At 70.8% G+C, this 110,942-nt stretch carries 111 protein-coding genes and 1 pseudogene (1 of these 112 cut by a window edge); 40 read left to right on the top strand and 72 right to left on the bottom strand.

Annotation, left to right across the window (positions count from 1 at the left end; translation table 11 throughout):
• A protein-coding gene (locus tag ACZ4S3_RS24455; RefSeq protein WP_467937549.1) for a class I SAM-dependent methyltransferase crosses the window boundary here: on the bottom strand, window positions 1-788 show its 5' portion. The gene continues 19 nt to the left of window position 1, outside the view; 788 of the gene's 807 nt are visible here — the first part of the coding sequence; its start codon is at window positions 786-788; the stop codon falls past the left edge of the window.
• 168 nt (window positions 789-956) lie between these two features.
• Between ACZ4S3_RS24455 and ACZ4S3_RS24450 the strand changes: the two genes are divergently transcribed.
• Window positions 957-1,592, top strand: a complete 636-nt coding sequence (locus ACZ4S3_RS24450) for a hypothetical protein (protein WP_467937547.1) — start codon at window positions 957-959, stop codon at window positions 1,590-1,592.
• Window positions 1,593-1,622: 30 nt separating this feature from the next.
• On the opposite strand, the gene ACZ4S3_RS24445 is transcribed toward ACZ4S3_RS24450, so the two are convergent.
• Entirely contained in the window at window positions 1,623-2,183 is a 561-nt protein-coding gene (locus ACZ4S3_RS24445; protein WP_467937545.1) for a hypothetical protein, read from the bottom strand.
• 31 nt (window positions 2,184-2,214) lie between these two features.
• Window positions 2,215-2,574: a hypothetical protein gene (locus tag ACZ4S3_RS24440; protein ID WP_467937600.1), complete on the bottom strand. Its 360-nt coding sequence runs from the start codon at window positions 2,572-2,574 to the stop codon at window positions 2,215-2,217.
• 243 nt (window positions 2,575-2,817) lie between these two features.
• Between ACZ4S3_RS24440 and ACZ4S3_RS24435 the strand changes: the two genes are divergently transcribed.
• Complete coding sequence (locus ACZ4S3_RS24435) at window positions 2,818-5,085, top strand: serine/threonine-protein kinase (protein ID WP_467937543.1); 2,268 nt, start codon at window positions 2,818-2,820, stop codon at window positions 5,083-5,085.
• 97 nt (window positions 5,086-5,182) lie between these two features.
• On the opposite strand, the gene ACZ4S3_RS24430 is transcribed toward ACZ4S3_RS24435, so the two are convergent.
• The 5 genes from ACZ4S3_RS24430 to ACZ4S3_RS24410 form a co-directional block, all read right to left on the bottom strand.
• Window positions 5,183-6,058, bottom strand: coding sequence for a chymotrypsin family serine protease (locus tag ACZ4S3_RS24430; RefSeq protein ID WP_467937541.1), 876 nt, complete (start codon window positions 6,056-6,058; stop codon window positions 5,183-5,185).
• 227 nt (window positions 6,059-6,285) lie between these two features.
• Window positions 6,286-8,136: a dihydroxy-acid dehydratase gene (gene ilvD / locus ACZ4S3_RS24425; RefSeq protein WP_467937539.1), complete on the bottom strand. Its 1,851-nt coding sequence runs from the start codon at window positions 8,134-8,136 to the stop codon at window positions 6,286-6,288.
• Between the two features lie 173 nt (window positions 8,137-8,309).
• Window positions 8,310-8,945 (bottom strand): TetR/AcrR family transcriptional regulator, encoded by a 636-nt coding sequence (locus ACZ4S3_RS24420; RefSeq protein WP_467937537.1) that lies wholly within the window; start codon window positions 8,943-8,945, stop codon window positions 8,310-8,312.
• Complete coding sequence (locus ACZ4S3_RS24415; protein ID WP_467937535.1) at window positions 8,942-9,766, bottom strand: sugar phosphate isomerase/epimerase family protein; 825 nt, start codon at window positions 9,764-9,766, stop codon at window positions 8,942-8,944. Before ACZ4S3_RS24415 ends, ACZ4S3_RS24420 begins: the two co-directional genes overlap by 4 nt.
• Window positions 9,767-9,837: 71 nt before the next feature.
• Window positions 9,838-10,764 carry a Ppx/GppA family phosphatase gene (locus ACZ4S3_RS24410; RefSeq protein ID WP_467937533.1) on the bottom strand — a complete coding sequence of 309 codons (927 nt, stop codon included), beginning with the start codon at window positions 10,762-10,764 and terminating at the stop codon, window positions 9,838-9,840.
• 57 nt (window positions 10,765-10,821) lie between these two features.
• Here ACZ4S3_RS24410 and ACZ4S3_RS24405 point away from each other — a divergent pair, with 57 nt between their 5' ends.
• Window positions 10,822-11,673 carry a DUF3109 family protein gene (locus ACZ4S3_RS24405; protein ID WP_467937531.1) on the top strand — a complete coding sequence of 284 codons (852 nt, stop codon included), beginning with the start codon at window positions 10,822-10,824 and terminating at the stop codon, window positions 11,671-11,673.
• A gap of 18 nt (window positions 11,674-11,691) precedes the next feature.
• Here the strand turns inward: ACZ4S3_RS24405 and ACZ4S3_RS24400 are convergent, their stop codons facing one another.
• Entirely contained in the window at window positions 11,692-13,413 is a 1,722-nt protein-coding gene (locus ACZ4S3_RS24400) for an RNA polymerase sigma factor (RefSeq protein ID WP_467937530.1), read from the bottom strand.
• Between the two features lie 204 nt (window positions 13,414-13,617).
• Here ACZ4S3_RS24400 and radA point away from each other — a divergent pair, with 204 nt between their 5' ends.
• Window positions 13,618-15,030, top strand: coding sequence for a DNA repair protein RadA (radA, locus tag ACZ4S3_RS24395; RefSeq protein ID WP_467937529.1), 1,413 nt, complete (start codon window positions 13,618-13,620; stop codon window positions 15,028-15,030).
• Between the two features lie 123 nt (window positions 15,031-15,153).
• On the top strand, window positions 15,154-16,275 hold the full coding sequence (gene disA, locus ACZ4S3_RS24390; RefSeq protein ID WP_467937527.1) for a DNA integrity scanning diadenylate cyclase DisA: 1,122 nt from the start codon (window positions 15,154-15,156) through the stop codon (window positions 16,273-16,275).
• Window positions 16,276-16,406: 131 nt separating this feature from the next.
• Here disA and ACZ4S3_RS24385 read toward each other — a convergent pair whose 3' ends face one another.
• From ACZ4S3_RS24385 to ACZ4S3_RS24375, 3 genes are all read right to left on the bottom strand, one after another.
• Window positions 16,407-17,393 carry an NAD-dependent epimerase/dehydratase family protein gene (locus ACZ4S3_RS24385; RefSeq protein WP_467937525.1) on the bottom strand — a complete coding sequence of 329 codons (987 nt, stop codon included), beginning with the start codon at window positions 17,391-17,393 and terminating at the stop codon, window positions 16,407-16,409.
• Window positions 17,394-17,456: 63 nt separating this feature from the next.
• Complete coding sequence (locus ACZ4S3_RS24380) at window positions 17,457-18,272, bottom strand: hypothetical protein (RefSeq protein ID WP_467937523.1); 816 nt, start codon at window positions 18,270-18,272, stop codon at window positions 17,457-17,459.
• 201 nt (window positions 18,273-18,473) lie between these two features.
• The gene (locus ACZ4S3_RS24375) at window positions 18,474-18,962 is read right to left on the bottom strand and encodes a pyridoxamine 5'-phosphate oxidase family protein (RefSeq protein ID WP_467937522.1); all 489 of its coding nucleotides are present in this window, start codon (window positions 18,960-18,962) and stop codon (window positions 18,474-18,476) included.
• Window positions 18,963-19,155: 193 nt separating this feature from the next.
• Between ACZ4S3_RS24375 and ACZ4S3_RS24370 the strand changes: the two genes are divergently transcribed.
• Complete coding sequence (locus ACZ4S3_RS24370) at window positions 19,156-20,082, top strand: HhH-GPD family protein (RefSeq protein ID WP_467937598.1); 927 nt, start codon at window positions 19,156-19,158, stop codon at window positions 20,080-20,082.
• A 465-nt stretch (window positions 20,083-20,547) separates the two neighbouring features.
• Window positions 20,548-21,099: a SigE family RNA polymerase sigma factor gene (locus ACZ4S3_RS24365; protein WP_362703358.1), complete on the top strand. Its 552-nt coding sequence runs from the start codon at window positions 20,548-20,550 to the stop codon at window positions 21,097-21,099.
• A 72-nt stretch (window positions 21,100-21,171) separates the two neighbouring features.
• Here ACZ4S3_RS24365 and ACZ4S3_RS24360 read toward each other — a convergent pair whose 3' ends face one another.
• The gene (locus ACZ4S3_RS24360; protein WP_467937520.1) at window positions 21,172-21,324 is read right to left on the bottom strand and encodes a hypothetical protein; all 153 of its coding nucleotides are present in this window, start codon (window positions 21,322-21,324) and stop codon (window positions 21,172-21,174) included.
• A 16-nt stretch (window positions 21,325-21,340) separates the two neighbouring features.
• Between ACZ4S3_RS24360 and ACZ4S3_RS24355 the strand changes: the two genes are divergently transcribed.
• The 5 genes from ACZ4S3_RS24355 to ACZ4S3_RS24335 all read left to right on the top strand — a co-directional run bounded on the left by ACZ4S3_RS24355 (window position 21,341) and on the right by ACZ4S3_RS24335 (window position 25,188).
• Window positions 21,341-21,898: a hypothetical protein gene (locus ACZ4S3_RS24355; RefSeq protein WP_467937518.1), complete on the top strand. Its 558-nt coding sequence runs from the start codon at window positions 21,341-21,343 to the stop codon at window positions 21,896-21,898.
• A 9-nt stretch (window positions 21,899-21,907) separates the two neighbouring features.
• Window positions 21,908-22,618 carry a two-component system response regulator CseB gene (cseB, locus tag ACZ4S3_RS24350; protein ID WP_467937517.1) on the top strand — a complete coding sequence of 237 codons (711 nt, stop codon included), beginning with the start codon at window positions 21,908-21,910 and terminating at the stop codon, window positions 22,616-22,618.
• Between the two features lie 8 nt (window positions 22,619-22,626).
• A complete protein-coding gene (cseC, locus tag ACZ4S3_RS24345) occupies window positions 22,627-23,928 on the top strand; it encodes a two-component system sensor histidine kinase CseC (protein WP_467937515.1) in 1,302 nt (433 codons plus the stop codon).
• Window positions 23,929-24,059: 131 nt separating this feature from the next.
• Entirely contained in the window at window positions 24,060-24,920 is an 861-nt protein-coding gene (locus tag ACZ4S3_RS24340) for a helix-turn-helix domain-containing protein (protein WP_467937514.1), read from the top strand.
• Window positions 24,892-25,188 (top strand): DUF397 domain-containing protein, encoded by a 297-nt coding sequence (locus tag ACZ4S3_RS24335; RefSeq protein WP_467937512.1) that lies wholly within the window; start codon window positions 24,892-24,894, stop codon window positions 25,186-25,188. Before ACZ4S3_RS24340 ends, ACZ4S3_RS24335 begins: the two co-directional genes overlap by 29 nt.
• A 73-nt stretch (window positions 25,189-25,261) precedes the next feature.
• Here the strand turns inward: ACZ4S3_RS24335 and ACZ4S3_RS24330 are convergent, their stop codons facing one another.
• On the bottom strand, window positions 25,262-26,899 hold the full coding sequence (locus ACZ4S3_RS24330) for an MDR family MFS transporter (RefSeq protein WP_467937510.1): 1,638 nt from the start codon (window positions 26,897-26,899) through the stop codon (window positions 25,262-25,264).
• A 176-nt stretch (window positions 26,900-27,075) separates the two neighbouring features.
• On the opposite strand from ACZ4S3_RS24330, the gene ACZ4S3_RS24325 reads away from it, so the two are divergent.
• On the top strand, window positions 27,076-27,690 hold the full coding sequence (locus ACZ4S3_RS24325) for a TetR/AcrR family transcriptional regulator (RefSeq protein ID WP_467937508.1): 615 nt from the start codon (window positions 27,076-27,078) through the stop codon (window positions 27,688-27,690).
• Here ACZ4S3_RS24325 and ACZ4S3_RS24320 read toward each other — a convergent pair.
• Window positions 27,672-28,376 carry a M23 family metallopeptidase gene (locus ACZ4S3_RS24320; RefSeq protein ID WP_467937506.1) on the bottom strand — a complete coding sequence of 235 codons (705 nt, stop codon included), beginning with the start codon at window positions 28,374-28,376 and terminating at the stop codon, window positions 27,672-27,674. The genes ACZ4S3_RS24325 and ACZ4S3_RS24320 overlap by 19 nt on opposite strands.
• Window positions 28,377-28,887: 511 nt before the next feature.
• Here ACZ4S3_RS24320 and ACZ4S3_RS24315 point away from each other — a divergent pair.
• Window positions 28,888-32,100 (top strand): NACHT domain-containing protein, encoded by a 3,213-nt coding sequence (locus tag ACZ4S3_RS24315; protein WP_467937504.1) that lies wholly within the window; start codon window positions 28,888-28,890, stop codon window positions 32,098-32,100.
• A gap of 22 nt (window positions 32,101-32,122) precedes the next feature.
• Window positions 32,123-34,384 carry an NACHT domain-containing protein gene (locus ACZ4S3_RS24310; RefSeq protein WP_467937502.1) on the top strand — a complete coding sequence of 754 codons (2,262 nt, stop codon included), beginning with the start codon at window positions 32,123-32,125 and terminating at the stop codon, window positions 34,382-34,384.
• Between the two features lie 330 nt (window positions 34,385-34,714).
• Here ACZ4S3_RS24310 and ACZ4S3_RS24305 read toward each other — a convergent pair whose 3' ends face one another.
• A complete protein-coding gene (locus ACZ4S3_RS24305) occupies window positions 34,715-37,240 on the bottom strand; it encodes an ATP-dependent Clp protease ATP-binding subunit (RefSeq protein WP_467937500.1) in 2,526 nt (841 codons plus the stop codon).
• A gap of 497 nt (window positions 37,241-37,737) precedes the next feature.
• On the opposite strand from ACZ4S3_RS24305, the gene ACZ4S3_RS24300 reads away from it, so the two are divergent.
• Complete coding sequence (locus ACZ4S3_RS24300) at window positions 37,738-38,433, top strand: SCO3374 family protein (RefSeq protein ID WP_467937498.1); 696 nt, start codon at window positions 37,738-37,740, stop codon at window positions 38,431-38,433.
• Here the strand turns inward: ACZ4S3_RS24300 and ACZ4S3_RS24295 are convergent.
• The 10 genes from ACZ4S3_RS24295 to ACZ4S3_RS24250 form a co-directional block, all read right to left on the bottom strand.
• On the bottom strand, window positions 38,364-38,696 hold the full coding sequence (locus ACZ4S3_RS24295) for a histone-like nucleoid-structuring protein Lsr2 (RefSeq protein ID WP_467937596.1): 333 nt from the start codon (window positions 38,694-38,696) through the stop codon (window positions 38,364-38,366). The genes ACZ4S3_RS24300 and ACZ4S3_RS24295 overlap by 70 nt on opposite strands.
• Window positions 38,697-38,852: 156 nt before the next feature.
• The gene (locus ACZ4S3_RS24290) at window positions 38,853-39,371 is read right to left on the bottom strand and encodes an amino-acid N-acetyltransferase (RefSeq protein ID WP_467937496.1); all 519 of its coding nucleotides are present in this window, start codon (window positions 39,369-39,371) and stop codon (window positions 38,853-38,855) included.
• A 9-nt stretch (window positions 39,372-39,380) separates the two neighbouring features.
• Window positions 39,381-39,935 carry a BlaI/MecI/CopY family transcriptional regulator gene (locus ACZ4S3_RS24285; protein WP_467937494.1) on the bottom strand — a complete coding sequence of 185 codons (555 nt, stop codon included), beginning with the start codon at window positions 39,933-39,935 and terminating at the stop codon, window positions 39,381-39,383.
• Between the two features lie 135 nt (window positions 39,936-40,070).
• Window positions 40,071-40,247, bottom strand: a complete 177-nt coding sequence (locus ACZ4S3_RS24280; protein ID WP_467937492.1) for a hypothetical protein — start codon at window positions 40,245-40,247, stop codon at window positions 40,071-40,073.
• Between the two features lie 47 nt (window positions 40,248-40,294).
• Complete coding sequence (locus ACZ4S3_RS24275; RefSeq protein ID WP_467937490.1) at window positions 40,295-40,945, bottom strand: hypothetical protein; 651 nt, start codon at window positions 40,943-40,945, stop codon at window positions 40,295-40,297.
• 142 nt (window positions 40,946-41,087) lie between these two features.
• On the bottom strand, window positions 41,088-41,885 hold the full coding sequence (locus ACZ4S3_RS24270) for a type III pantothenate kinase (RefSeq protein ID WP_467937488.1): 798 nt from the start codon (window positions 41,883-41,885) through the stop codon (window positions 41,088-41,090).
• Between the two features lie 5 nt (window positions 41,886-41,890).
• Complete coding sequence (gene nadC, locus ACZ4S3_RS24265; protein ID WP_467937486.1) at window positions 41,891-42,961, bottom strand: carboxylating nicotinate-nucleotide diphosphorylase; 1,071 nt, start codon at window positions 42,959-42,961, stop codon at window positions 41,891-41,893.
• A 75-nt stretch (window positions 42,962-43,036) separates the two neighbouring features.
• Window positions 43,037-44,845 (bottom strand): L-aspartate oxidase, encoded by a 1,809-nt coding sequence (locus tag ACZ4S3_RS24260; RefSeq protein WP_467937484.1) that lies wholly within the window; start codon window positions 44,843-44,845, stop codon window positions 43,037-43,039.
• Window positions 44,842-45,969, bottom strand: a complete 1,128-nt coding sequence (gene panC / locus ACZ4S3_RS24255) for a pantoate--beta-alanine ligase (RefSeq protein WP_467937482.1) — start codon at window positions 45,967-45,969, stop codon at window positions 44,842-44,844. The genes ACZ4S3_RS24260 and panC overlap by 4 nt, the downstream gene beginning before the upstream one ends.
• Window positions 45,966-47,081, bottom strand: coding sequence for a Rossmann-like and DUF2520 domain-containing protein (locus ACZ4S3_RS24250; RefSeq protein WP_467937480.1), 1,116 nt, complete (start codon window positions 47,079-47,081; stop codon window positions 45,966-45,968). The genes panC and ACZ4S3_RS24250 overlap by 4 nt, the downstream gene beginning before the upstream one ends.
• A gap of 301 nt (window positions 47,082-47,382) precedes the next feature.
• Here ACZ4S3_RS24250 and ACZ4S3_RS24245 point away from each other — a divergent pair, with 301 nt between their 5' ends.
• Window positions 47,383-48,570: a threonine aldolase family protein gene (locus ACZ4S3_RS24245; RefSeq protein WP_467937594.1), complete on the top strand. Its 1,188-nt coding sequence runs from the start codon at window positions 47,383-47,385 to the stop codon at window positions 48,568-48,570.
• Window positions 48,571-48,663: 93 nt separating this feature from the next.
• Here ACZ4S3_RS24245 and ACZ4S3_RS24240 read toward each other — a convergent pair whose 3' ends face one another.
• The gene (locus tag ACZ4S3_RS24240) at window positions 48,664-49,062 is read right to left on the bottom strand and encodes a hypothetical protein (protein WP_467937478.1); all 399 of its coding nucleotides are present in this window, start codon (window positions 49,060-49,062) and stop codon (window positions 48,664-48,666) included.
• 100 nt (window positions 49,063-49,162) lie between these two features.
• On the opposite strand from ACZ4S3_RS24240, the gene ACZ4S3_RS24235 reads away from it, so the two are divergent.
• Window positions 49,163-50,263: a DUF5937 family protein gene (locus tag ACZ4S3_RS24235; RefSeq protein ID WP_467937476.1), complete on the top strand. Its 1,101-nt coding sequence runs from the start codon at window positions 49,163-49,165 to the stop codon at window positions 50,261-50,263.
• A gap of 256 nt (window positions 50,264-50,519) precedes the next feature.
• On the opposite strand, the gene ACZ4S3_RS24230 is transcribed toward ACZ4S3_RS24235, so the two are convergent.
• Together ACZ4S3_RS24230 and ACZ4S3_RS24225 are read right to left on the bottom strand one after the other, a co-directional pair.
• Entirely contained in the window at window positions 50,520-51,206 is a 687-nt protein-coding gene (locus ACZ4S3_RS24230; RefSeq protein ID WP_467937474.1) for a response regulator, read from the bottom strand.
• A gap of 271 nt (window positions 51,207-51,477) precedes the next feature.
• On the bottom strand, window positions 51,478-52,677 hold the full coding sequence (locus ACZ4S3_RS24225; RefSeq protein ID WP_467937472.1) for a sensor histidine kinase: 1,200 nt from the start codon (window positions 52,675-52,677) through the stop codon (window positions 51,478-51,480).
• A gap of 197 nt (window positions 52,678-52,874) precedes the next feature.
• Between ACZ4S3_RS24225 and ACZ4S3_RS24220 the strand changes: the two genes are divergently transcribed.
• Window positions 52,875-53,888 carry an SAM-dependent methyltransferase gene (locus ACZ4S3_RS24220; protein WP_467937470.1) on the top strand — a complete coding sequence of 338 codons (1,014 nt, stop codon included), beginning with the start codon at window positions 52,875-52,877 and terminating at the stop codon, window positions 53,886-53,888.
• Between the two features lie 211 nt (window positions 53,889-54,099).
• The gene (locus tag ACZ4S3_RS24215; RefSeq protein ID WP_467937468.1) at window positions 54,100-55,242 is read left to right on the top strand and encodes an NADH-quinone oxidoreductase subunit D; all 1,143 of its coding nucleotides are present in this window, start codon (window positions 54,100-54,102) and stop codon (window positions 55,240-55,242) included.
• A gap of 181 nt (window positions 55,243-55,423) precedes the next feature.
• Here the strand turns inward: ACZ4S3_RS24215 and ACZ4S3_RS24210 are convergent, their stop codons facing one another.
• The 5 genes from ACZ4S3_RS24210 to ACZ4S3_RS24190 all read right to left on the bottom strand — a co-directional run bounded on the left by ACZ4S3_RS24210 (window position 55,424) and on the right by ACZ4S3_RS24190 (window position 60,400).
• Window positions 55,424-56,311 carry a D-alanyl-D-alanine carboxypeptidase family protein gene (locus ACZ4S3_RS24210; RefSeq protein WP_467937466.1) on the bottom strand — a complete coding sequence of 296 codons (888 nt, stop codon included), beginning with the start codon at window positions 56,309-56,311 and terminating at the stop codon, window positions 55,424-55,426.
• A 189-nt stretch (window positions 56,312-56,500) separates the two neighbouring features.
• The gene (locus ACZ4S3_RS24205; RefSeq protein WP_467937464.1) at window positions 56,501-57,685 is read right to left on the bottom strand and encodes a hypothetical protein; all 1,185 of its coding nucleotides are present in this window, start codon (window positions 57,683-57,685) and stop codon (window positions 56,501-56,503) included.
• Window positions 57,686-57,749: 64 nt separating this feature from the next.
• Window positions 57,750-58,715 (bottom strand): ABC transporter substrate-binding protein, encoded by a 966-nt coding sequence (locus ACZ4S3_RS24200; RefSeq protein ID WP_467937462.1) that lies wholly within the window; start codon window positions 58,713-58,715, stop codon window positions 57,750-57,752.
• Between the two features lie 266 nt (window positions 58,716-58,981).
• Complete coding sequence (locus ACZ4S3_RS24195; RefSeq protein WP_467937460.1) at window positions 58,982-59,671, bottom strand: ABC transporter permease; 690 nt, start codon at window positions 59,669-59,671, stop codon at window positions 58,982-58,984.
• Between the two features lie 3 nt (window positions 59,672-59,674).
• Window positions 59,675-60,400, bottom strand: a complete 726-nt coding sequence (locus ACZ4S3_RS24190) for an ABC transporter permease (protein ID WP_467937592.1) — start codon at window positions 60,398-60,400, stop codon at window positions 59,675-59,677.
• A 224-nt stretch (window positions 60,401-60,624) separates the two neighbouring features.
• Between ACZ4S3_RS24190 and ACZ4S3_RS24185 the strand changes: the two genes are divergently transcribed.
• On the top strand, window positions 60,625-61,785 hold the full coding sequence (locus ACZ4S3_RS24185) for an ABC transporter ATP-binding protein (protein ID WP_467937458.1): 1,161 nt from the start codon (window positions 60,625-60,627) through the stop codon (window positions 61,783-61,785).
• A 104-nt stretch (window positions 61,786-61,889) separates the two neighbouring features.
• Here ACZ4S3_RS24185 and ACZ4S3_RS24180 read toward each other — a convergent pair whose 3' ends face one another.
• The 6 genes from ACZ4S3_RS24180 to ACZ4S3_RS24155 all read right to left on the bottom strand — a co-directional run bounded on the left by ACZ4S3_RS24180 (window position 61,890) and on the right by ACZ4S3_RS24155 (window position 67,177).
• The gene (locus tag ACZ4S3_RS24180; protein WP_467937456.1) at window positions 61,890-62,381 is read right to left on the bottom strand and encodes a DUF3180 domain-containing protein; all 492 of its coding nucleotides are present in this window, start codon (window positions 62,379-62,381) and stop codon (window positions 61,890-61,892) included.
• 154 nt (window positions 62,382-62,535) lie between these two features.
• Window positions 62,536-63,132 (bottom strand): 2-amino-4-hydroxy-6-hydroxymethyldihydropteridine diphosphokinase, encoded by a 597-nt coding sequence (gene folK / locus ACZ4S3_RS24175; protein ID WP_467937454.1) that lies wholly within the window; start codon window positions 63,130-63,132, stop codon window positions 62,536-62,538.
• Entirely contained in the window at window positions 63,129-63,488 is a 360-nt protein-coding gene (gene folB / locus ACZ4S3_RS24170; protein ID WP_026247630.1) for a dihydroneopterin aldolase, read from the bottom strand. The genes folK and folB overlap by 4 nt, the downstream gene beginning before the upstream one ends.
• 327 nt (window positions 63,489-63,815) lie before the next feature.
• Complete coding sequence (locus ACZ4S3_RS24165; protein ID WP_467937590.1) at window positions 63,816-64,316, bottom strand: nuclear transport factor 2 family protein; 501 nt, start codon at window positions 64,314-64,316, stop codon at window positions 63,816-63,818.
• A gap of 5 nt (window positions 64,317-64,321) precedes the next feature.
• Entirely contained in the window at window positions 64,322-65,218 is an 897-nt protein-coding gene (gene folP / locus ACZ4S3_RS24160; protein ID WP_467937451.1) for a dihydropteroate synthase, read from the bottom strand.
• Between the two features lie 111 nt (window positions 65,219-65,329).
• Window positions 65,330-67,177: a phosphatidylglycerol lysyltransferase domain-containing protein gene (locus tag ACZ4S3_RS24155; protein WP_467937449.1), complete on the bottom strand. Its 1,848-nt coding sequence runs from the start codon at window positions 67,175-67,177 to the stop codon at window positions 65,330-65,332.
• A 141-nt stretch (window positions 67,178-67,318) separates the two neighbouring features.
• Here ACZ4S3_RS24155 and ACZ4S3_RS24150 point away from each other — a divergent pair, with 141 nt between their 5' ends.
• Window positions 67,319-68,434, top strand: coding sequence for an alpha/beta hydrolase (locus ACZ4S3_RS24150; RefSeq protein ID WP_467937447.1), 1,116 nt, complete (start codon window positions 67,319-67,321; stop codon window positions 68,432-68,434).
• A gap of 248 nt (window positions 68,435-68,682) precedes the next feature.
• Here ACZ4S3_RS24150 and folE read toward each other — a convergent pair whose 3' ends face one another.
• From folE to dacB, 6 genes are all read right to left on the bottom strand, one after another.
• Window positions 68,683-69,288 carry a GTP cyclohydrolase I FolE gene (gene folE / locus ACZ4S3_RS24145; RefSeq protein WP_467937445.1) on the bottom strand — a complete coding sequence of 202 codons (606 nt, stop codon included), beginning with the start codon at window positions 69,286-69,288 and terminating at the stop codon, window positions 68,683-68,685.
• Between the two features lie 121 nt (window positions 69,289-69,409).
• Window positions 69,410-71,425 carry an ATP-dependent zinc metalloprotease FtsH gene (ftsH, locus tag ACZ4S3_RS24140; protein ID WP_467937443.1) on the bottom strand — a complete coding sequence of 672 codons (2,016 nt, stop codon included), beginning with the start codon at window positions 71,423-71,425 and terminating at the stop codon, window positions 69,410-69,412.
• A 227-nt stretch (window positions 71,426-71,652) separates the two neighbouring features.
• Window positions 71,653-72,192, bottom strand: a complete 540-nt coding sequence (gene hpt, locus ACZ4S3_RS24135; RefSeq protein WP_030066146.1) for a hypoxanthine phosphoribosyltransferase — start codon at window positions 72,190-72,192, stop codon at window positions 71,653-71,655.
• Between the two features lie 101 nt (window positions 72,193-72,293).
• Window positions 72,294-73,301, bottom strand: coding sequence for a tRNA lysidine(34) synthetase TilS (gene tilS, locus ACZ4S3_RS24130; protein ID WP_467937441.1), 1,008 nt, complete (start codon window positions 73,299-73,301; stop codon window positions 72,294-72,296).
• Between the two features lie 227 nt (window positions 73,302-73,528).
• Window positions 73,529-74,674 (bottom strand): zinc-dependent metalloprotease, encoded by a 1,146-nt coding sequence (locus ACZ4S3_RS24125; protein ID WP_467937440.1) that lies wholly within the window; start codon window positions 74,672-74,674, stop codon window positions 73,529-73,531.
• A 455-nt stretch (window positions 74,675-75,129) separates the two neighbouring features.
• A complete protein-coding gene (dacB, locus tag ACZ4S3_RS24120) occupies window positions 75,130-76,722 on the bottom strand; it encodes a D-alanyl-D-alanine carboxypeptidase/D-alanyl-D-alanine endopeptidase (RefSeq protein WP_467937438.1) in 1,593 nt (530 codons plus the stop codon).
• A gap of 86 nt (window positions 76,723-76,808) precedes the next feature.
• On the opposite strand from dacB, the gene ACZ4S3_RS24115 reads away from it, so the two are divergent.
• Window positions 76,809-77,303, top strand: coding sequence for an inorganic diphosphatase (locus ACZ4S3_RS24115; RefSeq protein WP_030077125.1), 495 nt, complete (start codon window positions 76,809-76,811; stop codon window positions 77,301-77,303).
• A 174-nt stretch (window positions 77,304-77,477) separates the two neighbouring features.
• On the opposite strand, the gene ACZ4S3_RS24110 is transcribed toward ACZ4S3_RS24115, so the two are convergent.
• Window positions 77,478-79,166, bottom strand: coding sequence for a threonine/serine exporter family protein (locus ACZ4S3_RS24110; RefSeq protein ID WP_467937436.1), 1,689 nt, complete (start codon window positions 79,164-79,166; stop codon window positions 77,478-77,480).
• A gap of 535 nt (window positions 79,167-79,701) precedes the next feature.
• Window positions 79,702-80,409, bottom strand: a complete 708-nt coding sequence (locus tag ACZ4S3_RS24105) for a DedA family protein (protein ID WP_467937435.1) — start codon at window positions 80,407-80,409, stop codon at window positions 79,702-79,704.
• 258 nt (window positions 80,410-80,667) lie between these two features.
• On the opposite strand from ACZ4S3_RS24105, the gene ACZ4S3_RS24100 reads away from it, so the two are divergent.
• Entirely contained in the window at window positions 80,668-81,036 is a 369-nt protein-coding gene (locus tag ACZ4S3_RS24100; RefSeq protein ID WP_467937434.1) for a YbjQ family protein, read from the top strand.
• 23 nt (window positions 81,037-81,059) lie between these two features.
• On the opposite strand, the gene ACZ4S3_RS24095 is transcribed toward ACZ4S3_RS24100, so the two are convergent.
• Window positions 81,060-81,818: a MerR family transcriptional regulator gene (locus ACZ4S3_RS24095; protein WP_467937432.1), complete on the bottom strand. Its 759-nt coding sequence runs from the start codon at window positions 81,816-81,818 to the stop codon at window positions 81,060-81,062.
• A gap of 169 nt (window positions 81,819-81,987) precedes the next feature.
• Between ACZ4S3_RS24095 and leuE the strand changes: the two genes are divergently transcribed.
• Window positions 81,988-82,662, top strand: coding sequence for a leucine efflux protein LeuE (leuE, locus tag ACZ4S3_RS24090; RefSeq protein ID WP_467937431.1), 675 nt, complete (start codon window positions 81,988-81,990; stop codon window positions 82,660-82,662).
• Between the two features lie 17 nt (window positions 82,663-82,679).
• On the opposite strand, the gene ACZ4S3_RS24085 is transcribed toward leuE, so the two are convergent.
• Together ACZ4S3_RS24085 and ACZ4S3_RS24080 are read right to left on the bottom strand one after the other, a co-directional pair.
• Window positions 82,680-82,871, bottom strand: coding sequence for a hypothetical protein (locus ACZ4S3_RS24085; protein ID WP_467937429.1), 192 nt, complete (start codon window positions 82,869-82,871; stop codon window positions 82,680-82,682).
• Between the two features lie 116 nt (window positions 82,872-82,987).
• Window positions 82,988-83,203 (bottom strand): hypothetical protein, encoded by a 216-nt coding sequence (locus ACZ4S3_RS24080; protein ID WP_467937428.1) that lies wholly within the window; start codon window positions 83,201-83,203, stop codon window positions 82,988-82,990.
• Window positions 83,204-83,320: 117 nt separating this feature from the next.
• On the opposite strand from ACZ4S3_RS24080, the gene ACZ4S3_RS24075 reads away from it, so the two are divergent.
• The 5 genes from ACZ4S3_RS24075 (at window position 83,321) to ACZ4S3_RS24055 (ending at window position 88,019) form a co-directional block, all read left to right on the top strand.
• On the top strand, window positions 83,321-84,175 hold the full coding sequence (locus tag ACZ4S3_RS24075; protein WP_467937426.1) for a helix-turn-helix domain-containing protein: 855 nt from the start codon (window positions 83,321-83,323) through the stop codon (window positions 84,173-84,175).
• The gene (locus ACZ4S3_RS24070; RefSeq protein WP_467937424.1) at window positions 84,153-84,452 is read left to right on the top strand and encodes a DUF397 domain-containing protein; all 300 of its coding nucleotides are present in this window, start codon (window positions 84,153-84,155) and stop codon (window positions 84,450-84,452) included. The genes ACZ4S3_RS24075 and ACZ4S3_RS24070 overlap by 23 nt, the downstream gene beginning before the upstream one ends.
• Window positions 84,453-84,603: 151 nt before the next feature.
• A complete protein-coding gene (gene wrbA, locus ACZ4S3_RS24065) occupies window positions 84,604-85,260 on the top strand; it encodes an NAD(P)H:quinone oxidoreductase (protein WP_467937422.1) in 657 nt (218 codons plus the stop codon).
• Window positions 85,261-85,279: 19 nt separating this feature from the next.
• Entirely contained in the window at window positions 85,280-86,695 is a 1,416-nt protein-coding gene (locus ACZ4S3_RS24060) for a glutamate decarboxylase (RefSeq protein WP_467937420.1), read from the top strand.
• 109 nt (window positions 86,696-86,804) lie between these two features.
• Window positions 86,805-88,019, top strand: coding sequence for a hypothetical protein (locus tag ACZ4S3_RS24055; protein ID WP_467937419.1), 1,215 nt, complete (start codon window positions 86,805-86,807; stop codon window positions 88,017-88,019).
• An 87-nt stretch (window positions 88,020-88,106) separates the two neighbouring features.
• On the opposite strand, the gene ACZ4S3_RS24050 is transcribed toward ACZ4S3_RS24055, so the two are convergent.
• The 4 genes from ACZ4S3_RS24050 to ACZ4S3_RS24035 all read right to left on the bottom strand — a co-directional run bounded on the left by ACZ4S3_RS24050 (window position 88,107) and on the right by ACZ4S3_RS24035 (window position 91,975).
• Window positions 88,107-88,817 carry a PadR family transcriptional regulator gene (locus tag ACZ4S3_RS24050; RefSeq protein WP_467937417.1) on the bottom strand — a complete coding sequence of 237 codons (711 nt, stop codon included), beginning with the start codon at window positions 88,815-88,817 and terminating at the stop codon, window positions 88,107-88,109.
• A 54-nt stretch (window positions 88,818-88,871) separates the two neighbouring features.
• A complete protein-coding gene (locus ACZ4S3_RS24045; RefSeq protein ID WP_467937416.1) occupies window positions 88,872-89,420 on the bottom strand; it encodes a DinB family protein in 549 nt (182 codons plus the stop codon).
• A gap of 149 nt (window positions 89,421-89,569) precedes the next feature.
• On the bottom strand, window positions 89,570-91,027 hold the full coding sequence (locus tag ACZ4S3_RS24040; RefSeq protein WP_467937414.1) for an aldehyde dehydrogenase family protein: 1,458 nt from the start codon (window positions 91,025-91,027) through the stop codon (window positions 89,570-89,572).
• Window positions 91,028-91,111: 84 nt separating this feature from the next.
• A complete protein-coding gene (locus ACZ4S3_RS24035) occupies window positions 91,112-91,975 on the bottom strand; it encodes a helix-turn-helix domain-containing protein (RefSeq protein ID WP_467937412.1) in 864 nt (287 codons plus the stop codon).
• 311 nt (window positions 91,976-92,286) lie between these two features.
• Here ACZ4S3_RS24035 and ACZ4S3_RS24030 point away from each other — a divergent pair, with 311 nt between their 5' ends.
• Entirely contained in the window at window positions 92,287-92,814 is a 528-nt protein-coding gene (locus tag ACZ4S3_RS24030) for an ATP-binding protein (RefSeq protein ID WP_467937410.1), read from the top strand.
• A gap of 120 nt (window positions 92,815-92,934) precedes the next feature.
• Here the strand turns inward: ACZ4S3_RS24030 and ACZ4S3_RS24025 are convergent, their stop codons facing one another.
• The 6 genes from ACZ4S3_RS24025 to rpmG form a co-directional block, all read right to left on the bottom strand.
• On the bottom strand, window positions 92,935-93,195 hold the full coding sequence (locus ACZ4S3_RS24025) for a DUF397 domain-containing protein (RefSeq protein ID WP_467937408.1): 261 nt from the start codon (window positions 93,193-93,195) through the stop codon (window positions 92,935-92,937).
• A 105-nt stretch (window positions 93,196-93,300) separates the two neighbouring features.
• Complete coding sequence (locus ACZ4S3_RS24020; RefSeq protein ID WP_467937407.1) at window positions 93,301-93,453, bottom strand: hypothetical protein; 153 nt, start codon at window positions 93,451-93,453, stop codon at window positions 93,301-93,303.
• 144 nt (window positions 93,454-93,597) lie between these two features.
• Entirely contained in the window at window positions 93,598-94,002 is a 405-nt protein-coding gene (locus ACZ4S3_RS24015) for an ArsR/SmtB family transcription factor (RefSeq protein ID WP_467937405.1), read from the bottom strand.
• Window positions 94,003-94,103: 101 nt separating this feature from the next.
• Window positions 94,104-94,304, bottom strand: coding sequence for a hypothetical protein (locus ACZ4S3_RS24010; RefSeq protein ID WP_467937589.1), 201 nt, complete (start codon window positions 94,302-94,304; stop codon window positions 94,104-94,106).
• On the bottom strand, window positions 94,301-94,567 hold the full coding sequence (locus tag ACZ4S3_RS24005) for a type B 50S ribosomal protein L31 (protein WP_467937403.1): 267 nt from the start codon (window positions 94,565-94,567) through the stop codon (window positions 94,301-94,303). Before ACZ4S3_RS24005 ends, ACZ4S3_RS24010 begins: the two co-directional genes overlap by 4 nt.
• 8 nt (window positions 94,568-94,575) lie before the next feature.
• Window positions 94,576-94,740 (bottom strand): 50S ribosomal protein L33, encoded by a 165-nt coding sequence (gene rpmG, locus ACZ4S3_RS24000; RefSeq protein ID WP_467937401.1) that lies wholly within the window; start codon window positions 94,738-94,740, stop codon window positions 94,576-94,578.
• 73 nt (window positions 94,741-94,813) lie between these two features.
• On the opposite strand from rpmG, the gene rpmB reads away from it, so the two are divergent.
• From rpmB to tatA, 3 genes are all read left to right on the top strand, one after another.
• Window positions 94,814-95,050, top strand: a complete 237-nt coding sequence (gene rpmB / locus ACZ4S3_RS23995) for a 50S ribosomal protein L28 (RefSeq protein WP_467937399.1) — start codon at window positions 94,814-94,816, stop codon at window positions 95,048-95,050.
• A complete protein-coding gene (gene rpsN / locus ACZ4S3_RS23990) occupies window positions 95,050-95,379 on the top strand; it encodes a 30S ribosomal protein S14 (protein WP_467937398.1) in 330 nt (109 codons plus the stop codon). Before rpmB ends, rpsN begins: the two co-directional genes overlap by 1 nt.
• Window positions 95,380-95,495: 116 nt before the next feature.
• Window positions 95,496-95,693: a Sec-independent protein translocase subunit TatA gene (gene tatA / locus ACZ4S3_RS23985; protein ID WP_467937396.1), complete on the top strand. Its 198-nt coding sequence runs from the start codon at window positions 95,496-95,498 to the stop codon at window positions 95,691-95,693.
• Between the two features lie 255 nt (window positions 95,694-95,948).
• On the opposite strand, the gene ACZ4S3_RS23980 is transcribed toward tatA, so the two are convergent.
• Together ACZ4S3_RS23980 and ACZ4S3_RS23975 are read right to left on the bottom strand one after the other, a co-directional pair.
• A complete protein-coding gene (locus tag ACZ4S3_RS23980; protein ID WP_467937394.1) occupies window positions 95,949-96,794 on the bottom strand; it encodes a nitrilase-related carbon-nitrogen hydrolase in 846 nt (281 codons plus the stop codon).
• A 504-nt stretch (window positions 96,795-97,298) separates the two neighbouring features.
• Window positions 97,299-97,427 carry a hypothetical protein gene (locus ACZ4S3_RS23975; RefSeq protein WP_467937392.1) on the bottom strand — a complete coding sequence of 43 codons (129 nt, stop codon included), beginning with the start codon at window positions 97,425-97,427 and terminating at the stop codon, window positions 97,299-97,301.
• Window positions 97,428-97,852: 425 nt separating this feature from the next.
• On the opposite strand from ACZ4S3_RS23975, the gene ACZ4S3_RS23970 reads away from it, so the two are divergent.
• Window positions 97,853-98,473 (top strand): hypothetical protein, encoded by a 621-nt coding sequence (locus tag ACZ4S3_RS23970; protein ID WP_467937390.1) that lies wholly within the window; start codon window positions 97,853-97,855, stop codon window positions 98,471-98,473.
• Between the two features lie 345 nt (window positions 98,474-98,818).
• Here ACZ4S3_RS23970 and ACZ4S3_RS23965 read toward each other — a convergent pair whose 3' ends face one another.
• The 4 genes from ACZ4S3_RS23965 to ACZ4S3_RS23950 all read right to left on the bottom strand — a co-directional run bounded on the left by ACZ4S3_RS23965 (window position 98,819) and on the right by ACZ4S3_RS23950 (window position 100,809).
• The gene (locus tag ACZ4S3_RS23965) at window positions 98,819-99,118 is read right to left on the bottom strand and encodes a hypothetical protein (protein WP_467937388.1); all 300 of its coding nucleotides are present in this window, start codon (window positions 99,116-99,118) and stop codon (window positions 98,819-98,821) included.
• Between the two features lie 279 nt (window positions 99,119-99,397).
• The gene (locus ACZ4S3_RS23960; protein ID WP_467937587.1) at window positions 99,398-99,631 is read right to left on the bottom strand and encodes a chaplin; all 234 of its coding nucleotides are present in this window, start codon (window positions 99,629-99,631) and stop codon (window positions 99,398-99,400) included.
• A 356-nt stretch (window positions 99,632-99,987) separates the two neighbouring features.
• Window positions 99,988-100,332: a rodlin gene (locus tag ACZ4S3_RS23955; RefSeq protein WP_467937386.1), complete on the bottom strand. Its 345-nt coding sequence runs from the start codon at window positions 100,330-100,332 to the stop codon at window positions 99,988-99,990.
• Window positions 100,333-100,557: 225 nt separating this feature from the next.
• A complete protein-coding gene (locus ACZ4S3_RS23950; protein WP_467937384.1) occupies window positions 100,558-100,809 on the bottom strand; it encodes a chaplin in 252 nt (83 codons plus the stop codon).
• Between the two features lie 444 nt (window positions 100,810-101,253).
• Here ACZ4S3_RS23950 and ACZ4S3_RS23945 point away from each other — a divergent pair, with 444 nt between their 5' ends.
• The gene (locus ACZ4S3_RS23945) at window positions 101,254-102,933 is read left to right on the top strand and encodes a bifunctional 3'-5' exonuclease/DNA polymerase (protein ID WP_467937382.1); all 1,680 of its coding nucleotides are present in this window, start codon (window positions 101,254-101,256) and stop codon (window positions 102,931-102,933) included.
• A 116-nt stretch (window positions 102,934-103,049) separates the two neighbouring features.
• On the opposite strand, the pseudogene ACZ4S3_RS23940 reads toward ACZ4S3_RS23945, so the two are convergent.
• Window positions 103,050-103,776: pseudogene (locus ACZ4S3_RS23940) on the bottom strand (methyltransferase domain-containing protein).
• A 144-nt stretch (window positions 103,777-103,920) separates the two neighbouring features.
• The gene (locus tag ACZ4S3_RS23935; protein ID WP_467937380.1) at window positions 103,921-104,553 is read right to left on the bottom strand and encodes a TetR/AcrR family transcriptional regulator; all 633 of its coding nucleotides are present in this window, start codon (window positions 104,551-104,553) and stop codon (window positions 103,921-103,923) included.
• A 178-nt stretch (window positions 104,554-104,731) separates the two neighbouring features.
• Here ACZ4S3_RS23935 and ACZ4S3_RS23930 point away from each other — a divergent pair, with 178 nt between their 5' ends.
• The 3 genes from ACZ4S3_RS23930 to ACZ4S3_RS23920 all read left to right on the top strand — a co-directional run bounded on the left by ACZ4S3_RS23930 (window position 104,732) and on the right by ACZ4S3_RS23920 (window position 106,636).
• On the top strand, window positions 104,732-105,448 hold the full coding sequence (locus tag ACZ4S3_RS23930) for a spheroidene monooxygenase (RefSeq protein ID WP_467937378.1): 717 nt from the start codon (window positions 104,732-104,734) through the stop codon (window positions 105,446-105,448).
• Between the two features lie 64 nt (window positions 105,449-105,512).
• Window positions 105,513-106,154: a DeoR/GlpR family DNA-binding transcription regulator gene (locus ACZ4S3_RS23925; protein ID WP_467937376.1), complete on the top strand. Its 642-nt coding sequence runs from the start codon at window positions 105,513-105,515 to the stop codon at window positions 106,152-106,154.
• Entirely contained in the window at window positions 106,151-106,636 is a 486-nt protein-coding gene (locus ACZ4S3_RS23920; protein WP_467937374.1) for a RidA family protein, read from the top strand. Before ACZ4S3_RS23925 ends, ACZ4S3_RS23920 begins: the two co-directional genes overlap by 4 nt.
• A 45-nt stretch (window positions 106,637-106,681) precedes the next feature.
• Here ACZ4S3_RS23920 and ACZ4S3_RS23915 read toward each other — a convergent pair whose 3' ends face one another.
• The 3 genes from ACZ4S3_RS23915 to ACZ4S3_RS23905 form a co-directional block, all read right to left on the bottom strand.
• Window positions 106,682-106,936, bottom strand: coding sequence for a hypothetical protein (locus ACZ4S3_RS23915; RefSeq protein WP_467937372.1), 255 nt, complete (start codon window positions 106,934-106,936; stop codon window positions 106,682-106,684).
• 127 nt (window positions 106,937-107,063) lie between these two features.
• A complete protein-coding gene (locus ACZ4S3_RS23910) occupies window positions 107,064-108,257 on the bottom strand; it encodes an acyltransferase family protein (protein ID WP_467937585.1) in 1,194 nt (397 codons plus the stop codon).
• 420 nt (window positions 108,258-108,677) lie between these two features.
• A complete protein-coding gene (locus ACZ4S3_RS23905; protein WP_467937370.1) occupies window positions 108,678-109,520 on the bottom strand; it encodes a glycerophosphodiester phosphodiesterase in 843 nt (280 codons plus the stop codon).
• A 352-nt stretch (window positions 109,521-109,872) separates the two neighbouring features.
• Between ACZ4S3_RS23905 and ACZ4S3_RS23900 the strand changes: the two genes are divergently transcribed.
• Window positions 109,873-110,775, top strand: coding sequence for an imine reductase family protein (locus ACZ4S3_RS23900; RefSeq protein WP_467937368.1), 903 nt, complete (start codon window positions 109,873-109,875; stop codon window positions 110,773-110,775).
• Window positions 110,776-110,942: the final 167 nt, after the last annotated feature.

Below are 110,942 nucleotides of genomic sequence, written 5' to 3'. Positions count from 1 at the left end.
CGGAGTGTGACAGTGAGGTCGACCCCGTACTCCTCCTGGACGATGCCGTCCGGGAAGACCTCCAGGAGGGCGGCCCGTTCGTCCTCCAGGATGGCGGCGACGGTCGCGCGGTCGGTGACGGCGAACTGCGAATGGCTGCCGAGCATCGCGAGATGGGTGTCGAGGGAGACCGGCCGGGTCCAGTCCGCCGCCCGGAACGCGGGCCGCAGGCCGTGGCGGCGGAAGAGGGTGTCGGGGTCGTCCGTGATGCGGTGGCGGTCGTAGCGGGGCAGCCGCCGGGCGAGCCGGGCGTCCTGGTCGGCGGCCCAGCCGGTGTCCCGGTGGGGGGTGTTCCACCAGAGGGCGAGCGCGCCGCCGGGCCGCAGCACCCGCATGGCCTCCGGGACCGAGCGCGCCGGGTCGGTCCAGTGCCAGGCCTGGGCGTAACAGACGAGGTCGAAGGCCGCGGCGTCGGAGAACGGCAGGGCGTCACCGAGGGCACGGACCAGCGGGGTGGCGGGGAGGTCGGCGCGCAGCCGGTCCGCCATTCCCGCGCCCGGTTCGACAGCGGTGACCTGGGCGCCGCGCGCGGCGAGCAGTCCGGTGGCGATGCCGGTTCCGGCGCCGACGTCCAGCACCCGGGCCCCTTCGAGGGAGCGGCCGGCCAGCTCCTCGATCGCGTCGAAGAGTTCCGGGGGATAGCCGGGGCGGGCTGCGGCGTACTGGGCGGCCACCGTGTCGAAGGAGCGGGCGCGGGCGGCGTGGGTGGCGGGCTGGGGTGGGTGGTCTTGGTGGGGGTGGTGGGGCATACGCGTCATCGTGCCTGCGGTACGGGGCGGGTGCCCGGGAATTACTCACGCTTTGCCCCTCCGACCGATGGGATCCGGCCAGAGGGGCAACAGGGGCGTAAGCGCCACGACATCGCCGGTGAGTTGCACTGCGATGCGGTACGGATTTCGGGCGGGCGTCCCGAGCGTTTGAGCGTTGCCGCGCGGTATGCCGCCGAGGCGGGTCTCGAGGTGTGGTTCGCGCCGTTTCCGGTGGATCTCGGGCCCGAGGAGCTGCTGCCGTTCTTCGCGGATTGCGCGGAGCGGGCGGAGAACGTTCGGGCGGACGGCACCGAGGTGGTGTTTGTCGCCGGGTGCGAGCTGAGCGCTTTTTGCCACGGTTTCCTTCCCGGGGAGACATACGCCGACCGGCTGCAGGCAATGGTCACCGCCGATATGGACTGGTGGCTGTCGCTGGCGCCGGTAAAGGAACGGCTCAATGCATTTCTAGCGGAGACGGCGGAAACGGTCCGGGCGCCCTTCGGTGGCCGGATCACCTATGCCTCGGGGCCCTGGGAGTCGGTCGACTGGGCGCCGTTCGATGTCGTCGGCGTGGACGCGTACCGGGCCGCGTACAACGCCGGCACCTTCCGGGACGAGCTGCGCGGGCACTTCGCGCACGGCAAGCCGGTCGCGGTGACCGAGTACGGCACCTGTGCCTACCGGGGCGCGGGCCAACTGGGCGGAATGGCCTGGCAGCCGCCGCGGGACGCGGTGCCGGACGAGGGCGAGCAGGTACGCGCGGGGCGGGGACGGCACACCGTAGCGGCGGGCCGGACGCCGTAACGGACCGGACGCTCTGGCCGGCCGCACGCCTTAGCGGCGCTTCTTGCCCTTCGGCTTGGACTTCTTCGCGGCCGGGTTGCCGGTGCGGGCGTCGCGCCGCCGTGCGTGGCGTTCGCGGGCCGATGCGTACTCGGCGCGGCGCAGCTTCTCGCCGGGGGCCTCGACAAGGCTGCGGCAGAAGTAGGCCAGGAGCGAGCCGATGAAGCCGATGAGCATCAGGCTCTGCCCGGATGTGTCGGCGGCGCTCTCGGTGGAGGGGTCGGGGCGCCGGGCGAAGCCTTCCCAGGTGCGGCGGAAGGCGAGGGCGCTGCAGACGGCGAAGCCGCCGACGACGAGGATGCTGACGAGCGGGCCGATGTTGCCGAATTCCAGGCCCTGGAAGGCGAAGCGCAGGACGAGCGCGCCGGCCGCGGCGAGCGCGAGGGAGCCCACCGCGACGGCGGCCCGGCGCAGGGCGTAGCCGCCGTCGTGATGGACCCAGGTGGTGCCGAAGAACCGGATCGCCTCCGGCTCCGGGCCGCCGTGCTCGGGGCCGCCGCGCTCCGGGCCGCCCTGGTCGTTGCCGCCGGGCACCGTCCGCTCATCGCTCATGGCATCGATTATCCCCGGCGGCCCACCGCTCTCAGCTGGTGCAGCTCGGTGCGACCGGCCCGTTACTGCCCGTCCGCACATAGGCATCGGAGACGTACTGGCCGGGTGCGATGTTGTCCCAGATGTCGGTGGTGCCGTAGGGGCCGCTCACCCGCTGGCCGTGCCGCTGGCAGTGGATCTCGACCCAGGCGCCGTCCGCCAGCTGCCGGACGACCGCGGCGCTGGTGCTGGGGCCCTTGCGGACCTTGACCCGGTAGCCGGGCGCGACGCGGAAGGAGCGGCGGGTGGCCGCCTGGACGGTCGCCGCGCCGCCGTCGGCGCCACTGGCCGTGCCGTCGCCCCTGCCACTGCCCGTGCCGGTGTCCTCGGGGCCGTCCACGGAGCCGTCCATGTCGTCGTCCAGGTCGCCGACGATCGCGTCCAGATCCAGGTAGCGCTGATGCTCCTGTGCGGTCATTTCGTGTTCCCCCGTTGGTGACTGATGCGTTGCCTGTCGATGCCCACGACGCAGGGCATTTTCGGACGTGCAACGCGCACGCTAGCAAGCCTCGTTCATCTCGTACGTGTCATCGACTAGGCTCCGCGCGTCGCACCTGCGACCGAATTGCACGGGGAATGTCACGGGGGTGGAACGATGCCGCCGCTGCGTGATTCCGGGGCCGGCCCGGAAGCGGAGCGTCCGGAGTACGCCGGGCACTATCGCCTGGAGGCTCGGCTGGGCTCCGGCGGTATGGGCGTGGTGCATTTGGCGCGTTCGTCCTCCGGGCTCCAGCTCGCGGTCAAGGTCATCCACGCCGAATTCGCCCAGGACCCGGAGTTCCGGGGGCGGTTCCGGCAGGAGGTGGCGGCCGCACGGCGGGTCAGCGGGGCCTTCACGGCGCCGGTCGTGGACGCCGATCCGGACGCCGAGCGGCCCTGGATGGCGACCTTGCACATTCCCAGCCCGACCCTTTCCGACCATGTGAAACGGAACGGCCCGATGTCGCCCGCCGAGGTACGCCGGCTGGCTTCCGGCCTCGCCGAGGCGCTGCGCGACATCCATCGCGCCGGGGTCGTACACCGCGATCTCAAGCCCGGGAATGTGCTACTGGCCGCCGACGGACCGAAAGTTATCGACTTCGGGATTTCGCGGCCGTCCGACAGCGAAATGCGCACCGAGACCGGCAAGTTGATCGGTACGCCGCCGTTCATGGCGCCCGAGCAGTTCCAGCGGCCGCGCGAGGTGGGCCCGGCGGCGGATGTGTTCGCGCTGGGGTCGGTGCTGGTGCACGCGGCGACCGGGAGCGGCCCGTTCGACTCGGAGAGCCCGTATCTGGTCGCGTATCAGGTGGTGCACGACGAGGCGGATCTGGCGGGCGTGCCGCAGGAGCTGGCGCCGTTGATCGGGAGCTGTCTGGCGAAGGATCCGGCGGACCGGCCGACGCCGGGCGAGCTGATGGAACTGCTGCACACCGAGATGCACACCGAAGTGCATCTCGAACTCCCCACCTTCACCACCGGGACGCCGGACCGGCCGCCCGCGGCGGATCCCCTGACCGCCGCGCGGATCCCGGCCCAGCGGCAGCCGGTCCGCGCCGCGGCCGCCCCGTCCCGCGCCGAGGCCACGCATGTCCGCTCCGGCCGGGCGCGTACGGCCGGACCGCCCAACGACGCGCACACCGATCCGGAAGCCCGCCCCGCCCCGAAGGCGCGCCGCTGGGCTCTCTGGGCCGCCGTGGCGCTGCTCGTCGCCGGGGCCGGGGCGTTCGCGGGCGTGCGGGCGCTGTCGTCCGGGGGGCCGGGGCTGGAGGTCCATCCGTCGCCGGCCGCCCACACCGACGCGCGGCCCTGGCACACCACGCTCCTCGAGCGCCCCGACGGCCACCGCTCCGAGATGCCGTTCTGCACGGCCGGCTCCGGCGCCGTCTTCTGCGTCCAGTCCGGGATCCGGGCCGCCCGCCTCGACGCGGACACCGGGCGCACCGCATGGCGGCGTACCGGCAAGGTCAATGCCACCCTCGATACGCCGCCGACCACGCCGGTGCTCTCGGGCGGCCTGCTGTACGTCTGGACGCCCGACAACCGGCGTCTGGAGGCGCTCGATCCGTCGGCCAAGGGGAAGGGCGCCACCCGCTGGAGCCAGGACCTGTCCGGGTACGAAGGCGGCGCGGTCGTCGTCGGCGACCGTGTGCTGCTCAGCGCCGGGGACGGCACGGTGACCGCGCTGGACAGCGCCACCCATCAGCGGCGCTGGCGCAAGCGCTTCCCCAAGCACACCCCGCCGACGTTCGTCTCGTACGGGGACGCCCGCACCGCCTACGCCGTCGGCCTGACCCCCGACAGCACCGGTACCCAGATCACCGCCGTCGCCCCGGAGGACGGCGCGGTCCGCTGGGAGCGACGACTGCCCGGCTCGCTGACCCCGGCCGGCGTCGGCTCCTCCGGCGCGCTCTACTTCACCGCCGCCGACCCCCAGCACCCCTTCACCACCACCGCCGTCGTCCGCTACGACCCGCACACCCGGCGCACCCGCCGCATCCCGCTGAAGGCGCCGCTCGACGGCTCCGTGACCGCCGTGGTGCGCGGCGAGACGGTCTATGTGCTCGCCGAAGGCGGCTCGCTGCAGGCCGTCGGGGAGCGCACATGGGACACCGAGACCTCTTCGGTCAGCCGGGGCTCGGCGCTCGTGGTGAGCGGCGACCGGCTGTATTTCACCGTGGCGGACGGACGGCTGCTGGCCGTCGACGCCCGGTCCGGCTCGCTGCTCGGGCAGACCACGCCGCGGCTGGCGGCCAACCGGCACAACGGCTTCCTGGAGATCCTGCCCGCTCCGGTGGTGGACCTCCGCCACGGCCGGATCTACGCGGCGGGGCCGGACGGGACGGTCTTCGCCGTGGGGACGAAGGACCCGGCGGGCTGGTGACCGCCGGGCCCGCCCCGTGCCTCAGGCCGGGATGGTCTCGGGCTCCGGCGGGCAGGAGCCCCCACTCCCGTCCGGCCTCCTGGGGGCTCCCGGCGCGTCAGGGGTTGCCGGTCACCTCGAAGCCCGCCCCATAGACGTTGTGCTTGGGGTCGGCGGTCTCGCGGGCCCGCAGATCGGCCAGGATGTTCGCCGAGCTGGTGTAGTTGTACGGCGGCCACTGGAGAGTGATGGCCTTGGTGATTCCGGCCCAAGGACCGGAGGCCTGGAAGTTGTTGGACTGGGACGGCAGTTCGGTGCCCGGAACGTGCCAGATCACCGGGCCGCCCGAATCCCCCGCCTTGTTCGGGGCCGGGGCCCGGTAGATGCCGTTGTCGTTGTTGAGGACGGTGCCGTACCACACGCCCGTCTGCCCTGAGGTGATGATCTCGTTGTCGCCGGTCGTCAGCAGCCGCTCATTGTCGAGCGCGGGCTTCTGCGCATTCGGGCTGACCGGGCCCTTCGGGTACTTCAGCACACCGGTCTGCTTCAGATACGGCCCCTGGGCGGAGAGCGTCACCTTCGGAAGCAGCTCAATGACCATGTAGTCCTTGGTGGCATGGCCCGTTTGCGAACCCTCGGGGTCCTTGAAGTAGCGCACATAGCCGATCGGGCCGGACTTCATGTCGTTCCGGTCGGAGACGGGGATGACGTTCTCCGGGAGGTCACGGTCCGCGTACTTCCCGGACTTGTCGGCGATGCAGTGGCCGGCCGAAATGGCTATTTTGCGCTGGTGGTCGTCGGTGCCCACGGCTCCGATGGTGCAGAAGAGATCAGGAGAGTTCGGGGGGAACGCGATGTGCATGCCGTTGTAGATGCGTTTGCTCTGCTCGGCCTGGCCGGAGCGGGTGTCGGCCTGTGCGGTGGCTGCGCCTACGGACCCGGTGAGCACCAGGGCCAGGGCGAGGCCCGGTAATTTCCTGAATTTGCTGATCACGCGTTATGCCTTTCGTCCGGGATGGCAAGCATTAAGCGGGCAGGAAGCCTCAGTAGAGCAGAAAGCCCCCACTCGCGCGGGGGCTTTCATCGGGGTTCTATTGGGGTTTCATTGGGCTTTCATGGCGGCTTTCACGGGGGTTCCGTGGAAGCCTTTACGGGGCTTTCGCGGCTCGCCCGGCTCAGCGGGGCTACGTCACCCGTGCACCACTTGCGGACCGGGCGGCCTCAGCCGAGCTTGCTCACATCGCGGACCGCGCCCTTGTCGGCGCTGGTCGCCATGGCCGCGTACGCGCGCAGCGCCTGGGAGACCTTGCGCTCGCGCTGCTTGGGCGCGTAGACGCCGCCGAGGGCCTCGCGGCGGGCCGCCAACTCCTCGTCGTCCACGAGGAGTTCGATCGACCGGCCCGGGATGTCGATACGGATCCGGTCGCCGTCCTCGACGAGCGCGATGGTGCCGCCGGACGCCGCCTCGGGCGAGGCATGGCCGATGGAGAGGCCGGACGTGCCGCCGGAGAAGCGGCCGTCGGTGACCAGGGCGCAGGCCTTGCCCAGACCGCGGCCCTTGAGGAAGGACGTCGGGTAGAGCATCTCCTGCATGCCGGGGCCGCCCTTGGGGCCCTCGTAGCGGATGACGACGACGTCGCCTTCCTTGATCTGCTTGGTGAGGATCTTGTCGACGGCCTCATCCTGCGATTCGCAGACCACGGCCGGGCCCTCGAAGGTCCAGATGGACTCGTCGACGCCGGCGGTCTTCACGACGCAGCCGTCCTCGGCGATGTTGCCCTTGAGGACCGCGAGGCCGCCGTCCTGGGAGTAGGCGTGCTCGACGGAACGGATGCAGCCGCCCTCGGCGTCCACGTCCAGCGACGCCCAGCGCTCGGACTGGGAGAAGGCGGTCGCCGAGCGCTTGCAGCCGGGGGCCGCGTGCCACAGCTCCACGGCCTCGTCGGACGGTGAACCGCCGCGCACGTCCCAGGTCTTGAGGTGTTCGGCGAGCGAGGGGGAGTGGACGGAGTGCACGTCTTCGTTGAGCAGTCCGCCGCGGTAGAGCTCACCGAGGATGGCGGGGATGCCGCCGGCGCGGTGCACATCCTCCATGTAGTACGTGCCGCCGGGGGCCACGTTCGGCGCGACCTTCGCCAGGCAGGGGACCCGGCGCGAGATCGCGTCCATGTCCGTGAGGCCGTAGTCGAGCTCGGCCTCCTGGGCGGCGGCGAGCAGATGCAGGATGGTGTTGGTGGAGCCGCCCATCGCGATGTCGAGCGCCATGGCGTTCTCGAAGGCCTCGTGGGTGGCGATGTTGCGCGGCAGGACGGACTCGTCGCCGTCCTCGTAGTAGCGCTTGGTGATCTCCACGACCGTACGGCCGGCGTTCTCGTAGAGCGCCTTACGGGCGGTGTGGGTGGCGAGCACCGAGCCGTTGCCCGGCAGCGAGAGGCCGATGGCCTCGGTGAGGCAGTTCATCGAGTTGGCGGTGAACATGCCGGAGCAGGAACCGCAGGTGGGACAGGCGTTCTCCTCGATGCGGAGGACGTCCTCGTCGGAGACGTTGTCGTTGACCGCGTCGACGATGGCGTTGATCAGGTCGAGCTTGCGGACCGTGCCGTCGACGAGGGTGGCCTGGCCGGCCTCCATCGGGCCGCCGGAGACGAAGACCACCGGGATGTTCAGGCGCATCGCGGCCATCAGCATGCCGGGGGTGATCTTGTCGCAGTTGGAGATGCAGATCAGCGCGTCCGCGCAGTGCGCCTCGACCATGTACTCGACCGAGTCCGCGATCAGGTCGCGGGAGGGCAGGGAGTACAGCATGCCGCCGTGGCCCATGGCGATGCCGTCGTCGACCGCGATGGTGTTGAACTCGCGGGGCACCGCGCCCGCGGCCCGGATGGCGTCGGAGACGATCCGGCCGACCGGCGCGAGGTGGGTGTGACCGGGCACGAACTCGGTGAAGGAGTTGGCGACCGCGACAATCGGCTTACCGATGTCCTCGCTCGCTACACCCGAGGCCCGCATAAGGGCGCGGGCGCCCGCCATGTTGCGGCCATGGGTAACGGTGCGGGACCTCAGATCGGGCACGATGGTCACTCCCTCGGGATACGTACGTCCAGCGGTCGGCGCCCTACAGCAGTGGCGTCATACAGCAGCTGAAACCGAGATTACGCTCTTGATCCAAGATCCGGACACCGACTCCGGTATGTGAGATGACTGACCGGACTGCGGACAGCGCCGGGGCCCGGGGCGCGGCCGGGTCACTGGGTCAGATACCGCTGCAGCGCCGGCGCCACCATGGCGACGATCTCCTCCGGATCGGCGGAGGCCATCGGCTCCATCTTGATCACATAGCGCAGCATGGCGATCCCGATCAGATGGCTCGCGGCCAGCTGGGCACGGAACTCCGGGTCGGGTACGTGCAGTTCACCCGCTACCCGCTGGAGGAGGCGGCGCTCGACCAGCCCGCGCAGCACCGTCGCCGCGGTGTCGTTGGTCAGCGCCGAGCGCATGATCGCCAGCAGCGACGGCCGGCTGACCGGGTTCTCCCAGATGCCGAGCATGAAGCGGGCCATCCGCTCGCCCGCCCCGGCGTCGCCGCCGCCCGTGATGGCGTCCGGCATGGTCAGCGCGGGCGCGAAGGACAGCTCGATGGCCGCCGCGAAGACCTGCTCCTTGGTGCCGAAGTAGTGGTGCACCAGCGCGGCGTCCACCCCGGCCGCCTTGGCGATGCCGCGTACCGACGTCTTGTCGTACCCGCGCTCGGCGAATTCCGTACGGGCCGCGGCGAGGATCCGCTCGCGGGCGCCGGGCCCTTCGGCGGCCTCGGCACGGGCCGGGCGGCCGCGGCGGCGGGCGCGCGGTGCGGGCTCCCCCGCCGGCTCCCCGTCGCTCACGACCCCGGCACCCAGGTGGGCGAGGCCAGATGCAGCCGGGTGAAGGCCAGCGCCTCGGCGAGGTCGGCCTCGCGTTCGGCGGCGGACATCGCCCGGCGGGTATTGACCTCGACGACCACATGGCCCGCGAAGCCGGTGGCGGCCAGCCGCTCCAGCAGATCGCCGCAGGGCTGGCTGCCACGCCCCGGCACCAGATGCTCGTCCTTGGCGGAGCCGTTGCCGTCGGCCAGATGGACGTGCGCCAGCCGGTCGCCCATCCGCTCCACCATTTCCAGCGCGTCATTGCGCGCGGTGGCGGTGTGCGACAGGTCGACGGTGAAGTGCCGGTAGTCGTCGCTGGTGGGGTCCCAGTCCGGGGCGTACGCCAGCATCTCGCGGTCCCGGTAGCGCCAGGGGTACATGTTCTCGACGGCGAACTTCACGTCCGTGTCGTGTTCCATCCGCCACACCCCGCGCACGAACTCCCGCGCGTAGTTGCGCTGCCACCGGAACGGCGGATGCACGACCACCGTCGAGGCGCCGAGCTTCTCGGCGGCGTTCCGCGCCCGCTGGAGCTTGACCCAGGGGTCGGTGGACCACACCCGCTGGGTGATCAGCAGACACGGCGCGTGCACGGCCAGCACCGGCACCCCGTGATAGTCCGACAGTCGGCGCAGCGCCTCGATGTCCTGGCTGACCGGGTCGGTCCAGACCATGACCTCGACGCCGTCGTAGCCCAGGCGCGCGGCGATCTCGAAGGCCGTCGCCGTCGACTCCGGATAGACCGAGGCCGTGGACAGGGCGACCTTCGCATCGGGGATGCGCACCACTGGCTCTGTCACGAGGGACAGCGTACGGGCCGCGACTGGGCACCGGGCAGGAGGTCCGGGCGACCGCGTCCGGCGTGCTGCCGCTACGGCATGTGATCCAGCCGCCGCAGGATGACACCCTCGCGCAGCGCCCACGGACAGGTGTCCAGCGTCTCGACGCCGAACAGGTCCATCGTCGCCTCCGCGACCAGCGCCCCGGCCAGCAGCTGCCGCGCGCGGCCCACGGACACGCCCGGCAGCTCGACCCGCTCGCGCGCGGACATCCCGGCCAGCCGCGGCACCCACTCCTCCAGCTTCTTGTGGGTCAGCTCCCGGCGGACGTACTGGCCTTCGGCCGAGCGCGCCGCGCCCGCGATCCGGGCCAGCTGCTTGAAGGTCTTGGACGTCCCGACGACCTGGTCGGGGCTTCCGTAGCGGCGGAACTCGCTCACCACCTTGGCGATCTCGGCCCGCACGCGGCGGCGCAGCGCCCGGACGTCCTGGGGGTCCGGCGGGTCGCCGGGCAGGTCGCGCGCGGTCAGCCGGCCCGCGCCGAGCGGCAGCGAGACCGCCACATCCGGCTCCTCGTCGAGGCCGAAGGCGATCTCCAGCGAGCCGCCGCCGATGTCCAGGACCAGCAGCCGGCCGGCGGACCAGCCGAGCCAGCGGCGGGCGGCGAGGAAGGTCAGGCGCGCCTCGTCCTCGCCGGAGAGCACCCGCAGTGTGATGCCGGTCTCCAGGGTGACGCGGCGCAGCAGGTCCTCGCCGTTGGTGGCTTCCCGGATCGCGGACGTGGCGAACGGCAGCACTTCCTCGACGCCCTTGTCCTCGGCCACCTGCTGCGCTTCCCGGATGGTGGCCACCAGCCGTTCCACCCCGGCCTCGTTTATGGCGCCGCCCTCGTCGAGGAGTTCGGCAAGGCGTAGCTCCGCCTTGTGCGAGTAGGCGGGCAGCGGGCGTGCGCCGGGGTGTGCGTCCACCACCAGGAGATGGACCGTATTCGAACCCACATCGAGGACACCGAGTCTCATACGGGGAAACCTACTGCCGCGGCAGGTATCTCTTGTCGGCCGCCTTAGGCTGGAGTCGTGGCAAAGACGAAAAAGGCGAAAAAGACGAAGCAGACCAAGCAGGAAAAAGCCGTGGCGGCCGGGGCGTCGCCCGACGAGGTCGGCCTCGACTTCGCCCGTGCCTGGGTCACCTTCCCCGACCCGGCCGACGACGAGCAGATCTTCCGCTGCGACCTGACCTGGCTGACCTCGCGCTGGACCTGCATCTTCGGCAGCGGCTGCCAGGGCATCCAGGCCGGCCGCGCGGACGACGGCTGCTGCACGCTCGGCGCGCACTTCTCGGACGAGGAGGACGAGCAGCGGGTGGCCGGTCATGTGGCGCGTCTCACACCCGACCTGTGGCAGTTCCACGACGTGGGCACCGAGACCGGCTGGACCGAGGAGGACGACGACGGCGAACGGCAGACCCGCCGCTGGCAGGGCTCGTGCATCTTCCAGAACCGCCCCGGCTTCCCGGCGGGCGCGGGCTGCTCGCTGCACATCCTCGCGCTGCGCGAGGGCCGCGAACCGCTGGAGACCAAGCCGGACGTCTGCTGGCAGCTGCCGGTGCGGCGCACCTACGACTGGATCGACCGCCCGGACGACACCCAGATCCTCCAGGTGACGATCGGCGAGTACGACCGGCGCGGCTGGGGTCCCGGAGGCCATGACCTGCACTGGTGGTGCACGTCGGCGACCTCGGCGCACGGTGCGGGCGAACCGGTCTATGTCACCTACAAGCCGGAGCTGACGGAGCTGATGGGCAAGAAGGGCTACGCCAAGCTTGCCGAGCTGTGCGAGGAACGGCTGTCGGCGACGCTGCCGATGGCGCCGCATCCGGCGGACCCGAAGCCGGCAGGCCCGAAACCGGCCGCTGCCCCGAAGAAGTGACCCGACCCCGTCCGCGCCTCAGCGGGCGGGGTTCGTCGTGTTCGACGGGGGCGAGGCCGGGGCCGGGGTGGGCGTCGGGGCCGTGGGGGTGGGCGTCGGCGTGGGCGCGGGGTCCGTCGGAGTCGGCGTGGGGGTGGTCGGCGCCGGAGTCGGCGTCGGATCCGTCGGCGGGGGGTCGCTCGGGCCGGGGTCCGGCTCGGTCACACCGTGGCCCTCCATCGTGACGGCCGTACCGCCGGGCTCGATCGCGATCCGGGTGCGCCAGTGGCCCTCGGGCTCCCGGTCGTGATCGACATAGACCGTGATCGTCGTGGACTCCCCCGGCCGCAGCACTCCGGCCGTATGGCTCATCTGCAGCCAGGGCGCACCGGCCGACGCCGTCCAGCGCACCGGTGACCCGCCGGACGCGCTGAGCGTGATGACCGTCGTCCCGCCGCTCGGCTGCGCCGCGACGGTCAGCCGGCCCGGCCCCGTACGGTCCCGGGCGGGCCCGGCCGGCCGCAGCGGTGTGCCGTCCGCGCCGATCACCTGGGCCGACACATCGGACCCCGCCCCACCGGGCGAGAAGGCCGGGCCGGGGGTCGTCCGGGCGTTGCCGGCGTTCTCGTAGCGGCGGCCGCTGAGCTGCCCGTCGTTGCCCTCGCGCTCATTGGCCGTCACCGCGGGCGTGCCGTCCGTCCCCTCGGACGGCGCGGCCTGGCGGTACGCGGCCCACACGGCCAGCATCGGAGCGGCCAGCACGGTGGCGACGACGGTGCTGGTCAGTGCGCGGTTGCGCAGCCGGCGGCGGCGGGCGGCCCGGTCCGTGGGGCCTACCGGGAATCCGCTGCGGTCATAGCGAGGAGAACCGTTTGCCCCAGTCGCTTTGCCGCCGCGGCCTGGGCCCGCGCCCGGCACGCCCTCCGCACGCCCCGACCGCGAACGCCGGGCCGCCGCCAGCGCCACGGACACCGCCTCCCGCGGCGCGGCGACCAGCGGCAGCGACCCCGGGGCGGCGGGCGCGGTGCCGGGCCACGGCCCGGCAGCGGTGGCCCGCTCCGCCGTCCGCCGGCACTCGGCGCAGTCGTCCACATGGCGTACCAGCTCCCGGCGGAGCGCCGTGCCCAGCAGCATCCGGGTATCGGCCGCCAGCTGGGCCACCTCCGGACAGCGGCCGCGTTCGACGACGGCCAGCGCGGCCCGGGTCCGCTCGACCTCGCAGCGCGCGGCGGCCAGCAGGACGCGGGTGGCGCCCGGCTCGGCGCCCAGCACCGCGGCGACCTCGCCCGCCGGGAGGTGGTGGCGTACCGAGAGCTCCAGCGCCTCGCGCTGCTCGGGCGTCGTCCCGGCGGCCTCCGGCCAGGCGAGCACGGCCAGTTCACGCCGGCGGTCCTCGGCGTCGGCGGTGGCCTCGCCGCCGGATGTGGTGCCGGCTTCGGTGCCGGGCCCGCCGCGCTCGGCGAGCCGGCGCAGACAGGCCCAGCGGGCCAGGGCGTAGAGCCAGGGGCGGTAGAGGTCCGGGCCGGACGGGCGGCGGCCGTGGTGGCGCTCGGCGAGTGCCAGCGTTTCGCCGAGCACCGCGGTGGCCGCGTCGTGCTCGCACAACACGGACAGGCAGTAGGTGAACAGCCCGTCCAGATAGGCGCCGTAGCGATCCTGGCGCTCGGCACGGTCCTGTCGCCCGGCACGGTCCTGGGGCTGCGCGCTGCGCGACCGGTGTGCGCCGGTGGTGTCCGTGGGGTGCTCGGGCCTGCTGCTCATCACCCGGCGACGGTAGGCGGATGATGCAGCCGCTCTCGCTCCCCTTGGACACTTTTAACCCTTACGGGTGACCATCTCCCTCAAAAGGGGACACCAGTCCCGGTCCCGCCACCCGGTCGGCCGAACCGACGGCGGTGGCGGCCGCCCCCGCTCCTCGGGAGCTCGGCGGCATGGACTGTCGGACCCCGCCGATACGGTGACCTCATGGCAACCCGTAAAACGTCGGCCAAGGAGCGCCCCTCCTACCGTTGCACCGAGTGCGGCTGGACCACCGCGAAGTGGCTCGGCCGCTGCCCCGAATGCCAGGCGTGGGGCACGGTCGAGGAGTTCGGCGGCGCCCCCGCGGTGCGCACCACCGCGGCCGGCCGGGTCACCACCGCGGCGGTGCCCATCGGCCAGGTCGACGGCAGACAGGCGGCCGCCCGCTCGACGGGCGTGCCCGAGCTGGACCGCGTGCTGGGCGGCGGGCTGGTCCCCGGCGCGGTCGCGCTGCTGGCGGGCGAGCCGGGCGTCGGCAAGTCCACCCTCCTCCTGGATGTCGCCGCCAAGGCGGCCTCCGAGGCCCACCGCACGCTCTACGTCACCGGCGAGGAGTCCGCGAGCCAGGTACGGCTGCGCGCCGACCGCATCGGCGCCCTCGACGACCACCTCTATCTGGCGGCCGAGACCGACCTGTCCGCCGTGCTGGGCCACCTGGACGCCATCAAACCCTCCCTGCTCGTCCTCGACTCCGTCCAGACCGTCGCCTCGCCCGAGATCGAGGGCGCCCCGGGCGGTATGGCGCAGGTCCGCGAGGTGGCCGGCGCACTGATCCGGGCGTCCAAGGATCGCGGTATGGCCACCCTCCTGGTCGGCCATGTCACCAAGGACGGCGCCATCGCGGGCCCCCGCCTCCTGGAACACCTCGTCGATGTCGTCCTGCAATTCGAGGGCGACCGGCACGCCCGGCTCCGCCTCGTCCGTGGCGTCAAGAACCGCTACGGCACGACCGACGAGGTCGGCTGTTTCGAGCTGCACGACGAAGGCATCACCGGCCTCGCCGACCCCTCCGGCCTGTTCCTGACCCGCCGCGCCGAGCCGGTGCCCGGTACGTGCCTGACGGTCACCCTGGAGGGCCGGCGCCCCCTGGTCGCCGAGGTCCAGGCGCTGACCGTCGACTCGCAGATCCCCTCCCCCCGGCGGACGACCTCCGGCCTGGAGACGTCCCGGGTCTCGATGATGCTCGCCGTTCTGGAGCAGCGCGGCCGGATCACCGCCCTGGGCAAACGCGACATCTACAGCGCGACGGTCGGCGGCGTGAAGCTGACCGAGCCCGCCGCCGACCTCGCCGTCGCCCTCGCGCTCGCCAGCGCGGCCAGCGACACCCCCCTCCCCAAGAACCTGGTCGCCATCGGCGAGGTGGGCCTGGCGGGCGAGGTCAGACGGGTCACGGGCGTCCAGCGCCGGCTCTCGGAGGCGGCCCGGCTCGGCTTCACCCACGCCCTGGTTCCCTCCGACCCCGGCAAGATCCCCGACGGAATGCGGGTGATGGAGGTCGCCGACGTCGGGCAGGCGCTGAGCGTGCTGCCCAAGCGGGTGCGACGGGAGGCCCCACGGGAAGAGGAACAGCGCCGGTAGACTTTGCCCTGGTCTCGCCCGTCACCGCAGTCTTGTTGCCTGCCGCGTACGCTCGCTGGTACGTCACCGCAGCATGGGCCGGGCGGCCTCGCGGACCGATTGACCTTGCGACGGAGGAGTGCAGTGGCAGCCAACGACCGGGCATCGGCTCCCGGCAGGTCCGGGAGCTCCGGCACCGATCGCCTCATGCGCGCCACGCTGAGCGCCGTCGCGCCCGGTACGGCCCTGCGCGACGGCCTCGAGCGCATCCTGCGCGGCAATACGGGCGGCCTGATCGTCCTCGGCTTCGACAAGACCGTCGAGTCCATGTGCACCGGCGGCTTCGTCCTGGACGTCGAGTTCACCGCCACCCGCCTGCGCGAGCTGTGCAAGCTCGACGGGGCGCTGGTCCTCGACAAGGACATCTCCAAGATCATGCGGGCCGGTGTGCAGCTCGTCCCCGACGCCTCCATCCCCACCGAGGAGACCGGCACCCGGCACCGCACGGCCCAGCGCGTCTCCATCCAGGCGGGCTTCCCGGTCGTCTCCGTCAGCCAGTCGATGCGCCTGATCGCCCTCTACGTGGACGGTGAACGCCGCGTCCTGGAGGAGTCGGCCGCGATCCTCTCCCGCGCCAACCAGGCCCTGGCCACCCTGGAGCGCTACAAGCTCCGCCTGGACGAGGTCGCCGGCACCCTCTCCGCCCTGGAGATCGAGGACTTGGTGACGGTCCGCGATGTCACCGCGGTCGCCCAGCGCCTGGAGATGGTCCGCCGGATCGCCACCGAGATCGCCGAGTATGTCGTCGAGCTCGGCACCGACGGCCGCCTCCTCTCCCTCCAGCTCGACGAGCTGATCGCCGGCGTCGAGCCCGAACGGGAACTGGTCGTGCGCGACTACGTCCCCGAGCCGACCGCCAAGCGCTCCCGTACGGTCGCCGAAGCGCTCGCCGAACTGGACTCCCTGACCCACACCGACCTCCTCGAACTCCCCGCCGTGGCCCGCGCGTTGGGCTACAGCGGCGCTCCCGAGACGCTGGACTCCGCGGTCTCGCCGCGCGGCTTCCGGCTCCTGGCGAAGGTCCCGCGCCTGCCCGGCACGGTCATCGACCGCCTCGTCGACCACTTCGGCGGCCTGCAGAAGCTGCTCGCCGCCAGCGTCGACGACCTCCAGGCCGTGGACGGCGTCGGCGAGGCCCGCGCCCGGTCGGTGCGCGAGGGGCTCTCGCGGCTGGCGGAGTCGTCGATCCTGGAGCGGTACGTCTAAGGGCTGTCCCGTAGCGAGTTCGCCGTGCGGGGTCCTTGCCGTGGCCGCGGATCCCGCCGGACGCTCACCGCTGCGGTGCGGCGCCGTCGCGGCGGGAAGCGCACGAGCGCGGTCGTCCCGCTGCGCCCGGCCTAGCCCAGCACCGCCGCCTCCTTCTCCCGGGCCAGCCCGACCGCCGGACGGTCCGGGCGCTGCGGGGCGACGCCGCCGATGCTCTGCAGCCAGGCCCAGGTGTCGGCGACGGTTTCGCTGACGGGCCGGCAGCGCAGCCCGGTGGCAAGGGCCTTGGACACATCGGCGCCGTATATCGCATCCCGCGGCTCACCGGGCGCCGGCCAGACCGGCAGCTCGGTCCACGGCTCGATCCCGGCCGCGAGCACCTTCTCCGGCGCGGTCCACCGCAGTTCGGCGTCCGCCTCGGTGACCGCCGCGCAACTCTCCAGCAGCTCCCCCATCGTGGCGTGCCCCGCCTCGCTGACCAGGTTGTACGCACCGCCCAGCCCGGCCTGCACCGCATCCAGCGTCCACTCGGCCAGGTCCCGCGCATCGACGTACTGCAGGGGCATCTCGCGCGGTCCCGGGGCCAGCACCGGTCCACCTCGGGCGATCCGGCCCAGCCACCACGGCAGCCGCCCGATGTTCTCGTACGGTCCCAGGATCAGGCCCGCCCGGACCAGCAGCGCCCGGTCCCCGAAGGCGTCGATCGCGGCCAGTTCGCCGCCCCGCTTGGCCGCCGCGTAATCGTCGCAGCCGGTGTCGTCCGGTGACGACGCCACCACCGGCCCGTCCTCATCGAGCCCGTACGGGGCGGGGTACTCGTACACCGACCGGCTGGAGACATACGCATACGTCCCCGCCCGGCCGGCCAGCAGCCGCGCCGCGTCCCGTACGGCCGACGGGGCGCCGCTCCAGGTGTCGACGACGGCGTCCCACGCGCCCTCCTTCAGCGCCGCGAGCCCCGCCGGACCGCCGCCGCGGTCGCCGTGCAGGGCCCTCACGCCCTGCGGGGGTGCATGGTGACCGCGGTGAAACACCGTCACCTGCCAGTCGCGGGCCGACGCCGCCTCGGCGACCGCCCGCCCCACGAATTCCGTACCGCCCAGAATCAAGAGCTTCATGGCGGCGACTGTGCCCCAACCGCCCCGGCCGGGTCAGCCGTATTCGCTCTCGGCTCAGCCCTTTCAGCTCTTGGCGAGCGTGAACTTCGCCCGGACCGGGTCCAGACCGGGCACCTTCGCCTCAGCGACGTACTTCCCGGCCGGCACCGCTGCCGCGCTCGGCGTCGCACACTGCGGGGCGCTGGCCCTGCGGTCCCACTCGACGGTGCGCTCCACGGAGCCCTTCGCCGGGACCTTCAGCAGGGCCGGGCTGGTGCCCGCGGGGCAGTCGTTGGAGGCCCACACCCGGTCGTCACCCGCGGTGTCCTTGATCGTCAGCACCGCGGCCTTGCGGCCCAGGTCGACCTTGCAGGCGGAGCCCGCGGAATTCTTGACGGTCAGCTCGAACTGCGGCTTCTCGCCCGGCTCGTAGGAGTCCTTGACGCTGCGCAGCGTCAACTCGGCACCGTCGGTGGTGCAGTTGAGGAGGGAGGAGCCGGCCGGTACGGCACTGGCGCCCGAACCCTCGCCGATGGGGCCGCTCGCCGAACCGCCGGAGCCGCCGGAGCCGCTCGCACCGCCCGTGCCCTTGCCGCCGTCATCCGACCCGGATCCGCCGTCCGCACCCGACTCCCCGCCGCCCGACCCGCCACGCCCGCCCGGCTTTTGACTGATCGCCGGCCCGCTGCCGGAGGGTCCTGGCGTGATGGATGTCGCGGGCCCCGGGCCGTGCCCCTTGCCCTTGTCGTTCTTGCCGCCGGTGTTCTCGGTGTCCCCGCCCATGCTGAGGACCCACACCACCACGAGGGCGAGCAGTGCGACGATGGCCAGCGCAACGGCCCTCCGCCGCCAGTAGATGGAGGAGGGAAGCGGCCCGATCGGATTGCGCAGTGATCCCACGTGGAAACTCTACGAGAGATCGGCGCACAGACCGGCCAGTACCCGCCGCATGACGCTGCAACTTTTCCCATCATCGGCCCGGAATCGGCCCGTCGCGCGGCCGGTGTGCGCCATTGCCGCCCGGTCCGGCCCGATCACACCCGATGTGGTTCACCCCGCGCGTTCCGCACGTTTGCGTACCGTAAACGCCCACGGCACCCGCTACCGGCCACCGGCCCGCTGCCACTCCTCCTTGTGCCCGAATCCCTGGCCGTTGTCGATCAGCCGCAGCCAGCCGGGGCGCAGTTCCCACAGCGTCGTGCGTTCCAGGGCCGCGCGCAGCCGCTCGCTGTCCAGGACGAAGGGGAAGCGCTCGGTGTAGAGCCGCCAGCCGCCGGCCCGTTCCTCGTCCGCCAGCGGCCGGCAGCGGCCGCGCCCCTGAAGGCCCGTCAGTCCGCTCCACTCCTGGCCGTCGCGCTGCGCCGTGAACGCCACGCGCGCGCCGTCGGGCCCGTGCCCGCCCAGGGCCCGCCCGTGCCGCGTACCGGTCGACGTCACGAAGTAGAGGACGGGTCCCGCGGCCGCTTCCGCATCCACGGCATAGAGCACCGCGGCCGCCTGCGGCCCGTCCTCGTCCGTATACGCCAAGGTCATCGTCGTGTGCCCGGCCAGCGCCCGCCGGATGGCCGACGGGCATTCGCTTTCCTTCATGACCGCATCCTCATCACTCATGTTCATCTGTGATCGCATCCTCGCGTACCGCCGGTAGCGGCCACCCGTACGTACCGGACCGTCCCGCGTGCGAGTGGGCGCGGAGCGGCGCGGGCCGGTGCGTTTCCCGGGCGGGCGTGGGCGTGCCAGGATCGGTGGTGCCATGACTTCGATGCCTGCCACAACCACTGCCATGACCGCCGCCGCCGAGACCGCTTCCGCCGCTTGTGCCGCGGAGGCCGCCGACGGAACCGGGCTGCACCGCCCGGTCACCGACTGGTTCGACGAGCACGCCCGCGATCTGCCCTGGCGCCGCCCCGAGGCGGGCGCCTGGGGCGTGATGGTCAGCGAGTTCATGCTGCAGCAGACGCCGGTCAGCCGCGTGCTGCCGGTGTATGAGCAGTGGCTGACCCGCTGGCCGCGCCCCGCCAACCTCGCTGCCGAGGCGCCGGGCGAGGCGGTGCGCGCCTGGGGCCGGCTCGGCTATCCCCGGCGTGCGCTGCGGCTGCACGCCGCCGCGTCCGCCATACAGGAGCGGCACGGCGGCGACGTACCGCGCGAGCACCACCAGTTGCTGGCGCTGCCCGGCGTCGGCGAGTACACCGCCGCGGCCGTGGCGTCCTTCGCGTACGGGCAGCGGCATGCCGTGCTGGACACCAATGTGCGCCGGGTGTTCGCCCGCGCGGTCACCGGCCGCCAGTACCCGCCGAACGCCACCACCGCCGCCGAGCGCAAGCTCGCCCGTGCCCTGCTGCCCGAGGACGAGAAGCTGGCGGCGCGCTGGGCGGCGGCCACGATGGAGCTGGGCGCATTGGTGTGCACGGCGCGCGGCCCGGAATGCGAGCGCTGCCCGATCGCGGCGCAGTGCGCCTGGCGGCAGGCCGGATCCCCGGCGCACGAGGGCCCGGCGCGCCGCACGCAGGCCTACGCCGGCACCGACCGCCAGGTGCGCGGCAAGCTGCTGGCCGTCCTGCGGGAGGCCGTCGCGCCGGTGCCGCAGCAGGTGCTGGACGCGGTGTGGGACGAGCCGGTGCAGCGGGCGCGGGCGCTCGACGGCCTGGTCTCGGACGGACTGGTGGAACCCCTGGGCGGTGGCCGCTACCGCCTGCCGCTCAGCTAGCGACCGAGTGACCGGGGGCTCGGCCGACGGCTGAGCCCCCGGTCACGGTGCGGGCCGGACGGCCGGGTGGAAACAGGGTGGCCGGGCCGGGCGGTGGAGCCGGAAGGCCGGGCCGTATGACCGCACCGGATGATTGAGCGCGAAACATTCCGGCCGGAATGCGCCACACTTCGGGCTCGAAACGGCTTGAAGATGACGGTCGCATGACGCGCGCACCGCCTCCGAAGCGGCCATCCGTCTTTCGACGGGGGGCCTTATCCCCCGTGAGGATGACCCGCAGCGGCCCGCCGTCCCTCCAAGGTATGACCCCTGGCGGGCTGTTACACAACCGCAGGTTTTCCGTGCATTCGCTGTGGGGCCGACGCACATTCCGTCGCAACACCCCCTCCGTAGCGTCTTCCTCGTGCTGGAGATGACCACCAGCGCGGTCAACGTGGGGAACGCAAGCGGATCGGAGGCGTCGGGATGGCGACCAGCGGCGGCAAGGTACTGGACTTCGAAGAGTATGTGCGTACGCGGCAGGAGGCCCTGCTGCGCAGCGCCCGGCGGCTGGTGCCGGATCCGGTCGACGCCCAGGACCTGCTCCAGACGGCCCTGGTCCGCACCTACGGCCGCTGGGACGGCATCGCGGACAAGTCCCTGGCCGACGCCTACCTCCGCCGCGTCATGATCAACACCCGTACGGAGTGGTGGCGGGCCCGCAAGCTGGAGGAGGTGCCCACCGAGCAGCTCCCGGACGCGAGCGTCGACGACGGCACCGAGCAGCGCGCCGACCGGGCCCTGCTGATGGACATCCTCGGAGTGCTCGCTCCCAAGCAGCGCAGCGTCGTGGTCCTGCGACACTGGGAGCAGATGAGCACCGAGGAGACCGCGGCGGCGCTCGGCATGTCCACCGGCACGGTCAAGAGCACGCTGCACCGGGCGCTCGCCCGGCTGCGCCAGGAGCTGGAGTCGCGCGACATCGACGCCCGGATGCTGGAGCGCGACGACCGGGACCGGGAGCGGTGCGCGGCCTGACCCGTGGCTCGGGCACCCTGGAAGACAGGCTGACGGCACACGCGGTATGGCGCACAGCTTCACGCGCGACAATCACAACACGAGCAGCAGCGGGACGGGCGGCTGTGCGAGCGGCACGGTGAGCAGGAGCGGATTGTCCAGGAACAGGTTGACCGGCGGGTTGACCAAAGGCGGCGCGGCCACGGCGGGGGTGGCCGCCGTCGGGCTGTTGCTGGCCGGATGCAATCCAGGTGGCGACGGCGTGCGGTCCGAGGGATCGGCCACCACCACACCCGCACCCAAGGGCGTCGCGAGTGCCTCACCGACCCCGACCACCGGCCACAAGAAGATCAACGCCGTCAAGCTGCTCAAGAGCGACCCCAGGGTCAGCCCGGACGTGAAGAAAACCCTGGCCAAGCCGTGCGCGGCGGACGAGTACCCGGTCGACGTGGAGTATGCCTCCCTGACCGGCAGCAAGTCCCCCGATGTCATCATCAACGTCATGACCTGCGCGGATTCCGTCGGCATCGGCTCCTATGTCTTCCGTAAGCGGAGCGGCGACGGGTATGAAAACGTGTACGGAAACGAGCAGCCGTCGGTCTACGCCGGGGTCGGGGCGAACAAGCGTGATCTGGAAGTCTCCGTGCAGACCTATGACGCCGACGACCAGGTGTGCTGCCCATCCGGTGAAGATGTCCTGACCTACCGCTGGTCGGACGACCGGTTCACCCGGTACGGCAAGAAGTCCCACACCGACTACAGCAAGACCACCGTCAAAGACGCACCCGCGCCGGACGACGGCACGGGACCGGAGGGTTGAGACAACCGCATGGCCGACACGCATGTGCTCTTCGTCGAGGACGACGACGTGATCCGCGAGGCCACCCAGCTCGCGCTGGAGCGGGACGGCTTCGTGGTCACCGCCATGCCCGACGGGCTCGCCGGGCTCGAGGCGTTCCGCGCCAACCGCCCGGACATCGCGCTCCTCGATGTGATGGTTCCGGGCCTGGACGGCGTCAGCCTGTGCCGCCGGATCCGCGACGAGTCCACCGTCCCCGTGATCATGCTGTCGGCACGCGCCGACTCCATCGACGTGGTGCTCGGCCTGGAGGCCGGTGCCGACGACTACGTCACCAAGCCGTTCGACGGCGCCGTACTGGTCGCCCGGATCCGCGCCGTACTGCGCCGCTTCGGCCACGCCAGCGGCCCGGACGGCAACGGCGGGGGCTCGGCGGACGCGGGTGACCCCGCCGAGGCCGTACTGCGCTTCGGCGACCTCGAGGTGGACACCGAGGGCATGGAGGTCCGCAAGGGCGGCGAGACGGTCGCGCTCACGCCGACCGAGATGCGGCTGCTGCTGGAGTTCTCCCACGCACCGGGTACGGTCCTCTCGCGCGACCGGCTGCTGGAGCGGGTCTGGGACTACGGCTGGGGCGGCGACACCCGCGTCGTGGACGTCCATGTCCAGCGGCTGCGCGGCAAGATCGGCCAGGACCGTATCGAGACGGTCCGCGGCTTCGGATACAAGCTGAGAGGCTGACACCCGCAGTGGTCAGGCTGGCCCTGCGGACGGGGCTGAGATGGAAGCTCAGCGCGGCGATCGCGCTCGTCGGAGCGCTGGTCGCGGTCGCGCTGAGCCTTGTCGTGCACAACGCGGCCCGCCACTCCATGCTCGACAACAGCCGCGATGTGCAGATCGAGCGGCTCAACATCACGCAGAAGATCTTCGAGTCGACCAACCGGCTGCAGTTCGGCGCGAAGATCGACGACCCGGCGCTGCCGGCGCCGCTGCGCAAGGAAATCGCCGAGGGCGAGCGCGCCACCTACATCCAGGACAACGGGCAGACCGCGCCCGAGGTCTGGGCCGCCTCCCCGCTCGGCAACGGCCGCGTGCTCTCCGTACACGACCGCTTCTTCGACCGTTTCGCCGTCCTCGACGACCTGGACCAGGCACTGCTGATCGGCTCCGCCGCGGTCGTGGTCGGCGGCTGCGCGCTGGGCGTGCTGGTCGGCGGGCGGCTCTCCAAGCGGCTGCGCAAGGCGGCCGCCGCCGCGGGCAAGCTCGCCGAGGGCGACACCTCGGTCCGGATCCGCGACGAGGTCGGCGGCCGGGTCCGGGACGAGACCGACGACCTGGCCTGGGCCGTGGACGCCATGTCGGACGCCCTCCAGCAGCGCATCGAGGCCGAGCGCCGGGTCACCGCCGATATCGCCCACGAACTGCGCACCCCCGTCACCGGCCTGCTCACCGCCGCCGAACTGCTGCCGCCCGGCCGCCCCTCCGAGCTCGTACGGGACCGGGCCCAGGCGCTGCGCACCCTCGTCGAGGACGTCCTGGAGGTGGCCCGGCTCGACGGCTACGCCGAGCGCGCCGAGCTCCAGGACGTCGCCCTCGGCGAATTCGTCACCCGCCGCGTGCGCTCCCTCAGTCAGGACGTCACCGTCGATGTCGTACGCGACGCGGATGTCACCACCGACCCGCGCCGCCTGGAACGCATCCTCGGCAACCTGATCGCCAACGCCGCCCGGCACGGCAAACCACCGATCGAGGTCACCGTCGAGGGCCGGGTGCTGCGCGTCCGCGACCACGGGCCCGGCTTCCCCGAGGCGCTGCTGCGCGAGGGCCCGAGCCGCTTCCGCACCGGCAGCAGCGACCGCGCCGGCCGCGGCCACGGCCTGGGCCTGACCATCGCCGCCGGCCAGGCCCGCGTCCTGGGCGCCCGCCTCACCTTCCGTAACGCGGATGAGGTGACGGACGGGTCGACGGGGGCGGTGGCGGTGCTCTGGCTGCCGGAGAACGCGCCGACGAGTACGGGCAGTTTCCCCGTCATCCAGCTGCCGGACCGCTGACCCGGCCCCGCCGAGCCATGAATGGTCTCCTGCGCAACTTGTGACGAAACGCGCACGACACTCCGTTACGCGGCGTAGCGTTTCCGTGACGGGGTTGCACCGGGCAACCTGCAAGCAGCGGTGGTGAGTTCATGCCCCCTCGGAAGGATCCCGACGCGTCGGTGAGCGTCCCTTGCTTTTACGGTGCGGAGTTGCGCTACCAGAGAGAGCAAGCCGGCCTGACGCTGGAACAGTTGGTGGAAGTCAGCTTTCGCGGCATCTCGTTTCTTAGCCAGATCGAGCGGGGCGAGCGGGGGATGCCGAGGGATCTGGCCGTCCATGTCGATAAGGCGCTCAAGACGAACGGGTTTTTCGAGCGCCACTGCGAAGCGGCGCAGAAGGCGCGCCGGGACGGGCATGCGGAGTACTTCGCGGACGCCTTGGAGATGGAACAGCGCGCGGAGAGCATCGAGGAGTGGGCGCCCACGCTCGTTCCCGGTCTGCTGCAGACGGCTGCATATACCCGCGCGATCGTACGGGCGGCGGTGCCGCGGGCAGCGGACGAAGAGGTTGAGAAAAAAGTTGCGGCCCGCATGTCCCGGGCGGCAGTCTTCGACGGTGAGAATCCCCCGAAGTTCTGGGTGGCCCTGGACGAGTCACTGATCCGCCGCCGGGTTCTCCCGGACGATCAGATGGCAGAACTGCTGGAGCACATCGCGGAGGTAGTGAAGACCACGCACTCCATTCTGCAGATCCTCCCGGAATCCGCTGGCGCCCATGCGTACATGATGGGCATGACCACGATCATGACTTTCGCGGATGCGCCTCCTGTGGTGTACACGGAGAGTCTTCACAGCGGCCAAGTCATCGACTATCCGGCGCTCGTGAAGCAGTACCAGGAATCGTACGATCTGCTCAGGGCCGCCGCACTGTCGCCCGTGGCGTCCCTGGCCCTGATCGAAGCAGCGGCAGAGGACTATCGAAATGGCAAGCACAGAATTCGATTTGAGTAACGCGTCCTGGCGCAAGAGCAGCTACAGCAACGGCACCGGCGGGAGCTGCATCGAGGTCGCCGAGGCCTTCCTTGGGGCCGCCGCCTGGCGCAAGAGCAGCCACAGCAATGGCGACGGCGCCGAGTGCATCGAGGTGGCCGACGACCTCCCCGGCCTCGTCCCCGTCCGGGACAGCAAGGACCCGCACGGGCCGGCGCTCGTCTTCCCGGCCGTCGGCTGGACGGCGTTCGTGTCGGCCGTCAAGGGCGGCGAGCTGTCGGGCGCCTGACCGGCACTCAGAAAAACGGAGCGGCCCCCGCAAAAAGCGGGGGCCGCTCCGTGCGCCGAGGCGCGGGGCCGCATCAGACGGCCTCCACCACCGGCACCCGCTCCGCTGCCGGAGCCTCGTCGTCAGACTTGGCGGCCACCGGGCCGCCGCGCAGCGGCACCTCCTTGAGGAACCAGGCCGCGGCGAAGCCGATGACGCTGGCCGCCGCGCCCCACAGGAAGACCTGGTGGCTGCCGTTGGCGACGGCGTGCGTGTACGCGTCCTTGACCAGCGGCGGCAGCTTGAGCAGGCCCTTCGGGTCCATCTGGGCGCCGCCGCCGGTGACCTTGGAACCGGCCGCCGCGCCGAGCCGCTCGACCATCGTCGACTTCACCTGGGAGGTGAAGATCGCGCCGAGGATCGCGACGCCGAAGGAGCCGCCGATCGTACGGAAGAGGGTGGCCGAGGAGGAGCCGACGCCCATGTCCTTCATCTCGACGCTGTTCTGCGCGATCAGCATCGTGGTCTGCATCAGGAAGCCCATGCCGGCGCCGAGCACCGCCATGTAGACACCCGAGGTGAAGCGGGTGGTGTCGGTGTCCATCAGGGCCAGCAGGGCGAGCCCGGCGGTGATCAGGCCGCCGCCGACGACCACGAAGACCTTGTACTTGCCGGTCGTGGTGGTGACCCGCCCGGCGAACAGCGAGACGGCCATCATCGCGAGCAGCATCGGCAGCAGCAGGAGGCCCGAGTTGGTCGCCGAGGCGCCCTGCACGGTCTGCTGGAACAGCGGCAGGAACGTCATCGACCCGAACATCACAAAGCCGACCAGGAAGCTGATGACCGTAACGAGCGAGAAGTTGCCGTTACGGAAGATGTGCAGCGGCACCACCGGCTCGGTGACCTTGCGCTCCACCAGGACGAAGAGCGCGAGGGCGACGACGCCGCCGACGCCCAGCCCCAGGATCTGCGGCGAGGTCCAGTCGTACTCGGTACCGCCCCAGGTGGTGAGCAGCACCAGCGCGGTGATGCCGATGGTGAGCAGTGCGGACCCGACGTAGTCGATCCGGGCCTGCGACCGCTTCTTCGGCAGGTGCAGCACCGCGGTGACCATGATCAGTGCGACCGCGCCGAGCGGCAGGTTGATGTAGAAGCTCCAGCGCCAGCCGAGGTGGTCGGTGATGCTGCCGCCGACCAGCGGTCCGCCGATCATCGCGATGGCCATGACGCCGGCCATCATGCCCTGGTACTTGCCGCGCTCCCGCGGCGGAATCAAATCGCCGATGATGGCCATGACGCCGACCATCAGGCCGCCCGCGCCCAGGCCCTGCACCGCGCGGAAGGCGATCAGCTGCCCCATGTCCTGGGCCATGCCGGACAGCGCGGAGCCGATCAGGAAGATCACAATGGATGTCAGGAAGACGCCCTTGCGTCCGTACATGTCGCCGAGCTTGCCCCAGATCGGGGTCGAAGCGGCGGTGGCGAGCGTGTACGCGGTGACCACCCAGGACAGGTGCTCCATCCCGCCCAAGTCTCCGACGATGGTGGGCATGGCCGTGCCCACGATCATGTTGTCCAGCATCGCGAGCAGCATCGCGATCATCAGCGCGAACAGCACCACCCGCACACTGGCGGGCTGCTTCCCCTCGGCGGCCGCGCCGTTGACCGCGCCGTTCGCCGCGCTGGGTATTTCTGCCTGTCTGTCCCCCGCTGGGGCCGCTTTCTGCGACATCCCCGTCCTCACTCCCGTACTCCCACTTACTTGCCGCCCGGCTAGTTCTGTACAGTACGGCAAGGTAGGCGGCTAACTAGCCGGGCGTCAAGTAAGTTTCCGGGGCGCGCCCCGGGGCACCCCTCCGACCAGCACCGACTACGCAGCACCACGCGGCAACCACGCAGGAGAAGGCCATGAGCACACCGCACACGCGCCGCGGGAACACCCGCCAGCGCATTCAGGACGTCGCTCTGGGGCTGTTCTCCGAGCACGGCTACGAGAAGACCTCACTGCGTGAGATCGCCGAGAAGCTCGATGTCACCAAGGCGGCGCTCTACTACCACTTCAAGACCAAGGAAGACATCGTCATCAGCCTGTTCGAGGACCTGCGCGGTCCGATCGACGAGCTGATCGCCTGGGCCGGGACGCAGCCCCGCACCCTCGCCACCAAGCAGGAAGTGATCCGCCGCTACGGCGAATCGCTCCGCAACGCCGAGCCCCTCTTCCGTTTCATGCAGGAGAACCAGGCGACCGTACGCGACCTCGCCATCGGCGACACCTTCAAGGAGCGCATGCACACCCTCTTCGGCCTCCTCAGGGAGCCCGATGCGGAGCTGACGGATCAGGTGCGCTGCATCACGGCGCTGTTCTCCATCCACGCGGGCATGTTCGCGATGCAGAACCTCGAAGGCGACCCCGAGGAGAAGCGCAAGGCCATCCTCGAGGTCGCCACGGAACTGGTCACGGCGGCAAACCCGCCGAACCGCCGGCCAGCCCGGCCGGATTCAGCTCAGACGGCGTCGTCGTGAGCCCGCAGGAATCCGGTCGGCTCGATGCCCGTCCCGTAGTCAGGACCGGTGCGGACCTCGAAGTGCAGGTGGGGGCCGGTGGAGTTACCGGTGCTGCCGGAAAGCGCGATCTGCTGGCCCGTGGCGACCTGCTGGCCGACCTGGACCTGTATCTGTGACAGGTGCGCGTACTGGGTGTACGTGCCGTCGTCGTGCTTGATCACAATGGCGTTGCCGTACGCCGGGCCGTCACCGCCGCCCCAGGGGCCTGCCTTGACGACGGTGCCGTGGTGGACGGCGTGGACCTGGGTACCGGTCGGCACGACGAAGTCCTGACCACTGTGGTTGTGCGACCAGTGGCTGCCGGCGAGACCGAAGCTCGAGCCGAGGACGTAGCTGTCGACCGGCTTGACCCAGGCCTCGGCCTTCTTGGCCGCGTCCTTCCTGGCCTGCACGGCATCGGCCTTGGCCTTCGCGGCGGCCGCCTTGGCGTCCTTGGCCGCCTTGGCCTGCGCGTCGGCCTGTGCGCTGACCGTCGAGCCGACGTTCGCGCTGAGGTTCATCAGGCCCGAGTCGGCGGCGTTGGCGATACCGGCGCCCAGCGCGGCGGCGACACCGAGGCCACCGGCCACAACGGCGACGCGATTGCGCAGCACGGACTTCTTCGCGGAGTTCTTCGGATTACGGACGGCGCTGAACTTCGACATGCGGGTTTGTCCTCCAGAGATCTGGAATCAGGAATTGATTGGCTTTCCCCGGCTGCGGACCGGGTTGGCCATTCCTTGGTAACCCGCATTCGACGCCCCGCCAAGGGCACCTTTCTACTACCGGGTGCCGTATTGGGGCCGATGTAATTCACGCCATAGCGGGGCGCCCCATCCCCCTCATCCGCGACCGCGCCACTCCGCCACCAACCCGCCTGACCTGGCATTTCACCCACACCCGGACGCTGAGCGCACGCCCCACCCCAGCCATCGAAAACCCCGCCCCGAAGCCGAATGGCACCCCCCGCGCCTCCCTAATGCTTCTAGTAGGCCGCTAATACCGTGTGCCTCATGTCACCGCCCCATAAGACTCGTCGCCTTATTTGTGACCTGGATTACGTGACATGGATTACTCGCCGGACCGGGGAATTAGCCGAATGAGCCACCCGCCCGCCGCCCGGCGCGTAGCCTGGCTCCGACGACGTCAGCCGCCACGGGGGAGGCCGCCCGCACGATGGATCCGTCAGCAGTGGGAATACGGCTCGCCTCCAGCGTGATCGCGCCGCTCGTCAGGAAACTGTTCGTCAAGGAGGGGCCGGGGGCCGGCCTGGTCTCCGGGCCCGTACGGATATCCGGCCTGGTGTCCTTCAAGGGCGAGAAGCAGACCCTCTCCGACGAGGACCTCCACAAGCTCGCGGCCGAGCTGGTGCGGCGCGCGTTACATTCCGCCGGCCCCGGCGAGCGGCCGATTCCCGAGGACGAGGAAACGGCGGTGGCCGACGCGCTGGCCACCACACTGCGCGGCCTCGGCGAGCTGACCATGGAAGACGTACAGGCCGTCTATCTAGGCCACAGCGTGCTCGTCGAACGCCTCACCGCCGCCTCCCCGCACGCCACCCGCGGCCTCTCCCGGGACGCCGAGCTGATGCACCACACCCTGCTCGCCGTCGCCTGCCTGCACATCGTGCACTTCTTCACGCAGCGGTCGACGTTCGTGGCCCGCACCCTGGTCCAGCAGAGCCGCAGCCTGGACGACGCGATCGCCAAGATCGACACATTCCTCGAGGGGCACCCGTCCCCGCGGGCCGCCGACACCGCCTTCGAGCGCTCCTACCTCGACTACATCGCCCGCAAGCACAGCCGACTGACCATCTACGGCATCGACCTGGCCAATTCCCCGGACAGGTGGCCGCTGGACTCCGCGTATCTGAGCCTGGGCGCCACGAGACCGCGCCACGAGTTCACCATCATCACCGGCGCGGGCGCCGAGGAACCGCCGCCCCGCCCGCCCCAACGCGCCGACCAGGCCCTCGCCGACTTCGACCGGGTCCTGCTGCGCGGCGTGGCGGGCTCCGGCAAGAGCACCCTCGTCCAGTGGATGGCCGTCTCCTGCACCAAGGAGCCCACCGAGTCGGCCCTCCCCCACCTCTACGGCCGCATCCCCTTCGTCCTCCCCCTGCGCACCCTCACCCGCTCCGGCGCCGCCCTGCCCACCCCCGACCGCTTCCTGACCGCCGTCGGCTGCCCGGTCGCCGGCGCCCGGCCCGACGGATGGGCCGAGCGCGTACTGGCCTCCGGCCGCGGTCTCCTCCTGGTCGACGGCCTGGACGAAATCCCCGAACGCGAACGCGCAAACGCCCGCCAATGGCTGCGCGACCTGCTGGACGCCTTCCCGGACAACCTGTGGCTGGTCACCACCCGCCCCTCCGCCGTACGCGAGGACTGGCTCGCCGCCGACGGCTTCGACGAGCTGACGCTGACCCCGATGGGCCGCGAGGAGGTCGCCGCCTTCATCGGCCGCTGGCACGACGCGGCCCGCGACAACGCCGAGGACGCCGAACGCCTCGACGCGTACGAGCAGTCCCTGCTCACCGCCGTCCGCACCAAACAGGACCTGGGCCGGCTGGCCACCAACCCGCTGATGTGCGGCCTGATCTGCGCGCTCCACCGCGACCGGCGCGGCTATCTCCCCCACGGGCGCAAGGAGTTGTACGACGCGGCGCTCGGCATGCTGCTCTCCCGGCGCGACCGGGAGCGGGACATGGCCGCCCCCACGGGTATCGAGCTGGCGGACGAGCCGCAGGTTCAGCTGCTGCAGCGGCTGGCGTACTGGCTGATCCGCAACGGGCGCACCGAGCTGGATCGCGAGCGGGCGGAGATGATCATCGCGGATGCGCTGCCCGCCGTACCTGCGGCGGCCGCTCAGGGCAATGCCGCGGCCGTCTTCCGGCATCTGCTGCAGCGCAGTGGGCTGCTCCGCGAACCGGCGCCCGGCTCGGTCGACTTCATCCACCGGACCTTTCAGGACTATCTCGGCGGGCGGGCGGCCGTCGAGGACGGCGACTTCGGACTGCTCGCGCGCAATGCGGTGGACGCCCAGTTCGAGGACGTGATCCGGATGGCGGTGGCGCATGCGCGGCCACGCGAACGCGCCGAGATTTTACGGGCGCTGATTGCGCACGGCGACGGGATCAGGAGTGCCCGTACCCGGCTGCGCGTCCATCTGCTGGCCATGGCTTGCCTGGAGCACGCCACGGAGCTGGACCCGGACGTAAGGGAGTTGGTACGCGAACGCGCCAGGGCGATCCTGCCGCCCCGCAACCGTGAGGAGTCGGAGCTGCTCGCCGAGGTGGGGCCCATCGTCCTGGAGCTGCTGCCCGGCCCGGACGGGCTGGAGGACGACGAGGCGGGGGAAGTGGTGACCACCGCGGCGCGCATCGGCTCGGACGCCGCCCTGGAAGTCATGAAGGGCTTTCGCAGGCACCCTTCCCCGAACGTACGAGTCCGACTTGCCGCCTCCTGGCAGTATTTCGACACCGAGCGCTATGCCCAGGAGATCATCCGGCACATCGGAAGCGACCTCCCCATCACCGTGAGCAGCCCCGCCGAGCTGCATGCCCTCAAGGCCCTCGGCGGTCGTCCGCACACCGTCGTCGTCGGCCCGCACAGCGACGACGAGCTCCTCGACCGGCTGGCTCACCGCACGGTCACGAATCTGGCGCTGACGGACAACTCGAAGATCAACAGCATCGCGTTTCTCCGGCACTTCCCGGCGCTGACGTCACTGCGGCTCCAGGGCTGCCCCGCCGTCGACAGCGTCGCCCCGCTCGCGGACCTGCCCCTCGAGGGCCTGTCCGTCAGCGGCTTGAACGGTCTGCACGGACTTGACCAGTTGCACCGTCTCGAGTTCCTGGACCTGCAGTCGTCGCTCCCACCCGAGGGCCTGGCGTCCCTCCCCTCCGACGCCCCGCTCATCCGCCTCACCGTCGACGAACCGGTCGGAGCCGACTTCAGCCGCGTGACCTGCTGGCCGCACCTCAAGTACATGCAACTACGGCGCATCGCCGAAGACTTCGCCGAGGACCAGTGGCGGGCGCTCATGGGCCTCACCGAGCTGGAGAACTTTTCCTTCGGTCTGCACACCGAAGGTGGCGCCCTGCACATTCCCCCCGGCCTCCGGCTGCCACAGGTAAAAATCCTCAGCCTCCTCAATTCGGACCGCCGCCCCATCGCCGAACTGAGCCGCATCCTGCGCACCGTCCTCCCCGCTTTCCCCGGCGCCCAGAAGGTCCAGCTGTACGGCCTGATCAACGCCCCCATCGACCTCGCGCCGCTCTCGGCCCTCCCCGACCTCCAGGAGGTCCACCTCTCCTGCCTCCGCCCGGAACCCCCCAACTCCCTCCCACCCCACACCAAACTCACCCTCTACCCCCGCCCCCGCCCCTAGCCACCGCAGTTACGGGAAGCCCATGGAACCGGACCCCACGACCATCGCCGCCCGCCTCACCCCCGACGCCCTCGCCCCCCTCGCCCGCGCCCTCTACAGCTCCGACGCCACCGCACCCCTCCCCCGCGAGGACCTCCACGCCCTCGCCGCCGCCCTCGTGGAACACGCCCTCGGCGCCCCCGACGAGGCCCTCACCACGGCCCTCCTCACCACCGCCACCACCGCCCCGGCCCCCGTGGACGCCCCCCTCGCCCGCCTCCTCCTCGACGCCCTGTTCACCCACCACTACGCCCAGGCCACCGCCACCACCCACAACCACCTCACGATCTTCGGCATCGACCTGGCCCACTCCCCCGACAGCTGGCCCCTCGACGCCGCCTACCTGGGCCTTCAGTGCGAGCCGGGGCCGGACACCTCGGCCACCGGGCAAGGCGACGAGCCCCCCATCCCCGCCGAACAGGCCCTCGCCCACCGCCCCCGCATCCTCATCCGCGGCGTAGCCGGCTCCGGCAAAACCACGCTCCTGCAGTGGCTGACCGTCGCCACCGCCCGCGACGAGCTGCCCGAGGCGCTCGCCGCGCTGCGCGGCCGGGTGCCGTTCCTGCTCCCCGTACGCCGCTTCGCCCGCGACGGCTTCCCCGATCCGGCCGCCTTCCTGGCGGCCACCGGCTCCCCGGACGCCGCCCGCCAGCCGTCCGGCTGGGCCGAGCGCGTCCTGAGCGAGGGCCGCGCGCTGCTCCTGATCGACGGCATCGACGAGGCCCCGGAGGACGACCGCAACGAGGTACGCGACCGGCTCCGCGACTGGACCACCCGCTACCCGGGCACCGTCTACATCGTCACCTCCCGCCCCTCCGCCGTCCCCCACCAGTGGCTGGCCGCGGAAGGCTTCGCCGAGCTCTCCCTGGCGCCCATGAGCCGGGAGGACATCGCGGCGTTCATCCAGCGCTGGCACCGGGCCGCCGCCCAGCAGCGCCCGGCCGACCTCGACCGGCTCGGCCACTACGAGCACACGCTCCTCAACGCCGTACGCATCACCCGCGACCTGGGCCGGCTGGCCACCAATCCGCTGATGTGCGGGCTGCTGTGCGCCCTGCACCGCGACCGCCGCGGCTATCTGCCCAACGGCCGCAAAGAGCTCTACGACGCGGCGCTGTCGATGCTGCTGGAACGCCGCGACCGGGAGCGGGCGATGGTCGCCACCGACGGCGTGGAGCTGACCCGGCAGCCCAAGATCCAGCTGCTGCAGAAACTGGCCCGGTGGATGCTGGTCAACGGGCGTTCGGAGATGGACCGGGAGACGGCCATCGCGACCCTCGCCGAGCATCTGCCCGCCATCCCGGATGCCGCCCGCCAAGGCGGCCCCGAGGACGTCTTCCGGCATCTGCTCAACCGCACCGGGCTGCTACGGGAGCCCACCCCGGGCACGGTCGACTTCGTGCACCGCACCTTCCAGGACTATCTTTCGGCCCGCGCGACCGTGCAGCGGCACGACTTCGCGCTGCTCCTGGACCACGCCCACCACGACGACTGGGAAGACGTCATACGGATGGCCGTGGCCCTGGCCCGGCCCGACGAGTGCGCGGCCCTCCTGGACGGCCTGCTGGCCCCGCACGCGGGCGTACGCGCCGCCGAGGCCCGGCACCGCAAGCTGCTGGCGGCAGCCTGCCTGGAACACGCCACCGAACTCGACCCGGACGTCCGCGCCCGCGTACAGCGCTTCACCCGGGACATGGTGCGCCCCAGTACCCCGTCCGCGGCCCGCGCGCTGGGGTGGATCGGCCCGATCGTCCTGGAGATGCTCCCCGATCCGACCCGGGCCTCCGAGGACGAGGCCCATCTCCTCGCCATCACCGCCACCTCCATCGCCGACGACATGGCGATCGACTATCTGACGGGGCTGCGCGACCGGCAGCACCACGACATCCGGGCGCAGCTCGCGGGGGCCTGGCGGCATTACGACACCGCCCGCTACGCCCGCGAGATCATCGCCCATCTGGAGCCGGCCGAGCTGTATTTCCCGGTCGCCGACCTGGAGGAATTGCACACCCTGCGCCGCCTGGGCGGCCGCCCGCATCTACGGATCGCCGGGCACTTCACCCCGGACCAGCTGATCGAGGGCATCGCCCCGGCGGACGGCCTGACCCGCCTGTGGCTCGCCTATGACCTGGGCGTTTCCATGGACTGGCTAACAGCCTTCCCCAAGCTGGACACCCTACGGATCGGCCGCCGCATCCCCCCGGTAACAGGCGTCCCGGACGGCATCCACGTCATCCAGCTCTAGGCAGCGTCATCCAGCTCCAGGGCAGGGTCAACCAGCTCCTCTAGCCAGGGTCATCCAGCTCGAGACCAGGTCGCCCAGCTCGCTGTAGCGCCGTCCAGCTGGGCAGCGCCCCACGGGAATACCGCCCGGGCCCACCCCCGTTGTGGGCCCACAGGGGGCGCTCGCATCCCCTACGGGATCTGTTCGCCACACCCCTAGGTGCCCGCTGTCCGGTCGCCTGCCCCGTCGCCTGTCCCGCCACCGCTCCGGTCACACAGCACTGCCCCGGACCGTACGAAACGGTTCCGGGGCAGTTGCTGTACGCGAATGCGCTGAGCGATATCCGCCTGGCTACGCGTCCTTGCTCAGGTTCGGGCCCGAGCCGCCGGCGGCGGACTCGATCGGCGGGGCGTCCGGCAGTGCGGACTTCTCCTCGCCGCGGAAGGTGAACTTGGCGCTGTCACCCTCGCCCTCGACATCGACGACCACGATGTGGCCCGGACGCAGCTCGCTGAAGAGGATCTTCTCCGAGAGGGCGTCCTCGATCTCGCGCTGGATCGTGCGGCGCAGCGGACGGGCGCCGAGCACCGGGTCGTACCCGCGCTTGGCCAGCAGCGACTTGGCCTCGCCGCTGAGCTCGATGCCCATGTCGCGGTCCTTGAGCCGCTCGTCCACCTTGGCGATCATGAGGTCGACGATCTGGATGATGTCTTCCTCGGTCAGCTGGTGGAAGACGACGGTGTCGTCGACACGGTTGAGGAACTCGGGGCGGAAGTGCTGCTTGAGCTCTTCGTTGACCTTGTTCTTCATCCGCTCGTAGCTGGACTTGGTGTCACCCTGGGCCGCGAAGCCCAGGTTGAAGCCCTTAGAGATGTCCCGCGTGCCGAGGTTGGTCGTCATGATGATGACCGTGTTCTTGAAGTCCACGACCCGGCCCTGGGAGTCGGTCAGGCGACCGTCCTCCAGGATCTGCAGCAGCGAGTTGAAGATGTCCGGGTGGGCCTTCTCGACCTCGTCGAAGAGCACGACGGAGAACGGCTTGCGGCGCACCTTCTCGGTGAGCTGGCCGCCCTCTTCGTAGCCGACGTAGCCGGGAGGCGAACCGAACAGCCGCGAGACCGTGTGCTTCTCGCTGAACTCCGACATGTCGAGGGAGATCAGCGCGTCCTCGTCGCCGAAGAGGAATTCGGCGAGGGTCTTGCTGAGCTCCGTCTTACCGACACCGGACGGGCCCGCGAAGATGAACGAACCGCCGGGGCGCTTCGGGTCCTTCAGGCCGGCACGGGTACGGCGGATGGCCTGGGAGAGCGCCTTGATGGCGTCCTTCTGGCCGATGACGCGCTTGTGGAGCTCGTCCTCCATACGCAGCAGGCGGCTCGACTCCTCCTCGGTCAGCTTGAAGACCGGGATGCCGGTGGCCGTCGCCAGGACCTCGGCGATCAGGTCCTCGTCGACCTCGGCGACGACGTCCATGTCGCCGGCCTTCCACTCCTTCTCCCGCTTCGTCTTCGCGGCCAGGAGCTGCTTCTCCTTGTCGCGCAGGCCCGCGGCCATCTCGAAGTCCTGCGAGTCGATCGCGGACTCCTTCTCCCGGCGCACATCGGCGATCTTCTCGTCGAATTCGCGCAGGTCCGGCGGTGCGGTCATGCGGCGGATCCGCATCCGGGAGCCGGCCTCGTCGATCAGGTCGATCGCCTTGTCCGGCAGGAAGCGGTCGGAGATGTAGCGGTCGGCGAGGGTGGCCGCGGCGACCAGCGCGGAGTCCGTGATGGACACGCGGTGGTGCGCTTCGTAGCGGTCCCGCAGGCCCTTGAGGATCTCGATGGTGTGCGGCAGCGACGGCTCCGCGACCTGGATCGGCTGGAAGCGGCGCTCGAGGGCCGCGTCCTTCTCCAGGTGCTTGCGGTACTCGTCGAGCGTCGTGGCACCGATGGTCTGCAGCTCGCCTCGCGCCAGCATGGGCTTGAGGATGCTCGCGGCGTCGATCGCGCCCTCGGCGGCGCCCGCACCCACCAGGGTGTGGAGCTCGTCGATGAACAGGATGATGTCGCCGCGGGTGCGGATCTCCTTGAGGACCTTCTTCAGGCGCTCTTCGAAGTCACCGCGGTAGCGGGAGCCGGCGACCAGGGCACCGAGGTCGAGGGTGTAGAGGTGCTTGTCCTTGAGGGTCTCGGGCACCTCGCCCTTGACGATGGCCTGCGCCAGTCCTTCGACGACCGCCGTCTTGCCGACGCCGGGCTCGCCGATGAGGACCGGGTTGTTCTTCGTACGGCGGGAGAGCACCTGCATGACCCGCTCGATTTCCTTCTCGCGCCCGATGACCGGGTCGAGCTTGGTCTCGCGAGCGGCCTGCGTCAGGTTGCGGCCGAACTGGTCCAGGACGAGGGAGGTCGAGGGCGTGCCCTCGGCGGGGCCGCCGGCCGTGGCGGCTTCCTTGCCCTGGTAGCCGGAGAGCAGCTGGATGACCTGCTGCCGCACCCGGTTGAGATCGGCGCCCAGCTTCACCAGGACCTGGGCGGCGACGCCCTCGCCCTCGCGGATCAGGCCGAGCAGGATGTGCTCCGTACCGATGTAGTTGTGGCCGAGCTGGAGGGCCTCGCGGAGCGAAAGCTCCAGGACCTTCTTGGCACGGGGGGTGAAGGGAATGTGCCCGGACGGAGCCTGCTGGCCCTGCCCGATGATCTCCTCCACCTGCTGGCGGACCGCCTCGAGCGAAATCCCGAGGCTCTCCAGGGCCTTAGCGGCGACACCCTCACCCTCATGGATCAGGCCCAGGAGGATGTGCTCGGTGCCGATGTAGTTGTGGTTGAGCATCCGGGCTTCTTCCTGAGCCAGGACGACAACCCGCCGCGCGCGGTCGGTGAACCTCTCGAACATCGTTAATCGCTCCTCAGAGCGGTCAGGCAGTTAGGGGTCGGTCCCCTCCCTGTCCTTCCGCATGCTAGTCCCGCGGGGCGGGACAGCTCATTCCAACTGCCGACACCCGTCCGGATCACCCCCGCTCCGGCGGGGAAATTTACTGCCGAACAGCTGACATCTGCTCCAACTCGATGGTGCGAGACGATGTTCCCGCAGGCCAGGCATATACGCTCTTCGCCACTACGCCCATGGCGAACGCACGCTCTCCCGACACGCCCACCGCATCGCACCCTCGGCCGGAGCAGAGCGCCTTGGGCGCCGGTCACACGGTCTCTTCCCACTGTGACTGTCTTACCCGCTGCCACTGACACTCCATGCGGCGCGGGCCCCATCCATCCGCTACGGGCGAACATCAATCCGCCATCGAATGCGCCGGGCCGCTCCCCGTCGGGCACAGTGCGTATCCAACTCTCCACTCAGCGTAACTTCCTGGGTTTCGGGGAGTTGCACCAGATATGGCCCGCGCGCTTCCGCGACCCCGCAGCCCTCTTGCCGCCGTCCGCCGGTGGTACGAGGAGGAGATGAGCTGGCCGACCACCGGCACGGAGCCGGTGGAGCTGCTGGTGGGGCAGCGTTTCGATGTCCTGGAGATGCCGGCCGACGCGGGACGCGCCGTACTGCGGCGGCTGCCGGGCACCGGCCCGGTGGCGCTGCTACGGTCCGGACGCGACGGGAATCGCCTCATTGATCGGCCGAAAATGCTCATGCTCATCGCGGTCGGCGGTGCCGAGGAGCTCCCGGAAATCCTGGAATGGCTCGAGTGGGGTGCGCTCGTACCGGATCTCGGCGCGCGCGGGGCCGGAGAGCGGATGCCCGCGCCGGCCGTCCCCACGCACTCGTCCGCCGCCGGGGTGCCGTCATCGCGCGGATTCGGCGCGCGGGAGGCCGCAGGATGGTTGCGACCTCCCCGGCCGGGGCGCGCGGCGGAGAATTCCCTGCCCACCACGGGGTTCGGGGCAGGAATCGGAGACGATGGGGGCGCCCCCGACCTGATTCGGCTGGTGAGCGCGGCGGCTACGGAGTGCCACCGTGCCCGGTTGCTGCGTGCTCGTAATGCCCAATCGGATCGCGTTGACGGCGATCAGCCGTTGGCCTTCTCAAATGCCTCGCGAATGTCGGCGGGGACGCGGCCACGGTCATTGACGTTGTAGCCGTTCTCCTTCGCCCAGGCGCGGATCTTCGCGGTGTCCTGGGAGCCGCCGGAAGCGACGCGCGCCTTGCCACGGCCCGCAGCGCGGCCACCCGTACGACGACCGGCCTTCACGAAGTCGGCCAGCGACTCGCGAAGCTTCTCGGCGTTGGCAACGGTGAGGTCGATCTCGTAGGACTTGCCGTCGAGAGAGAACGTCACGGTCTCGTCGGCCTCGCCGCCGTCGAGGTCGTCGACAAGAAGAACCTGAACCTTCTGTGCCACCGGTTTCCCTTTCATCGAATGTGGATTACGACGGAAAGCAAACCGCTTTTCCGGGAAAAACACAAACCCTTGGGTAGGGTTCACTTGCCCGCAGAGCGGGGAACGCATGCTTCCGTAGCCATGAGATAGGGGAGCGATTCGGACATAGAACACTGATCACAGGTGCAGAAGCATCCGGCTGTTACCCAGGGTGTTGGGCTTCACTCGTTCGAGCCCGAGGAACTCGGCAACGCCCTCATCATAGGAACGCAGCAGCTCGCTGTAGACATCACCGTCTACCGGAGTCTCACCGATCTCCACGAAGCCGTGCTTGGTGAAGAAGTCGACTTCGAAGGTGAGACAGAAAATGCGCCGTACTCCGAGCCAGCGCGCGGTACTCAGCAGCTTGTCGAGGACTTGGTGGCCGACTCCCGAGCCCTTGAGCTGCGGATCCACCGCCAGGGTGCGTACTTCGGCCAGGTCTTCCCACATCACGTGCAGCGCCCCGCAGCCGACGACCTCGGCGTCTTCGTCCCGCTCGGCGACCCAGAACTCCTGGATGTCCTCGTAAAGCGTGACGGTGGCTTTGTCGAGCAGGATGCCGTCCCGTGAGTAGGAGTCGATGAGGCGGCGTACCGCGGGGACATCGCTGGTCCGGGCGCGGCGGACGGTGAGGCCTTTTGAATGCACGGGCATGCGGGGACGCTATCGCCCCGCCTCCGCGGCGTCCGCCTCGGGTTCATCACCTTCACGGGATGCGCGTTCTTGCGTCTCTTGCGGCCCTTGTTCCGATCCGGCTTGAGAGGCCTGTTCCGATCCCGCTTGCGTTCCCGCTTCCCTTCCCGCTTCCGGTGCCTGTTCAGGAGCGGTCTCTTGTGCCGGTTCGCCGGTCTCCGGATCGTCGACTTGCACCATCCGTACGGCATCACGCAGGGCATGTCGCTGTTCCGGCGACATCATGTCGAAGAAGGCCACAAGAGCGGCCGCGGGGTTGTCGCTGGCGGACCATGCTTCGTTCATCAGTGCGGCCGAGTACGCGGCACGCGTGGAGACCGCCTCATATCGATAGGCGCGGCCTTCTGCTTCGCGGCGAACCCAGCCCTTCTGATGAAGGTTGTCCAATACGGTCATGACCGTCGTGTAGGCGATCGACCGTTCCTTCTGGAGATCTTCCAGGACTTCTCGAACGGTGACCGGGCGGTTCCACTCCCAGACCCGCGTCATCACCGCGTCTTCCAGATCACCCAAGCGTCTCGGCACACAAGAACAATAGTGGGAGATGTCGCGAATGCCGGTTGATCTCGTTGCGTTTGGGCCGGAAAAAGGATGTACGGCCCGAGATGGTCATTCCCGGGCCGTACAGTGCGCGAACCGCCGAAAAAGGCGGCGGGGCGGTCAGATGCCTTGCGTCTTGGGCTGCGGAAGGGATTCGGCCCTGGCGATCAGGGCGTCCGCGGCGGCGTCTTCCTTGGCCTTGTTCGGGCCGCCCTGGCTCTTGACGATCGTCACGATCAGCGCGGTGAAGGCCACGGCCATCACCACGGGCGGGAGCAGCGCTGAGACGTAATCCATGGCGGGTGGCCTCCTTTGGGGCGTGAGATTCCCAGGGTACGCAGCGCTCAGGCGGTGCGGGTCTCGGGGTGCGGGGCGGACTTGCGGCGGGGCGGGAAGACCTCGCCGGGCGTGGGGATCGGGCGGTCCGGGCGCGGGGACTTGGGCGCGGGCTGCGGCGCGGGCTGAGGGTGCTGTTTGGGTTCGGCCGCCGGCTCGGGCTCCGGCTTGCGCTCCGGCTCACGCGCCGTCCCGCGGCCGCCGGGCAGGGCGCGCAGCCGGGCCCGTACGGAGCGCTCGGCCAGCTGCTCGCACCGGCGCAGCAAGGTGGCGCGGCGCTCGCCCTCGGCCGCGCCGGTGCGCCGGGCGACGAGCGTGCGCAGGGCGGCGAGGTCGTCGGGCCCGGGGACGTAGCCGGCCGTCAGCGCCTCCTTGAGGTGGGCGAGGTAGCCGGCGGCCGAGCCGGGCAGGGCTTCGCGGTAGCGGGCGAGGTCGGCGACCAGGAAGGCGCGCAGCCGCCCGCCTTCGCGGACCGCCTCGTCCACCGCCTCGGCCAGCCGGAGGTATTCCTGGGTGTCCGCCGGCCACTGGAGGCCGGCGGCGCCGAGCGGGACGGAACAGGACGTCGACTGCAGGGCATGGGCGAGAGCGCGACGGAGCACCCGCAGCTCATCGGCGCTGAACGTCATGCCGCCGCGGGATCCGTATGGCATAGGCATGCGGCGACTTTACGACCGTTTCGGACAAAAGCCGCTTAATTCGCTTACGGTGGCGCGGCAGGTCGTACCGGGGCACGACAGGTCCGCGCCGCGGTACGCGTGCCGCTTACGCTGCTTGTGCTGCTTGTGCTGCTTGTGCCGCCTACGAGCGGGCGATGTTCCGCTCGTAGACCAGCCGCAGGCCGATCAGGGTGAGCCAGGGCTCGTGCGCGTCGATCACCGAGGACTCGCCCAGCACCATCGGGGCCAGCCCGCCGGTGGCGATGACGGTGACATCGTCGGGGTCCTCGGCCAGCTCCCGCGCCATCCGCTGGACCACACCGTCCACCTGGCCCGCGAAGCCGTAGAGGATGCCGGACTGCATCGCCTCGACGGTGTTCTTGCCGATGACGCTGCGCGGCCGGGCCAGCTCGATCTTGCGCAGCTGGGCGCCCTTGACGCCCAGCGCGTCCACCGAGATCTCGATGCCCGGCGCGATCACACCGCCCACGTACTCGCCGCGCACGCTGACCGCGTCGAAGGTGGTGGCCGTACCGAAGTCCACGACGATCGCCGGGCCGCCGTAAAGCTCGACGGCCGCCAGGGAGTTGATGATCCGGTCGGCGCCGACCTCCTTGGGGTTGTCCATGAGGACCGGCACGCCGGTTTTGACGCCGGGCTCCACCAGGACGGCCGGCACGTCCCCGTAGTAGCGGCGGGTGACCTCGCGCAGCTCGTGCAGGACGGAGGGGACGGTGGAGCAGATGGAGATGCCCTCGATGCCGTCGCCCAGGTCGTCGCCGAGCAGCGGGTGCATGCCCATCAGGCCCTGGAGGAGCACGGCCAGCTCGTCGGCGGTGCGGCGGGCGTCGGTGGAGATCCGCCAGTGCTCGACGATCTCCTCGCCGTCGAAGAGGCCGAGAACCGTGTGGGTGTTGCCTACGTCGATGGTCAGCAGCATGGCGGTCAGCGGCCCTCGTCCTGGCTGTCGGCGCCGTCCCGGGCGCCGTCCTGACTGTCGTCCTCGCGCAGGTCGAGGCCGATGTCGAGGATCGGGGAGGAGTGCGTGAGCGCGCCCACGGCCAGGTAGTCGATGCCGGTCTCCGCGTACGCCCGCGCATTGGCGAGGGTCAGGCGGCCGGAGGACTCCAGCATCGCGCGGCCCGCGACCAGCTCCACGGCCTCCGCGGTCTGCTCCGGCGTGAAGTTGTCCAGCAGGATCAGATCGGCGCCCTCGGCGAGGATCGGCGGGATCTGGTCGATCCGGTCGACCTCCACCTCGATCGCCAGACCCGGGAACTCCTCCCGTACGGCCGTGAACGCCGCGGCCACGCCGCCCGCCGCGACCACATGGTTGTCCTTGATCAGCGCCGCGTCCGACAGCGACATCCGGTGGTTGACGCCCCCGCCGCAGCGCACCGCGAACTTCTCCAGGGCACGCAGCCCCGGCGTCGTCTTACGGGTGTCCCGGACCTTGGCCTTGGTGCCCTCCAGGACATCGGCCCAGGCACGGGTGGCGGTCGCGATGCCCGACAGCCGGCACAGGATGTTCAGCGCGCTGCGCTCGGCGGTGAGCAGATCGCGGGTGCGGGTGGTGACGGACAGCAGCTTGGCGCCGGCCTCGACCCGGTCGCCGTCCTCGACATGCCGCTCGACCGCGAACTCGTCGGTGCACACGATGGACAGCACCGCCTCGGCGATCCGCAGCCCGGCGACCGTACCGGCCTCGCGGGCCGTGAAGTCACCGGTGGCGACCGCGTCTTCGGGGATGGTCGCCACGGTCGTGACGTCCACGCCCTGGTCGAGGTCCTCCTCGACGGCCAGATGCGCGATGTCCTCGACCTGTACGGGGTCGAGACCCGCGGCCACCAGGAGCGAGGCCAGATCGGGGTCCAGACCGCAGGTCAGCGGGTCCAGCTCGTAGGAGTCGTCGTCGCTGCCGCAGCCGCAGGCATCGCCGCAGCCGCCACCGGTGGGGGCGCCGCTGGAGGGCCCGCCGATCTGGAGGAGGGGGAGGTCGTCGGGGGTGCTGCTCACGGGGGTGGCTCCGTATCGGGAAAGGGGTGGGGAGGGGACGGGAACCGTCTGAGGACTACGGGGACGGTCTGTGGTTCACGGGGTGACACCGGCGGTCGGCGGGAAGTCGGCCGTGTCCGTCGTACGGACGCTCAACGCGCGGTCCGCGTCGAGCGTGATGCGGAAGTGACGGCGCCAGGAGGCATCGTCCCGGTCGGGGTGGTCCTCGCGCCAATGGCAGCCGCGGGTTTCCGCCCGGCGCTGCGCGGCGGCGACCAGCACCCGGGCGACGCAGAGCAGGTTGGTGGCCTCCCATGCCTCCACGCCGGGCTCGGGGGCTTTGGAGGCTGCGGGGGCCGCGCCCGCCTCGGCGGCTTCCGCGGCTTCGGCAGCTTCGGCGGCCTCGGCAGCTTCGGTTGCCTCGCGGTGGATGCGGCCCAGTTCGGCCGCGGCGTGGGCGAGGCTGTCGGCGCTGCGCAGCACGCCCGCGCCGGCCGTCATGATCCGCTGCACGGCGAAGCGGGCTTCGGGGGCCAGGAGGGGAAGCGGGGCCGCCACGGCCGTGTTCTCGGGGGCGCCTCCGGCGGTGCTTTCGGCCGTGTTTTCCGCGATGTCCTCGGCGATGCGCTCCGCGAACACCAGGCCCTCCAGGAGGGAGTTGGAGGCGAGGCGGTTGGCGCCGTGGACGCCGGTGCAGGCGACCTCGCCGCAGGCGTAGAGGCCGCGGACGGTGGTGCGCCCGTGCAGGTCGGTGCGTACGCCGCCGGAGGCGTAGTGGGCGGCCGGGGCGACCGGGATCGGCTCGGTGACCGGGTCGATGCCGTGGGCGCGGCAGGCCGCGAGGATGGTGGGGAAGCGGCGTTCCCACATCTCGGCACCGAAGTGCCGGGCGTCCAAATACATGTGCTCGGCGCCCTGTTCCTGCGCCCGCCGCATGATCGCCTTGGCGACGATGTCGCGCGGAGCCAGCTCGGCGAGTTCGTGCTGCCCGACCATGAAGCGGATGCCGTCGGCGTCGACAAGGTGGGCGCCCTCGCCCCGTACCGCCTCGGAGATCAGCGGCTGCTGGCCCTCCGCGTCCGGCCCCAAATACAGGACGGTGGGGTGGAATTGGACGAATTCGAGGTCGGACACCTCGGCCCCGGCACGCAGGGCCAGCGCCACGCCGTCACCGGTGGAGACGGCCGGGTTGGTGGTCGCGGAGAAGACCTGCCCCATGCCCCCGGTGGCCAGAACCACCGCCGGTGCGTGCACGGCGCCCACACCGTCGTGCTGCCCCTCGCCCATCACATGCAGGGTGACGCCGGACGTATGGCCCTCGGCATCGGTGAGCAGGTCGAGGACCAGCGCGTTCTCGATGGTGCGCAGCCCGGCGGCGCGGACCGCCTCGACCAGGGCGCGGGAGATTTCGGCGCCGGTGGCGTCGCCGCCGGCGTGCGCGATCCGGCGGCGGTGGTGGCCGCCCTCGCGGGCGAGCGCGATCTCGTCGCGGCCGGGCTCGGTGTCGAAGCGGGCGCCGGCCCCGATCAGCCGGTGCACGGCGTCCGGCCCTTCGGTGACCAGCGTCCGTACGGCCGTCTCGTCGCACAGTCCGGCGCCCGCGACGAGGGTGTCGGCCAGGTGCTGCTCGGGGGTGTCGCCCTCGCCGAGGGCCGCGGCGATGCCGCCCTGGGCCCAGCGGGTGGAGCCGTCGTCGAGCCGGGCCTTGGTGACCACGACCGTACGGCGGCCGGCGGCGGCGCAGCGCAGCGCGGCGGTCAGCCCGGCCACCCCGGAGCCCACCACGACGACGTCCGCCTCGATGGACCAGCCGGGGGCGGGGGCCGTCAGGCGTATGCCGGGGCTCTTGGCGGTGCCGGGGGCTATCGCGTGGCCTGGGCCGGTTCCGTTGGCGGTGGCGGTCATCGGGGCGCTCCGAGGGGGCCTTGGGGAGTGGTGGCGGGGTGTACGGGTGGGGTCGCGGCGTGGTGCGGCTCGGGGACGGCCCCGGTGGGGGCGGTCGGGCCGAACACCAGGCGGATGTTGTCGATGAGGCGGGTGGTGCCGACCTTGGCGGCGACGGCAAGGACCGCCTCGCCTTCGAACGCGTCCGGGACCTCGGTGAAGTCGGACGGATCGACCAGCGCCAGGTAGTCCAGTTCGAGCGGCGGGTCGAGGTGGGCCGCATCCGCCAGAACCGCACCGGCCGCGGCGCGCGCGACGGACGGACCGTGCGGCGGTACGGCGGCCGCGTAGGCAACGGCGTGCGCGTCGGCGGCGGCCCGGTCCTCCCCGAGGGCGGCCAGCGCCGCGGCACGGTCCTGCACGGGGTGCCCGGCACAGGCGGCGCGGGCGCGCAGCGCCTCCTCGGCCGCGAGCCGGTCCCGGGCCCCGAAGAGCGCCGCGGACAGGGCTAGGGCGGTGCGGCGTTCGGGGCGGGAGAGGTAGCGGTTACGGCTGGAGCGGGCGAGGCCGTCGTCGTCACGGACCGTCGGCACGCCCACGATCTCGACGGGGAAGTTCAGATCGGCGGCCATCCGCGTGATCACCGCGAGCTGCTGGGCGTCCTTCTCCCCGTAGAACGCGAGGTCGGGCGCGGTCAGGTGCAGCAGCTTGGCGACGACGGTGAGCACACCGTCGAAGTGGCCGGGGCGGCTGGCGCCTTCCAGGAGCGTGCCCATGGGGCCGGCGGCGATGCGGATCTGCGGCTCGCCACCGGGGTAGACCTCGTCGGCGGACGGCGCGAACACCACATCCGCGCCCGCCTCGGCGGCCAGCCGCACATCCGCGTCCAGGGTGCGGGGGTAGCGGTCCAGATCCTCGCCCGCACCGAACTGCAGCGGATTGACGAAGACGGTGACCACGACCTGCCCCTGCGCGCCGGCCCGCGTGCGGGCGGCCCGGATCAGGGTGGCGTGCCCCTCGTGCAGGGCGCCCATGGTCATGACGACGGCGCGCGGCCCGTCCGTGCCGCGCGGCAGGTCGCGCAGGTCGGCGGCGGTGCGGACGAGGCGGATGGACGGGGGCGAGGACGGGGGCGAGGGGGTCATCGGTCGCCTCCGGCGGGGCCGTCGTCGTGGGGATTGGGGTCCTGGTCGGTGGGGCCGCCGGGGCCGGGGTCGTGGCCGGTGGTGCCGGGGTCCTGCCCGGTGGTGCCGGGGCCGTTCGTACCGTCGGGGGTGTCGCTGTGGTGGCCGGGGGCGTCGCCGTGATGATCGGGGGCGGGCCCGGCGAGCACTCCGAGCAGGTCCTCGGCCAGTTCCGGCTTGAGCAGGCCGTGTGCCAGCGCCCGGTCCGCGGTCGCACGGGCCATCGCGAGATACCCGGCGACGCTCTGCGGCGCATGCCGGCGCAGCTCCGCGACATGGGCGGCGACCGTGCCCGCGTCCCCGCGCGCGACCGGGCCGGTCAGGGCGGCGTCGCCGGAGCGCAGGGCATTGTCCAGGGCGGCACCGAGCAGCGGGCCCAGCATCCGGTCCGGGGCCTCGACACCTGCGGCGCGCAGCAGCTCCATCGACTGGGCGACCAGGGTGACCAGGTGATTCGCGCCGATGGCGAGCGCGGCGTGGTAGAGCGGACGGGCGGCTTCCGCGATCCACTCGGGCTCCCCGCCCATCTCGATGACCAGCGCCTCGGCCGCCATCCGCAGCTCCTCGGGCGAGGTCACCCCGAACGAGCAGCCGGCCAGCCGCTGGACGTCCACCGGAGTACCGGTGAAGGTCATCGCGGGGTGCAGCGCGAGCGGCAGCGCCCCGGCGCGGGTGGCCGGGTCGAGCACGGCCGTTCCGTAGCGCCCCGACGTGTGCACCAGCAGCTGGCCGGGCCGTACGGCGCCGGTCTCCGCGAGTCCGCGCACCAGGTCGGCGAGGGCGTCGTCCGGGACGGTCAGCAGCACGAGGTCGGCTCGGGCGAGCACCTCGGCCGGGGTGACCAGCGGGACGTCCGGGAGCAGCTCGGCGGCGCGGCGTACGGAGGCGTCGGAGACCCCCGATACGGCGACCGGGCGATGCCCTGCGAGCTGCAACGAAGCGGCGAGGGCGGGCCCGACACGGCCTGCACCGACGACTCCGACGGTGAGCCGGGCGGGGCGGTCCTGGGACGATGAGGGTCCCCCCTGCTCGAGCGGAGCCGAGAACTTGGGGGAGGGCGGAATTGCGTTCACGTGGCGATGGCCTTCCGTTCCAGTCCGCGGGGGGTACCGGACGATTCCTCGCCATGCTACGCGAGTGTTTCCAGCGGCCTTGAGGGTTGTACGGAAGGTGAGACGGGGCTCTCTTCCGCACATCACCCCGACACCGCTCCGACACCACCCCGCGACTTATCCACAACTTTATCCACAGGGGTCGCGCACTTGCGCGGCCCTGCGCGATGCTCCCTGCGACGGCGCGAACGGACGGACGGAAGGGCAGGTGGAGGCCGTGGAGCAGGCGGAGGCCGTGGAGCGGGAAGCGCGGGAGCGGGGCGTGGGGAGCGGTGCGACGGGGGCGGGACCCGGTGCCCCATCCGTCGAGCGGGCGCGGCTGCTCGCGGCGTGGCACGGCTCGGAGCGGGTGCTGACGGGCGGCCCCTCGGGGGAGACGGTCCGCGAGCGGCTGGACCGCCTGCTGGCCGACGCTCCCGCCGCGTACGACCTGGACAACTGGACGGACCTCTACGGCAACGACGACGGCATCGTGGGTGAGCTGGAGCGCCGCACCGCCGAGGCCCTGGGCACCGAAGCCGCCGCCTTCTTCCCGACCGGCACGATGGCGCAGCAGGTCGCGCTGCGCATCTGGGCGGGGCGCACGGGCAGCACAACGGTCGCCGGGCACCCCCTCTCCCACCTGGAGGTGCACGAACGCGATGCGTATGCGGTGGTCAGCGGGCTGCGCATGGTGCATCCCACGCGCGCATCAAGGCTGCCGACCGCCGAGGAGATATACGACCTCCAGGAGCCGTTCGGCGCCCTTGCTCTCGAACTGCCATTGCGGGAGGCGGGTTTCGTCCTCCCGGAGTGGGGGGATCTGGCGGCCACCGTCGCGGCCGCGCGCGACCGCGACGCGGTGATCCACTTCGACGGCGCCCGACTGTGGGAGTGCGGCCCGCACTTCGGCCGGTCGCTCCCGGCCATAGCCGCCCTCGCGGACAGCGTCTATGTCTCGTACTACAAGTCACTGGACGGCATATCGGGCGCCGCTCTGGCGGGCACGGTGGACTTCATCGAGGAGGCCCGCGCCTGGCGGCACCGCTACGGCGGCCAGCTGTTCCAGCAGTGGCCGGCCGCGCTGGCCGCCCTCGCCGGGCTGGACCGCGAGCTGCCGCGGCTGCCGGAGTACGTGGCGCACGCGAAGGTCGTCGCACGGGCCCTGGGCGAGGGCCTGGCCGAGGCAGGTGTGCCGTGGTTCAGGGTCCATCCGGCGGTGCCGCACACCCATCAGTTCCAGGTGTGGCTGCCGCATCCCGCCGCGGCCCTGAACGAAGCCGGCGCGCGCCAGGCGGAGGAGACACGCACGACGTTGTTCCGCCAGTGGTCCGAACCGGACGGCGCCGGGCCACCTGGGCTGTCGATGACGGAGGTGACGGTTGGGGCTTCGGCTGTGGAGTGGACGGCCGAGGACGTACGGGCGGCGGTCGGGGAGTTCGTGGGGCGGGTGGGGGCCCTTGGCGGGTGAGGGGTGGGGAGGGGTGCGAGAGGGGCGGGTGAGGGGTGGGCGATGGGTGCGTGAGGGGTGCGTGAGGGGCGGGCGCGAACCCATGGCGGCGGGTTACGACGGCGTAGCGGTCCGGCCCGTCGTGGCGGGGCGGGCGGGCGTGGGGCAGGTGGCGGCGGGGGCTGGGCGAGCGGCGGTGGGGGCTGGGGTGGGTGTGGGGGCCGTCGCGTGAGTGGGGGTGGGGGCGGGGTGGGTGGGGCGGGGGGAGGGGGAGGCCCCCAAGGCGAACCAACGGGCCGCGAAGCGGCCCAGCACCCCCCGAACCGCCCGCCCCACCCGCCCCGCCCGAGCCGAACGGCGGTCCGCCGGGTCGGTCACGACGGCCTGAAACCGCCGCCACTGGTGGATCTCGCGGGCCATACGGACGGTTCCGGCGCTCGGTACGACAGGGGCGGCTTCGCCCCGCTGGGCGGCGCGGTAGGCATCGAGCATGTGCTGCTGGCTGGCGTTCATGCCGCTCACTGTGCGGCGGCCGGCCGGCCCCTGGCGCGTCGATTGACGGGAGCCGTCAATCGACGGCCGCGCCGGTCACGACCTCGCGCATGATGGGCGCATGGCCAACGTCATCGACATCACCGGGCTGCCGCCGGAGCGCATCATCTTCTCCCCCTCCCCCTTGGCGGAGCTGGGCGCCGCGCTGCACGCGCTGTCCGAGCCGGGGCACCACCCCGGGCTGCACGGCTGGGTCACCGCGACCAACGCGGGACTGAAAACCGACCTCGCCGACCGGCTGTGCGAGGCGGATTTCCTGTGGCGGTCCTCGCGTTCCGACATCCTGCTGCCGGCCCGCCCCGGGGCGACGCTGGCCGAGGAGCTGGACGAGCTGGACACGATCGACGATGAGCGGTTCGTGGCCGCCGCGTTCGAGATCACCTGCTCGGCCATGTACACCCAGGTCACGCCGTCTCCCCTGGTCGATGCGGGCGAGCGGGCCCGCGTACGGGAGATGGCCGCCGCGCGCGGGCCGCGGCAGGCGGCGTTCACGGACCGGATGCTTACCGACCCCGACGGTCTGCGGGTGTGGCTGCGCCGCCTCTTCGAGGACTGCGAGGAGGCGTTCTTCGGGGACATCTGGCGCCGGGTGGGCATCCAACTGGCCGCGGATGCCCGCCACAAGACCGAGCTGCTGCGCCGTAAGGGCCTGGCCGAGACGCTGACCGCGACCTCGGCGGCGCTCTCCCTGGAGGAGGCCTCGGCGGGTACCCGCATCCTGGTGGACAAGCTGGCCATGGGCCGTACGACGGCGTACGCGAACGCCGCCGACCCCGGCATCACCCTTCTCCCCACGTCATTCGGGTGGCCGCATCTGCTGTTCAGCCACGCCCCGGGCTGGCGTCCCGTGCTCCAGTACCCGGTCGCCGGCCCGGAGTTGCCCGCACCGGCCGCGCTGGAACTCGTACAGCAGCGGCTGGAGGCCCTGGGCCATCCGATGCGGATGCAGCTGTGCCGGACGCTGTCACGGGGGCCGCATACGACGGGGGAGCTGGCGACCGCGTTCGGGATCACCCCGCCGGAGGTGTCGCGGCATATCGCCACGCTGAAGAAGGCGGGGCTGATTCAGACGCGGCGCCGTGGGCGGTATGTGCTGCACCAGCTGGACCTCCAGGTGGTGGCCCGGCTGGGCAGCGACTTCCTTGAAGGGGTGCTGCGCTGAGCCGGTACGTACGGGCGTGCCCAGGTGCGCGAGTACGCATGTAGGCGCGTACTCGCGTAAGGACGCGGCCGCGCCCCTAGTTGTCCTGGAGGAACGTCTTCCAGCGTCTTCCAGTTGTCCTGGGGGAACGTCTTCGCCAGAGCGTCACCGCGACTGACCGCGTCGCCGTGGTTCTCTCTGTTAGGAAAATTTCCTTACCGAGTGCCCGCGCAATCCGCTCCGGTTATGTGTCCGCGTCAAACCCCTGCGGTGCGGGCTACGCCCCCGCCCCGCCCCCGGCCCGCACCAGCCCCGTCTCGTACGCGAGCACCACCGCCTGCACCCGGTCCCGCAGGCTCAGCTTCGTGAGGATCCGGCCCACATGCGTCTTGACCGTGGCCTCCGACAGCACCAGCTTCGCCGCGATCTCACCGTTCGACAGCCCCTGCGCGACCAGCAGCAGCACCTCCCGCTCACGGTCCGTCAGCCGTGCCAGCTCGGGGCGGGCCGGCGCGGCGGAGGTGGCGGGCAGCATCGGCGTGAAGCGGTCGAGAAGGCGGCGGGTGGTGGACGGCGCGACGACCGCGTCGCCGCTCTCCACCGCCCGGATCGCGGCGAGCAGTTCGCTCGGCGGCACGTCCTTGAGCATGAAGCCGCTGGCCCCGGCCTTCAGCGCGGAGAAGGCGTATTCATCGAGGTCGAAGGTGGTCAGGATGAGGACCTTCGGCGCGCCTTCCTTCTGCCCGCCCTCGCAGATCCGCCGGGTGGCCTCGACGCCGTCCAGATGCGGCATGCGTACGTCCATGAGGATCACGTCGACCTGGGTGGAGCGCAGCACCTCCAGGGCCTGCACCCCGTCGCCCGCCTCCGCGACGACCTCCATGTCGGGTTGCGCGGCCAGCACCATCCGGAAGCCGGTGCGCAGCAGCGCCTGATCGTCGACGAGCATCACACGGATGGTCATGGCGGGGAGATCCCTTCAGCTGTGGGGCTACACGTTACGGGGCGGACTGGGCGGACGGAGCGAACCGAGCGGAGCAGGAGAGACGGGCGGAGCGGGAGAGACGGGCGGAGCAGGAGAGACGGGCGGGCCGGGCAGGGCTCGTGGTGCGTGAGCAGGGCGTGACGCGGGAGAACCGGTTAAGGCGAGAGCGGCGATCGAGGCCAGAGCGGCGGACGGGAGGGGGACACCGCCACCAAGCCGACCGACCGCCCCCAAGGCCGGCCGCCGTCCCTCACCGTTCCGGCTTCAACGGCAGCACGGCGCTGATCCGGAACCCGCCTCCCGGCCTCGGCCCGGCTTCCAGGCTGCCGCCCACCATGCCGACCCGTTCGCGCATCCCGATCATGCCGTGGCCGAGGCCGTCCGCCCCGCCCTCCTCGTAGAGCTCGCGCTGTGCGCCCCGCCCGTCGTCCTCGATGAGGAGATCGAGGTCGCTGTCCGTGTAGGCGAGGCGGACGGTGGCGCCGACGTCCGGCCCGCCGTGCTTGCGGGTGTTGGTGAGCGCTTCCTGGACGATGCGGTACGCGGTCAGTTCGACGCTGCTGGGCAGCGGGCGTGGCTCGCCCTCCACCCGGAAGTCGACGGGCAGTCCGGCGCCCCGTACCTGGTCTATGAGGTCGGCGAGCTGATCGACGCCGGGCTGCGGTACATATTCGCCGCCCTCGGGCTGTTCGCCGGTACGGAGGACGCCCAGCAGGCGGCGCATTTCGGCCAGTGCCTGCCGGCCCGTGCCGGAGATTGTCTCCAGTGCCTGCCGGGCCTGGTCGGGCGCGGCATCCATGACGTACGCGGCGCCGTCCGCCTGCACGACCATCACCGACACGTTGTGCGCGACGACGTCGTGCAGCTCGCGGGCGATCCGGGCGCGCTCGGCCGCGACCGCGATCCTGGACTGCGCCTCGCGTTCCTTCTCCAGCCGGGCGGCCTTCTCCTCCAGTTGCGCCCAGTAGGCGCGGCGGGTGCGGATGGAGTCGCCGAGCACCCAGGCGAGGACGAACGGGACGGTGAGCAGCGCGGTGAAGAACGCTCCCTCCCACGCCGGCCGGTCGGTTGGCATGTCCGAAAAGCGCCACACGGAGAGGGCGGGGCCGATGAGTGCGCCGGCGAGGGCGCAGCGGGAGGCCCAGCGGGTGGTGCCGGACGCGACGGTGTAGGTGATCACGAACATCGCGATGTCGCCCACGTTGGCCTGGACGCCGAAGACCAGCTGGCCGACGCCGATGGCGGCCGTCAGCAGCAGCATCTTCACGGGTGCCTTACGGCGCAGCGCGATGACGAGGCACAGCCCGACGGTGAAGATCATGCTGGGGATCAGCTGAACGCCCCTGACGTCGGCCGCGACCCACAGGCACGTGAACCCGAACAGGAGGACGGCCCAGAAGCTGTCCACTCCCGTCGGGTGTCTGCGGAGAAAGTCGTAGAGGCGCTGCACGTAACCCAGCGTAGGTAGAGGGGATAGGTGTACGGGTCAACCGGAGGAGCGATCCTGTGCGCTGGGCGTACTCCCCAAGGTGGAGACCGTATGCGCCATCGCGTCAGCCCTGCGGGCGGGCCGGCAGCCGGGCAGTCCGCCGGGGCGGGAGCCGGGCCCGGGGTGTGCGTCGGCTCGCCCGTAACGTGGGGCGGGTGATGAACGAGTGGCAGGGCTGGCGGGATGCGACGGAGCGGGCGCTGTATGGCCCGGACGGCTTCTACACCCGCCCCGGGGGTCCCGGCCCGGCCGGCCACTTCCGCACCTCCGTGCACGTCTCCGCGCTGTACGCGGGTGCCGTCGCCACCCTGGTGTGCCGCGTCGACGCCGCGCTGGGCCGTCCGGCGGAGCTGGCGCTGGTCGATGTGGGGGCGGGCCGCGGCGAGCTGCTGACGGGGGTGCTGGGTGCGCTGCCGGATGCGGTGGGCGCGCGGGTACGTCCCATCGCCGTCGAGCTCGCCGGCCGCCCCGAGGGCCTCGATCCGCGCATCGAGTGGCGCGCCGGGCTGCCCGCCGAGGGCTCGCTCACCGGGCTGCTGTTCGCGAACGAATGGCTCGACAATGTGCCGCTCGATGTCGCCGAGACGGACGCGGACGGGGTGCTCCGGCGGGTTCTCGTGCGCGCCGATGGCACGGAGCGGCTGGGTGACCCGGTGGACGGGGCGGACGCGGAGTGGCTGGCGCGGTGGTGGGTGCCGGCGGGGGCAGGGGACCCGGACGCGCCCCCCGGCCTCCGGGCGGAGATCGGCCGGCCGCGGGACGCCGCCTGGGCGCGGGCCGTCCGTACGCTGCGGGGCGGGCTCGCGGTCGCCGCCGACTACGCGCATCAGCGGGCGGACCGGCCGCCCTTCGGGACGCTCACCGGGTTCCGGGAGGGGCGGGAGGTGCGGCCCGTGCCGGACGGCAGCTGTGACATCACGGCGCATGTGGCGCTGGACGCGTGCGCGGGGCCGTCGGCGGAGCGGCTGACCCAGCGCGAGGCGCTGCACGCCCTGGGCGTGGACGGCCGCCGCCCGCCGCTCGCCCTCGCCTCGACCGACCCCACCGCGTATGTACGGGCCCTCAGCACGGCCGGCGCGGCCGCCGAACTCACCGACCCGGGGGGCCTGGGCGCCTTCGGCTGGCTCCTGGAGCCGGTGGGCGAGGCCTGCGCGGGGGTGCTGGCGGGGTAGCGGCGCTCATGGGGCGGGTCGATGTTCACGGGACGGATCGACGCTCGTTGTGCGGGGCGACGCTCGTTGTGCGGGGCGACGCTCATCGTGCGGGGCGACGCTCACCATGCGGAGCACCGCTCAAGGAGTGGAGCACCGCTCTCGACTTGGGGCGCCTCTCACCATGCGGCCCACCACTCCCCCCTCCCCCGCCAGCTGCGAGACTGTCCCCATGACGGAGACGACGGTCGGCATCGGCGGCGCGGCGGAAAGCACCGACATGGTGCTGAACATCGGCCCGCAGCACCCCTCCACGCACGGCGTGCTGCGGCTGCGCCTCGTGCTGGACGGCGAGCGCATCCAGCACGCCGAGCCGGTGATCGGCTATATGCACCGCGGCGCCGAAAAGCTCTTCGAGGCGCGCGACTACCGCCAGATCATCATGCTCGCCAACCGCCACGACTGGCTGTCGGCGTTCTCCAACGAGCTCGGCGTGGTGATGGCCGTCGAGCGGATGCTCGGCATGGAGGTCCCCGAGCGTGCGGTGTGGACCCGTACGCTCCTCGCCGAGCTGAACCGCGTCCTCAATCACCTGATGTTCCTCGGCTCGTACCCGCTGGAGCTGGGCGGCATCACGCCCGTCTTCCACGCGTTCCGTGAGCGCGAGGAGCTCCAGACCGTCATGGAGGAGATCTCCGGCGGCCGGATGCACTACATGTTCAACCGCGTCGGCGGCCTCAAGGAGGACCTGCCGGCCGGCTGGCTCGGCCGCGCCCGGCATGCCGTCGCCGATGTCCGCTCCCGCATGGACGTCTTCGACAACCTGGTCGTGGGCAACGAGATCTTCCGCGGCCGGACCCGCGGGATCGGCGTACTCGCCCCCGAGACGGTGCACGCGTACGGCGTCTCCGGACCGATCGCCCGCGCCTCCGGTGTCGACTTCGACCTGCGGCGCGACGAGCCGTACCTCGCCTACGGGGACCTCGGCTCAACCCTCAAGGTCGTCACCCGCCAGGAGGGCGACTGCCTGGCCCGCTTCGAGTGCCTGCTCGAGCAGAGCTACAACTCCCTCGATCTCGCCGATGCCTGCCTGGACCGCCTCGCGGAGCTGCCGCCCGGCCCGATCAACCAGCGGCTGCCCAAGGTCCTGAAGGCCCCCGAGGGCGCGACGTACGCCTGGACCGAGAACCCGCTCGGCATCAACGGCTACTACCTCGTCTCCAAGGGCGAGAAGACGCCGTACCGCCTCAAGCTGCGCTCGGCGTCGTACAACAACATCCAGGCTCTGACGGAGCTGCTGCCGGGCACGCTGGTCTCGGACATGGTGGCCATTCTCGGCTCGCTGTTCTTCGTCGTCGGGGACATCGACAAGTAGGGCAATAAGCCCCCGGGCGGCGGCGCGCACAGGCCGCGATCCGCCGTCGCCCGCCGTCGTCGCCGCTGCACCCCGGCACCCTGACGCCTCGACGCCCCGACACCCCGCCCACACCCTGTGGATAACTTTTCCGGGGCAGGCCCTCCCACCCTTGGCGTAACTCACCAGCTCCCGACACGACTTACCGGCTCTTCGCCCCGAAGGCATGGTCGAGCATCCTCGCCGCGTCCCGGAAACGGTAGGCGTCGTCGAGGAGAGCACCCACGAGGGTCCGCTTCCCCCGCTTGGCCGCGAAGACCAGGCAGTAGCCCGACCGACTGCCGGTCCCGGTCTTGATGCCGAGGGCGCCCCGGTAGGAACCCAGCAACTGGTTGGTGTTGTACCAGGTGTAGGTGCGGTGGACGTTGGCCGCCCGCTGCCTGGTGCGGGCCGTCTTCACGATCGTGGCGAAGGTGCGGCCGCGCAGCGCGTGCCGGGCGAGCCGGACCAGGTCGCGGGGCGTGGTGTAGTTGCGGCCGTGCGAAATGCCGTCGAACGAGTCGTAGTGGGTGCGGCTCAGCCCCAGTGACCTGGCCCGCGCGTTCATCCTGGCGATGAAGGACTGGGTACGCCGGGCCATCGTCCGGCCCGTGCCGAAGGTGTCGGCGAGCGCATATCCGGCGTCGCAGCCGGACGGCAGCATCAGCCCGTACAACAGCTGACGTACGGTCAGCTTGTCGCCGGTGCGCAGGTCGGCGCTGCTCGCGCCGTAGCGGGCGACGTAGTCGCGGTAGGCCTTCTTGACGGTGACCTTCTTGTTCAGGTTCACCCCGCGGGTCTCGAGGACCACCACGGCCGTCATGACCTTGGTGGTGCTGGCCATCTCCCGCCTGGTGTTCGCGGCCCTTGCCCACAGCGCACGGTTGGCCCCGCTGTCCAGGAGGTAGGCACCCTTCGCCGTGATCCCGGGAGGGCCGCTCGCCGCCCGGGCCGGGGCCGCCGGAAGGACGACGGCGAGCGACACCGTGGCCGCGGTCAGCGCAACGCCCACCGCCCTGCGCCGGACCGCGCTGCCCCCACACCGTTTCATCGAGGCTCCGTCCCTGAGCTTCCGCACACCGTTGACGAGGGGAGCGAATCGTCCCACTCGGCACGGTCTCAGCGAAATAGGACAATCACTCGTGTCGTACTTTGTGCCGGGTGTCGCCTTCGGGGCGGCGCGGTCGCGGGCCAGGCGGGCCGGGCGGGCCGGGCGGGCCGGGCACCGTTTCCGTGCGGCTTACGAGATAGCGGTGCGCAGTTCGGCGAGGTCGAGCTGCTCGGTCTCGTCGTGCGCGGTCAGGTCGATGACCGCGCCCACGCCGTCGGTCGTCGCACCGTCAGGCGCCGCGCTGCCGGGTGCCGTACGGTCACCCGCTTGCCCGTCGGCCGGTTCGCCGCCGGCCGCCACGCGCTCACCCGTCTCGCCGTCGGCCGTCAGAGCCTTCCTACGACCCTCCGCCGGCTCCACCGGACCCGCCGGCCGCGTACGGGCGCGCGCCGACTGCTCGGCCACCGCCTCGTCGCCGACGACGTCCGCCAGGTCGTCCTCCAAAGGCGCGGTCAGCTGCCTGGCCGGTACGGGGATCGCGGTGCCGAAGAAGTCGAAGCCGCCCAGGGCGCGGGACGCGACGGGGCGGTGCGGTGCCACGGCAGCGGCGGCGGCCGGAACCCGCCGGAGCGCGGGTGCGACAACCGCCCCGGACTTCCCCCGGCCCTTCTCACCGTCCCCGTGCCGACTTTCCCCGTGCCGACCGCTCCCGTGCCGGCCGTCCTCGCGCACTCCGCCGCGCTCGCCGTCCCGCTGCCGTGCCGCGTTACGGGCCAGCCGCCGCAGCGCCCGGTCCGCCTGCACATACGCGGCGGGGGCGGGGACCACGGCGGGAGCGGGGGCCGTCGAGGGAGCCGCAGAGGGAGCGGCACCGGCCGGGCGACGCCCGGCGACCGCCGGCAGCGCTCTCGCCGGCGCCGCGGCCTCGATGGCGAGCAGCCGGCGCCCCTCCAGGGCACTGGCCCGCTCGGTCTCCGCGGTGGCGTAACGGCGAAGCAGTTCGGCGTGCTCGCTGCGCAGCCGGGCCAATTCGGCGCGCTTGGCGCGCAATTTGGTGTCCAGCGCGGTACGGATCTCGCGGGACTCCTCGACATCCGTTTCGAGCTCGGCTATCCGCTCCTCGGTCCGCCACTCGTCGCGCACTCTGGCGCGGGTGAGTTCGGCGACGCGTTTGCCGGCCTTACGGTCCCAGGTCCGCAGAAGGACCGCGCCGCCGATTGCGGCGGCCGCCGCGCCCGCGGCGAGTACCCGCTGGACCAGATCGTCGCCGACAAACCACACGCCGGCGGCGCACGCAATCGACGCGCCGGCGACCGTTGACGGAGGAAGCAGCCGGTGGAGGGGTGGTGAATGGCGGTGGCGTCCTCGTGGCATGGCCAGAAACTTACCGTGCGTGCGGGACCTATGGGGCCACGCCCGCGAATCCGTTTCTTGCTGGTTACTTCTTCAGCAGCCCCTTGGACTCCAAATATGTCTGCGCCACATCCGCCGGCTTGAGCCGCTCGGCATCAACCTTGCGGTTCAAGTTGATCAAGTCCTGGGTGGTGAGCGTACTCGTGAGCTTGCCGAGCGCCGCCTCGATCTCCTTGTCGCCGGCGCTCTTGGCATTCACCACCGGCAGCACATTGTCGGCGTTCTGCAGCTTCTTGTCGTCCTGCAGAAGCACCAGGCCGAAGTTGCCGAGCGTGGCGTCCGTGGTCGTGGTCAGCACGAGTTGGTCGGTGCCGTCCTTGACCGCCTGCTTGGCCTGCGGGGTCCCGACGCCCTTGGGGTCGAGGCCGGTGATGTCGATGCCGTACGTCTTCTCCAGACCCGGCTTGCAGAACACCCGGGTCTCGCACTCCTCGCCCGACGCGAGTTTGATCTTCTGCTTCGACCGGCCGAGATCGGAGAGCGTCTTCAGCTTGTGCTCGGCGGCGAATTCCTTGGTGACCGCGAAGGCGTTCTGGTCGGTGGCCCGGCCCGCCGCCAGCACCTTGAGACCGTGCGGGGCGGCGAGCTTCTTGAGCGCCGCCACGGTCTTGTCGATGTCGCTGGAGGCCACCGGCTTCGCCTTGGCGCCGTTCTTCTTGGCGTTGAGGAATTCGGCAAGTGTGGAGGCGTATTCCGGAACGACATCGATCTGGCCCTTCTCCAGGGCCGGTTCATACAGCTCGCGATTGGACAGCGTCTGGACCCGCGCTTGGTATCCGGCGTCATTAAGGATCTTGGAATAGATCTCGGCGAGCACCTTCGACTCGGTGAAACCGGCCGAGCCGACGACGATCTCGCCCTTCCCGCCGCCGTTCTTCTTACCGCCCTTGTCCTCCAGGCTCTGGCCCTGGCACGCGGCCAGTCCGGCCGTCAGCGCGATCACTGTCCCCGCGACAAGCGCGGTGCGCGCCCCGCGCGACTTGCTGCTCATGGAATTCACCATTCGGTCCGTTCGGATGAGATCGGGTGACGTGGGGTGGGTCGGGTGACCGGTGGGGGTCGGGTACTCGGTGGGGGTCAGGTGAGTGGTGCAAGTCAGCTGGTCGGTGGGGTCGGGTGAGTGGTGAAGATCGGTTGAGTGGCGTCGGTCGGTTGAGTGGCGTCGGGACGGCTCGGCTCGGGCCTGGCGTGTCAGGCCGGGCCGGACCGTACGGCGGCAGCATGGCAAAGCCGGGGCCCGGCGTCAGGTGAGTTTCCTTACCGCGACCGCATCGTCACCCGGCCCCTCCCCCGCATCGGGTCGAAACCCCGGTCCGCCAGGACGAGCACCCCCTCAACGACCAGCGCCAGTACGGCCACCAGCAGCGCGCCGGCCACCACCTGCGCGGTGTCGTAGTTGCCGAAGCCCGCCGTGATGATCCGGCCCAGGCCACCGCCGCCCGCCAGCGCGGCCAGCGTCGCGGTCGCCACCACCTGCACCGCGGCCGACCGTATGCCCGTCATGATCAGCGGATAGGCGAGCGGTATCTCGACCCGCAGCAGGAGCTGCGGTCCCGACATGCCCATCCCGCGAGCCGCCTCGACCACATCGCGGTCCGCCTCGCGCATCCCGAGATAGGCGTTGGTCAGCAGCGGCGGCACCGCGAACAGCACCAGCGCGATGACGGTGGGCCAGTCCCCCTGCGTGCCCAGCGGACTGAGCGTCAGCAGCACCAGGACCGCATACGTCGGCACCGCCCGCCCCACATTGGAGACATTGACCGCCAGCGCCCCACCCTTGCCCAGATGCCCCAGCCACAGCGCCACCGGCAGAGCTATCAGGCAGGCGATGACCAGGCACAGCCCGCTGAGCCACACATGCTCGCCCAGCCGGTGCCACACCCCCTTCTCCCCGGCCCAGTTGGCGCCCGTCGTCAGCCACTGCCACGCGCCCGCTACCGCCCCCATCGCTCAGCCCTCCGTCTTCACAAGGCGCGCCCCGCGCCGCGCCCCGGCCCTCGCCCGCCGCTGCGCCCGCGTCCAGGGCGTCAGCAGCCGCTGGAGCCCCATCAGCAACCCGTCGGCCACCAGCGCCAGGAGCACACACAGCACCGACGCCGTCAGCACCTCGGCCTTGAAGAAGCCCTCCATGCCGCTGGCTATGAGGTTCCCCAGGCCGCCGTAGCCGACCACGGAGCCAATCGTGGTCATCGCCACCGTGGAGACCGTGGCGATACGGAGCCCGGCCACCAACGCGGGCAGCGCGAGCGGGAGTTCCACCTCGAACAGCAGCCGCGCGGAGCCGTACCCCATCCCCCGGGCGGCCTCCCGCACCTCGGCGGGCACCGCCTGCAGGCCCGCGAGGATGTTGCGCACCAGGATCGTCAGCGAATACAGCACCAGGCCGGTGACCACCACCGCGGCCGAGACCCCGAAGACCGGCGTCAGCAGCGCGAACATCGCCAGCGACGGCACGGTGTACAGCACCGTCGTCAGCCCCAGGACCGGGCCGGCCGCGCCCCGGGAGCGCCGGGCAATCAGTGCCAGCGGAAAGGCGATCAGCAGCCCGATGAGCACGGACACGGCCGTGATGCCGATGTGCTGGACCGTCGCGTCCACCAATTCCTGGCTGCGGGTGCGGACATACTCGCCGCAGATCCAGTCGTTCGCCGTCAGACAGCTCTCACCGGACGACATGGTCGTCGTGGCCCCGTGCATCTCGGCAAAACCAGCCGCTCCGCTCACCCGTCGTCGCCTCCCCCGCCCCGGCCGCTGCTGATTACGGTCACTGTCTGCGACCCTAACCCCCGCCACTGACAATCGGACCGGCCCTGCCGTTCACCGCCCGCATCGCCATTCATCCGCAACACCGCGTTCACGACCACACCTTCACAATGGGGTCGTCCACACCTGGGGGAAGCATGATCCGCTTCGAGCACGTCACCAAGAGCTATCCAAACGGCACCACCGCCGTCGACGACCTCTCCTTCGAGGTCGCCAAGGGCGAACTCGTCACGCTCGTCGGACCGTCGGGCTGCGGCAAGACGACGACGATGAAGATGGTGAACCGGCTGATCGAGCCCACCAGCGGCCGCATCCTGCTCGACGGTGAGGACATATCCGCCGCCGACCCCGTCGCCCTGCGCCGCCGCATCGGCTACGTCATCCAACAGGTCGGCCTCTTCCCCCACAAGACCATCCTGGACAACACCGCCACCGTCCCGCACCTGCTGGGCCGGCCCCGCAAGAAGGCCCGCGCCCGCGCCGCCGAACTCCTCGATCTGGTGGGCCTGGACCCGTCGACGTACGGCGACCGCTACCCCGACCAGCTCTCCGGCGGCCAGCGCCAGCGTGTCGGGGTGGCCCGCGCGCTGGCCGCCGACCCGCCCGTCCTCCTGATGGACGAGCCCTTCGGCGCGGTCGACCCGGTGGTCCGCGAGCACCTCCAGAACGAGTTCCTGCGGCTGCAGTCCACGCTCCACAAGACGGTCCTCTTCGTCACCCACGACATCGAGGAGGCGGTCCGGCTCGGCGACCGCATCGCCGTCTACGGGGCCGGGCGCATCGAGCAGTTCGACACCCCCGCGACGGTCCTGGGCGCCCCGGCGACCGAGTACACCGCGGCCTTCGTCGGCGCGGACCGCGGCCTGAAGCGGCTCTCCGTCACCCCCGTGGAGTCCGGCGACCTCGATCAGCCCCCGGTCGTGCACCTCGACGACCCGGTGGACCGCGCCGTCGGCCGGCTCTCCGCCGAGGGCGCCCCCTGGGCCGTCGTCCTGGATGCCGACGAGTCCCCGTACGGCTGGGTCCCGGCGGCGGCGCTGAAGGGAGCCGGAGGTTCAACGGTCCGCGATCACACCCGCCGGATGGACACCCGGCTGCCGCTCGGCGCCCCGTTGCGGCAGGCCCTCAGCGCGATGCTGCAGCATGACGCCGGCTGGATCGCCGTCCAGGACGGCGACCGCTTCGCCGGTGTCCTCACCCCCGCCCGGCTGCACGCGGCGCTGCGCCGCTCCACCACCGCGGACGCCGCGAACCTCCCGCGCGGCAAGGTCACCCTCGATACGGTCCCCGAGGCCTGACCGCGGGCCCGTAGCCCCGTAGCCCCCCGTAGGCCCGTAGCCCCATGGGCCCCGTAAAACGTCCCACTCCAGGTCCTGCATCAGGCCCCGATTGCGCCCGCGGCCTACGCCCGCGACGCTCCCCGGTGGTCTTCGTCGTCCTCGCCCTCGGGGAGCTTGCAGACCCGCTCCAGGAAGATCGCGGCGGCCACCACGGCCGCGCCCGCGAGCACGGAGAGACCGGCGTAGATGGCCTGGTCGCGGCGCGGCGCGACATCCAGGCCAGAGGTCAGCAGGAAGACGCCGACGCCGCCGTACAGTCCGGCGACCAGCGAGGCCACCAGGGCGCTGGACTGGCCGAAGACCACCGCGCGGGCGGCCACCAGGGGATCCACGCCCTTGGCGCCCGGCCGTCGCTCGCGCTGCGCGCGCAGCCGCGACCGGATCGAGAACGCCGTGGCGGCCAGCACGGCGGCGATCAGCGCCAGCACGATCGGCGCGGCCACCGGCACGCTCGGCAGTGTGCCGAGGGAGTCCCACAGCCGGGCGCCTCCCCAGGCCAGCACCCCTGCCGCCAGAAACAGCCCGACCAGCACCTTGATGTGTAGCTGCTTCACCGAGCCATCGCCCCTCGCGCCGTTCTGGCCATCCCTGCCGTTCTGGCCGCCTGTCCGTTCCGTACGCATCCATGCGCATCCATACGCATCCATGCCGTACGGAACCGCCGTCTACGCATCGTCGCCCTACGCGGCCGACCCGCAACCCTAACGACTACTCGGGCAGCCGCAGTTCCAGGTCCGCGCGCGGCATCACGCCTTCGCTGCCGACCGACGCCAGCAATTCGGTCACCGCGCCGCGCCCGGGGACCTCGGCCGACGGGTCCACGTCATGCCACGGCACCAGCACGAACGCGCGCTCATGGGCCCGCGGGTGCGGCAGCGTCAGCCGCGGGTCGTCGGAGACCACGTCCTGGTACGCCAGGATGTCGACGTCGATCGTGCGCGGGCCCCAGCGCTCGTCGCGCACCCGCTCGAAGGCTTCCTCGATCGCGTGGCCACGCTCCAGGAGGGAGTCCGGCGGCAAGGTGGTCTTGATCAGCACCACGGCGTTGAAGTACGAGGGCTGGGAGCCGGGGTCCACGCCCCACGGCTCGGTCTCGTACACCGGGGAGACGGCCTTGACCCGCACGCCGGGGGTGTCCTCCAGCGCGTCGACGGCACCCTGCAGGGTCTCCAGGCGGTTGCCGAGGTTGCTGCCGAGCGAGATCACGGCGCGTTTGGGGTTGGACAGCGTCACATCCGCGGCGTCCACCTGCTCCACCACGGAGGCGGGCACCGGCTGTACGGTCGGGTCGCTGCTGGTGTTCATACTCGGCTCCGGGTGATGGTGATGGTCACGTCGTCGAAGGGGACGGTGATCGGGGCATCGGGCTTGTGCACCACCACCTCCACCTCCTGGACCCCCTCGTGCTTGAGGCACTGGTCGGCGATCCGTTCCGCAAGGGTCTCGATGAGGTCGACGGGCTCGCCCTCCACGACGGCCACCACCTCCTCCGCCACAACGCCGTAGTGCACGGTCTTCGCGAGGTCGTCGGACGCCGCGGCGGGGCGGGTGTCCAGGCCGAGCACCAGGTCGACGATGAAGGTCTGGCCTTCCTCGCGCTCCCGGGGAAACACCCCGTGGTGTCCTCGGGCCTTCAGCCCACGCAGCGCGACACGATCCACGCGAATCACTCCCACTGGTCCACTGGCACCTCTGGCGCCACTGCTCATCGGTTTTCGGGCACGCACCGGACGCGTCCGGCACACTGCCCCAAAGTCGAATCTACCTGCGAGCACTGACAGTGCTCGCCCAAGGGGGCTATGGACAAGTCCCCGTCCTGCTGCTAGCGAGTCGCGAGAGGTCATCCGCGCGACCTCTTACCCCCCTGCCTGCGCCCCACCCCTACCCGTAGTGCACTTGGCTCGAACGGGTGCCCCGGGCCGCCCCGCTGACACCGGGCCGCCGGGCCCGGCGCGGGCGGCCGGGCCGACGGCGCGCGGCTCCTCGGATCAGACTCCGCCCGGCGCCCCGGCCCCGCCCACCGGGCCGTTCTCGTCCCCATCGGCGTCCTCGTCGCCGTCCTCCTCGCCCTCGCGGTCCGCCAGCACCGGCGACCCGTGGTGCGACCACACCCGCCAGCCGTCCTCCGTGCGCTTGAAGACGTTCGTCGCCACGACGAGCTGGCCGATCAGCGGCCCCACCGTGCCGTCGTCCTCGGCCGGGCCGCCGCTGAGGATGTTCTCGGTGCACGTCACCAGGGCGGTGTCCCCGATGACGTCGATCTCCACATCCGTCAGGAAGAACTGGATGTATTCGGTGTTCGCCATGATCAGGGCGTACGAGCGCAGCACCTCGCCGCGCCCGCGCAGCACCGGCCACCCCGGATGCACCACACTCACCTGACCGTCGAGCCACAGCTCGGACAGCGCCTCGTGATCGCCGCGCTCGATGGTCTCGTACAGGGTCGTGTTCGCCTGCTCGACCAGCTCGATGTCCGTTTGTGGGCCCAAGCCGCTCACACCGCTCCCGTCACGTTCGCCGTCGTACCGCTCGCCGCTGCCGCGGCTTCCACCGCGCGGGCCACCCGCACCGCATCCGCGCTCGCCCGCACCTCATGCACCCGCACCGCCCAGGCCCCCTCTCGCGCCACGATCGCCGACACCGCGGCCGTGGCCGCGTCCCGCTCCCTGGCGGGCGGCGGGGCGGCTCCCTCACCGCCCGCCAGCACCCTGCCCAGGAAGCGTTTCCTCGAAGCGGCCACCAGCAGGGGACGGCCCAGTGCCCGCAACCGGGCCAGCTGGGCGACCAGCGCGAGATCGTGCCCGGCGTCCTTGGCGAAGCCCAGGCCCGGGTCGATGATGATCCGGGCCGGGTCGACGCCGCCGGAGACGGCGCGCTCCATGGACCGCCCGAGCTCGTCGACGACTTCGCTGACCACGTCCCCGTAGACGGCCCGGTTGTTCATGTCGATGGACTGGCCGCGCCAGTGCATCACCACGAACGGGACATGCGAGGCGGCCACCGCCGGGATCATCGCCGGGTCGGCTGCGCCCGCGCTCACGTCGTTGACCAGCCGCGCCCCGGCCGCCACGGCCTGCTCGGCGACGGTTGCGCGCATGGTGTCCACGGAGACCACGGCGCCGGCCGCGGCCAGCTCCCGTACGACGGGGACGACGCGGCGCAGCTCCTCGGCCTCGTCCACCCGCGCCGCGCCCGGCCGGGTCGACTCGCCGCCGACGTCCACCATGTCGGCGCCCTGCGCCACCAGGTCGAGACCGTGTTTGACGGCGAGTTCGGTGTCGAACCACTCGCCGCCGTCGGAGAACGAATCGGGCGTCACATTGACGACGCCCATCACCGCGCAGCGGTCCCAGTCCGGCAGTCCGGCCGCCTGGCCACGCAAGGTACTCATGACACCAGCCTAGGCCCCGTGTGCCGACCGGCCGGATTGTGGCCTCGGCCGGGGCGCGGGGCGGTCGGCCGCAGCGGCGTGGGGCGGGCGGTGCGCGCCCCACGCCGCCCGTTACGCGGCGGTCTCGACGGCCTCAGGAGCCTTGACCCGCTCCTCGGAGTGGACGCACGGCCGCGGCTCGGCGGGCTGCCGGCGGCGCAGCGCGCGCGGCAGGCCCAGCTCCAGATAGCCCTCGGCCTGCAGCGCCGCCAGGCCGATCCGGGGGATGTCGCGGCTGTTGCGGAAGACCACGAAGCGGGGCTCCCAGCGGGGCCGGAACTTGTCGTTGAACTTGTAGAGCGACTCGATCTGGTACCAGCGCGACAGGAAGATCAGCATCCCGCGCCAGACCCGGATGACCGGGCCCGCGCCGAGCTTCTCGCCGCGCTCCAGGGAGGAGCGGAAGACGGCGAAGTTCAGCGACACCTGCTTGATCTTCAGGTCGGGCGCGGCCTGCAGCGCGGCGACGATCAGCAGTTCGTTCATGCCGGGGTCGGCGCTGCGGTCACGCCGCATCAGCTCCAGGGAGATCCCGCTGTCGCCCCACGGCACGTAGTGCTGCATGGCTTTCAGGTCTCCGTACGGGCCCGCTTCCTCGCCCTCGGCGGGGGCCAGGTGGGCGGTGGCGATCACGGCGTCGCCGTCGGTGGCCGCGTCGATCCGGCCGAGCGCCATGGAGAAGCCGCGCTCGGTGTCGGTGTCGCGCCAGGCGTCGGCGGCGGCCTGGATACGGGCCAGTTCCTCGGGCTCCAGGTCGCGCACCCGCCGTACCCGGGTCTCGTAGCCGTTGCGTTCGATGCGCTTGACCATCTGGCGGACGTTGCGCATCGCGCGGCCGGAGAGGGTGAAGTCGGCGACGTCCACGATGGCCTCGTCGCCGAGCTCGAGGGCGTCCATGCCGGTCTCGCGGGTCCACACCTGGCCGCCGGTCTCGCTGCAGCCGGTCACCGCGGGCGTCCAGGAGTGCGCCCGCGCCTCCTCCATGAAGCGCTCGATGGCGCCGGGCCAGGCCTCGACGTCGCCGATCGGGTCGCCGCTGGCGAGCATCACGCCGGAGATGACGCGGTAGCAGACGGCGGCCTTGCCGGTGGGTGAGAAGACCGCGCCCTTGTCGCGGCGCAGCGCGAAGTAGCCGAGGGAGTCGCGGGCGCCGTGCTTGGCGAGCAGTTCGCGCAGCCGCTGTTCGTCGTCCTCGGTGAGCCGGGCGACGGGGTGTTCGGGGCGGAAGGCGAGGTAGGCGGTGGTGGCGACGGTCAGCAGGCCGAGGGCGCCGAGGGAGTAGCCGACGGTGTAGTCGACGTCCTGGGTGTAGCGCATCGGGCCCTCGAAGCCGAACAGGCCCCACAGGACGTGCTGGGCGCGTTCCCAGAAGGAGGGCGAGCCGATGGTCTTGTTGGGGTGGGAGCTGACGATCACCATGCCGATGCCGAAGCCGGCGCCGCCGAGGACGACGAAGTTGGCGACGGCCTTCCAGCGGCTGCGGGGGTCGGGCAGGGCCGCGAATTCGCGGCGGTGCCACACCAGGAACACCAGCAACAGGAGCGAGAGCACTGCTCCGAAAACGGAGTGGCGATATACGAGCTGAGCGGCGATCCCCACCGGAAGCAGCGATACGACCGCCACCCAGGCCCGCCTCTTACGTCGTTTGAGCCCATGGGCCAGCAGGAGCAGCAGGATGCCCACGACGATGGACGCGGCGGCCGCCAGCGGGCTCACCGCGCCCGGCAGCACCTCGGCCATCGCGTGCATCTTGCTGTGCCGGAACCGCGGGAAGACCCCGGCCGCCAGGTTCAGCAGACCGACGACCACGCCGGCCGTACCGACGAAGCCAGGGACCTTCTCGGGCCGCGGGCCGCGGAGCCAGCGTGGCGTTCGCCACGCAACCGTCTCCGACTTTTCGCCATCTAGCCTGTCAGACATCACTTTCCCGTCGCCCCGGTCGAGAGAACGTGCGAGCCTAGTCGCAGCATCTGGACTTTTTGCGCCCTGTATGACGGCGTTTCAGGGCTCGGGGTTCCACCAGCGGCCTGGTTGGACCGGCCGCCCGGCAGAAAGCACCACATGGGCCTCACCAGCAAGAAAGTGCTGCTTCTTGCCGTCCTCGTCGCGGTAGCACTCTTTGTCCTCACCATCTGGCTCTGGCCGCGCCTGTCCAAGGGGAACTGGCGCGCCGTCCTCGGCCGTATCGGTCTGCTGCTGGCCACCCAGATATCCCTCTTCGCCACCATTGGCCTCGTCGCCAACAATTCCTTCGGCTTCTACGCCTCCTGGGCCGACCTTTTCGGTCAGGAGCAGCAGCCGGGTGTGGTCACGAATTACCAGACCGGCCCGAACGGCACCAAACTCCAGATGCTCGGCACCGAGCGGATCAGCATCCCCGGCGGCTCCCGGCCTGCGAAGGGCGGCCGGGTGGACAAGGTCTTGGTCCGCGGTGAGCAGTCCAAGATCAGCAGCCCAGCATATGTGTATCTGCCGCCGCAGTATTTCCAGGCGAAGTACACGAAAAAGAAGTTCCCGGCATCCGTTGTCCTCACCGGTTACCCCGGCACCGCCGAGGCGCTGTACAAAAAGCTGGATTTCCCCCAGACCGAGCATGATCTGCTCAAGAAGCACAAAATGCAGCCGACCATCCTGGTCATGATGCGGCCGACGGTCGCGCCGCCCCGCGACACCGAATGCGTGGACGTCCCGGGCGGCCCGCAGGCCGAGACCTTCTTCACCCGGGATCTGCGCGCGAACATCGCCGAGCACTACCGGGTCGGCAACCAGGCCAAGAGCTGGGGCATCATCGGCGACTCCACCGGCGGCTACTGCGCCCTGAAGATGTCCATGCGCCACCCTGACGCGTTCTCGACCGCCGTCGCGCTCTCCGGCGCGTACAAGGCCCCCATCGACGCCACGACCGGCGACCTCTTCGCCGGCGACCCGCAGCTGGCCCGCGAGAACAATCTCCTGTGGCGCCAGCGCCACCGGCCCGCTCCGCCGGTGAACCTGCTGGTCACCACCAGCAAGCAGGGCGAGGGCAACTACCACCAGACCCTGCGCTTCATCCAGCAGACGAAGTCGCCCACCCGCATCTCGTCGATCATCCTCGACAGCGGCGGCCACAACTTCAACACCTGGCGCCGCGAAATCCCCGCCGCCATGGAATGGCTGGGCGGGCACCTCAAGGCCTGACGGACCGTCTCACCGTCGCCCGGGACCACCTCACCGGCCAGGACCGCCTCAGGGCGTCACGGGCGTCGGCACCGGGGTGGCCCGGTGGTAGCACCAGGCCGGGCGCGAGCCGTACCCCGGCCATGGCGTCCACGCCTCCCGCGTCGGACTCCGTCATCGCCGCAGCCCCCCGGCCACGGCCACCGCCCCCCGCGCCTGCTCTGCCGGCACGCCTACCGCCGCCCCGGCTCCCCCGCTCCCCCGCGCGCCTACCGCGCCAGTATCAAGCTCATCGCCTCGGCCCGCGTAGCCGCATCGCGCAGCTGGCCGCGGACGGCCGAGGTGGTGGTCTTGGCGCCGGGCTTGCGGACGCCGCGCATGGTCATGCACATGTGCTCGCACTCGATGACCACGATCACGCCGCGCGGCTCCAGGATCTTCATCAGGGAGTCCGCGATCTGCGTGGTGAGCCGTTCCTGGACCTGGGGGCGGCGGGCGAAGACGTCGACCAGGCGGGCCAGCTTGGACAGGCCGGTGATCTTGCCGTCGACGGACGGGATGTAGCCGACGTGGGCGACGCCGACGAACGGTACGAGGTGGTGCTCGCAGTTCGAGACCACTTCGATGTCCTTGACCAGCACCATTTCGTCGTGGCCGATGTCGAATGTCGTCGTCAGGACGTCCTCGGGCTTCTGCCACAGCCCGGCGAAGATCTCCTTGTACGCCCGCGCCACCCGTGCCGGGGTCTCCAGCAGTCCCTCGCGGTCCGGGTCCTCGCCGACGGCGATGAGCAGCTCGCGCACGGCGTCCTCGGCGCGCTTCTCGTCGAATACGCCGATCTTGCCGTCGCCGTCCAGCGTCACGGGGTCCGTCATCTGGTGCCTCGTTCTCTCTGCGCCCGCACTCGGCGCCCGCTCGAAACGCGGAATGCCGCGCCCCCCAGGCTAGAACCTGCGGGGCGCGGCATTCATTCCGGGGCCCGTATGGGCTACCGGATCAGCTCTCCGGGGTGGTGTCCTCGGCGGCTTCCGTCTTCTTTTCCGTGGAGACCGTGGCGCTGGTCGGCACGGCGCCGTTGGCCGGGGCGAGCTCCTTGGGGGAGAGCACCGGCGGGCGGCTGGAGGGCGTACGCCGTGAGGAGCCGGTCCACGCCGGGCGGGCCGGGCGCTTGACCACGTGCTTGAAGACCTCGGCGATCTCCTCCTTGCCGAGCGTCTCCTTCTCCAGGAGCGTCAGCACGAGGTTGTCGAGGATGTCGCGGTTCTCGACCAGGATCTCCCACGCCTCGTTGTGCGCGGTCTCGATGAGGTTCTTGACCTCCTCATCGACCAGCGCGGCGACCTCCTCGGAGTAGTCGCGCTGGTGACCCATCTCACGGCCCAGGAACGGCTCGGAGTTGTCCGTGCCGAACTTGATCGCGCCGAGCCGCTCGGTCATGCCGTACTGCGTGACCATCGCGCGGGCCGTTGCGGTGGCCTTCTCGATGTCGTTCGCAGCGCCGGTGGTCGGGTCGTGGAAGACCAGCTCCTCCGCCGCGCGCCCGCCCAGCATGTATGCCAGCTGGTCGAGCATTTCGTTGCGGGTGGTGGAGTACTTGTCCTCGTCGGGCAGGACCATGGTGTAGCCCAGAGCCCGGCCGCGGGACAGGATCGTGATCTTGTGGACCGGGTCGGAGTTCGGGGAAGCCGCCGCGACCAGGGCGTGTCCGCCCTCGTGGTACGCGGTGATCTTCTTCTCCTTCTCGGACATGATCCGGGTCCGCTTCTGCGGTCCGGCCACGACGCGGTCGATCGCCTCGTCCAGGAAGTGATTGTTGATCAGCTTCGCGTCACCACGGGCCGTCAGCAGAGCGGCCTCGTTGAGGACGTTGGACAGGTCGGCACCGGTGAAGCCGGGGGTGCGCTTGGCGACGGCCGAGAGGTCGACGTCCGGGGCTACCGGCTTGCCCTTCTGGTGGACCTTGAGGATCTCCAGACGGCCCTGCATGTCCGGGCGGTCGACGGCGATCTGCCGGTCGAAGCGGCCGGGGCGCAGCAGCGCCGGGTCGAGGATGTCCGGGCGGTTCGTGGCGGCGATCAGGATCACGCCGCCCTTCACGTCGAAGCCGTCCATCTCGACCAGGAGCTGGTTGAGGGTCTGCTCACGCTCGTCGTGGCCACCGCCGAGGCCCGCACCGCGGTGCCGGCCGACGGCGTCGATCTCGTCGACGAAGACGATCGCCGGGGCGTTCGCCTTGGCCTGCTCGAAGAGGTCACGGACCCGGGAGGCACCGACACCGACGAACATCTCGACGAAGTCGGAACCGGAGATCGAGTAGAAGGGGACCCCCGCCTCACCGGCGACGGCGCGCGCGAGGAGCGTCTTGCCGGTGCCGGGCGGGCCGTACAGCAGCACGCCCTTGGGGATCTTGGCGCCGACGGCCTGGAACTTCGCCGGCTCCTGCAGGAACTCCTTGATCTCGTGGAGCTCCTCGACCGCCTCGTCCGACCCCGCGACGTCCGAGAACGTCGTCTTCGGAGTGTCCTTGGTGATCAGCTTCGCCTTCGACTTCCCGAAGTTCATCACCCGGGAGCCGCCGCCCTGCATCTGATTCATCAGGAACAGGAAGACGACCACGATGAGGACGAAGGGGAGCAGCGAAAGCAGCACGCCCACGAACGGGTTCTGCTTCGACGGCGAGACGGTGTAACCGTCCTTGATATCGCCGGTCTGGTACTTGGCTTGCAGGTTCTTCGCCAGATCGACGCCCTGGTCGCCGATGTAGCTCGCCTGGAGCTTGTTGGAGCCCTCAATCTTGTTGGAGCCCGACAGCTCAATCTTGATCTTGTTCTCGTCACCGGTCGTCAGCTCGGCGGACTTCACCTTGTTGTCAGCGATCGCCTTGACGACCTGACCGGTGTCCACCGTCTTGTAGCCGCCGGACGAGCCGACGACCTGCATCAACACGACCACGGCGAGGACGGCCAGCACGATCCACATGACCGGCCCACGGAAGTATCGCTTCACGTCCATCCATACGGAGCCGCTTGAGGCCCCGTCCCTCCTGCCACAGTGAGGCACAACGCCCTCGGGAGGGCTGGTCGTGCGTACGGTGTATTACTGGCCTGAAAAAGAACTGCCTTCGGACGGTACCCCAGCATTGTCACCCGGCGCCTGCGCCGACAGTGAACATGCAGCCGAGGATTCCGTTCTCGCTGCTCCAACGGCGGGAGTCCCCGAAGGGTTCCCGCCCGGTCGGATCAGCCGCCGTAGACGTGTGGCGCGAGGGTACCGACGAACGGCAGGTTCCGGTACTTCTCCGCGAAATCCAGGCCGTAACCGACGACGAATTCGTTGGGGATGTCGAAGCCGATCCACTTCACATCGATGGCGACCTTGGCCGCGTCCGGCTTGCGCAGGAGCGTGCAGACCTCGAGGGAGGCCGGCTCGCGCGAGCCGAGGTTCGACAGCAGCCACGACAGCGTCAGGCCGGAGTCGATGATGTCTTCGACGATCAGGACGTGCTTGCCCTTGATGTCGGTGTCGAGGTCCTTGAGGATGCGGACCACGCCGGAGGACTGGGTGCCCGCGCCGTACGAAGACACGGCCATCCAGTCCATCGTGACGGGGGTGGACAGCGCGCGCGCCAGATCCGCCATCACCATCACCGCGCCCTTGAGGACACCGACGATGAGCAGGTCCTTGCCCGCGTACTCCGCGTCGATCTTCGCGGCCAGCTCGGCCAGCTTCGCGTCGATCTCTTCTTTGCTGATGAGTACCGACTGAAGGTCGGCGCCCATGTCCTTGTCGTCCACCCGTGCCACTCTCGTTCGGTTCGGTGTTCATGATCGGTCAGGCGACTGTCATGAAGCCGCTCAGGAAGCCGGCAGTGTGCTGCGGCTCAGCCCTGCCGAATGACCAGTCTGCCACCCTGGCGTCGAACTCCGACGCGCCCGGGGAGGTTGATGGCCCCCTGGCCCCGCCAGGCCGTGATCAGCCGGTCCACTTCCTCGATGTGGCGGGCGAAGAGCGAACCGGGCGGTGAACCGGCCGCGACGACGGCCCGGCGCAGCACCCGGCGGCGCACCGCGGGGGGCAGTGCGTAGAGCGCGGCGACGTCCAGCGTGCCGGAGTCGTCGAACACCGCGGCTTCGGCGTCGGCGGCCCAGGCGTCCAGAGCGTCGGCGTCGTCCCGGGAGAGCTGGGCGGTACGGGCGAGCGCCTCGACGACGCCCTTGCCGAGCGCCTTCTCCAGCGCGGGCAGCCCTTCGTGGCGCAGCCGCGAGCGGGTGTAGGCGGGGTCGGTGTTGTGCGGGTCGTCCCAGACGGGCAGTGACTGCATCAGACAGGCCTTGCGGGCGGTCTGGCGGTCCACGTCGAGGAAGGGGCGGCGGTAGCGGCCGTCCGTTCCGCTGGTCGCGGCCATCCCGGACAGCGAGCGGGTGCCGGAGCCGCGGGCGAGCCCCAGCAGCACCGTTTCCGCCTGGTCGTCGCGGGTGTGACCGAGGAGGACCGCGGCGGCGCCGTGCCGTTCCGCGGCGGCGTCGAGGGCGGCGTAACGGGCATCGCGGGCGGCGGCCTCGGGCCCGCCCGCCCGGCCCACCTGGACCGTGACGGTCTCCACGGGATCGAGCCGCAGGGCGCGCAGCCGGAGGGCGACTTCGGCGGCGCGGAGGTCGGAGCCTTCCTGAAGGCCGTGGTCGACGGTGACGCCACCGGCCCGTACGCCCAGCTTGGGGGCTTCGAAGGCCAGAGCGGAGGCGAGCGCCATGGAGTCGGCGCCGCCCGAGCAGGCCACGAGCACGAGCGGGGAGTCGTGCCGGCCCTGCGCGAGGTGGTGGTTCAGGACGTCGTGGAGTACGCGGCGGACCGCCAGGCGTATCGCGGCGACCGCTGGATGGGGACCCATGTCCGTTTCCAATCGTTCAGCTGGGAGCGAGCCTCGGGCCGTGGACGGCGACGTCGTCACGATCACGATGACCGTCACTCCGTCGCAGTCACACAGAGTGCCTAGATGGTGACAGAGGCGGGAGGTTCCCCGAGCATTGCACGCCTATCCATGGATCACGGTCCCTCAGACGGGTGATTGAAGGGGCGCTCTTCTGCCGTGCGGCGCGCCCAGCGGACGACGCTCGCTTACGGTGCCCCGTCCGCTTTGCGATGCACCCGCGCGATCCAGTCCGCCGGTTTGGCGATCTCCAGTTTGGTGGGGAGCGTGTTGGGCGAGGTCCAGACGCGATTGAAACCGTCCATGCCGACCTCCTCGACGACGGCCCGCACGAACCGCTCTCCGTCGCGGTACTGGCGCAGCTTGGCGTCCAGGCCGAGCAGCTTACGCAGCGCCTGGTCGAGCCGGCCCGCGCCGCTGGCCCGGCGCTTTTGGAACTTCTCGCGGATCTCGGCGACGGACGGCACGACGTCGGGGCCGACCCCGTCCATGACGAAATCGGCGTGGCCCTCCAGCAGGGACATCACGGCGGTGAGGCGGCTGAGGATCTCGCGCTGGGAGGGGGTCTGGACCAGGTCGACGAGGGAGTGGTTGCCGTCGTCGCCCTCCTCGCCCTCGGGCTTGGCGCCCGCCAGCGACTGGGCGGCCTCGCGCAGCCGCTCCAGGAGGGTGCCCGGGTCGATGTCGGTCTCGCCGAGGAACGACTGGATCTCGCCCTCGATGTGGTCGCGCAGCCAGGGCACCGCCGTGAACTGGGTGCGGTGCGTCTCCTCGTGGAGGCAGACCCACAGGCGGAAGTCGTGCGGGTCCACTTCGAGCTCCCGCTCGACGTGGACGATGTTGGGCGCCACCAGGAGGAGCCGGCCGCCCTGCGCTGCGGCGGGCAGGTCGCGGGAGGCGGGCGCGAACGTCTCGTACTGGCCGAGTACGCGGGAGGACAGGAACGACAGCAGCATGCCGAGCTCCACGCCGGTCACCTTGCCGCCCACCGCGCCGAGCACGGCGCCGCCGGGGACGGCGGCGCGGCGGTCCTCCATCTTGGCCAGCAGCGGCTTGAGGACGGCGCGGAAGCCGGCCACGTTCGCCTTGATCCAGCCGGGGCGGTCGACGACGAGCACCGGGGTGTCGTGCGGCGCCCCGCCCTCGGTGCCCGGCTGCGCCAGCCCCGTGAACGCGCGGACGTGTTCCTCGGAGGACTTGGCGTGGCGGCGTAGTTCGGCCACGATCGCGCGGGCCTCGTCGCGGCTCACCTCTGGGCCCGGCCGTACAAAGCGGGTTGCGGTCGCCACCGCCAGGTTCCAGTCGACCATCTCGGCTCCACCGATGCTCGTCATGGGTTCACCGTACGGGGCCGCCAGGCCCGGGGGTAGCCGACGTTGTCGCTGCGCTTGGCGGGCTTCCCACGTGTTCGGCTTTCCCGCCGTACTGGTTCTCGCCGTTGCGCCTGCGGCGGGCGTGGTTTTGTCGGGTGCGGTGCCACACCTCCGGACTCCGTCCTGCGGCGCGGCCCCTCCCACGGGTGGGTGGAAAAACGGGCCGGTGGCGGCGTGCGTTTCGGGTCAGGTGCACCTCGGATCCACAGGGCACAGCTGGCCCCGTACGTGCACTCCCACCGGCCTTTCTTTTCCCACCCCCAACGGGGAGGGGGCGGGCCGTAGCGGCGGAGCCGTGTAGGTCCGGTCCCGCAGCCGAACAGCCCCGCGCAGCGGCACCGCCCGCCGCAGGCGCCACGGCGAGGCGAGGCACGGCGGGAAAGACAAAAACGTGGGGCCAAGCCCCAAGCGCAGCGCTAGCGGCAACCGCAGTTGGCCACCGTCGAGGCGAGTTTGTCCAGGGCCTGCTGCGCGCCCTGTGGGTCCGTTGTGCCGCTGGTCATGAAGGCGAAGACCAGGAGGCGGCCGTCGGCGTCCACGACCGTGCCGGCCAGGGTGTTCACCCCGGTGAGGGTGCCGGTTTTGGCGCGTACGGCGCCGGCGCCCGCGGAGTTGCCGTAGCGGGTGCTGAGGGTGCCGGTGAAGGCGGCGACGGGGAGGCCGGTGACCACGGGGCGCAGGGCGGGCTTGTCGGAGGCGGAGGCGGCCAGGAGGAGGTGGGAGAGGAGGCCGGCGGAGACCTTGTCGGCGCGGTTCAGGCCGCTGCCGTCCGCGAAGGCGGCACCGGACAGGGGCAGGTGCTGGGCCGCCAGGGCGCTGTGTACGGCCTTGCCGGCGCCCGCGAAGCCGGCGGGCAGGCCGGAGGCGAGGGCGGTCTGGCGGGCCAGGGCCTCGGCGATGTCGTTGTCGCTGTAGGTGAGCATGCGCTCGACGAGGGCGGAGAGGGGCAGGGATGCGGCGGTGGCGAGGCGGTGGGCCGCCTTGGGGGCCTTGGTGCTCTTGGGGGCGCCGTCGACGGTGATGCCGCGGGCGTGGAGGAGGCCGGCGAAGGTACGGGCCGCGGCGGCGGCCGGGTCGCTTTCGCGGGGGGCGGTGCCGTGGTCGCTGTTGTCGAGGCGGGCTTCGTCGGTCATCAGGGCGGTGACCGGGGCGAGGTTCTCGTTCGGGCCGATGGGGTGCAGCGCCGGACCCGAGTAGGCCGAGGTGTCGTAGCCGAGCGAGACCTTGCTGATTTTTTGCTTCTTGAGGGCGCGGGCGGTGTCGTCGGCCAGGGTGCGGAGGTTCGCGGGCTGGTCGCCGCTGCCCTGCCGGGGTGCGCGGGCGGTGAGGGTGGGGTCGCCGCCGCCCACCAGGACGATGCGGTGGTCTCCGGGTTTCGCGGGGTTCCCGGCGACGACCGTGGTGTCGATGCGGTGGTCGGGGCCGAGGAGGGACAGCGCGGCCACGGCCGTGGCGAGTTTGACGGTGGAGGCGGGGGTGGCGGGGGTGCCCTGTTTGACGCCGTAGACCTCGCGGCCGGAGGTGACGTCCAGGACGGAGGCGCTGCGCAGCGGGCCGAGTTCGGGGGCCTTCATGAGCGGCGCGAGGGCGTCGGCCAGGCCCGCTCCGGTGGGTACGGGGGCGGCGCCCCGGCCGGACGGCATCCGGCTCCCCAGGGCGAGCAGTACGGGCGGCGCGGGCGGCGCGGGGCGCTCGGCCGCGTCGTGATGCTCGCCACCTGTGCCGGCCGCGGCGGCTGCGAGCGACCTTTCCGCCGTACGCTGACCGGAGTCCCAGGGACCGGCCGCCGCTACCGCGCCGGCCGCGACCGCGAGACCGGCCACGGCGGAGCCGGCCGTCAGCTGCCACGTCCGCTTCTGCTGGCGCGGTGCCCGCCGCCACCACTGGCGGGCAAAGAACCACTCGTCGGCCACGAACTGTGCGGCACCCCGCCCCGCGCCGGCTGCCGCCCGCACCGTGGACCGGCCCCAGCTGCCCCATTTGACCTGCCACGACCTGGTCTCCGGCACCTCGGACCAGCCCCTTTCGCGATCACACACCTGCGTGGGGGACACTTAATCACCAGACCTATGTGTTGATCATGGAGGAGTCACCCGTGGAGTTCGACGTCACCATCGAGATCCCGAAGGGTTCGCGGAACAAGTACGAGGTGGACCACGAGACCGGTCGGATCCGCCTGGACCGTCGACTCTTCACCTCGACCAGCTACCCGGCCGACTACGGCTTTGTCGAGAACACCCTGGGCGAGGACGGCGACCCGCTCGACGCCCTGGTCATCCTGGACGAGCCGACCTTCCCCGGTTGCCTCATCAAGTGCCGCGCCATCGGCATGTTCCGGATGACGGACGAGGCCGGCGGCGACGACAAGCTGCTGTGCGTGCCCGCGTCCGACCCGCGCGTGGAGCACCTGCGCGACATCCACCACGTGTCGGAGTTCGACCGCCTGGAGATCCAGCACTTCTTCGAGGTCTACAAGGACCTGGAGCCCGGCAAGTCCGTCGAGGGCGCCAACTGGGTCGGCCGCACCGAGGCCGAGGCGGAGATCGAGGCCTCGTACAAGCGTCTCGAGGCGCAGGGCGGCAAGCACTGACGCAGTCGGTGAATGGTCGCTGACGGCGGTTTTCCCGGGCCGCCGTGCGCCGTTTGACGCGCTCTGATTTTCGTACGTGAAGTACGCGAACGGGCGGCACCCGATCGAGGGTGCCGCCCGTTCGTGCGTGCCGGCGCGTCCGGGACGCCCAGGCGTCGGGAACGTCCGGAGCGGCTAGAAGCCGCGGGTCCGCTTCGCCGCCCGGCGGCCGCCCGCCTCCTCGATGCCCGGTGCCCGCAGGAACAGCCGGGCCACCTCGCCTCCGAGGTTCACGCCGACGGCGATGGCAAGCGCCAGCGAGGCCGCCTTGATCAGCGACGAGAAGCCGTCGATCAGATGCCCCTGGGCGAAGTTGAGCAGCCCGAAGTACGTGGCACTACCGGGCAGCAGCGGGCCGATGGCCGCGGTGACGTACGGCAGCGCGGACGCGTAGCGGTAGCGGGACAGCAGCTGGCCGAAGAGGCCGACCAGGCCGGCGGCGATGGCGGTGGAGGGCACCTCGTTGAAGTCGGCGGTGACCGCGAGGGCGCCGTAGACGACCCAGGCGACCCCGCCGTTCAACGTCGCGAACGCCACGGTGTGACGTTCCTGCTGAAGCAGCACACAGAACGCCAGCGCCAGCAGCATGGACGCCATGATCTGCACCAGCGGCTGGTTGTAGAGCTTGAACGACTGTTCCGGGTTGAGGTGCTTGAGGGCCGGGTTCAGCTGCAGCCCGACGTAGAGCACGGAGAGCACGCCGACGACGATGCCGACGACCAGATAGCCGACTTCCAGGAGGCGGGCGGAGGCGGTGATGTAGTAGCCGGTCAGGCCGTCCTGGACGGCCGCGACCAGCGCCCGCCCCGGGATCAGCGCGAACAGCCCACCGGTGATCACCGCGGACGCCTGCACGGTGGAGTGCGCCAGCCCGAAGGCCAGGCCCACCGCGGCGGGCGGCATCGCCGCGACCACGAACTGGTAGAACTCCGGCAGCCCGCGCCCGGACGCGAGCCAGGCCAGCCGGTCGCCCAGCATCGAGCCCACCGCGGCCGCGAAGAACACCAGCGCCCCGCCGCCGACCAGCATCGACGCCGCACCGGACAGCAGCCCGGACGCCAGTGTCAGCGCCCAGCTCGGATAGGGGTGGCGGTTACGCCGGATCTCGGCGAGACCGCGGTAGGCCTCCTCCAGCGTGATGCCTTCGGACGTGATCTCGTCGACGAGCCGGAACACCGCGGACAGCCGGTTGTAGTCGACGCCGCGCCGCCGCACCGTACGGCTGGCCGTGACGGGGTCCTCCACCAGCGACGGCTGGTACGAGATCGACAGCAGCGTGAAGGTGACGGTCGGCTCGACCCGCTCCAGCCCGTAGGCGTGCGCGACGCCGAACATCGCGGCCTCGACGTCCTCGGCGCCCTCGCCGCCGGCCAGCAGGATCTCGCCGATACGGAGGGTCATGTCGAGCACGCGGGGCACGGCGGGCCCGGTCTCGTCGGTGCGCTCCACCCGCTCCGGGACCGGCCGCTCATGGATCGGCATCCGCAGCATGGTGCGCATCCGGTCCTGCCAAGGGGCTTCCTTGGTAAGGCTGATGACGGGTATGCCGTGCGGCGGCGTGAAGGCGCTCACGGCGGTGGCACCGACCGGCATCGGGGTCTGCCCGGTGGTGCTGCCGGGCGCCACGAACGCCGACCCTTCCTGCTCGGCCGGCGCCTCCGGCTTCAGCCCCGGCGGCAGCGCAAATTCGGAGGTGGGGTGCTCGTCCTCCGGGGGCGGCGGATACGGGACCCCCAGCGGCGGGGTGAAGGCGCTGTGCGCTTCGTCCGACGCGGGCTTACGTTCCTCGCTGCCCTGCTCCGACACATGTGGATCCGACGCCACGGTTTGCCGCTCCTCGATGACCTCCTGGGGGTGGTTCTAGGACACCATGCCATGGTGCGCTTCGCTCAGGCGCCCCACGTTTTCGGCTTTCCCGCCGTGGTGGTTGTTCGCCGTGGCGCCTGCGGCCCCTCCGCTGCGCTTGGCGGCCCTCCCACGTTGTCGGCCGTCCCGCCGTGGGGGTTTGTCGCCGTTGCGCCTGCGGCGGGCGGTGCCGCTGCGCGGGGCTGTTCGGCTGCGGGACCGGCCCTACACGGCTCCGCCGCTACGGCCCGCCCCCTCCCCGTTGAGGGTGGGAAAAAGAAAGGCCGGTGGGCATCCACGTCAGTGGTCAGCTGTGCCCTGTGGATCCGAGGTGCACCTGACCCTCAACGTGCGCCCCCACCAGCCCGTCTTCCACCCACCCGTGGGAGGGGCCGCGCCGCAGGACGGAGTCCGGAGGTGTGGCACCGCACCCGACAAAACCACGCCCGCCGCAGGCGCAACGGCGAGAACCGGTACGGCGGGAAAGCCGAACACGTGGGGCCAAGACCAAGCGTCAGCGCCTCGCGTGGCGCCCCCGCCGCCCCTCGGCGCCGCCCAGCGGCTGGGCCGCCGCACCGGGCTCGCCCGCCGCGGCTTCCTTCTTGGCCTTGCCGCGGGCGCGCAGGTACTCGATGGCGATCGGCACCACGGAGACCAGCACGATCGCGATCAGGATCGCCTCGATGTTCTTGTGGACGAACGGGATGTTGCCCAGCACCGCGCCCAGCACCGTCACGCCCACGCCCCACAGCGCGCCGCCGATGAGGTTGAAGGTGAGGAAGGACCGGTAGTTCATCCGGCTCACGCCCGCGATGATCGGCGTGAAGGTCCGCACGATCGGCACGAAGCGGGCCAGGATCAGCGACTTCGGGCCGTACTTCTCGAAGAATTCATGCGCCTTCTCGACGTTCTCCTGCTTGAAGAGGCGGGAGTCCGGGCGCTTGAAGAGCGAGGGCCCCACCTTCCGGCCGAAGAGATAGCCCACCTGGTCGCCGAGGACCGCGGCAATGAGGATCAGCCCGCACACCAGCCACAGCGGCCGGTCCATCTTGTGCGTGGTCACCAGCAGACCGGTGGTGAACAGCAGGGCGTCGCCCGGCAGGAAGAAGCCGATCAGCAGACCGGACTCCGCGAAGACGATGACCAGCACGCCGATCAGGCCGAACGTCGCGATCAGATAGTCCGGGTCCAGCCATTGGGGGCCGAGCGCGAGAGTATTCACGGGGTGAAGGCTCCAGGGTCGAGGGCGCCGGATCGTGCGGTGCGACACGGGGTGCGACGGGGATGCAGGCGCTTGTGCGGCCCAAAACTATCAACGCCGGGTGAACCCCCGTGGTTCCAGTCGCGCCCCTGCGCACCCACCCGACCGCGCCCGACGGCTGGCAGCGCCCCCCGCGCCGGGTGATCCTGACCACAGGATCCACGCGGAGCCGCAAGGATCCACGCGGAGCCAGAAGGAGCCACACGGAGGTGCACCCCTATGGGCATCGAGGAGTACGGCGGCGGACAGCACTCCCAGTCCGACGTCCTGGTGGTCACGACGAACGACGTGCCGGGATTTCGCGTGGACCGGGTGATCGGCGAGGTCTTCGGCCTGACGGTGCGCTCCCGGCACCTGGGCAGCCAGATCGGCGCCGGCCTGAAGTCGATGATCGGCGGCGAGCTGCGGGGCCTGACCAAGACCCTCGTCGAGACCCGTAACCAGGCGATGGACCGCCTGATCGAACAGGCCCGTTCGCGCGGTGCGAACGGGGTGCTGATGTTCCGCTTCGACGTCACGGAGGCGGCGGATGTGGGCACGGAGGTGTGCGCCTACGGGACGGCCGTGGTCCTCGTCCCGGTGAGCTGACCCCCGCGCCCACCCGCCCGCCGTCACATGTGCCGTACGGCATTCGCCAGCATCGCGTCCCGCATGTACACGGCAAGTCCCGGCCGGATCGCCTCGTACGTGGCGGTGAACCGCTCATCCGCCACGTACATCTCCCCCAGCCCCGTGTGGATCTCGTACGTGCAGTCGTAGTGCGCCCCGCTGATGAACCGCCGGTGCTCCTCGGCCACGTCCATCGCCGCCTCGGACTCCGCCGCCACCCCCTGGGCCAGCAGGTCTGCCATCTTCCGGTGAATGGCGTCGAATTCCGCCGTCAGCCGCTTCCAGTCGTCCTTGGTGTACGAGGCCGTCCGCCGCCGCGACTCCTCATACGCGGCGCAACCGCCCCACCGCTCTTCGGCTTCCGCCTCGTACGCATCGGGGTCGAATTCCCCGAACACCTCGAACTTCTCCTCCGGTGTGAGCCGTACGTTCATCCTGCGTGCCTCCATCGCGTGTTCGACGGCGGCGGCCATCTCCTGGAGTTTGCCGATCCGCGTGCTCAGCAGGTGGTGCTGGCGCCGCAGATGTTCCTGCGGGTCCGCGTCCGGATCGTCCAGGAGGACGGCGACCTCGTCGAGCGGAAAGCCGAGCTCCCGGTAGAACAGAATCTGCTGCAGCCGGTCGAGATCGTCCTCGCCGTAGCGGCGGTGCCCGGCGTGATTACGCTCACTGGGCACCAGCAGCCCGATCTCGTCGTAGTGGTGCAAGGTCCGCACCGTGATCCCGGCGAACGCGGCCACCTGCCCCACCGAATAGCTCACTGCCCTCCGCCCCTTTCCCGTCGGCTTCTTCTGGCACGCACCTTTCTCTTCGGTACGCGCCGTGTCTTCGGTACGCACTCCACGATGTGTCCTCACGCCACGTGAGGTGCAAGCCCACATTCTGAAAGGGCGGTGAAGGAGCCGTTCGGCGGGTGAGATCCTGCCGCACATGCTGGGGATAACGGATCTGCCCACCTATTTGGCGGGCCTCGCGCTGATCATTCTTCTACCAGGTCCTAACTCGCTGTACGTCGTCTCCGTGGCGGCCCGGCGCGGCCCCCGCGTGGCGTACCGCGCCGCGCTCGGTGTCCTGTGCGGCGACACCGTACTGATGACCCTGTCGGCCGGCGGCGTGGCCTCGCTTCTGCAGACCACTCCGATCCTGTTCGCCATCGTGAAATTCGCCGGTGCGGGATATCTGACCTGGCTGGCGGTCGGGATGCTGCGCGGCGCCTGGTCCCTGTGGCGCGGCCGCGAGACCCGCCGGGCGGAGCGGGCGGGCGAGCCCGCGGCCCCCAGGGCGGCGAAGGAGACGGTCGAGCGCCCGTACCGCCGCGCCCTCGTGGTCAGCCTCCTCAACCCGAAGGCGATCCTCTTCTTCATCTCCTTCTTCGTGCAGTTCGTCGACCCGTCCTACGCGCACCCGGTCCTGTCGTTCCTCACGCTCGGCGCCTGGGCACAGCTCTTCAGCTTTACGTATCTCTCGATCCTGATCTTCAGCGGTACGTTCCTGGCGGCCACCTTCCGCCGCCGCCGCAAACTGACGGCCGGCCTGTCGGCGGGCGCCGGGGCGGCGTTCCTCGGCTTCGCGGCGAAGCTGTCGCTGGCCGGCGCCGCGAACTGACCGCCCGGGGCGGGCCCTCAACTGCGCCCGCCCCCACCGGACGACCATTTGTTCAGCCGCCTGACGGACTCCTCCATCCGCTCACGTTTGGCGTCGCGCCACTCCTCGGCGCTGAGCACATACGGCCGTACGAGGCGGCTGTCGGCGCTGCACAGCACGAGCAGGCCGGGCGGCACCCGCCGTACGCGCACCAGGTGGCGTTGCTTCATCGGCGGCTCCATTCGGCAAGTGGTGGCAGCGGTCGGGCCATTGACCGCCCGTCGCCGGCCGCGACCTGGCATCAGCCGACGCAGCAGCGGCTCGAAAAGCCTGCGGACAAGACCGGTCACGCCGCCGTCTCCTCGGCGGCTTTACGGAGCGCCTGGGCCAGCTTGCGGGCGGTGGCCGCGTTGCAATTCCCGAGGGCGACGAGCGGGACGCCGTAACTGCCCGCGAAACTCGGCAGATCGACGCCGAGCGACGGCAGCGTGATGCCGTTGGCCCGGAGCGCGGCGAGAAGCAATTCAGCACTCTCGTGTACGTCCTCGTGGTGGTCGGACATGCGTCGTACGCCTTCCTGTGCGCATTGTGACGATTCCCTTACAGACTGACGTCACCCGACGTAGCGTGGAAGGCACTGGGGTTGCGCACGGCAATCCGGAAAAAGCGGTGGTGAACCATGCCTCCTCGTAAGGATCCCGACGCATCAGCAAGCGTTCCCTGCTTCTACGGCGCCGAGTTGCGCTATCTGAGGGAAGAAGCGAGCCTCACGCTCGAACAGTTAGCGGACGGCAGCTTCCGCGGCATCTCGTTCCTCAGCCAGATCGAGCGGGGAGAGCGGGGAATGCCGCTGGATCTGGCCAGACATGTGGACGAGAAGCTCGAGACGAACGGGTTCTTCGAGCGCCGTTGTGAAGATGCGGCCAAGGCGCGGCGGCTCGGGCATCCGCCGTACTTCGCAGACATTCCGGAGCTGGAGAAAGGCGCCTTGTCCATCGAGGACTGGGCGCCTGCCGTCATTCCGGGCCTGTTGCAGACCAAGGCGTACAACCGGCAGCTCATCCACAGCGCGCGGCCGTGGGAGGGATCCGAAGTCGTCGAGGAGAAGGTCCGTGCACGTCAGAAGCGCGCAGAGATGTGGAAATACAAGGACCGCCCTGAGTACTGGGCGATCTTGCGCGAGGACCTGATCCGCAAGCCACTGCTCCCGCCCGAGGAGATGGCCGAGCAACTGGATCACATGGCCGAGGTGATCCGGTCGACACGAAGCGTGCTCCAAGTCCTCCCTGAAACGGTCGTCGGCCATCCGCTCATCATGGGGCTGGCCAAGGTCATGACCTTCCGGGATGCGCCACCGCTCGTCTGGACCGAAGGCGAGCATGACGGCCAAGTAATCGACTATCCACCCTTCGTGACGGGTTATCGGAAGTCGTACGATCGGCTCAGGGCCGCCGCACTTCCACCTGAGGCGTCCCTGGCCATGATCGAAGAAGCGGCAAGGGGCTACAGAAATGAAGCGCAGCAAGGGGATTGACCTCACCTCAGCCACCTGGCGCAAGAGCAGCCACAGCAACCCGGACGGCGCCAACTGCCTGGAAGTGGCCGAGGATTTCCTCGGCGCCGCCACCTGGCGTAAAAGCAGTTACAGCAACCCAGACGGCGCAGACTGCCTCGAGGTCCGTGACGACCTCCCCGGCCTCGTCCCCGTCCGTGACAGCAAGGACCCCCACGGCCCGGCGCTCCTCTTCCCGGCCGCCGGATGGTCGTCCTTCGTCACCGCCATCAAGGGCGACGCGCTGACGGGCGCCTGAGCCACCACGGAATTCCGCCAGAGCCACGGCCCCCGTGCCCTCACGGGGGCCGTCGGCGTCCTTGCGCGCCCGTCCGCCCCGCCCCTCTGGCCGAACCCCGGAGGCCCCGTACCCCTCACGCCCCTATTGTCGGCTTCCAGGAGGTACGTCCATGTCCACGCCCTCGCCGCCGTCTCCGGCCACACCGCCGCCCCCGCATGTGAACGTCGCCGTCATCTACTACTCCTCGACCGGCACCGTCGCCGAGCTCGCCCGGGTGATCGCGGACACCGCCGAGCACGAGGGGGCGGAGGTGCGGCTGCGGCGGGCCGCCGAGCTGGCGCCGCAGGTGGCCATTGACGCCAATCCGGCGTGGGCGGCGAATGCCAGGGCGACGGCCGACATTCTCGAGGCGGCGCCCGAGGACATGCTCTGGGCGGACGCGGTGATCTTCGGTACGCCCACCCGCTTCGGCAATGTGACCTCGCAGCTCAAGCAGTTCCTCGACACCCTGGGCGGCCACTGGCAGCAGGGCCATCTGGCCGACAAGGTCTACAGCGGGTTCACCGCGAGTGCGACCAAGCACGGCGGCCAGGAGTCCACCCTCCTCGCCCTCTACAACACCATCCACCACTTCGGCGGCATCCTCGTGGCGCCCGGATACACCGACCCGGCGAAGTTCGCCGACGGGAACCCGTACGGCACCTCGCATGTCGGCGGGCCGGACACCCCGGTCGACGACGAGGCGCGCACCGCCGCCCGTATCCAGGCGAAGCGCGTCGTGAAATTCACCAGAGCCATCAAGTCCGGCCTCACGCAGGCTGGTTGACCGGGGGGACGCGACAGCCATGACTCTCCACAAGGGCGCCTCGGAACGCGACCTGCGGCACATCAGCCACCCGGTCAACCCCTTCTACGGCGAGGCCGACCCGGTGGCGGGCCTGAGCACCTCGCCCCCGCGGCACACGCTGCCCGACGGTCCGATCTCCCCGCACACCGCCTATCAGTTCGTGCACGACGAGCTGATGCTGGACGGCAACTCCCGGCTCAATCTGGCGACCTTCGTCACCACCTGGATGGAGCCGCAGGCCGGCATCCTGATGTCCGAGTGCCGCGACAAGAACATGATCGACAAGGACGAGTATCCGCGCACCGCCGAGCTGGAGCGGCGGTGTGTGGCAATGCTCGCCGACCTGTGGCACGCGCCCGACCCGGCGTCGACGGTCGGCTGCTCGACCACCGGGTCGAGTGAGGCCTGCATGCTCGCCGGGCTGGCCCTCAAACGGCGCTGGATGAACGCCAATGGGGACCGGTATCCGGGCAGCGCCCGGCCCAACCTCGTCATGGGCGCCAACGTCCAGGTCTGCTGGGACAAGTTCTGCAACTTCTGGGAGGTCGAGGCGCGCCAGGTGCCGATGGAGGGCGACCGCTTCCACCTCGACGCGGAGACCGCCGCCGGCCTCTGCGACGAGAACACCATCGGCGTCGTCGCCGTCCTCGGCTCCACCTTCGACGGGTCCTACGAGCCGGTGGCCGAGATCTGCGCGGCACTCGACGAGCTGCAGGAACACAAGGGCTGGGACATCCCGGTCCATGTGGACGGCGCGTCCGGTGCCATGATCGCGCCGTTCCTCGACCCGGAGCTGGTGTGGGACTTCCAGCTGCCGCGGGTCGCCTCCGTCAACACCTCCGGGCACAAGTACGGGCTGGTCTACCCGGGCGTCGGCTGGGTGCTGTGGCGCAGCCACGAGGCGCTGCCGGAGGAGCTGGTCTTCCGCGTCAACTATCTGGGCGGCGATATGCCGACCTTCGCGCTCAACTTCTCCCGGCCCGGCGCCCAGGTCGCCGCCCAGTACTACACCTTCCTGCGGCTGGGCCGGGCCGGCTTCCGCGCCGTACAGCAGGCGGCCCGCGACGTGGCCCGCTCGATGGCCGAACGGATCGACGCGCTGGGCGACTTCCGCCTGCTCACCCGCGGCGACGAGCTGCCGGTCTTCGCCTTCACCACCGCGGACGGCGTCAAGGCCTTCGACGTCTTCGATGTGTCCCGGCGGATGAAGGAGCGCGGCTGGCTGATTCCCGCCTACACCTTCCCGCCGCACCGTGAGGACCTGTCCGTCCTGCGGATCGTCTGCCGCAACGGCTTCTCCCACGACCTGGCCGACATGTTCCTCGCGGACCTGGACGAGCTGCTGCCCGAATTCCGCGGTCAGCCGGGCCCGTTGCAGCGGCCGGAAGGCGTGGCGACGGCGTTCCACCACTGAGCGCCGGCTGCGAGGCGGCCCGGCGGGCCCGGCAGGCTCGGCGGGCCCGAAGCAACCAATCGGGCGCCAACCCCCTCTTCCCGGGAAATCGCATCGAGGGGGAAGCGCCGTGGGGTGGTCACGTATCACGGTCGCCGCGGTGTGCGGCGGGATGTTGGTGTGTGCTGTGGGCGCGTCCGGTGCCGCGGCGGCCGACGACGGCAGCCGCGCCAAGAAGAAGCCGCACCTGCTGTACGAGACCTTCGGGGAGCGGCCCGGCCAGCTCGTCGACCTGGAAGTGGCCGGCGTCAGAACGCGGCACGAGAAGGTCGTCGTGAGCTCCCCGGCGTTCGCGCACGCCGCCCGGCTCGCCTACCAGCGGGACCTGACGTCGGAGCCCTATTGGGGCCTCAGGTACGGCGCGCGGACCGCGATCGCGATGAAGGCCACGCCGGGCACGTACCCGCTCACGGTCAAGATCGCCGGACGCGTCACGGAGCGGGGCACGGTCCGCGTGGTGGCGGCGCCGCGGCCCTCGTTCGATGTGAGCGGCTCCATGGACGGGGTACGCCCCGGCGAAACGGTCGGGCTCTCCTTCGACGACCTGTATCCGGGGGAGACCGGCAGTTCCTTCACGGTGCACTCGAAGGCGTTCAAGGCGCCGGTCCCGCTCAAACATGACAAGAACGGCGGCGACTGGAGCATTCCACGGATGTTCGTGGCCGTGCCGAGCGTGCTGCAGGACGCCAAGGACGGTACGTACAAGGTGGTGCTGACCGGACCGAAGGGGCGGCGGATCGCCGAGCGCCGGCTCATCGTTCGGGCGTCCCGGCCCGGCGACTATGACTACAAGGGCAAGGGCCGCGGCCCCGAGTTCTTCCGGCCGCACGGCGGCCCCGACGACTCCGCCCCCCGCTTCCGCGTCAAGGCCGGCGGCCGGGTGCAGGTGGTGTGGCGGGACGCCTCGCCCGACCCGGGCGAGGAAGGGCGGCTGACCGCGACCTCCCCGGCGTTCGAGGCGCCGGTGCGGCTGGCGCGGGACGACAGCAAGGCGAGCGACGGCGATGACCCGCGCTACTACGGTCCGGCCAGGATCCGGTCCGGCCTGGGCAGCGGCAGCTATCCCGTGACGGTCGTCAGCCACCACGGGCGGGTCAAGCGGAGCAGCCGGCTCGTCGTGACGGCGGTGCCGGGGCACCACAGCGACAAGCCTGGGCACCGGAGCGATCGCGGGGGCATCCCGGCGATGGCGGGCATCGGCGCCGGCGCGGGGACGCTGGCGGCGGGTGGGGCCGCCGTCATGCTGGTCCGGACCCGGCGGGCTCGGGCCGATGCTTCCCGCTGACCGGCCCGAGCACCCGGCCGCCCAACTCCCGTCCGTCCAGGGCGGTTTGGCGATCCGCTCGGGCACCGCGCCCGCCGCGCGGAGCGGTCAGCGACCGTCGCCGGACCGCCGCGACTCCCCGGACCGCACCGGCTCCCCCGGCCGCGCCGACTCCTCGGCCCGCCGCTCCCCCCGCTTCGCTCCCCCCGTCGCGTACGGGTTCTCCTCGCCCTCCGCGAGCACGCCCACGAACGGCTCCCCCTCCCCCGCGAAGACATACGCCCCGCCCTCGATCCGCTCGATCAGCCCCCGGGTCCACTGCGCACCGCTGTCCGCGGAGCACACCCACATGTTCATGATCTCGCCGATGTGGCCGAGCTGTCCGGGCCCTTCCTCGGGCGTGTAGTACTCGGTGACCGTGCTACGCCACTCCTCCAGCGCCCGCACCCGCTCCTTGAGCAGCGCCACCGCCTCGGCCCGCGGCAGATCGAGGAGGAAACCGATGCCGGCGCTCAGCACGTCGGCCTTCTGGTCGTGCTGCGAGAGTGCCGCGCGCAGCAGCGTGAAGAATTCCGCCTCGCCCGCCTCGGTCAGCTCGTATTCGGTACGGGGCGGACCGCCGGCGGTGCTGGGCGCGATGTCATGGGCGATCAGCAGGCCTTGCTTCGCCATCTGCTTGAGCGCGTGATAGATCGACCCCGGCTTGGCGTTGGACCACTCATGGGCGCCCCAGTACTCCAGGTCGTTACGCACCTGATAGCCGTGCGCCCGCCCGTGCTGCCGCACGGCGCCCAACACCAACAGCCGGATCGCCGACATCGTCTCTCAACCCCTTACGCGCCTTCGCCGCCAGCGTAGACGGGCGCGCCCCCGCTACCCCTCCTGCGCCTGTCGCTCCTCGTCCACCAGCGCAAAGGCCGTCTTGCCGTCCAGGGACTCGCGGATGATGTCGGCGTGACCCGCGTGCCGGGCGGTCTCCTCGATCAGATGCAGCACCAGCCAGCGCATCGACTGCCGGGCCTGCGGCGGGTACCACGGCGCCTCCGGCAGCGGGAAGGTGTCGTTCAGGCTCGGTACGGCGCGGATGAACTCCTCCGTCAGCCGCGCGACCTTGTCCCAGTAGGCCAGCACGCCGGCGAGCGTTTCGCCGTCCTCCAGCCGGAAGCTCAGATGCCAGGTGTCCTGGTCTCGTGCGACGGTCGGCGGCAGCTCCTGGGCCATCTCGACCCAGCGCTGTTCGACCTCCGCGACATGCTTGACCAGCCCGCCCAGCGTCAGCTCGCTGGCGCTGGGCCGGTCCGTGGCCTGCTCCTCGGTCAGCCCCAGGACCGCCCGCCGCAGCCCGCCGCGCTGCGCCTCCAGGAAGGCCAGCAGCGCGCCGCGCTCGTCACCCTCGGCCTCGGCAAGAACATGAGTGGGCATAACAGCCGCCTTTCGTGGCGTCCACCGGCGGACGGCCCCGTGCCGTCCGCCTTCCGACACCCCTCACGCTACGAACCAATGAGGTCAGTAGGTGTCCTCATTGACCAAACTCGTCTCGCCGCTGGCAGAACGCCGCTGTCCGAACGCTGTCAGAACGGGAACTGCGACCGCCCGTGCTGAATGGAGATCCACTTCGTCGTGGTGAACGCCTCCACCATCGCGTCCCCGTTCAGCCGCCCCACCCCGGAGCTCTTCTCGCCGCCGAAGGGCACGATCGGCTCGTCGTGCACCGTGCCGTCGTTGATGTGAATCATTCCGGTGTCGATGCGCTTGGCGAACCGCACGCCGCGCTCGATGTCCCCGGTGTGCACGGCGCCGCTGAGCCCGTAGGGCGTGGAGTTGGTGAGCCGTACGGCCTCGTCGTCACCGTCGAAGGGAATCAGCAGCACCACCGGGCCGAAGATCTCCTGGGCGAGCAGCGGGGAGTCCTCCGGCAGGCCGCCCAGCACGCTCGGCGCGACGAGGGTGCCCCGGGTCTCGCCGTGGAGGAGCGCCGAGGCCCCGTCGGCGACGGCCCGGTCCACCAGCGCGGCGATGGCCTCGGCCTGGCCCTCGTTGATCAGCGGGCCGATATGGGTGCCCGGGTCGGTGGGGTCGCCCACCTTCAGGGTCGCGATCTTGGCGACGAACTTCTCGGTGAACTCCTGCTCCACGGCCCGGTCCACGAGCACGCGGTTGGCGGCCATGCAGACCTGGCCCTGGTGGATGAAGCGGCTGAAGACGGCCGCGTCGACGGCGTAGTCGATGTCGGCGTCGTCGAGGACGACCAGCGCGCTGTTGCCGCCCAGCTCCAGAACCGCGTGCTTGAAGTGGGCGGCGGCGACCGTCGCGACATGGCGGCCGACCTTCTCCGAGCCGGTGAAGGAGATGGTCTTGGGCACCGGGTGCTCGATCAGCGCATCCCCGATCTCGGCGATGTCGGTGACCACGACGTTGAGCAGCCCGGCCGGCAGCCCGGCCTCCTCGAAGATCTTGGCGACCAGTCCGCCGCCGCAGATCGGGGTGTTCTGGTGCGGCTTGAGGACGACGGCGTTGCCCAGCGCGAGGGCGGGCGCGACGGACTTGAGGGAGAGGAGGAAGGGGAAGTTGAACGGGCTGATCACGCCGACGACGCCGACCGGCAGCCGGTAGAGGCGGTTCTCCTTGCCGTCAATGGGCGAGGGCAGGATCCGGCCTTCGGCGCGCAGCGCCAGCTGGATCGCCTCACGCAGGAATTCCCGTGCGAGATGCAGCTCGAAGCCCACCTTGGCATGGGTGCCGCCGACCTCCGCGGCGATGGCCGCGCCCAGCTCCGCCTCGCGGTCGTCGATGATCCGCAGCGCCCGCTCGAAGACCAGCCGGCGGGTGTACGGATTGGTGGCGCCCCACTCCCGCTGTGCCCGCTCCGCGGCACGGTAGGCCTGGTCGATCTCCTCGACCGTGGCCACGGTTATGGAGGACAGCTTCTCGCCGTTGTACGGGTTGAAATCGACGATGTCCCAAGAGCCGCTGCCCGAGCGCCACTCGCCGTCGATGAACTGATAGGCCAACTCGTCGAAGTAGGACATGCCATCCCGATCTGGAGAACAGGGCGCTCAGGGCGCCGCATTGGGGGGTGCTGACTCCTGATGGTTTTTCATCCTACCCACGCGTCACATCAGTTGGAGGAGACCACGCAACAGGTCACGGGTCTCGGCCGGATTCGGCCCCTCCTCCCGCAGCCGGTCCATCGCCCGTGCGTACTGGGCCACTTCCTCGGGCTTGTCCACGTACAGCGCGCTGGTCAGCTGTTCCAGATAGACGATGTCCGGCAGCCCCGAATCCGGGAAGCCGAGCATGGTGAACGCTCCGCTCTCCGCCGCATGCCCGCCGAAGCTGAACGGCATCACCTGAAGGTGCACATTCGGCCGTTCGGACACCTCGATCAGATGCCGCAACTGCTCGCGCATTACCGCGCGTTCACCATAAGGACGGCGCAGCGCCGCCTCATCCAGCACACAGTGGAATTCCGCGGGGCGCTCGGCCACCAGCAGCTTCTGGCGCTCCAGTCGCAGCGCGACCCGGCGGTCTATATCGGCGGGGCCGGCACCGGGCATTCCGCTCTTGACGACGGCATGTGCATAGTCCTCGGTCTGCAACAGTCCGTGGATGAACTGGACTTCGTAGTTGCGGATGAGGGAAGTCGAACCCTCCAGGCCGACATACGTCTGGAACCATCCGGGCAGTACATCGGTGTAACTGTGCCACCAGCCCGTGGCGTTGGCCTCACGGGCGAGCGAGAGCAGGGCGTCGCGCTCCTGCTCGTCCCCGACCCCGTACAGCGAGAGCAGATCCTCCACATCCCGCGCCTTGAAGCTCACCCGCCCCAATTCCATGCGGCTGATCTTGGATTCGGACGCCCGGATCGAGTAGCCGGCCGCCTCGCGGGTTATGCCGCGCGATTCACGAAGCCTGCGGAGCTGCGACCCCAGCAGGATGCGCCGCACCACCGATCCGCTCGACTCACCTTCGGACACCTCTCAGACCCTCCTGTGACCCACCCCGTCCAATGGTGCGCCGCAGTCTGCCACGTCCAGGCTCCGTTGAGTGCTCGTGCAGTTACTGATATGTGACTTCCGCGCAAGCCCTCCACAAGAAAGCGGAGGGAAAATCGCCCTCAAACCGTCTGTCTCTACGCAATCACGGCGCGTGCACGTGCATCTGCCCTTGCATCTGTCGTGGTCATTGGGAACGATAGGCATCGCACGCATGCACGCTCGTGAAAGATCCGCCAGATCCGGCTGACCGGCCAGGATCATGACGTCCGCGAACGCCAGGAGTGCCTCGCATGGGGACCAGGGTTTTGACCATGCTCGAGCCGTTATGGCAGGGCCTTCCTCCCGTCGACCCCTTGTCCGTCTCCGGATCCGTGTCCTGCACGCTCCCGCCGCGGTACGAATCGGTCGGCGGTGCACGGAAGTTCACCCGCGACACACTTCAGGACTGGGACCTGGACGACCTCTTCGACGGAGTCGCCCTGGTGGTCTCCGAGCTCGTCACCAACGCCCTGCGGCATGCCGTCCTCGCCCCCGCGGAGCTGCTCACCCCGGAGCCCCGGGTCCCGGAACCGCGCACGGCGGAAGGGGCCGCCTGCACCGCACCCGCCCGGCTCCATCTGATGCGCTGGTCGTCCCGGCTGATCTGCGCGGTACGCGACCCCAGCGACGCCTCACCGGTGGCCGGGGAAGCCGACTCGGCCGCGGAATCGGGCCGCGGGCTCTATCTGGTGGAGTCCTTCAGCGACAGCTGGGGCTGGCACCGGCTGACCGGCGCCATGCACGGCAAGATCGTATGGGCCCAGTTCCGGCTGCCGTAGCACCGGCAGACCCGATCCCCTCGCGCCCAAGGTCACACACCCAAGGCCCTGCCCGGCGGCTCGACCGCCAGGACAGGGCCTTCACCGTGCGTCCGCCCCTGCGCGGCCGCACGTCATACGTCAGACGTCGGACCTGCGCGCCTGATCGCGTACGAGGTGGTCGAACTCCCCGTCCTTGACGCCGAGCAGCATCGCCTCGACCTCGGCCGGGGTGTAGATGAGCGCCGGCCCGTCGGGAAAGCGGGAGTTGCGTACGGCGATGTCGCCCCCGGGCAGCTTCGCGAATTCCACGCACGAGCCCTGGGAATTGCTGTGCCGGCTCTTCTGCCAGGGCGCATCACGGAGATCCGTTGCGGCCATGCCGTTGTATGCGTGGGGCACAGGGCTCTCCCAGTGAGAAAGGGCGTCAACTGCCCGGGATCATAGCTGCGTTCGCATGCAGATGCATGCGCAGATGCACGTGCACGACAGGGCGTGCCGCAACCGTCACAGCTCGTCGAGCACCTGCCCCAAACGCTCCGTCACAATCGACCGCCAGCCGCCGCCCATGATGCGATGCGCCTGCACCTGGTACGGATCGTCGGGGTCGAAGCCCTCATGGACGAGGAAGAGACGGGTGCCGCGGCCTTCGGGTTCCAAGGTCCAGGCGATCGTCCAGTCGGCGAGGCTGCCCTGCCCCTCCTGCTCCTTGAGAGCTTGGGGGAGGGTGCGCCAGGAAGTGCGCGAGGCGGATCGTGGTCGCGTCCGCCGGGTCGTCCTCGGGAGCCGGGAAAGCAGGGGAGTTCATGGCGCCTCTTCGTCAGGGGTGCGGCCGTGGGGGGTGTGGTCGTCGGGAATGCGGTCGAGCGGCTCCCCCAGGCTCGCGAGCTTCGCGCGCCAGAACCACTCGTAGGGGGAGAGCCAGTCCTGCACCTCGCCGAGCGGTGCGGCCTCCAGGCGGTAGATCCGCTGCCGGCCGGCCCGCTCCTCGCTCACCAGCCCGGCCTCCCGCAGCACCTTCAGATGCTCGGACAGGCTCGGCCGGCGCATCGCGAAGTGCCCGGCGATCTGCTGGACGGGCTGCGGCCCGTCCTCGCGCAGCAGGCGCAGCACCTCGCGGCGGGTGGCATTGGCCAACGCCGCGAAGACCCGGTCCTGACCGGGGCCGGACAGGGCGGGGCCTTGGTGACGTACAGGAGTGGCGTTCACGGCACCGAACGTACGCAGGAGATCCCCTACACATCAAGCGTAGGGAATCTCCTACCTGTCCTCCTACCTGTCATTGCGCCCTGCCCCCGAGCGGCGCCGTCTCAGCACGACACGCGCCACCGCGCGGCATACGGCAGGCGCGCCGCCTCTCGCGCGTTCTTGACCGCGCGGGCCGGCTGCCGCTGCTGCCGCTGCCGCCGCGCGGTGACCAGGGCGCCCCGGCGGCCGCGGATGTTGCCGCAGCCGGAGGGGAACCTCCGCAGCAGGCCGCCCACCAGCGCGACATCGAGCCGCTCCGTCAGCGGGCCCCGCGATTGCCGGACGGCTTGCCGTAACGGCGCTCGAACCGCTCGACGCGGCCCGCGGCGTCCATGACCCGGGCGGTGCCCGTGTAGAAGGGGTGGCTCACCGAGGAGATCTCGACGTCGATGACGGGATAGGTGTTCCCGTCCTCCCACTCGACGGTCTTCTCGCTGGTCGCCGTCGAGCGGGTCAGAAAGGCGAAGTCGGCGGCCCGGTCGCGGAAGACGACGGGCCCGTACGCGGGGTGGATTCCAGGCTTCATGGCTGTCTTCAGCGCTCCTCTCGGAAGGCGGCGTGACGACCGGCGACCGGGTCGTACTTGCGCAGTTCCAGGCGGTCGGGGTCGTTACGGCGGTTCTTGCGGGTGACGTACGTGTAGCCGGTGCCGGCGGTGGACCGGAGCTTGACGACCGGGCGTAGTTCGTTGCGGGCCATGTGGGTAGTATACGGAAATGGTTTCCATTTTCAATAGGTCCTCACCTGGGCCGACGACCGAAGGGACCGCACCTTGTCCGCCCACTGCCAGCTGACCGGCCGCGCGCCGGGCTTCGGCAATTCCCTCTCCCACTCGCACCGCCGCACCCCACCCCGCTTCGACCCCACCATCCGGCGCAAGCGCTACTGGCTCGAAAGCGAGGGCCGGCACATCCGGCTCACACGCAGCGCCAAGGGCATCAAGACCGTCGACACGATCGGGATCGAGGCGGCCGTCGCCCGAATCCGCGCCCGGGGAGAGAAGGCCTGATGGCCAAGCAGAGCAAGATCGCCAAGAACGGGAAGAACGGGAAGAACGGGAAGAACGAGAAGCGCCGCGTGATGGTGGCCCTCTATGCGGCGCGGCGGGCGGTGCTGAAGGCCGTCATCCGCAATCCGCAGACGCCGGAGGAGGAGCGCGACGCCGCCCAGCGCGCGCTCCCCCGCCGGCCGCGGGACGCCGGCGCCACCCGGGTCCGTCAGCGCGACAGCGCCGACGGCCGCCGCCGCGGCTACTTCCGCGCCTTCGGCCTCTCCCGCGTACGGCTGCGCGCGGCGGCCTACCAGGGCTATCCGCCGGGCTTCCGCAAGTCGAGCTGATAGATGCGCCACCGGCCGTCCGGTAGCTGGGTGCGCCCCCCTGGACCGGGCGGCCGGACCGTTCGGGTAATACTGGACAGACCGTCCGCAGGCCCCCGACGAAAGCGAGCGCGCGCATGCTCCGCAACGCCTTCGAGCCCTGGCACCTCATCCTGATCATCGCGGTCCTCGTGCTGCTCTTCGGCTCGAAGAAGCTGCCCGACATGGCACGCGGCCTCGGCCGCTCGATGCGCATCCTCAAGTCCGAGGCCACGGCCCTCAAGGACGAACGCCAGGCCGAGCCGCCCCGCGCGGAGTCGACCCCCAGCCACTGACGGCGGGGCCGCCCCTGGCCACTGATGGGCCGCGGACCGGCCTTGGGCGGCGACGCGCCCGTCCCGCCGGTCACGCCCTTCCCGTCGGTCACGTCGGTCACGTCGGTCCGTCCGCCGTACCGGTCACGCCCGTCGTACCGGTCACGCCGGTCACGTTGGACATGCGGTGCGCCACGGGAATACCACCCCACCCCCGCCACGTTGTGGCCCCGCAGGGGGCGCGTGCAACCCCTACGGGATGCGTTCGACCGCCCCCTAGCTGTCCCCGCCCTCGTCGATCAGCCGCCGCACCTCGCGGTCGACCAGCCCCAGCCGGGCCTCGGCGACCAGCGGCACCGCGCGTCGCTGCCGGCGCGCCTCGGCGGGATCGATGTCGACGGTGACCAGCGCGGGCTCCCATTTGGGCGCCTGCGCGACCACCATTCCCCGCGGGTCCACCACCCGCGAGCCGCCCCAGAACGTGGCGCCGTGCTCATTCCCGACCCGGTTGACGAACACCACCCAGCACTGCAGCATCCGCGCCGTATAGGACAGCAGCGTGTCCCAGTAGACGCCGGTGTCCATCGCCTCCGGATCCAGGCTCGCCGCGCTGTTGGTCGGCACGAACAGCACCTCGGCGCCGTCCTGCACCGCCAGCCACGGCAGCACCGGCTGCCACGCGTCATTGCACACCAGCATGGCGCCCCGCCCGCCGCTCGCCGACTTCGTCAGGTCGTACGCGCGCAGTGACTGCCCCGGGCTGACGTGCTTCCGCTCCTCCCAGGCAAGGTAGTTGGGCAGATAGAGCTTGCGGTGTGCGTGCAGCAACGCCCCGTCCGCGTAATGCGCCGCGGCGTTGTACGCGCGCAGGCTGGTGTGCTCATGGAAGCCGACCAGCACATCGGGGCCGAGGGTGCTCAGCTCCAGCAGCCGCGGATCGCGCAATTCGATGGCGGCGTCCCGCTTGAGTACGCCCAAGTGGTAGCCGTGCAGGCTCAGTTCGGGGAAGACGACGAGATCGGCGCCCTGCTCCGCCGCCTGCATGATCTGCTCACGGGCGTGATCGAGGTTCTCCTGCACCTCACCCAGCACACAGTCCGTCTGCGCCAGTGCAATGCGCATGGCCCACACCTCACCGATCAGTCGGCTTTGCGGCTTATTCACAATATTGCCAGGTCCCGGCCCCGCGGGCTCCCGGATCAAGCACCGCGCTGCCCTGGCACGTCAAACCCCCAGGCAGAGCGGCCTCCACCAAAGGGCGAAAGAACGATCCTTCCCGTGCCGTACACAGATTTCACGCGTTGATCCGCACGATCCGTCGTACGACCCGCAGGGCGGCTTCCAGCCGCAGTCCGCCCGGCGGCGGAGGTACGACGGCGCACGGCCGAGTCGTCCGGCGATGCCGACGGCCGCCTCGGCCGGGCGGCCCAGGCCGAGCGGCCCGCCGGACCCGCTCGGCCGGCCGCCCCACCGCACCGGCGGCGCTTCCTGACCGCGGACATGACAGCCACGCGCACACACATCTTCACGCTCCGTGGCTCCCCCTCCCGGCCCCCGGCCGCCGACCCCCGGCCGCCGGCCGCCCGAGGACGCAAGCGCTGGAACGGAGGACCGACCGGCCGGCCGTCAGTGGTTGCGGGCCCCGTTGCCGGACAGCACCGGGACGTCGCCCAGGTGGCGCGACAACGCCTCGTCACCGGTGGCCCGCGTCGCGTTCCTGGCGAGCGCCGACGCGCTGTGGGCCTCTGCGGGCACGCCGATGACGAGGTTGTTCGGACGCGACGCCGTTTCCGTTGTCCGTGTGGTGCCGTACCGGCCGCCGCTCGCCCTCGCCCGCGGTACGGCCGCCACGGCGATTCCGACCGGCGACGCCGCCCCGGCCGGCACCCGCCTTCATCTTCTTCATTGCGAATTGCCCTTCGGGAGAAGGAACTCCCGAAACGGAAGCGCCGTTTGAACAACCCGCCATACGGGAGCCGGTTCCGCACCATCACCCGAAGAGATGGAGGTGCGTCTGCCGATAAGGCGTCACCCGCCTTTACCGCGCCGCCATATCGCCCATCTGCCGCACCAGATCTTGCAGGCCGTCAATACCGCTCGCAGGGTGGCGATGGGCCCCTCCCCCGTACGACTCCCCCGCCCACCACGGCTCCTTCGCACACCACGGAAAGGAACCTTCCATGCGCATGTCCCGGAAGGCCGGTCTCCTCGTCTCCTCCGCCGTGTGCGGAGCACTCGCCCTGGCCGCCGCGGGAACGGCCGTCGCCTCCATGGACGACACGCCGGCCCGTTCCGCCGACGCCTCCACGCCGCAGGCCCCGCTGCCGAACACCGGCGCGCTCAAGGCCCAGGCCAAAAGCCTCGGAGATATCGCCGGCGTCCTCAGCCCGGTGACCGATCTGATCAATGACGTCCTCACGGCCCCCGACAACGGCAAGCTGGCGCCCGATCGCATCACCGCACACACGACGGCCATCACGAATGCCATCACCGCCGCCCAGCAGGCCGGCCCCACGGCACCTTCCGTGCCCTCCATTTCCCAGCCCGACAACGGTTCGCGGCGCAGCACCACAAAGGCCGCCGACGACCTCAGGGCCGACGCCCTGAACGGCCTCAAGGAAAAGTCCGACGCATTGCTCAAGGCGATTGCGAAGGGCGATACGGAAACCGTCACCCATGCCGTGATGAGCAGTGTCACCGCCCTGGCGAACGTCCTTGTCAGCATTACTCTCGGCGGGCTGCCGGCCCCCGATCTGCCGGGCCTGCCCTCACTCCCCAGACTGCCCGGAGGAATTTCCTGACCCCGATACGCCACAGGGCCCGCGCCGCCGGCTGCGGCGGCGGCGCGGGCCCTGCTTTTTCATGTTTCCGTTTTCGGCCGGCATGCCAATGCCCTGGCAGCCCCATCAATCTCGCAAGGGCATTGGCATGCGTCCCTCCACACGCCATGGCTAACGACCCCGTGCGGCATACTTCGGTCACGAGCGAATAACAATGCCGATCGCTGCGGCGGATTATCGGACGCGCGAACACGAAAAACCCGGGTCGCCCAGAAGAAGGAGGTCTGGGCGAACCGGGTCCTCTACAGCCGGTCAGCGGCCGGCACCCTGATCCGTCGTGCCGAGCGGCGAGGCCGATTCGTGAAGTCAGCGAAGGCCGGGGCGCGCTCCCGGGCGCGCTCCCGGGAATTCCTTCCCGATCGGCAGCCCGCCGAGCAGCCCCTTCTTGCCGCCGAACTGGTTGCCGTGGAGGAAGTTCTTGGGGCCGTACTTCACCGTCTCCGCGGTCTCCTTGACCGTCTTGACCAGCGGCACGAGCTGGTGTCCGTCCAGCCCGCTGTTGGTGTTCATGCGCGGGGCGGTGGGGCCGGCGGCGAAAGCGGGGGCGGCCGCGCCCATCGCCAAAACAGAACCGGCAACAATCGCGGCTGACTTCGCGTACTTCACTTTTTCGCTGTCCCTTCTCGGGGCGGTGCTTGATGGGCTCGCGACACCAGCGCCGCGTGAGCAATCACTTCACTGCTCGGATCACCGCTTTCACCCTGACTAACGAGTCCCGCCGCCCGGAGAAACTCCGAAGTTTCCCGTTCCTGGCAACGCCACCCGAAAGAAGCGCCCCGTTCGCGTTTCACTCGCCGAACGCCGAACGCCGAACGCCGACGGCCCCGGCACGCATGGACTGCGCGCCGGGGCCGGTCAGAACGACCTGCTCGAAATTGTTGTGCGTCAGCGGTTGAGGCAGCGGTTGCCGAACGCCGGGTTGAGCAGCGCGATGACGTTCACGGTGTTCCCGCAAACATTGACCGGCACATGGATCGGCACCTGGACGACATTGCCGGAGAGCACCCCGGGAGAGTGCTTGGCGCCACCAACGGCACCCGCGTCGGCGAACGCCGGCGCAGCCGCGCCCACTGCCATGAGCGTGCCGGCAGTAACTGCAGCGACCTTTGCGTACTTCACTTTCAGCCCTTCCTGCAGCGGGTCCGTAACGAACACGACCGTCGTGTCGCACGGGCGGAAACCTGCTCGCCCGTAACTCCGCTACCAATAGTGGTAACGATTTTCCCTCGCCGACGAAACTCCTGCGGCACAGTTTTCGGAGGAATCGCCCGAATGATGCAAGGCCGTTTCGGGGATTACCGTGGTGCATGCTAAGCCGCAAAACCAACACAGTCGAACAAGCGAGGGACTCGCCGAATGCGAATTCCTACCGAAAGGGGGGCCAGAATTTCCGTCCCCACCGCCGCAAGCCGCCGCGCGCCCGGCCCGCCCGGGAGGAGTGAGCGGACGGTCCGGGCGTGCGGGCGGTGGCCGGATCAGCGCTTGTGGGCCCCGTTGTTCTCGGCGCACTGCCGGTTCTGCGGCGAGGACAGCACAACGATGTCTTTCGCCGCGATCGGTACGGCGCCGAGGAGCGAGCGGCTGTTCGACTTGACCGGCACGCCGACGCAGATCCTGTTCAGCGATCCCTGGATGCGCTCCAGCTGCGGGCTCATCCTGCCGTGGGTGGTGGGGTTGCCGAACGTGCTCACGGCGCCGTTGCCGTGGACCGTGGAAGTGCCGTTCTGCTCGCCGATCGCCATGGCCTGGGGGGCGACCGCCGCCGAGATTCCGGCGACGGACGCGGCTACGGCCGTCGTGGCCAGGATCTTCTTGATCACGATTTACCCTTCTCGGAGCAAGTGCCCGCATGCGGAGCGCACTGGTCAACTTGCTGCCGAAGGTGCGGTTTCGCCCCTTCACCCGAATGCCGCAGAACCATGGACATCTGCCATCGGCCCTGAGGGCTACGGCTTTCGCGACCGACTTTCGCGGCCGACTTTCGGGTAGGCGAAAGGCCGGTACGGAGAGCGCGTACCGGCCTTTTTCCTGGCGCTAGGCGAGGGTCAGCGGTTGATGCACCGGTTGCCGAACGCCGGGTTGAGCACTGCGGCGACATTGACGGTGTTGCCGCAGACGTTGATCGGAACGGCGATCGGCACCTGGACCACGTTGCCGGAGATCACGCCGGGGGAGTTCTTGGCGCCGGCGACGGCGTGGGCACCGCTGTGCCCGCCGGCGTTGGCGATTCCGGCTCCGCCGACAACGGCGACGCCCGCGGCGGCAGACAGTACGGCGGCCTTCGAAACAAGCTTCACTGCGAACCTCTTAACTGAGCGGCATTCATGGTCTGTACGCGCCGCTTAGAGCGACAAGCTGCTCAACGCATCAACCTGGCCGGAGGTAGCGGAGCATTCGGGTGAAGGTGTCGCATTCCGCTCCGAATACGGCGGAAGTCATCATCATGACATGTCTCGTCGGCTCAAGTTCCGTTGTCACGCGGCGTTTTTGTCAGTGGCGTCGCGTGCATGGAGGTCGACGGTGAGGGCGGCGCGCCTGTGCTGACCGAGGACGCGGAGGGGCCGGCGCGGGCGGGTCCGGAGGGGGAGGCCGGCCATGTGGCGCGGTGCAGGGGGCGGGAGGGGCCGCTGGTGGCGCGGACCGGCTGGTTGCGGCCGGCCGTCAAGGGATTCCGCGGGGGCTGTGGGTGTCGAAGGCGCAGGTCAGGGCGATTGTCAGACCCTGGTGCCAGACTCAGGGACATGAGATGGGCGGTGGTGGAGACGGGCGACGGGGGTGCTCGTCTCTGCCCGCTCACCTCGGACGGCCGGGCTGCCGGGCCGGTGCTGGAGGAGCCCTCGCTCGCCGAGGCGGTGCGGGCGCGGCCCGAGGTCGAGCGGTGGGTGTGGCGCTCCACGGCGGAGATCTACCGTCGGCTGCTGGCGGCCGGGGTGCGGGCCGGGCGCTGTTACGACGTCGAGGCGGCCGAGGCGCTGCTGATCGGCCATGAGGAGGGCCAGTCGGGCCAGCCGCGCTCGCTGGCCGCCGCTTGGGCGCGGCTGCACCGCCTGCCGGTCCCCGAGGACGCGCCGGCGCGGGCCGCCGAGACCCAGCCCTCGCTGTTCGAGCCCGGCCCGGTGCCGCTGCCGCCGGGCACGGACGAGCTCACGGCGCTGCTGGAGGTGTATGCCGGCCAGGTGGCCCGTACGGACAAGGCCGAGCACCCGGAGCGGATGCGGCTGCTGATCGCCTCCGAGTCGGCGGGCATGCTGGTCGCCGCGGAGATGGCGCGGGCCGGGGTGCCGTGGCGGGCGGATGTGCACCGCGAGGTGCTGGACGGGCTGCTGGGCGAGCGCTATCCGGGCGGTCTGGAGCCGCGGCGGATGGCGGAGCTGGCGGAAGAGGTGTCGCGCGCCTTCGGGCCGGGCGCGCGGGTGCGCCCGGATCTGCCGAACGACATCATCAAGGCCTTTGCCCGCGCCGGGATTTCGCTCACCTCGACCCGTAAATGGGAGCTTCAGCAGATCGACCATCCCGCGGTCGCCCCGCTGCTGGAGTACAAGTCCCTCTACCGCCTGCACACCGCCCATGGCTGGTCCTGGCTGCAGCAATGGGTGCGCGACGGCCGCTTCCACCCCGAGTACCTCCCCGGCGGCACGGTCTCCGGCCGCTGGACGACCAATGGCGGCGGCGCGCTGCAGATCCCCAAGGTGATCCGGCAGGCCGTGCTCGCGGATCCGGGATGGCGTCTGGTGGTCGCGGATGCCGACCAGATGGAGCCCCGGGTGCTGGCCGCCGTCTCCCGCGACCGCGGCCTGATGGAGGTGGCCGGCAGCGGCGAGGACCTGTACGCCGACCTCGCCGCTCGCGCCTTCCGCGGCGACCGCGCCCAGGCCAAGCTCGCCCTGCTGGGCGCCATCTACGGCCAGACGTCCGGCGATGCCCTTAAGCACATGGCCGATCTGCGCCGCCGCTATCCGGCCGCGGTGGCCTATGTCGACGACGCGGCCCGCGCCGGCGAGGAGGGCCGCCTGGTGCGCACGTGGATGGGCCGCACCTGCCCGCCCGTGTCCGTAGCGGCCCCCGACGAGGCGGGCCTGCCCCAGGAGGAGGACGCGCCCGCCGGTTACGGCAGCAGCTCGGCGGCCCGTGCCCGCGGCCGGTTCACCCGTAACTTCGTCGTCCAGGGCAGCGCCGCCGACTGGGCCCTGGTGATGCTGGCCGCGCTGCGCCATGCGCTGTTCCGGGGCGGGCTCCGTGCCGAGCTGGTCTTCTTTCAGCACGACGAGGTGATCGTGCACTGCCCGGCCGAGGAGGCCGGCACCGTCTCCGAGGCCATCGCGACGGCGGCCACGGCCGCGGGCCGGATCGCCTTCGGGGACACACCGGTCCGCTTTCCGTTCACCACGGCGGTGGTGGACTGCTATGCGGAGGCGAAGTGACGGGTTGCGAAGTGACGGGTGGCGGAGTGACGGGTGGCGGAGTGGCGGGTGGCGGAGTGACGGGTTGCGGAGTGATGGAGGGGGAGGGAAGCGGACGGGGTATGCGGGCCGGCCGCTCAGCGGGAGCAGATCACGGTGAAGAGGCTGAAGGAGGCCAGGAAGGGGCCTTCGGCGAGTGAGGCGAACCAGCGGCGGCCGCGATCCTCGTCGATGTGACCGGAGTCGATGGCCTTTTGGGTGTTGCGGCCCAGTCCCAGGGTGTGGTCGGCGGAGGGGAAGTCCCGCAGGACCGGGGTGGTGGCCAGCACGGTCTCGACGGTGAATCCGGCCTGTTCGGCGTGGCGGGCGAGGCGGCGGCCGATGGTGGCGTTGCGGACTGCGACGGTGGCGGTGTAGCGCGTGAAGGCCCGGCTCGTGTCGAGGTCGTCCGCGTCGACGACCAGGGTGTCCCAGTCGGGTTCGGCGAGCCCGATCAGGGCTCCGGGGCGGGTGGCGCGGTGCAGCTGGGCGAGGGCGGCGGCGGGGTCGGCCACGTGCATCAGGACACGGTCGATCCGGGCCCGGTCCACGCTCCCGGGCTCGACGGGCAGCGTGCGCGTCGCCCTCGCGGATCTCGACGCCGGGCAGGCCGGTGGTGCGGCGGCGGGCCTCCGCGAGCATCGCCGGGTCACGGTCCACACCGATCACCGTCCCGCCGTGACCGACGAGTTCGGCGAACGCGCCGAGGTCGGTGCCGGGCCCGCAGCCGACGTCCAGCGCGGTCTGGCCGGTCCGGACGTCCAGCAGGCCGAGGAGCTGCCGCTTGTACGCGCGGCCCGCGTCGGTGGCGGCGGCTCGCAGCATGTAGGCGGCCTGGTCCGGGCGGGGCACTCCGAGGTTCGCAGACATGCCGGACAGTCAAACAGGTGCGGTGGAGGGCGAGTTCAGCGGGAATGGGGAGTTGCGGGGCCGAATGGGGAGTTGCGGGGACGCCTGCGCCACGGGGGCTCAGGCCCCGCCGGCGTCGCCCCGTCCCGCCGTCGGGGACTCGACGGTCGCGATCAGGCCACGGGTGATCCGCAGCATCGCCGCCACCAGGACGTCGCGCGGGCGCTCGGGGTTTTCCAGCCACCACAGCGCGAGTCCGTAGAGCGCGCTGCGGATCGCCTCGCCCAGCGGCTCCAGCTCGGCTTCCGGGATGCCGGGCACGTAGGCGCGGAGCAGCGCCATGTCGGTCTCCCGCTGTCTGCGCTGCAGTTCGCGGTGGAAATCCTGTACCTCAGGGTCCCCGGTGGTGTCCCGGAACATCAGGCGCCAGATGTACGGATGGCTCCGCACATGGCCGAACCAGGCGTCGTACATCCCCGCCATCCGGGCGTCCAGGTCCCCTTCCCCGTCGAGGAGTTCGCGGATGGGCGCGGCGGCCAGCTCGTCGCGGTGCCGCTCCAGCAGGGCGAGGTGCAGCTCCTGCTTGGAGTCGAAGTGGCGGTAGAGCATCGGCTTACTCAGGCCGGCCTCGGCGGCGATCTCGCCGATGGTCGTGCCCGCATAGCCGCGCTCCGCGAAGAGCCGGGCGGCGGCGTCCTCGATACGCGTGCGGGCCTCGGCGCGGGCGGTCCGGCTCCGGTCGATCTCACTCACGTGATCTGGCTCATTTCCGATGGTGGTTTCGGGTGGCCTTTGCGGCCCGCACGGACCACACTAAGTGGTGTACCAAGCGGTATACGTATCAGTAACTTAGCTGGACGGCTTGGGCGAAGAAGCTTGGGCGAAGGGCTTGGGCGATGTCTGGTGCAGGTCGCGATTCGGGGGGTTCGACATGATGATGTCCGTTCATTTCGCCGACGTCGGGGTGCGCTCCGCGCGGGCCGTGCTGGATGCGCGCCCGCGGCCGGGCGCCGTTCCCGGCCTCCGTTACGCGGAGACCACACTCACCGGGGGCATCGCGGCAGGCTTCCCGAGGCTGCGGCCGGGCCGGGCCGCGCTGATTGCCGCGTGGGAGGACGACGCCGCCCTCGACCGCTTCCTCGCCGAGGATCCGCTGCCCCGGCGGATGGCCGGCGGCTGGCATGTACGGCTGCAGCCGATACGGGCCGCGGGGGCGTGGAGTGACCTGCCGGTGGAGCTCGGCCCCGGCGCCGCGGCGGCGGACGCGGACGGGCCGGTTGCCGTGCTCACCCTCGGGAGGCTGCGGCTGCGACGCGCGGTGCCGTTCCTGCGTGCCAACTCCCGGGCCTCCGGCCGGGCCGCGGCCGATCCCTCGCTGGTCGCCTCCGTCGCCCTGGCCAGGCCGCCGCGGTTCGTCGGCACCTTCTCGATATGGCGCAGCGTGGCGGAGATGAGTCGTTACGCCTACGGATCCGCGCAGCCCGAGCACAAGGGGGCCATCGAGGGGCATCAGGCGAAGCCTTTCCATCACGAGGCGGCGTTCGTGCGCTGCCTGCCGTACGGGGCGCGGGGCTTGCTGGACGGCCGGGAGCCGGTGGCGGAGGCCGCCGCGGCCTGGGCAGGGGCTCCCCGGGGCGGTACGGCCTAAACTCCCCGGGTAGGGGGCCGTGGACAGGCGGGTGGCCGATGGGCGAGCCGGGAAGGGACCAGCGTTGAGCGACAGCGATGGGGTTCCTGAGGGCTCGGCCGGGACCGATGGGCAGCCGGCCGACGGTGCGATGACCAAGATCGGTCCCCGGGACCGCCGTAAGCGGATCGCGGACCGGGTGCCGGCCGAGCCCGGCCAGGCCGTGATCATCGACGACTCCAGTACGGCGCTGCCGCTGGCTCTGACGCTGTCCTCGCGGGGCGCGTTCACCGTCATCACCAACTCCCTGCAGGTCATCAATGAGCTGGCCGAGGAGCCCGATATCCGGGTGATCGCGCTGGGCGGCGAGTACCACGCGGCGTTCAATGCGTTCCTGGGCATGTCCACCGCGGATATCGCCCGCAGCTTCCGCGCCGATGTCGCCTTTCTGTCCACTCTGTCCACCTCCGCCGTCGACAACGGCCACTGCTACCACCAGGCGCAGGAGAACGTCCTGGTCAAGCGGGCGCTGATGGCCGCGGCCCAGCGCAAGGTGCTGCTGGTGGACCACTCCACGTTCGGCCGTCAGGCGCTGTACGAGCCGGCACCGCCGGCCGACTTCGATCTCGTCATCTCCGACGAAGAGCTTCCCCAGGAGGAGCGGGACGCGCTTCAATCCCTGGGTGTGCGATACGAGTTGGCGGCGGAGGGAGCCCACCCGAGATGAGCATGAGCGCTGAGACCCCCGTGCCACCCGCCTCCGGCACGCCCGGCGTCGGCACCGGCACCGGCACCGGCACCGGCCTGGAGCGCATCAACCCGCCCCATCTCGCGCCGCCCACGGGATTCAGCCACGCCGTGCGCGCGGCCTCCGGGACCATGGTGTTTCTCGCCGGGCAGACCGCCCTCGACGGTACGGGCCGGATCGTCGGCGACGGCATCGTGGCGCAGTTCGAGCGGGCGCTGACGAACCTCCTCGACGTGGCGGCGGCCGCCGGCGCCACCCCGTCCGACCTCGCCAAGCTCACCGTCTTCGCCGTCGATGTCGCCGACTACCGCGCTCACGCCCGGGAAATCGGCCGGGTGTGGAAGCGCCTGGTCGGCAGCGATTTCCCGGCCATGGCCGTGATCGGCGCGACCCGCCTCTGGGACGAGGCGGCCCTGGTGGAAATCGAAGGCATCGCCGTCGTCCGACCTGGACATCCATAGGCCAGGGGCCTTCCCCACCCCTAAGGGACGAGCCCACCCCTCCCCCTAAGGGGCAGCCGCGAAGTCCCGCTGAAACGCCACCAGCGCCTCGGCGTCCGCCCTCGACAGGGTGATCCCGAATTCCATCTCCAGGAGCTCCGGGGTCTCCTCCGGGGCGATCTCGCGGACCTCTTCGTCCGCGGGCCCAGGTCGGGCGGACCAGGAAGGCGTAGGGCTGAGCAGGAAGGCGTAGGGGCTGAGCAGGAAGAAGTGAGACCTGGGGCGGGCCAGGAGGGCGTGTCGCGGGTCGGGAGGGGGCATCGCGGCCGGGAGACGCATGAGCTGGGCAGGAGCCCGGAGTCGTATGCGTCAGGGGCACCTGTTCCACCGGATCGTCCGGTAGGACAGGTGCCCCTGACACCGTTCACACGCCGCTGACGCCGGCCGGTCAGTTCCGGCTGCGGGCCATGCCGACCGGGTCTTTCTTGAACGCCCAGGTCATCTTGGGCTCCATGGCCCAACGGAAGGCCCGCTGCACGGGCGGTGTGCACAGCACCGTGACGACGCTGCCCGCGATGAGCGTCAGCACCACCGCGCCCCAGGGCGTGTGCATCCACGGGTTGTCGTACCAGTTCCAAAAGCGCGAGCCCTTGGCGAGGAAGCCGTGCAGCAGGTAGCCGTAGAGCGTGCCCGCGCCCAGCGCCGTGCACCACATCGTCCGGCCCGGCACCCAGGCGAAGAAGCAGGCCACCAGGACCAGCGAGCAGCCGAACGTGGCCAGCGTCATCACCACACCGCTCCACCAGGGAGCGGCCAGTTCCTGTGCGGCATCGCGGTGGTAGAACCACGCGGCATTCATCCGCGGCGCCGCCCAGTACGCGAAGACCAGCGCGGCGGCGAAGACCGGTACGGCCGCGATCCGCGCTTCCTTGCGGCGTACGAGCTTGAAGTGCTCGGCCTTCAGGCACAGACCCACGACGAAGAACGGCAGGAACTGCAGCACCCGGTGGAGATCGAGGTCATTGCCCATCTCCGGCGATATGGAGGCGAGCGTGGCGATGGCCAGCGCCAGCGGGACCGGCCAGCGCACGATCTTCCACAGCGGGGTGGTCAACCGCCAGATGAACAAGGCCAGCAGGAACCACGTCAGGTACCAGGGGTCCAGGAGGCTGATCGGGTAATGCGGGTCGTCGTCCGCCCACCGCTTGAAGAGCGTGTAGGCGACCTCGAAGAGGATGTACGGGACCACGACGCCGGTGATCAGCCGCTGCAGCCGGTCCTTGCGCATATCGAAACTGCGCGAGAAATAGCCGGAGATGATGATGAACGCCGGCATGTGGAAGGCGTACACGGTGATGTAGAGCGCGGCCGCCGACCGGCTGCCGTCGCGCAGCGGCTCCCAGGAATGCCCCATCGCCACCAGGACGATGGCCAGGTACTTCGCGTTGTCGAAGAAGGCATCGCGGGGCTTCGCCTTGGCGTCGGCTCCGGCCTGGGCCTTTCCGTGCGCCTTGCGCGCCTTGTGCCGACCGTGCGACCCGGCGGCGGGCTTGGCACGCGTACCGGGGCCGGCCGGGTTCGCCTGCGGCGACGGCCGGACGGCGGTGCCGGTCCCGGTGGCCGTCGCGGCCGCCGGCGCCATGGTGGCGGTCGTCGCGCCCGCCGTTCTCAGCGGGTCGTACGACGCCTCATCGGGCACCTGCCGCTGCGGGGGAAGAGGCGCCCGCCGCTGGCCGTACGCCGGAAAATCGTTCTTCAAGGGCCCTCCTGGAACGAACCCTGAGGAGGAGCTGGACGCGGGCCCGCACCGGGCCCCAAAACGGAACCCAAAAGCCAAATCCTGCGTCTTAGTTCTTTTACGGGGAGTGTGGCGGCGTCGAACATCTCTGGCACCATAGCCGTGCCGCGGGAATCCCGTAAATCCCCGCCCGGCGCGCCCGACCGGCCACTTGTCCGGCTTCCACACCGCCTTCACGGACCCTGAACGTACCGTGCGGCAGACGTATGTGCGGAACCGGATCCGGCGACACGCGAAATCAAGACAATGCCCCCGCAATACGCCCTAGGTGATGACCCCTTCAATCCCCCGGGCCCTCGCCTCCCGCACACCCGTGTTCTTGCCCACATCCCACGCATAGATCTGCAACGGCCTGCCGTGCGGGCCGCGCAGCCGGTGGACGGCCGCGATCCAGCGTGAACTGAGCGCGGACATACGGGGGTTGATCTGGTCGGCGAATCGGGCGTAACGCGCCAGCCGGTCCGTACCGGGCGCTCCCAGAATTCCCGTACGCACCTGGGGCACCAGCCCGTGCACCGCCTTTACGCACGTGACGCAGAAGCTCTGGACGACCAGGCGGCTCCTCACATGCGCACGATCCAGCCATCCGTGGCGGCGTAGTTCGCGGACGATGCCCGCCTCGATTCCGGGGTAGGACTTGGGGGACTTGATCTCCAGCAAGAGCCGCTGGTCGTTGTGGTCCAGACGGCGCAGATAATCGGCCAGGGTCGGCACCCGCTCCCCCGTGAACCGCGGCCCGAACCAGCTGCCGGCGTCCAGCCTGGCTATCTCGGCCGCGGTGAAATCCCGTATCCGCCAGGGCGCCCGCCCGGGGAACACCTTTTCGGCGTCGGTGGTCCGCCGCAGCGTGGTGTCGTGCATGACCACCAGCCGGCCGTCCTTGGTGCGCTGCACGTCGTTCTCGACCCATATCAGCCCGCGGTGGTAGGCGGCGTCCACGGCGGCGAGGGTGTTCTCGGGTGCGTAGCGGGAGGCGCCACGGTGGGCTATGACCAGCGGCGCCCCGGCCCCCGTTCTCGGCCCGGTGCCCGCCGCGGCCAGTGGCACCGCCGCCATGGCCACGAAGGCGACGCCCGCCGCGGCGGGCCTCATCGGTCTCCGAAGCATGGGGAGCCTCCTGGTCGCTCCCTCCCAACATGCGGCCCTCCCCGGGCGCCCGCCACACGGGACGGCCATTCGTGCGGGCAGGCGTCCGGCACCGGCGCCCCCGGCGCCCCGACGCCCCCGGCGCCCTCCCCCGCGCCCCCTCGTCCCCCGCGTCCCCCGCGTTCCGGAGGTGACAAACTCCGCGCGATATTCGGCCAAGGCCGGGGCTATATGCCCGAAATTGCAGTTATCCCAAGAGTTGGTCAACTCGCCGAATGTAGCCTGGAATTGGCGTCGCACTGGGCGGGTTCACCCCGGAATGTCCGCCGGAAATGTCCGTACGCCTCGTTCTCCACTCGAGAGAGGGCCATTCATGACCACCAGCTCCACCTCTACCTCCGGAAACGGCGCCCCGGCGGCCGTGACGGTGCTCGGCCTGGGCGAAATGGGCACCGCGCTGGCGGGTGCGTTCCTGAACGGCGGGCATCCGACGACGGTGTGGAACCGTACGCCGGAGAAGGCCGACGCCCTGGTCGCCAAGGGGGCGCAGCGGGCGGAGAGCGTCCGTGCCGCCGTTGCCGCCGGATCGGTCGTCGTCGTCAGCGTGAAGGGCAATGCGGTCGCCCGCGAGCTGCTGGAGTCGGCGGGCGACGCGCTGGCCGGCCGCGCCGTGATCAACCTGACGGACGGCACGTCCGCGGAGGCCAGGGCGGTGGCCGAGTGGGCGGCCGGCGAAGGTGTGGAGTACCTCCACGGGCAGATCATGACGATCGCGCCGGGCGTGGGCTCGCCGGAGACCGTGGTGTTCTACGGCGGCTCCAAGGCCGTCTACGAGCGGTATGCGGGGGCGCTGGCGCTGCTGGGCGGCAAGGGCGGCCTGATCGCGCCCGATGCGGGCGTGCCGACCCTGTACGGGATGGCCGTGCACGGCACGATGTGGGGGACGCTCAACGGCTTCCTGCACGCGGCCGCGCTGCTCTCCAGCGAGGGCATCGAGGTGAAGCAGTTCCTGGAGCAGGCGGGCCCGTCCGTCTCCGCGCTGCTGGGGTCCTTCCCGTTCATGGCCGATGAGGTCGACCGCGGCGAGTACGGGGCGGAGTTCGGGGCGCTGCAGCACCATCTGCCGTCGGTCAAGGACCTGGTGGCGGAGAGCCGGGCGCGGAAGATCAATGACGAGTTCCCCGGCTACACCCTCGACCTGGTGACCAGGGCCGTCGAGGCGGGCCATGCCAATGACAGCTACTCGCGGCTGGTCGAGCACTTCCGTAAGAAGTGAGCGGCCACCGAGAAGAGTGAGCGGCAGTCACCACGTCGGGGGGGGGGGGGCGGCGCGGGGGGGGGGCCCCCCCCCGGGGTGGGCAATGGGGTTATGTTTTAGCGAAGTGCCAAGATATAACCAAGGGACCAACATTATAACCTGGGCCGGCCGCGCCACACGAGGGG

The organism is Streptomyces sp. NPDC028368 (assembly GCF_055565615.1).
This window is presented reverse-complemented; position numbering and strand designations above follow the sequence as displayed.

Excerpts from the sequence above, each read along its gene's own strand:
- ACZ4S3_RS24040 (WP_467937414.1), bottom strand. The coding sequence starts at position 91,027 with ATGTCCTACTTCGACGAGTTGGCCTATCAGTTCATCGACGGCGAGTGG.
- ACZ4S3_RS23915 (WP_467937372.1), bottom strand. The coding sequence starts at position 106,936 with ATGCCCCCTCCCGACCCGCGACACGCCCTCCTGGCCCGCCCCAGGTCT.
- wrbA (WP_467937422.1), top strand. The coding sequence starts at position 84,604 with ATGTCCACGCCCTCGCCGCCGTCTCCGGCCACACCGCCGCCCCCGCAT.
- folK (WP_467937454.1), bottom strand. The coding sequence starts at position 63,132 with ATGAACACCAGCAGCGACCCGACCGTACAGCCGGTGCCCGCCTCCGTG.
- ACZ4S3_RS23920 (WP_467937374.1), top strand. The coding sequence starts at position 106,151 with ATGAGCATGAGCGCTGAGACCCCCGTGCCACCCGCCTCCGGCACGCCC.
- tilS (WP_467937441.1), bottom strand. The coding sequence starts at position 73,301 with ATGGGTCCCCATCCAGCGGTCGCCGCGATACGCCTGGCGGTCCGCCGC.
- ACZ4S3_RS24125 (WP_467937440.1), bottom strand. The coding sequence starts at position 74,674 with ATGACGAGCATCGGTGGAGCCGAGATGGTCGACTGGAACCTGGCGGTG.
- rpsN (WP_467937398.1), top strand. The coding sequence starts at position 95,050 with ATGGCCAAGCAGAGCAAGATCGCCAAGAACGGGAAGAACGGGAAGAAC.
- ACZ4S3_RS24075 (WP_467937426.1), top strand. The coding sequence starts at position 83,321 with ATGCCTCCTCGTAAGGATCCCGACGCATCAGCAAGCGTTCCCTGCTTC.
- ACZ4S3_RS23910 (WP_467937585.1), bottom strand. The coding sequence starts at position 108,257 with ATGGCGCCGGCGGCCGCGACGGCCACCGGGACCGGCACCGCCGTCCGG.
- ACZ4S3_RS24080 (WP_467937428.1), bottom strand. The coding sequence starts at position 83,203 with ATGTCCGACCACCACGAGGACGTACACGAGAGTGCTGAATTGCTTCTC.
- ACZ4S3_RS23970 (WP_467937390.1), top strand. The coding sequence starts at position 97,853 with ATGCGCATGTCCCGGAAGGCCGGTCTCCTCGTCTCCTCCGCCGTGTGC.
- ACZ4S3_RS24290 (WP_467937496.1), bottom strand. The coding sequence starts at position 39,371 with ATGCCCGTGCATTCAAAAGGCCTCACCGTCCGCCGCGCCCGGACCAGC.
- ACZ4S3_RS24185 (WP_467937458.1), top strand. The coding sequence starts at position 60,625 with ATGATCCGCTTCGAGCACGTCACCAAGAGCTATCCAAACGGCACCACC.
- ACZ4S3_RS23930 (WP_467937378.1), top strand. The coding sequence starts at position 104,732 with ATGATGATGTCCGTTCATTTCGCCGACGTCGGGGTGCGCTCCGCGCGG.
- folP (WP_467937451.1), bottom strand. The coding sequence starts at position 65,218 with ATGAGTACCTTGCGTGGCCAGGCGGCCGGACTGCCGGACTGGGACCGC.
- ACZ4S3_RS24200 (WP_467937462.1), bottom strand. The coding sequence starts at position 58,715 with ATGAGCAGCAAGTCGCGCGGGGCGCGCACCGCGCTTGTCGCGGGGACA.
- ACZ4S3_RS24385 (WP_467937525.1), bottom strand. The coding sequence starts at position 17,393 with ATGAAGCTCTTGATTCTGGGCGGTACGGAATTCGTGGGGCGGGCGGTC.
- ACZ4S3_RS24305 (WP_467937500.1), bottom strand. The coding sequence starts at position 37,240 with ATGTTCGAGAGGTTCACCGACCGCGCGCGGCGGGTTGTCGTCCTGGCT.
- ACZ4S3_RS24370 (WP_467937598.1), top strand. The coding sequence starts at position 19,156 with ATGACCGCCGCCGCCGAGACCGCTTCCGCCGCTTGTGCCGCGGAGGCC.
- ACZ4S3_RS24300 (WP_467937498.1), top strand. The coding sequence starts at position 37,738 with ATGGCCCGCGCGCTTCCGCGACCCCGCAGCCCTCTTGCCGCCGTCCGC.
- radA (WP_467937529.1), top strand. The coding sequence starts at position 13,618 with ATGGCAACCCGTAAAACGTCGGCCAAGGAGCGCCCCTCCTACCGTTGC.
- ACZ4S3_RS24190 (WP_467937592.1), bottom strand. The coding sequence starts at position 60,400 with ATGTCGTCCGGTGAGAGCTGTCTGACGGCGAACGACTGGATCTGCGGC.
- ACZ4S3_RS23980 (WP_467937394.1), bottom strand. The coding sequence starts at position 96,794 with ATGCGCATTGCACTGGCGCAGACGGACTGTGTGCTGGGTGAGGTGCAG.
- ACZ4S3_RS24280 (WP_467937492.1), bottom strand. The coding sequence starts at position 40,247 with ATGGATTACGTCTCAGCGCTGCTCCCGCCCGTGGTGATGGCCGTGGCC.
- ACZ4S3_RS24275 (WP_467937490.1), bottom strand. The coding sequence starts at position 40,945 with ATGCCTATGCCATACGGATCCCGCGGCGGCATGACGTTCAGCGCCGAT.
- ACZ4S3_RS24005 (WP_467937403.1), bottom strand. The coding sequence starts at position 94,567 with ATGAAGCCTGGAATCCACCCCGCGTACGGGCCCGTCGTCTTCCGCGAC.
- ACZ4S3_RS24100 (WP_467937434.1), top strand. The coding sequence starts at position 80,668 with ATGGGCATCGAGGAGTACGGCGGCGGACAGCACTCCCAGTCCGACGTC.
- ACZ4S3_RS24375 (WP_467937522.1), bottom strand. The coding sequence starts at position 18,962 with ATGAAGGAAAGCGAATGCCCGTCGGCCATCCGGCGGGCGCTGGCCGGG.
- ACZ4S3_RS24210 (WP_467937466.1), bottom strand. The coding sequence starts at position 56,311 with ATGAAACGGTGTGGGGGCAGCGCGGTCCGGCGCAGGGCGGTGGGCGTT.
- ACZ4S3_RS24205 (WP_467937464.1), bottom strand. The coding sequence starts at position 57,685 with ATGCCACGAGGACGCCACCGCCATTCACCACCCCTCCACCGGCTGCTT.
- ACZ4S3_RS24320 (WP_467937506.1), bottom strand. The coding sequence starts at position 28,376 with ATGTCGAAGTTCAGCGCCGTCCGTAATCCGAAGAACTCCGCGAAGAAG.
- ACZ4S3_RS24060 (WP_467937420.1), top strand. The coding sequence starts at position 85,280 with ATGACTCTCCACAAGGGCGCCTCGGAACGCGACCTGCGGCACATCAGC.
- ACZ4S3_RS24155 (WP_467937449.1), bottom strand. The coding sequence starts at position 67,177 with ATGTCTGACAGGCTAGATGGCGAAAAGTCGGAGACGGTTGCGTGGCGA.
- leuE (WP_467937431.1), top strand. The coding sequence starts at position 81,988 with ATGCTGGGGATAACGGATCTGCCCACCTATTTGGCGGGCCTCGCGCTG.
- ACZ4S3_RS24335 (WP_467937512.1), top strand. The coding sequence starts at position 24,892 with ATGGCAAGCACAGAATTCGATTTGAGTAACGCGTCCTGGCGCAAGAGC.
- ACZ4S3_RS24240 (WP_467937478.1), bottom strand. The coding sequence starts at position 49,062 with ATGAACGCCAGCCAGCAGCACATGCTCGATGCCTACCGCGCCGCCCAG.
- rpmG (WP_467937401.1), bottom strand. The coding sequence starts at position 94,740 with ATGGCCCGCAACGAACTACGCCCGGTCGTCAAGCTCCGGTCCACCGCC.
- ACZ4S3_RS24220 (WP_467937470.1), top strand. The coding sequence starts at position 52,875 with ATGAACGAGTGGCAGGGCTGGCGGGATGCGACGGAGCGGGCGCTGTAT.
- ACZ4S3_RS24440 (WP_467937600.1), bottom strand. The coding sequence starts at position 2,574 with ATGGACGGCTCCGTGGACGGCCCCGAGGACACCGGCACGGGCAGTGGC.
- ACZ4S3_RS24315 (WP_467937504.1), top strand. The coding sequence starts at position 28,888 with ATGGATCCGTCAGCAGTGGGAATACGGCTCGCCTCCAGCGTGATCGCG.
- ACZ4S3_RS23900 (WP_467937368.1), top strand. The coding sequence starts at position 109,873 with ATGACCACCAGCTCCACCTCTACCTCCGGAAACGGCGCCCCGGCGGCC.
- tatA (WP_467937396.1), top strand. The coding sequence starts at position 95,496 with ATGCTCCGCAACGCCTTCGAGCCCTGGCACCTCATCCTGATCATCGCG.
- ACZ4S3_RS24085 (WP_467937429.1), bottom strand. The coding sequence starts at position 82,871 with ATGAAGCAACGCCACCTGGTGCGCGTACGGCGGGTGCCGCCCGGCCTG.
- ACZ4S3_RS24050 (WP_467937417.1), bottom strand. The coding sequence starts at position 88,817 with ATGTCGGCGATCCGGCTGTTGGTGTTGGGCGCCGTGCGGCAGCACGGG.
- panC (WP_467937482.1), bottom strand. The coding sequence starts at position 45,969 with ATGACCCCCTCGCCCCCGTCCTCGCCCCCGTCCATCCGCCTCGTCCGC.
- ACZ4S3_RS24260 (WP_467937484.1), bottom strand. The coding sequence starts at position 44,845 with ATGACCGCCACCGCCAACGGAACCGGCCCAGGCCACGCGATAGCCCCC.
- ACZ4S3_RS24070 (WP_467937424.1), top strand. The coding sequence starts at position 84,153 with ATGAAGCGCAGCAAGGGGATTGACCTCACCTCAGCCACCTGGCGCAAG.
- ACZ4S3_RS24235 (WP_467937476.1), top strand. The coding sequence starts at position 49,163 with ATGGCCAACGTCATCGACATCACCGGGCTGCCGCCGGAGCGCATCATC.
- ACZ4S3_RS23905 (WP_467937370.1), bottom strand. The coding sequence starts at position 109,520 with ATGCTTCGGAGACCGATGAGGCCCGCCGCGGCGGGCGTCGCCTTCGTG.
- ACZ4S3_RS24310 (WP_467937502.1), top strand. The coding sequence starts at position 32,123 with ATGGAACCGGACCCCACGACCATCGCCGCCCGCCTCACCCCCGACGCC.
- ACZ4S3_RS24445 (WP_467937545.1), bottom strand. The coding sequence starts at position 2,183 with ATGAGCGATGAGCGGACGGTGCCCGGCGGCAACGACCAGGGCGGCCCG.
- ACZ4S3_RS24325 (WP_467937508.1), top strand. The coding sequence starts at position 27,076 with ATGAGCACACCGCACACGCGCCGCGGGAACACCCGCCAGCGCATTCAG.
- ACZ4S3_RS24215 (WP_467937468.1), top strand. The coding sequence starts at position 54,100 with ATGACGGAGACGACGGTCGGCATCGGCGGCGCGGCGGAAAGCACCGAC.
- ACZ4S3_RS24150 (WP_467937447.1), top strand. The coding sequence starts at position 67,319 with ATGGGCCTCACCAGCAAGAAAGTGCTGCTTCTTGCCGTCCTCGTCGCG.
- hpt (WP_030066146.1), bottom strand. The coding sequence starts at position 72,192 with ATGGGCGCCGACCTTCAGTCGGTACTCATCAGCAAAGAAGAGATCGAC.
- ACZ4S3_RS24045 (WP_467937416.1), bottom strand. The coding sequence starts at position 89,420 with ATGCCCACTCATGTTCTTGCCGAGGCCGAGGGTGACGAGCGCGGCGCG.
- ACZ4S3_RS24330 (WP_467937510.1), bottom strand. The coding sequence starts at position 26,899 with ATGTCGCAGAAAGCGGCCCCAGCGGGGGACAGACAGGCAGAAATACCC.
- ACZ4S3_RS24195 (WP_467937460.1), bottom strand. The coding sequence starts at position 59,671 with ATGGGGGCGGTAGCGGGCGCGTGGCAGTGGCTGACGACGGGCGCCAAC.
- ACZ4S3_RS24365 (WP_362703358.1), top strand. The coding sequence starts at position 20,548 with ATGGCGACCAGCGGCGGCAAGGTACTGGACTTCGAAGAGTATGTGCGT.
- ACZ4S3_RS23945 (WP_467937382.1), top strand. The coding sequence starts at position 101,254 with ATGAGATGGGCGGTGGTGGAGACGGGCGACGGGGGTGCTCGTCTCTGC.
- ACZ4S3_RS24400 (WP_467937530.1), bottom strand. The coding sequence starts at position 13,413 with ATGAGCAGCAGGCCCGAGCACCCCACGGACACCACCGGCGCACACCGG.
- ACZ4S3_RS24410 (WP_467937533.1), bottom strand. The coding sequence starts at position 10,764 with ATGAGACTCGGTGTCCTCGATGTGGGTTCGAATACGGTCCATCTCCTG.
- cseB (WP_467937517.1), top strand. The coding sequence starts at position 21,908 with ATGGCCGACACGCATGTGCTCTTCGTCGAGGACGACGACGTGATCCGC.
- ACZ4S3_RS24270 (WP_467937488.1), bottom strand. The coding sequence starts at position 41,885 with ATGCTGCTGACCATCGACGTAGGCAACACCCACACGGTTCTCGGCCTC.
- ftsH (WP_467937443.1), bottom strand. The coding sequence starts at position 71,425 with ATGGACGTGAAGCGATACTTCCGTGGGCCGGTCATGTGGATCGTGCTG.
- ACZ4S3_RS24435 (WP_467937543.1), top strand. The coding sequence starts at position 2,818 with ATGCCGCCGCTGCGTGATTCCGGGGCCGGCCCGGAAGCGGAGCGTCCG.
- folE (WP_467937445.1), bottom strand. The coding sequence starts at position 69,288 with ATGACGGACCCCGTGACGCTGGACGGCGACGGCAAGATCGGCGTATTC.
- ACZ4S3_RS24230 (WP_467937474.1), bottom strand. The coding sequence starts at position 51,206 with ATGACCATCCGTGTGATGCTCGTCGACGATCAGGCGCTGCTGCGCACC.
- ACZ4S3_RS24340 (WP_467937514.1), top strand. The coding sequence starts at position 24,060 with ATGCCCCCTCGGAAGGATCCCGACGCGTCGGTGAGCGTCCCTTGCTTT.
- ACZ4S3_RS24030 (WP_467937410.1), top strand. The coding sequence starts at position 92,287 with ATGGGGACCAGGGTTTTGACCATGCTCGAGCCGTTATGGCAGGGCCTT.